This window comes from Roseibium sp. FZY0029, assembly GCF_036350355.1.
Classification (GTDB): domain Bacteria; phylum Pseudomonadota; class Alphaproteobacteria; order Rhizobiales; family Stappiaceae; genus Roseibium.
This window is the reverse complement of sequence record NZ_JAZDVZ010000009.1, coordinates 115,104-230,446: the sequence shown is the minus strand read 5'-3', so window position 1 is coordinate 230,446 and position 115,343 is coordinate 115,104. Positions and strand designations below refer to the sequence as shown.

Below are 115,343 nucleotides of genomic sequence, written 5' to 3'. Positions count from 1 at the left end.
GATGCATGCGGCGCTGTCACGGCTCAGGGGGCTGGAAATCGTCGCCAGGGTTGGTGATGGCACGCTTGCCATCCTGGGCGACCCTGATCAGCTATCCAGTGACGATCTCCAGGCATTTCTGCACCAAAGCTACATGATCGAAGGCATGGAGATCGCTCCCCGTTGCCGGATGCTGTTCCGGAACCTCGAAAAGCACGAAACCCTTCCCCTGGAAATCCTTCGCGAGGCGGTAGCCGCCTTGCTTCATGAACGGGCGGCGGGCGTTGGCAAGGTCACCTATTACGATCAGAAGTTAAGGTCAGACATCGAACGGCAGAACAAACTGAAGAGTGCCTTGAAAAAAGCTGTCGAACAGCATGACGGCATCCTTGTCTACATGCAGCCCAAGATCGACCTTGAAAGCAAGACCTGCATTGGAGCGGAAGCCCTCGTCCGCTGGCAGTACGGCGACGAACTGATCATGCCGGGAGAATTCATCCCCATCTCGGAATCCATCGGCACAACGGCCGCCCTGACCGATATCGTCGTGCAGAAATCAGCTGAATGGTTCAAGGCGACGGTCCGCAAAGAGGGGCTCAAGATATCGATCAATCTGTCCATGTACGACCTCAACCTGCCTGGATTTGCCAGAAAACTTCTGCAAACGATCGAAAAGACAGGCCTGCCTGCTGAAATCTTCGAATTCGAGGTGACCGAGGGAATCGCCATGAAAAACCAGGGCACCGCGATATCGCAGCTTGAGATGTTGCGCCATGCGGGCGGCACCATCGCACTCGATGACTTCGGAACCGGATATTCCTCGCTGTCGCAGTTGCAAGACCTGCCCGTTGACGTTCTGAAAATCGACCGCAGCTTTGTCGGTTATCTGACCATGGACAACGCCCGGCGCAGCATGGCGGCAATCATTTTGTCGACCACAAAGACGCTGGACCTGCAATGCGTTGCCGAAGGCATCGAAACACCCGAACAGGAACAGGCTCTGAAACTTCTCGGTTGCACGATCGGGCAAGGATACCTTTATGGAAAGCCCTGCCCCATCGAGGTCTTTTCCTTCTGAAAATCGGGACAAGGACGGGCGTCGGCCCAGTGCGGGAAACGACTTGGCGAACAGTCGACCGGAGCAACCGCTCCGGCAACTCCTGTTCGGCCAACCGGCAAATTACCTTTCCTGGATTTCCATGCCGGACAACGCGCGGGTGGACGTTTTGTCTGGACAGTCCTGCGCCTGGAGAACCCGTGATTTGAGCCAGCGTGTCGTGGCGATAATGCCCCATGACGCAATTACGCTATTTTGCCTTTCGATCAGTCGCAATACTGCCGCCACAAACGGAGATCCGGTGCAGGTGCACGGACCGGAAGCAGACCGATTGCGTTCCGGTCGATGAAAAAGGAATGAGACATGTCAGCGTTTCCTGACAAGGCACAGATCGTCATCGTCGGCCTCGGCGGTATTGTCGGCGCGTCGATCGCCCATCACCTGATCGAACGCGGCTGGACCGACATTGTCGGCATCGACAAGTCCGGCATTCCGACCGACATCGGCTCGACGGCGCATGCCTCCGACTTCTGTTACACCACCAGCCACGATTATCTGTCCGTCTGGACCACCCAGTATTCCATCGATTTCTTCGACAAGATGGGCCACTACGCCCGCGTCGGCGGTCTGGAAGTCGCACGCACCGGCGACGACACCTGGATGGAGGAAATCAAGCGCAAGGTGACTTCGGGCAAGGCCTTCGGCACCAATGTGCGCCTCGTGACCCCGGCCGAGATCAAGGAAAAATTCCCGCTGATCGAAGAGGACATGGTCCAGGGCGGCATGTGGGATCCGGATGCCGGCCTTGTCATTCCGCGCTCGCAGACAGTTGCCGGCAAGCTCGTCGATGAAGGCGAGAAGACCGGCAAGCTGAAAGCCTTTGCCAACACCCCTGCCCAGTCCCTCATCGTCGAGGACGGCCACATCAAGGGCGTGAAGACCCATCGCGGCACGATCATGGCCGATCATGTCATCGTCTGCGCCGGTCTGTGGGGCCGCCTGATTGCCGAAATGGTCGGCGAAGACCTGCCGGTGATGCCGGTCGATCACCCGCTGACCTTCTTCGGCCCGTACAATGAATTCGCGGGCACCGGCAAGGATATCGGCTATCCGCTGCTGCGCGACCAGGGCAACTCCGCATATATGCGCGACACGGGCGATCCCAAGACCGCCGAAGGCGGCCAGATCGAGTGGGGGTACTACGAGCCGACCCACCCGCGCATGTGCCACCCGCGCGATCTCCTGGAAAAGGATCAGGCCCGCCTGTCCCCCTCCCAGCGCGACCTGGAGATGGAACAGGTCATGGAGCCGCTGGAGCGCGCCATGGAACTGACCCCGATACTGGGCGAGATCGGCTACAACGAAAGCCATTCCTTCAACGGCCTCCTGCAGGTGTCCGCCGCCGGCGGCCCGTCCTGCGGCGAAAGCCAGAAAGTGCGCGGCCTGTGGTATTGCGTTGCCATCTGGGTCAAGGACGGACCGGGCTACGGCAAGCTGCTGGCTGACTGGATCACCGATGGCCGGACCGAAATAGACCACGCGTCCATCGACTATTCGCGCTTCTATTCCCATCAGCTCACCGAGAAATACATCGAGGACCGCTGCTACGAAGCTGCACAGAAGATCTATTTCCCGGCCATCCACCCGCGTGAGCCCTACCTGACCAGCCGCAGCGTCAAGCGGTCTCCGTTCTATGACCGCGAGGTCGAACTCGGCGGCTATTTCATGGAACTGGGCGGCTGGGAGCGCGCGCATGGGTATGCCGCCAACGAGCATCTGCTGGAAAAATACGGCGACCGGGTTCCGGTCCGCGAAAACGAATGGGACAGCCGCCATTTCTGGCGCGTTTCCAACGCCGAGCAGCTCGAACTCAGCGAAAACTGCGGCATCATCAACCTGTCGCACTTCTACATGTTCGACGTTGAAGGCCCGGACCACGTGGACCTTCTGGAATGGCTGTGTGCCGCGAAGATCGGCGGCGATGCCAACATCGGCAAGGGTATCTACACCCACTTCCTCGATGACGAAGGCAACGTGCGTGCCGACCTCACGGTCTTCCGCATGGCCGACCGCTGCCGCATCGTCGACGGCGCCGACGCCGGTCCGCGCGACTATCACTATGTGAAGCGCGTCGCCGAGGACAAAGGCTTCGACGTCACGGTGACCGACGTCAGCGAACAGTACACCACCATCGGCATCTGGGGCCCGAACGCCCGCGAGAACCTGAAGAAAGTGGTTGCCGACCCTGCAGCACTCGATCCGGAAAACTTCCCCTTCGCGGGCATTCGCCAGATCGAAATCGCCGGCAAGTCCGTCATGGCCCTGCGCCTGTCCTATGTCGGTGAACAGGGCTGGGAACTGCACATGAAATACGAAGACGGCCTGGCCGTCTGGGACGCTCTGCGGTCGACAGGTGTCATCGCGGTCGGTGTCGAAACCTACGCCAACTCGCGCCGCATGGAAAAATCCCTGCGCCTGCAGAACGCCGACCTTCTGACCCAGTACAACCTCTATGAGGCTGATCTGGCCCGTCCGAAGGTCAAGGAAGCGGATTTCCGCGGCAAGGCAAAGCACGTCGAATACCGGGAACGCGACAAGCAGCCGGCCATGCTGTGCACCCTGGTGATGCTTGAAAACACCGACGCAAACGGCGTCAAGCGCTACCCGGTCGGTGCCATGCCGGTGCAGGATCCGGACACGGGCAAGACCCTGGTCGATAGCCTGGGCCGTATTTCCTACACGACCTCGGTCGCCTATGGCCCGACCATCGGCAAGAACATCGCTCTTGCCTACCTACCGCAGGAATACTGTCAGGTCGGCCGCAAGTTGAATGTCGAGTATTTCTCGGAGACCTACCCGGTCGAGGTTGCCGGTGTCGGCTATCAGCCGCTCTACGATCCGGAAAACCTGAAGCCGCGGTCCTGATGAACAAGGCCCGTGGCAAGCAACGACTTGCCACGGGCTGACGTCAGATCACAACAACAAGCAAAAGCCCCATCACACGCCCCAAAAAAGCGCCGGCCAGAGCAAATCTCGTTTTATCGGACTCGTTTTTCGCTGCCTGAAATCAGAGATTTCACCGCAAAAAGCGATGCAGGATTTTTCCGGTAAACGCGACATGCTCTGGCCGGCGCTTTTAACCGTTTGAGCCCGATGCGGCGGCCTCACCCGCCCCGGACGATGATCCCCTCATCAACCCATCTGTCGAAGATGCCAAGCGCTGCATCAGCAAAAGCCTGATCGTTGATATGGGCCGACACCTCACTCATCTCGACACGGCCGGGAAAGACTGTCCTGACTTCATCGATGAAGGCCGCTAGGCCCTCCGGATCATGCGCTTCCTCGCCTTCCCTGTCCCAGGCCTCTATACCGCCAAGCGGCAACAGAAAATGGGTCGGCCCCTTGGCCGCCTCCAGCCGGTCGGCAAGTGCGTTTGCCCATTGGCGACGCTCTTGCGGGTTGAAGACGGAACTCTTGATCAGCCGGTTATGTTCGTGGAAGGGCCGGTCGGCATATTGCGCCGGGATATCCTGCCAGCCTGCAAAGTCCACAAGATCAAGCGCGCCCGGCGCCACGATCTGAGGTGTACCCTGCCTGCCCGCATTCTGCAGCCTGTCCGGCCCGCTGCTGACCAGAGACCCGGCCAGCAGGTTGCCGAATTCCTGCAGGCAGAAATCCATGACGCAGCAGAAGGCCCCTTCCCGTGCAAGGCTCTCGAAAGCCATGCCGCCCATGCCGGTGGAATGGAAAACGGCCACCTCATAACCACGCTCTTCCAGTGCCGGTTTCAGCAGTTTCATGTAGGACAGGCAACTGGAGCCGAGTGATGTCATGCCGACGAGTGGCTTTGAGCGATCCGGCATCTGCGCGGCTTTGGCAGCACCCAACACGGCGCCCGCGGCCTGCGCCAGCGACGACTTGCAGATTTCGTTGAGACCGTAAAGACCACCGGCCCACAGGATCATCTGAATATCCGGCGCCAGCCGCTCCGGCGGGATCAGCGGCGAGAAGCTGACCGTGGAGACGATGAATTTCGGCACACCCATCGGCAGCGCCTGCGCACAATCGAGCGCCAGATCCGTTCCCATGGTCCCGCCGAGCGCAATCATGCCGTCAATGCGGCCCTGCGCATAAAGGTCGGCTACCAGTTTTGCCGCCCCCTGCGCCATCACCTGAAATGCCTTGTTTTCATCGCCTTGAGCGATCACGTCCTCGATGGACATGCCGCCTGCATGGGCAACCTCATGCTTGGAAATGCCGGTCGGTCTGGCTGGATCGCCCAGCACGCTGACATCCATCGTCAGCACCTCGCCGCCCTGATCGCGTATGGTCTGCTCTATGAATTCCAGTTCGGCATTCTTGGTGTCGTAGGTCCCGATGGACAGGATCGTCTTGGTCATGTCTATCCTCAGAGCTGGATCCAGGCTGTCTTCAGGTCGACGTACTTGTCGAGTGCGTGCAGCGACTTGTCGTGACCATTGCCGGACTGCTTCATGCCGCCAAGCGGCACGGTCATGTCCGAACCGCCGTAGGTGTTCACATGAATGACGCCGGACCGGACACCGGCAATCATCCGATGCGCCCGGCCGAGATCGGATGTCCAGATGCCGGCGGCGAGACCGTATTCAGTGCCATTGGCGATCCGGATGGCCTCTTCCTCGTTCTTGAAGGCCGTCACAGCCAGAACGGGTCCGAACACTTCCTTTTGCGCAATCGTGTCCTGAGACTTGACCCCGGTCATGACGGTGGGCGCCATGTAATAGCCGCCGGTCTCAGTCAGGATCCGTATTCCCCCGGTACGGCGCTCCGCACCTTCGGTTTCCGCTGTCTCCACGAACCTCAGGTTGGCTTCCAACTGGCCTATCGAATGGACCGCGCCGATCTGGCTGGAAAGATCCAGCGGATCGCCGACCTTGAGCGCTTCCGCTTCCTTGCAGATCGCGGCAACAAAATCGTCGTGAATGTCCTCCTGCACCAGGAGGCGCGACCCGGCGACGCAGACCTGCCCGGAATTGCGGAAGATCCCCGCCGCCGATACCTTGGCTGCTTTCGCCAGATCAGCCGTATCATTGAAGACGATGTTGGGGGACTTGCCACCCAGTTCCAGATAGCAGCGCTTCAGGTTGGATCTGGCGGAATATTCCAGCAGCCGTCGCCCGGTTGCCCCGGACCCGGTAAAGACCAGAATGTCGACGTCCATCGACAGGGCCAAAGCCTCACCGACGACGGCACCCGGTCCGGTCACGACGTTGAAGACACCGTCAGGAACCCCTGCCTCTGACGCCAGCTCGGCAATCCTGAGCAGGCTGAGCGAGGCTGTTTCCGCCGGTTTCAGCACGATGGAATTTCCCATTGCGAGCGCCGGCGCAATCTTCCAGGCACCGATCATCAGCGGGAAGTTCCAGGGAACGATAGCTCCAACCACCCCGACAGGCGCCCGATGGATGAGTCCCAGCACATTATCCGCAGTCGGTGCGATCTCGCCATAGATCTTGTCGAGCGCTTCCGCGTAATACCGGAAGGTCCCGGCAGCTGACAAAGCCTCGGCCTTGAAGGCCATGTTGATCTCGGTGCCGTTGTCGCGCACGCCGAGAACGGCAAGCTCTAGCGCTTTCGCCTCGATCAGATCGGCAAGCTTCAGCAAAACCTTCTTGCGATGCGCAGGAGCGGCTTTCGACCAACGGCCATCCTCGAACGCCTTGCGTGCACTCTCAACTGCAAGCGTCACATCGGCGGCCGATCCGCTTGCGATCTTTGTCAGCGGCTTGCCGTCGATAGGGGAAATCACCTCCAGCGTTGCCCCGTTCCGGGACCCGGCAAAGGCCCCGTTTACAAAATGCCCCTGCTCACCAACGGGCTGGTTGCGCAAGGCATCGATTGCGGCCTGATCAAGCATCTTTGTTGTTACCCTTGCTGGGTTGAAGTTTCGGAACTGTCCTCTTCACGCTCCATCCGCACCTTGTGTTCGCGGATGACCGCACGCACGTGCAGGACGAGAATGAGAATGATGGCAATGAAGAGGATGGCGGCGATCGGCCGGTCGATGAAATCGAGCGGGGAATTCACCCGCGCCATGGCGCTGCGCAGTTTCACCTCCATGATGCCGCCAAGCACCATGCCGAGGATGATCGGCACGATGGGCAGGTTGAGCCGCTTCAGCACCAGGCCGAAGACGCCAAACCCGGCGGCGATCGCGCAGTCGGTCACCGAGTTGCGCAGCGAGAACACGCCGACAAAGGACAGCGTCATGATCATCACGCCCAGGAACCGCGTCGGGATCTGGATGATCTTGAGCAGCAGTCCGGTAGAAGACAGCAGGAAGATCAGCACGATGATGTTCAGGAGGATAAGCGCCAGATAGAGCGCGATGACAAAGTCGAGCTGCCCGTGAAACAGTTGCGGTCCGGGGATGACATTGTGGACATAGAACACCGATAGCATCATTGCCGTCAGTGCCTCACCCGGAATGCCGAGAGCAAGCAGCGGGATCATCGCCGCACCGGGCACTGCGTTGTTGGCAGCTTCCGATGCGATCAGACCTTCCGGCGAGCCCTTTCCGAAAAGGTCCGGGTCCTTCGAAGTTTTCTGCGCATAGGTGTAGGACAGGAACTGGGCCGTGAATTCGCCAACGCCGGGGATCATGCCCATGAGCACGCCGAAGCTGGAAGAAACGGTCGCCACCCGCTTGAAGGCAAACAGTTCCTTGAGCCCGGAAAAGAGATTGCCCTCGACCTTCGCCGATCCCGGATGATGCTCCTTGTCCACCAGCAGCAGCAAAGCCTGCGAGATTGCAAAGAGACCCAGCACCACCACGATGAGATCGACACCGGAGGTGAGCCAGCTCTGGTCGAAGGTGAAGCGCTTGGTGTATTTGGCAGGTTCCAGGCCGATGGTGCTGAGGAAGATGCCGAAACAGGCCAGCATGCCGGCCGCGAAAACCTGCCCGCGATGCGCCACCACCACCAGGATGATGCCCATCAGCGCGGCCAGGAAGATCTCGCGGCTGCCGAAATGCGGCGCGATCATCGCCAGAACCGGCGAGAGAACGATCAGGCACAGGATCGAGAACATGCCACCGAAGAAAGACGCCGAATAGGCAAGCGACAGCGCCCGATGCCCCTGCCCCTTCTTGGTCATGGGGTAGCCATCATAGGTGGTCAGCGCATTGACCGCCGTACCCGGTGTGTTGATTAGCACCGCCGGGATGGCCCCGCCATACATGGACGAGCCATAGACGCCGAGCAGCAGTGTCAGCCCGACAATCGGCTCGAAGGAAAAGGTCGCCGGCAACAGGATTGCGATGGCAACCGCCGCGCCGACACCCGGGATCGCGCCGATGATCACACCACCGACGGAGCCGATCACCAGAGCGGCAAGAACATCCCATTGGGCAAGCATGGACAGGCTGGAGAGGATCAGTTCCATTCTTGCCTCACAGATAGGTCAAGGCGAAAGCGCGGATGCCATCCGGCAGCGCCTCGTAGATGTGACCGGCGGGAACCTTGACCTGCAAAAAGGCACGGAAAATCACCACCACCGAAATACTGAAAACAACCGCCGCACCCAGATTGAGCGGCGTTGCCTCGCCGATCCGCACACACAGGAACAAGGTGAAGGCGAGTGTCGCCGGCAGATAGCCGATTTGAGGCACCAGGAGCACGTAGATCAGGAAATAGGCCACGAACTCGAACGACTGCAGCCAGAAGCCGACTTCGCGCCAGCGGCCCGGAATGCGTTTGGAGCAGAGCGACCCGATGAAATGCAGGCTCGCAAACAGCACCATGCCGCCGATGGCAACGGACGGCCAGAGCCTCGGCTGGGCGAACCACTTGGTGCGTTTGGCCCAGACCGTCTCGCCGGGGATCTGCGTCAGAAGAAACACGGAAAATGCCAGAAACAGGGTCGCAAACACGATGTCGCCGGGCCGGCGATAGCGTTTGAACAGTTCCTGCAGCGTCTTGATGCGGGCCAAGCCGAACCCTCCCTGGAGCCTCAAGGCAACCGGTCGGCACAAGACGCGCCGACCGGAAAGAGCGCTTTACTGTTCGATCAGCTCGGAGATTTTCTGCAGAGCGGCGGCATCTTCCTCGATCTGCTGTTCGGACTGAACCGGGTCCTGCCAGTAGATCAGGACACCCGTCTGGCCGATCAGTTCAAGCGCCTGCGGCGACTTGAGCGCGGCCTGCGCTGCCTCGGAAATCTTGATCCGCGCCTCTTCCGGAACGTCCTTGTGCACGAACAGGCCGTTCCACAAGGCCACCGACAGATCCGGATTGATTTCCTGCATGGTCGGCACATTCGGCGTCAGGGACGTCCGTTCCTTGCCGATGCTGGCCAGGATCTTCACTTCGCCGAGGCATGGCTGGATCTGCTGCAGTGTCGTGTTGATGACATCGACATCGCCGGAGGCCAGCGTGTTGCAGTTCAACTCGTCAAACGCAGCTTCGCTGGCAAAGTCGAACCCTGAGGTCTTGGCAGCCGCAAAGGTAATCTGGGTCGGCGGTAGGAACGAACCGAAATGACCAAGAGCAACCTCATTCCCCTTGGCATAATCCGCCAGTTCGGCCCAGGTGCTGTAAGGCGCATCGGCACCGGCTGCGATCACGAACGGATAGGTCATGAAAATGCCGATCGGCTCGAACGGGTTCGGCGACAGTTCGGGAATACCGATCTGCGGGCCACCAATAGGCACGTCGGTCACGAAGGAGCCGACCGTATAACCGTCAGCCGGAGCCGTTGCGACTTCCACGGCACCAGGGAACGGGCCACCTCCGCCGCCAGGCTTGTTCACCACAGCAGCCGGCACGCCATTCATTTCCTGAAACTTGTCCGCGATCAGGCGGGTCAGCACATCTTCCAGGTCTCCCGGAGGCCAGGGAACAATGAACGATACAGGCTTTTCCGGATATTCAGCCAGAGCGGCCGTTGCCGACATCAGCGTCGCGGCCGTCAGGGCGATCATATGTTTCTTCATTTCAACAGTCCCTCTTCTGGTCAGGTCACAGCCGGACTTTGCGCCGGTCTTGGTCATTTTTTATTTGCTTTGTTAATTATTGTGATCTTAAATAATTTGATGTCAACCTCCAATCGGCGCGCTGAGGCTTTTGTTTACCTTGTCGACTGGTTCAAATAACAAACCGTCGGTTTAAAAATATATTGTTTCAAATGAAACTACATGTCAACATTGTCGTGTCGAATGCCGGAGGTTCAATTCGGCACCTGCGGGAAAGGAAATGCTGAAGCATGGGCACGATCACAAAAGCGCTGAGCCTGCTGAACCACTTTTCGGCAAGCCGCTCGGAAATCGGCCTAACCGAGTTTCGCAACCTGTCGGGCCAGGACAAGGCAACGGTGCACCGGCACCTGAGCGAACTGACGGCGAACGGTTTTCTGGAGCAGAACCCCGGCACCAAGGGTTACCGCCTCGGCCCCGCTATCCTGCGTCTTGCCGCTGTCCGCGAGCGCCTGTTTCCGGCACGCCGCCTGGTCGCGCCGCTGGTGGAAAAGCTGGCAGGAGAGCTCGGAGAGCTCGTGCATGTTTCTTTGCGGGAAGGCGACCACCTGTCGCCGCTCTACCATTTTGACGCCCTCATTCACGGGACGCGGGTCTATTTCGACGAAGCCGAACTGCTCCCGCTGCACGCCACCGCCTCCGGCCTTGCCATGCTCGCCTTTGGTCCGATCGATCTGCTGCCCAAGCTTCTGAAAACGAAGCTCAAGCCCTCCACCGGCTACACGATCACCGACACCGAACTCCTGAAACAGACGGTCGAACAGGTGAGAAATGACGGCATCGCTTTTGTCGACCAGGGTTTTGAAGAACACGTCTCCTCTTTCGCCTCGCCGGTCTTTGGCGACTTGCCCGAAGCCATCGGCACCATTGCGGTTGCCGCCCCCACCGTTCGCATGACCGACGCATTGAAGGCAAAGATCCGCGCAACCCTGCCACTTGCGGCAACGGAAGTGACGGAAAAGCTTGGCGGAATTGTTCCGGTCGATTTGAGAAGGATCTGGCGCGATGCCGCATGAGACGAACGCTCTTGTGCTCGACTTCGGCGGTGTCGTTACCCGCACGATGTTCGAGACCCATGACCTGACCGAACACGCCCTCGGTCTTGCGCCCGGCACCCTGACCTGGCGCGGGCCGTTCGAACCGGAAACGGACAGTCTCTGGCAGGCCATGCAGCGGGACGAGATTTCCGAACGCGACTATTGGCACCGGCGCACGCAGGAAGTTGCCGAGCTGACTGGCAAGAGCTGGACGAAAATGGCCGAGTTCGTGAAGGCTGCGCGCGGCGCTGATCCAGATGCCGTCATGCGGCCAGAAGCGCTCGCCGCTATCCGCATCGCCCGGCAGGCAGGCTGCAAGCTTGCGGTCCTGTCCAACGAGCTTGACCTCTTCTACGGAGCAGACTTCCGAAAAAAGCTCACCTTTCTGGATGATTTCGACGTCATCGTCGACGCCACCTACACCAAAATCCTGAAACCTGACCCGCGCGCCTACCAGTTGTGCCTGGACGAACTCTGCCTGCCTGCGTCGGCCTGCGTCTTCGTCGACGACCAGTTGCGCAACATTCGTGGCGCAGAGGCAGCCGGCCTTCAGACGGTCCACTTCGACGTTCTTTCCCCCCGATCCTCATATGACCAGGCGCTGTCATTGCTTGGCCTGCCCAAATTACCCAAGGAGACATGACATGAAGGATTCCAACTTCCTGAAGGAAAACAACGCCCGCCATGTCTGGCATCCGATGGCGCATCCGGCCGACAGCCAGGCCAACCTGCCGACGATCGTGACCGGTGGCCGTGACGTGTTCATCACCGATGTCGACGGCCACGAAGTGCTCGACGCCGTCGGCGGCCTCTGGAACGTCAACCTGGGCTATTCCTGCGAGCCGGTGAAACAGGCCATTGCCGACCAGTTGAACGCATTGCCCTATTATTCGATCTTTCGTGGCACTTCGAACGACAAGGTGATCGAGCTCTCCTACGAACTGGCCGATTTCTTCGCCCCGGACGGGCTGAAACGTGCCTTCTTCACGTCCGGCGGATCGGATTCGGTCGAAGTCGCCCTCAAGCTCGCCCGCCAGTATCACCGCATTCGCGGCGAAGCCGGCCGCACCAAGTTCCTCAGCCTGAAGAAGGGCTATCACGGCACCCATTTCGGCGGCGCCAGCGTCAACGGCAACGGCAAGTTCCGCAATGCCTATGAGCCGTTGCTGCCGGGCTGCTTCCACATTCCCGCGCCTTACACCTACCGCAATCCGTTCAACGAGAGCGATCCGGCCAAGCTCGCCCAGCTTTGCGCCTCCGCCCTTGAAGACGAGATCGCCTTCCAGGGCGCAGGCACCATTGCCGCCTTCATCATGGAACCCGTGCTCGGCGCTGGTGGCGTCATGCCACCGCACTCCAGCTTCATGCCGATGGTGCGCGAGATCTGCGACCGCCACGGCATCCTGCTGATCTCCGACGAAGTCATCACCGCCTTCGGCCGCACCGGTAGCGAAAGCGGCGCGCGCCACTGGGGGGTGCAGCCGGACTTCATGTGCACGGCAAAAGCCATCACCAACGGATACTTTCCGTTCGGCGCAGTGATGATCGCCGGCCATGTGGCAGAGGTCTTCGAAAAGGACACCAGCGGCATAGCTTCCATCGACACCGGCTACACCTACTCCGGACACCCTGTCGGCGCTGCTGCCGCCCTGGCCGCCCTTGCAGAAATCCGCCGTCTGAAAGTCCATGAAAACGCCGCCGCACGCGGCAAGGAACTGCTTGGCGGCCTGAAGGGCCTGCAGGAACGCTTCGAGGTGATCGGCGATGTCCGCGGCGAAGGCCTGATGTGCGCCATCGAACTCGTCTCCGACCGCGCCAGCAAGAAACCCTGCGCCAAGGACGTGCCGCTGAAACTCCAGCAGGCCGCCTATGAAGACGGCGTCATGATCCGCGTTTCCGGAAACAACGCCATCTTCTCGCCGCCGCTGATCGTATCTGCGGACGACGTCAAGAAGATCCTGTCGAGCGTCGAAACCGGCCTGAAGGCGGTCGCGGGCTAAATCCCCGGATACGTCCCCAACCGCGCTCTCCTGCCGGCTGGTCAACACCAGCCGGCGTCTTTCCCCGGAGCCCTATCCGCACCCGATTGGAGCTCCTGCATCCTCGCAGACTGTAAGCAATATCATACCCACGCGAGGCACTTCCCGGTCTTTGGCTTGAGCGTTTCGAAAGCAAACGTTGTTTGCTGTTCTGAAGCGCACGCTGTCGTTCGCATTGAACAATAGATGCGAAAGGCCAACCGCCCGCTTGCAGCAGCCTGAACCGAAATTATTCAAATGCGCCCATTTATTAGGCAATCGCATTACATAAATCTGCCCAGATGAAAACATGCCTCAGATAGTCTTCGCGGCATATTGCCCGTAGTCCTTTTGGCTAACATCGCCATCAAAAGTATATTTTCAAAAATACATAAAATGCTGCAGCGCAACAATACACACATGCGCACCACCTAGACTTGCAGCGATCAAATTCAGCGAACAAAAACGCCACCCAAAAAACGAGACGATCGCAATGTATCCATAAATCGACTTGAAAAGATACTGGCGAAACTCAACGGATTATCGCAACGTCAAATATTAACCAAAACCAAAACTGTCATAAAATTGGTGCAACAGCACTAGAGCAACTCGAATAATTTTCCGGTATAAAAGTATTAACGTTTTATTAAACGTGAACGAAACTCGTCATATCATTGAATAATATTAAAAACCTCGCAGGCTTCGCAATAATAACTTCGAAAACGAGAAAATATAACTTTCACTTCTAAGCAGGAATTTAAAATGCATTTCGCATCGAGGGACCTCAACGAAAGTGTTTTATATGGCTTGCAGGTAAAAGAACGCCGCAACCGGAGCAATCTTGACTTCCCATATGCACTGGCGAAGCGATTTGAATTTCTTGTCTTCAGTACCTTTGTTCTTGATGAAAAAAATAAGTGCATCGATATTTGCTATACAATTGACGACAACCGCCAAACTTGGAGTGCAGAACATCTAATCGAGAAAGAGATAGATGTATTTGCACAAGTAAAACCGAACTCTTGCACGCCGATAAAACACGACATCGGAACTCTGCACTGCACCGCAACATCAAAAGACAACGTTACGCAGGAGACCCTCACAGAAACCGACCGCGCGGCCGTGCTCATGGTCGGATTGGGAATGGGATTGCGGCTCTATCTCGCAGCTCATATTCCCGTCGGATTTGCAGACAGTCTGTTTCAGGGCATCGTTGCCTACGCAGATGACATTTTCGGCGGCTTCGAAGCCTATGCGGAAGATCTTGTCTACGGGCGGAATAGAGCCGAGCTGACAAGCGCTGAATACTGGATCAAACACATCAAGTCCCCTGCGCTGGTTTTCTTCGGCAAAGGCACCGTGCTTGCCAAAAACCCGGCTATGGAAAAGAGCCTGCGGAAAGGCGGCGAGCTTCGGCTGGTTGACGGCAGGGTCCAGCCACCCAGGAGCCTCGGGCCACTCTTTGCCCGCAGAACCGACAACGCATCCCGCGACGTCTCTGCGCATGCCGGAAAAGTTCAGCCAAACAAGGCGCGGATCATCAACAGCGCGGGCGGCCACCGTTACTTTGTCGAAACCATCCCTTCCCCCACCTCCGAGGACGAAACAGGCGACCCTGTCAGAACCTATTTTCGCAAAAAGGTCCTGATCACCACGGGCACAGCCTCGAACGACGCAAGTGCCGAGGCAATTAAAGCCGCCACCGGCGTCACCCACCAGCAAGCGCGCATCATCCAGAAAATACTCGGCGGAAAGACCGTGAGGCAAGCCGCAGAAGAAATCGGGATTAGCTACAACACCGCAAGAAATCATCTTGCGATGGCACAGCAAAGGACCGGAACAAGCTCGCAATTAGAGCTCGTAAACTCGGTCACAAAAGCAATTCAAATAGCACCAGACCAATAAAGTACGAAGTACAGGAGCTTAAGGCTATGCTGAACTTACTTTTATATGTTTTCGCGACGATAGCGACCATCGCGACATTTTTCATCGTCACGCTGCCTCTTTCGGTTGAAGTTCAACTCTTTCTCGGCTTGTTCGTTCTGGTTGCCATGCAATTCACCAAGATTTTGCCGGGAACACTGGGACGTGTGACCTTTCTGACGCTCGGAGGGCTGCTCGTCGGCCGCTACGTTTACTGGCGCGTGACGCAGACGGTTCCACCGATCGAGAACTTTTACGATTTCGTGCCAGGGGTGCTGCTGCTCGTCGCCGAGCTCTTCTGCATTCTGATGTTCTTCCTGTCGGCACTGATCGTTTCAGACAGGTACGAGCGCCCCCGCAAGGTGCAGAGTTCCGACGCAGATGCGCCGACCGTCGACGTGTTCATTCCCAGCTACAACGAAGATCCGAGCCTCGTCGCCTGCACGATCGCCGCTGCCAAGAACATGGACTATCCGAAGGACAAGTTCCGCGTCTTCCTTCTGGACGACGGCGCAACGCTTCAGAAGCTCAATGCCACCGATCCCAAGGCAGCGCTTGCCGCCTATGAACGCAGCCAGGAATTCAAACAGATCTGCGAGGATTTGGGCGCGACCTATCTCGCCCGCGAGCGGAACGAGCATGCAAAGGCCGGCAACCTCAACTACGGCCTCTCCCGCTCGGAAGGAGACCTCGTGGTCGTCTTCGACGCCGATCACGCACCTGCCAGAGAGTTCCTGCGCGAGACCGTAGCCTATTTCAAGGATCCCGAGCTCTTCCTGGTGCAGACACCGCACTTCTTCCTGAATCCGGACCCCATCGAGCGCAATCTGCGCACCTATAACATCATGCCTTCGGAGAACGACATGTTCTACGGCATGATCCAGAAGGGGCTCGACAAATGGGATGCCACCTTCTTCTGCGGCTCCGGCGCGGTCCTGCGGCGCGCGGCGCTCAATGAAGTCGGCGGGTTCTCCGGCGTCTCTATCACGGAAGATTGCGAGACCGCGCTCGAGCTGCATTCGCGTGGCTGGAAGAGTGCCTATGTCGACCGTCCGATGATCGCCGGTCTGCAGCCGGACACCATTGCGTCCTTCATCGGTCAGCGGTCCCGCTGGTGCCGGGGCATGCTGCAGATCCTCATGCTCAAAAACCCGATGTTCAAGCCGGGCCTCAGCTTCATGCAGCGGGTCGCCTACATGTCCAGCGCCATGTTCTGGCTGTTCCCTTTCCCGCGGCTTGTCTTCCTGCTGGCACCGCTGATGTTCATCCTCTTCAACATGAAGATCTACATCGCCTCGCCTCAGGAGTTCCTGGCCTACACGATGACCTACATCCTGGCTGTCGTGACCATCCAGTCTGGCCTCTATGGCAAGCTCAGGTGGCCGTGGATCTCAGAACTCTACGAGTACATCCAGTCAATCTACCTTTTTCCGGCAATCTTCTCCGTGCTGATGAACCCGCGCGCGCCGAAGTTCAACGTCACGACGAAGGGCGAGACGCTCGAAGAAGAACAGCTCTCGGTTTTGGCATGGCCTTACATCATCGTGTTCGCGGTCATGCTGTTCACCACCGGCGTTCTCGTCTGGCGCCTTCAGAACGACACCGGCCAGACCGCCCTTCTTGGCGTGGTCGGCATCTGGCACGTCTTCAACCTGATCATTGCCGGTGCGGCCCTTGGCGCCATTCTGGAGCGGAAGGAAGTCAGAACCGCACCGCGTATGCGTGTGCACCGCAAGGCAACGCTGCAGCTTCGCGATGAGACCATTCCCGTCAATCTGCTGGAATCCAACACCAACGGTCTGCTTCTGCAGCTTGAAAAGGCGCCTGCCTGGGGGAATGTGCTCGGAGACAAGGGCCATCTCACTTTCCACCCGCGGCAACCTCTCAACCGTCAGGTTGAAGGCACGGGGGAACAGGAAGAGGCGCTCGATGCTCCGGGAATCAACATCCGTGTGGCATCCCAGCGAGCCGGTTCCAAGGGAATTCTGATCGGCGCCGCCTACCTCGACACCGTTGCAGCAAGGGCGACCGTGTCGAGCGACGTGATGTTTGCAGATCTCACGATCCCCAGAGCCCTGCACAACAGAAAGCTGACGGGATCCTCGGTCATCGCCGGCATGTTCCGTCTGACCAGATGGGCGCTTTACTACGGCATTCGCATACCGGTGCTCGCGCTCATGTCAGCACTCAGAGCCGGTCTGAGACGGAAACCCGCACCCGTTGAGCAGGATTTGCCCGAATCCGTCCTCTCGCCTGCAGAATGAGGATCGAAACAATGAAAACTCTGTATCACCTCAAGACCGCAACCTGCCTCAAGGCAGTCCTGGTCGCCTCCACCTTGATCGCATTGCCCGTTTCGGCAGGCGCTCAACAGCTAGACCTCTCGGTGCTCGATAGCCAGACCGAGGAACGAAGCACCATACGGCGGCTAACCGCAACGGCGGATCAGCTCAGGATGGAGGGCGAACAGGCCGAAATCCGGCTGGCAGTCTATGCCCCGCGGGACGAAGTGCTGCTGTATCGCAAGCTACAGGTGGATTACCTCACAGCGGTTTCGACTGCGCCTGAGCATTCCAGCATGAGCATCATGGTCAACGGACAGCCCGTCGGTGACATTGAGCTCAATGCCGGCGCCCAGAGCTCCATGCGTTCCTTTGATCTTCCTCCCGGCCTGATGGTCGAAGGCTTCAATGAGATCCGCTTCATCGCCAAACACAAACACCGCGTCGACTGCACGATCCCTGCGACCTATGAACTCTGGACGGTCCTGAACCCGGCCAACACAGGTATCGTATTCGACCCGGGTCCGGAAAATTCGCCGAAAGTGTCCTCAAGCCTGGAACTTCTGCGCGCGGTGCCGAATGACGAGAGCGGCGCAACCAACATGCGCCTGCTGCAGCTCGGAACGGCCAGCGCCGGAAACCTGGACCGGGCCCTGGCTGTCGCTCAGACCGTCGCAGCTTTCGGCAAGTACCATAATCCGGACGTCGAGATCTCAAACGAGCCGGGCGCCGGCGCGGGCCTCGACATTATCGTCGGAACACGGGCCGAGCTCTCACACGCCGGCTTCGCAATTGGCGAAGCCCAATCTGAAATTCCGGGGCTTGCCATTGTTCACCGGCCCGACACGGGCAGAGTTTCCCTTTTCCTCACCGCTGAGAACCGCCCTGCCCTGGACAAATCGATTGAAGCCCTGAAGCTGGCCCTGCAGAGCAAACCAATGGTTGGCAGCCGCTTGGGAATAGCGGCTTTCGAAAACAAGTTCGGCTACGAGATCGAGCCCGGCGAACCCGTTTCGCTGGCAAAGATCGGGGTCAGCAGCAAACGCTTTGACGGCAGGTTGCTCAGGCAGGATTTCTCGATCCGGCTGCCCGAAGATTATTTTGTCGGCGATTACGGCAAGGCCAAACTCAGCCTCAATATCGATGCCCTGGCGAACCTGTCCAACGCCAACCGGCTGCAGGTCTTCGCCAACGGCGCCGCCCTTGCATCCGCCGAACTGACACGTGACGGGATTTCCTCCCGCAATCCGCTCGACATTCCTCTTGGCGGGTTCTCTCCCGGCTTCAACGACCTGCGCATCGAAGTATCGGCCCTGACCGAAGATGACGCCGCGTGCGACGTTGCGACCGGCCTCAATGGCGACCGATTGTCGCTCGATGCCGAGACATCGACGATCGAATTCGACGCACTTGCCAGAATGCGCGTCACGCCCAGCCTGTCACCTTCCGACCTACTGCCGAAAAACCCTGCCGAAAGCCGCCCGACCACCATACAGGTCCTTTCCGACGACCCGAAAAGCCTGGAAGCTGCCGCGCAACTCGCCGTGGCCACAGCAGCGATTACGCAGCAGGTACGCCCTCTTGCCATCACCACGGCCTCAGCTTCGGTCGGCAACCAGCCGGGGCTGATCGTCGCCCCGGTCAATCGCCTGTCCGGCATGGCAAGGGAAGCCTATCTCGACACGCTCGACCCGGAGAGGACACAGGGGCAGCGCAGTCAGGTCGCACGGTTCCTGGGGTTGAAGTCCGTGGACGAAACAGACACCAGCGTTATGGCAAGCATTCAGCGCTATACCGGCTCCGTCTGGCGCAGCATCGGCTTCAAGCTCAATTCCGAGCTGCCATCGGACCGCAGCTTCGCGCTCCAGGGCAACAGTATCCTGATCGCACAGCGCACGAAGACCCTGTCTTCGAAGGAAAGCTGGGTTGCCTTCATGGGAGCCCCCGTCAAACAGGACACCTGGACCGTCGTAACCGGATTGACCAGCGACGACATCAAGGCCAGCACTGAAACCATGCTGCGGGAAGGCAGACTTGCCTGGCTCACCGGCGACACATCGCTCTACAACGCGACCACCAACCGCTTTGCGTCCGAACGGCTTTCCGATCCGAATTACTTTGCCTCGCTCGCAAATCCGTCGGATTTCAGGAACAGCAGGCTCGTCGTGGCCGGCCTGGTCTCGCACAACATGCTCGACTTCGTGGTGTTCATGCTGGCGTTCTGCCTGGTGCTGGGCTTCAGCTATTATGTCTCCCTCAAACGGTCGGGACGCTGACATGCTGAGGCTTTGCATGACAACCGGCATGGCGCTCTTTCTGTCACTCGCCCCGGCAACCGCCGAACCGGTGTTCGGAGAGAGCGCTCGCGACAAGGAAGCGGTCTCTTTGTGGCTGGGCTCCGCGTGGCGGGACTACACGAGCCGCCACATGACCCCGGAAGGGGCAATCATCGATGATGCCAACGAAGGCATCAGTCACAGCGAAGGTCAGGGCTACGGCATGGTTCTGGCTGTCGCGGTCGATGATCGCGAGACCTTCCGGCGGATCCGCGACTACACCTACGAGAACCTGCAGGTGCGCAAGGACAGGCTGTTTGCCTGGAAGGTTCAGCACACGCCGGACGGCCCAAACGTCGCCGACACCAACAATGCCACGGACGGAGACCTCCTGATCGCCTGGGCACTGCTCGAGGCTTACAAGAGCTGGGGTGACCTGGACGACCTGGCCTCGGCCAGGGCCGTTCTGTCGGATATCGCGGATACCCTGCTTCAACAGACCGCGCTCGGACCCGTTCTCGTACCCGGCAGCGAGGGTTTCGTTTCCGCCGATCATCAGACCGTGACGGTCAACCCGTCCTACTGGGTCTATCCGGCCCTTGAAACCATCGCCCAGTTCGACACATCGGCGAACTGGGGGGAGGTTGCCGTTGTCGGAGAGGACGTTCTCGACCTCTCGCAGCGGGCGCCCTCCTACCTGCCGCCGGACTGGGTGGACATTGGCGGTCTCAAGCTGGAGCCCTCCGAAAAGTTCACCCCGGAATTCGGCTACAATGCCATCCGGGTTCCGCTTTATCTCGCACTTTCCACCAATGCCCTGCGCATGAAGAAGGCGGCAGACTTTTCAACCCTGCGCGGTTTTGACGACCCACGCGGCCCATCTGTCACTCACGTCGTCACCGGTGAGCCGAAAAGCGTCATGGGTGGGATCGGCTTTCGTGCAATCACTGCCCTGACCCGATGCATGGACAAGGCCGAGCCGTTTCCGACCGAGCTGCTGCAGATCGGCACCGGCGACTATTACTCCACAACGCTTCAGATTTTCACAATTCTCGCAATTGCAGAGAGGTATCCGCAATGTCTTTCACCAGAATGGTAATTGCCTCCTTCGCGCTGGCGTTTGCGACCAATGGTTCCCTGGCGCAATCCGCTCCATGGGAAGCCGCACCGCAGCAACAGCTGCCCAGCGGTTCCCCATTTCTGCTGCAGGCACCTGAAACCGGTGCCGCACTCGCGCAGCAGAGCCCTGTTTCCCCATTCGCCCTGTCGATCACCCAGCCGGGTGCCGCACAGGCCACAGCACCCGCTGCACCGGCTGCGAACAAGGTTGATGAAACGGCTCTGCGCTATTACGCGCAAAACGGTGAGATTGGCCGGGTTTCTGCAGAGATCAAGCGGCTGAAGTCCCTTCATCCGGATTGGCAGCCGCCGGAAAACATCTATGACCAGAACCGGGTAGAGGTAAACGAACAACCGCTGTGGGATTTGTTCGCCACTGGCCGGACACAGGAACTCTACGCCAAGATCCGCGATTACATAAAGCTGTATCCGGGCTATGAACCCTCGGACGAATTGCGCCGACAAATCATAAACGCCGAAGCGCGCAAAACCCTGATCCAGGCTTCCGAACTCGGCAATCACCAGGAGGTTATCCAGACCGCAATTAAAAACGCGGACCTCCTGACCTGCCAGGAAATCGACATGATCTGGCGCACTGCCAAGGCCTTGAACGAGACAGGTCAGGACGTTAAGGCGCTGGAAGCCTACAGATACATCCTGACAAACTGCGCCAATGAGGACGAGCGCAAGGCAACCGTGCAGAAGGCGGCCGAAATCCTGCCGCGCAACGCAGTGGAACAACTTGTCTCGCTCGGCAGAACCGGGCTGGATGGGCGCTCGGAGTTCAATGAAATCTACCTCGACCTGTTGCGCGGTGAAGTTGGTGAAGGCGCCACGGACCCCGCAATGATGGTCGAGAAATCGGATTTGGACGCGCTCGCCAATTCCGCAACCAAACTCCAGAATCCGAACGATGCTGAACTTCTTGGCTGGTATTACTATTCCCGAGAGGAGTTCAAGACGGCCACGAAATGGTTTCAGGCAGCCTACAAGTTGCGCCCGACGCCAAAGGCTATCGAAGGCATGGTCGTTTCCATGAAGGAGGAAGGCGACTATGAGGAAGCGGAGGAACTCGCCTACAAGAACCGCCGCAAGGATCCACTCATCCTGAAAGCCTATCTGGAGGTCGTCTCGATCCAGCTTCTGGAAGGCTATGGCGCTGAAATGGATTTCAAACGCCTGTCGCGATTTGCAAACGTCGTGCAGGACGCGCAATCGCCAATCGCAGCCCAGGTGTTCGGTTGGCATTTCTTCAACACGCTCGAACTCGATGAAGCCGAAATCTGGTTTACCAAGTCGATGGAGTTCCAGCCGAACGAAGCCGCCGCGGTTGGCTTGATCGTGGTTGCTCAGAGGAAAAAGCAGAAAACCCGGGAACGGCAACTCATCGCGGAATGGTCGAACAAGTTCCCGGCGATCAAGATGCTCGGCAACACACAGCTTGCGGCCGCGTCCGCCACGCGGAGCAGTTCGTCTGGCGGGTCGCGCTCCTCCGGTTCTTCGTACCTGCGTTCAGCCGAACAGGAGATCAGCACCGGCGATTATGCCGGCGCCCTGCCGTTCCTTGAACGCAACGCGATGAGCGGGCAGGAAAGCCGAAAGGCGAAATTGCTTCGGGCCTGGGCCCTTTATCACACGGGGCGCTCAAAAGAGGCGCACAAGCTCTTTGCGGAAGCCGACAAGTCACGTTCAACGACCGAAACCCGTCAGGGCAAGTGGTTCTCCGAAAAGAAGATGTACCGCTACAACTAAAACCGGCGGGCAAACGCTCTTCCCGCGAGCGCTCCTCCATCCGGGCTCCCCTTCCCTTAACCGGCACAAGGCGAGCCCGGAACTTTTTTTGCCCGGCGTGTTGGAAACAACCGTCTGTGGCCAGCTGCCGGCGTCTTTCCCCGGCGCCCTATACGCCCAGGTACCAGGCAGCGATGCGCCTGGCTTTCAGAGCTTCTGGAAATCCTCCAGGATGTCGAGCAGCTGGGCCAGCTTCTCTTTGCCGATGACTTCTTCGATACGCGCGGCGATCGCCTTGGCATCCTGAAGCTTGTCATCAATGATCGCCTGTCCGGCGGCTGTGATCGCGACCGTCTGCTTGCGCCGGTCCTTATCGTCAGCCTGACGGGTCACCAGCCCCTTTTCCAGAAGCGTCTGAACGATCCTTGTCTGGCTGGGGAGCAACAGACAGGCCCGCTCTGCCAGGGTCGAGGCGTCCTGGGGGCCGTATTCTTCCAGCACCCGCAGGATGCGCCACTGCTGTTCGGTGATACCGCAGTCGGAAAGCATCTCCCGGATCGGCCCCATGACCTTTTCCCGCGCCCGGATCAGCGCAATCGGGATGGAGCGTCTTGTGGACGGCAGCACCGGGCTGCCTGCGGTTTCAGTGTCGTCGGTCATGCAAGGTCCATAGCGAATTGGCAGATTGTTGGACACAAAAAGTTTGACAGTTTCCATCTGATATATTTAACATAACAAATATTGCACTGTTAAGGAAATCCCATGCCGCACATATCGCTGGAATATTCCGCCAACCTGGATCAGCGGGCAGACATCCAGGGCCTGTGTGAGCATCTGCGTGCGCAAGCGGCCACCATCGATGCCTTTCCCATGCCCGGCCTGCGCGTGCGGGCCATCCGGTGCGACCACTATGCGATCGCCGATGGCGACCCGAAACACACCTTCATCGACATTTCCGTACGCCTGCGGGGCGGACGTCCGGACGACGTCAAGCGCGACGCCGCCGAGCGGCTGTTCACCGCGGCGAAGGCTTTTCTGGAACCCGTTCTGACAAGCAGTTCGCTCGCACTATCGCTCGAGATGCGCGACATCGACCCCGACCTTTCGCCCAAGACGGGCACCATACGCGACCATTTGGGAACTGTCTGACCCATGTCTGACCTTCAGAACAACATCGAAAAACTTGAGACCTATCTCGCCCGTTTCCGCGAAACCGGCGTCCTGAACCAGATTGGCGGCAAGGCCTGCCCCGCCGCCTCCGGCGCCACCTTCGAAACCACCTCCCCGGTCGATGACAGCCTCATCTGCCAGGTGGCACGCGGCGATGCCGCCGATGTCGATGCCGCCGCCAGGGCCGCCAAAGAGGCCTTTCCCGCCTGGCGTGACATGGCCGCGACGGACCGCAAGAAGATCCTGCACAAGATTGCCGACGGTATCGTTGCCCGCGCGGAAGAAATCGCCTTCTGCGAATGCTGGGACACGGGCCAGGCTTTGCGCTTCATGTCGAAAGCAGCCTTGCGCGGCGCCGAGAACTTCCGCTTCTTTGCCGACAAGGCTCCCGGTGCCCGCGACGGCCAGGCACTGCCTTCACCGACCCTCATGAACATCACGACACGCGTGCCCATCGGCCCGGTCGGCGTGATCACCCCCTGGAACACGCCCTTCATGCTGTCGACCTGGAAGATCGCCCCGGCGCTCGCAGCAGGCTGCACGGTGGTGCACAAGCCGGCAGAATTCTCTCCCGTCACAGCACGCATCCTGATGGAAATAGCCGAGGAAGCCGGCCTGCCGAAGGGGGTCTGGAACCTGGTCAACGGCCTCGGTGAAGAAGCCGGCAAGGCGTTGACCGAACATCCGGACATCAAGGCCATCGCCTTTGTCGGCGAGAGCCGCACAGGCTCCATGATCATGCGTCAGGGCGCGGAAACCCTGAAGCGGGTCCATTTCGAACTCGGCGGTAAGAACCCGGTGATCGTCTTCGATGATGCCGATCTCGACCGCGCACTGGATGCGGCGATCTTCATGATCTATTCGCTCAACGGCGAACGCTGCACCTCGTCCTCGCGCCTTCTGGTACAGGACACGATTGCCGATGAATTCGAGGCAAAGCTCATCGAGCGTGTCAAAAACATCAAGGTAGGTCATCCACTCGACCCGACGACCGAAATCGGCCCGCTGATCCACAAGACCCATTTCGACAAGGTCACCGGCTATTTCGAAACGGCCCGCAGGGACGGCGCGACGATTGCGGCAGGTGGAACACGCGTCGGGACGGAAGGCTGCTTCGTGCGCCCGACCCTCTTCACCGGGGCAAACAACACCATGAAGATTGCGCAGGAAGAGATCTTCGGCCCGGTTCTGACCTCCATCCGCTTCGGTTCGGAAGAAGAAGCGCTGCAGATCGCCAACGACATTCCCTATGGCCTGACCGGTTATGTCTGGACGAACGACCTGAAGCGGGCGTTGCGGTTCACCAACAGCCTGGAAGCGGGCATGATCTGGGTGAACTCGGAAAATGTCCGCCACCTGCCCACCCCCTTCGGCGGCGTCAAGGCCAGCGGCATCGGCCGCGACGGCGGCGACTGGTCGTTTGAATTCTACATGGAACAGAAACACATCGGCTTTGCGACGGGACAACACCCGATCCCGCGCCTCGGGGCCTGATAAGAATAGACCTTCTGGGAGGACCTCATGCCCATTCCGGCACCCAATCTCTACCCGCCCTTCAACATCGTCCGCCTCAGCCATGTGGAACTCGGCGTTACGGATCTGGCCAGAAGCCGGGCCTTCTATGTCGATACGCTTGGCCTTCAGGTGACGGACGAAACCGGCGGCGCCATCTATCTGCGCGCCATGGAAGAGCGCGGCCACCATTGCCTGGTGTTACGTAAATCGGCGGAAGCCTCCGCACGCGATCTCGGCTTCAAGGTGTTCGACGAGGAAGATCTCGACAAGGCAGCCGCCTATTTCAAGGGCAAGGGGCTTCCCGTCGACTGGGTCGAGCGGCCGTACCAGTCACGCACCTTCCGCACCCGCGACCCGCACGGCATTCCGCTGGAATTCTATGCGAAGATGGACCGCCTTCCGCCGATCCATCAGAAATACGCACTTTACAAGGGCGTGAAGCCGCTCAGGATTGACCACTTCAACTGCTTCTCACCGGACGTCGATGCCTCTGTCGCCTTCTACAACGAGCTCGGCTTCCGGGTGACTGAATATACCGAGGACGAGGAAAGCGGCCGTCTATGGGCCGCCTGGACCCACCGCAAGGGCGGTGTCCACGACATTGCCTTCACCAACGGCAAGGGGCCGCGCCTGCATCACACCGCGTTCTGGGTGCCGACCCCGCTCAACATCATCGATCTTCTGGATTTGATGGCTACCACCGGCTGGGTGTCCAACATCGAACGCGGCCCGGGCCGCCACGGCATTTCCAACGCCTTCTTCCTCTACATCCGTGATCCGGACGGCCACCGGATCGAGATCTACTGCTCGGACTACCAGACGGTCGATCCTGATCTGGAGCCGATCAAATGGGACCTGAAGGATCCGCAGCGCCAGACACTCTGGGGCGCTCCGGCTCCCAGAAGCTGGTTCGAGGAAGGATCTCTGTTCGAGGGAACGGAAGTTCAGCCCCCCAGCCTTGCCGCACAACCGATTGTTGCGCCATAGGTGAGACAGACAACGGTTGGACGACAGCAATGAACTGGACTGATTTTGCCGGCTGGGGCCGGAGGGTGGCCGACTGGGCCGCAGACTATCACCAGACCCTTCGGCAGCGGCCTGTCCGCGCCCAGGTGAAACCTGGCGAGATCCTCAATGCTCTGCCTGAGGCTCCGCCGGAGCTTGCCGAGGAGATGGAGAAAATCTTCGCGGATTTCGAGAAGATCGTGCTGCCGGGCATGACCCACTGGCAGCACCCGCGCTTCTTTGCCTATTTCCCGGCCAATGCCTCTCCGCCGTCAATGCTGGCGGAATATCTCGTCACCGCCATGGCGGCCCAATGCATGCTGTGGCAGACTTCTCCTGCCGCCACCGAGATGGAAACCAGAATGATGGACTGGCTGCGCCTGGCCGTCGGACTGCCCGATACCTTCACAGGGGTGATCCAGGACAGCGCGTCCACCGCAACCCTTGCCGCCGTGCTGACCATGCGCGAGCGCGCCCTTTCGTGGGACGGCAACAAGGCCGGTCTCAGCGGTCAGCCGCGCCTGCGGGTCTATTCCTCCAACGAGGTCCACACCTCCATCGACAGGGCCATCTGGATCTCCGGCATCGGGCAGGACAATCTGGTGCGGATCCCGGTTCAGGGGCAACACCGGGCGATGGATCCGGGCGCCCTGCGCACCGCCATCGAAGCGGATCTTGCTGCCGGATACCGTCCTGCCGGCATCATCGCCTGCACCGGCGGAACCGGCGTCGGCGCGTCCGACGATGTTGCCTCTGTCGTCGCCGTCGCGAAGGACTTCGGCCTTTATGTCCATCTCGACGCCGCCTGGGCGGGTGCAGCCATGATTGTGCCCGAATACCGGGACCTCTGGGCTGGCGTCGAGGGTGTCGATTCCATGGTCTTCAACCCGCACAAATGGCTCGGCGCCCAGTTCGATTGTTCCGCACATTTCGTGCGCGATCCGGAAGACCTCGTGCGCACGCTGGCGATCCGACCGGAATATCTGAAGACCCATGGTCATGACGGCATCGTCAACTATTCCGAATGGTCCATTCCGCTCGGCCGCCGGTTCCGGGCGCTGAAACTCTGGTTCCTGTTGCGCTCCTATGGCCTGGAAGACCTGCGGCAGCGGCTGCGCAACCACGTCGACTGGTCGGTCGCGCTCGCCGAACGCCTGCGCGCCGAACCGGATTTCGAGATCACCTCCGAGCCTGTCCTGTCCCTGTTCAGCTTTCGCTATGCCCCCTCAGGCGCGCAGGACCTCGACACACTCAACCAGAGCCTCATCGATACCATCAATGACGATGGCCGGATCTACCTGACCCAGACACTGCTCGACGGCGCCAAGGTGATCCGCTTCCAGGTCGGGCAGTTCGACTGCACACAGGAAGATGTCGACGTCGCCTTCGACGTCATCCTTGAAATTGCCAGAAACAGGAAGCCCGCATGACCCGGCTCGCGACCTACAGCGTCGACGGCAAACAATACTATGGTGCCGTCACCGATACCGGCATGATCGCCCTGTCGCCGGATTTTCCGCAGTGGCCGACGCTTTACGACGCCATCCACGCCGGTGGCCTGCGGGATCTCGTTGCAGCAGCAATGGACAAGCCGGTCACGCAGTCCGATTTCACCTATGAAATGGTGCTGCCGAATGCACCGCGGATCCTGTGTGTCGGCGTCAACTTTCCCGACCGCAATGCGGAATACAAGGACGGCAGCGCGCAGCCGAAATACATGTCGCTGTTCCCGCGTTTTGCCAGCGGGTTTACCGGCCACGAGCAGCCGCTGATCCGACCACCGGAAAACCACACGCTCGATTACGAGGGTGAAGTCGCCATCGTGATCGGCAAGGCCGGCCGGCGCATCAGGGCAGAAGACGCCTACGACCATATCTGCGCCCTGACGCTGTGCAACGAAGGTACCATTCGCGACTGGGTTCGGCACGCAAAGTTCAACGTAACCCAGGGCAAGAACTGGGACAGGTCTGGGTCCATCGGACCCTGGCTCGTGCCTTTCGAGAAAGCAGAGCAACTGGATGAAGCCCGCATTCAGACGCGTGTCAACGGAGGGCTGCGCCAGGATGACTACCTCAAGCGCATGACCTTCCCGATCCGCGAGGAAATCGCCTACATCTCGACCTTCATGACACTTCAGCCAGGCGACATAATCGTCACCGGAACACCGACAGGCGCTGGCGCCCGGTTCGACCCGCCCCGCTATCTGAAACCCGGCGATGTCGTCGAGATCGAAGTCGAAGGCATCGGCGTCTTGCGCAATGGCGTGGAGGACGAAAAATGAGCCTGAGCGAAGCAGACATCTCAAAAGCCGCAGGCGATCTCCTGAACGCGGAAAAGACGCTTGAGCAGATTGGCCTTCTCACCTTGCGCCATCCGGACCTCGACATGGACGGGGCCTATGCGATCCAGAAGGAATTTGCGAAGGCAAAGCTCGCCGACGGCCGCAAGACCATTGGCTGGAAAATCGGCCTGACGTCAAAAGCCATGCAGGATGCACTCAAGATCGACACGCCGGACAGCGGCGTCCTCTTCGACGACATGCTGTTTCAAACCGGAGCCACTGTGCCCAAGGGCCGGTTCATCCAGCCGCGGATAGAAGCGGAAATCGCCTTCGTGATGAAGGGTTCCATTGGCGGTGCCGGTGTCACGCGGGAAGACGTTCTGGCGGCAACGGATTACGTCTGCCCGAGCCTGGAAATCCTCGACACACGCATCCAGCGCGTCGACCCGGAAACCGGTCAGGCCCGCAAGATCTTCGACACCATCGCCGACAACGCCGCCAATGCCGGTCTTGTGCTGGGCGTGGAGAAACACGACCCCGCCACCACCGACCTGCGCTGGATTGGAGCCATCGTCAGCCGCAACAACGAAGTTGAGGAAACCGGTCTTGGTGCGGGCGTCCTCAACGATCCTGTCGAGGCCGTCGTCTGGCTGGCGCGGCGCATGGCCGATTACGGACAGACAATCGAAGCTGGACAGATTATTCTCTCCGGATCCTTCATTCGGCCCGTGGAATGCCCGCCGGGGTCAAGGGTTCACGCCGACTTCGGCCCGTACGGGTCCGTTTCCTGCTCATTCGCATAATTGGGAATTCCATGCCAGCGCCTCAAAACGCCTTCAAAGCCGCCATGAAGTCCGGTCAGCCGCAGATGGGCTGCTGGGTCGGGCTTGCCGATGCCTACACGGCGGAGATCACCGCAAGTGCCGGCTTTGACTGGCTGCTGATCGATTGCGAACACGCGCCCAACGATCTCAGATCCATGATGGCGCAATTGACCATGGTCGAGGCCTCCGGCAGCAAGCCAGTGGTCCGGGTGCCCATCGGCGAAACCTGGATGATCAAGCAGTTCCTGGATGCCGGTGCGCAAACGCTGCTGGTCCCCATGGTGGAAAGCAAGGCCCAGGCGGAAGATCTCGTCAGCGCCGTACGCTATCCGCCGATTGGCGTGCGCGGCGTCGGAGCTGCCCTCGCCCGCGCGTCTCGCTTTTCCGCCATTCCCGATTACCTGACGACCGCCGACGGCGAGATCTGCCTGCTGGTTCAGGTCGAGAACCGCACCGGCCTTGCTGAACTTGACTCGATTCTGTCGGTCGAGGGCGTCGACGGTGTCTTCATCGGGCCATCGGATCTGGCTGCCGATATGGGCCACCTCGGCGACCCGATGCACCCGGAAGTCGTGGCCGCGATCCTGGACGCCCTGAAGCGCATCAAGGCCGCCGGCAAGGCCCCGGGCATCCTGACCACCAATCTCGATTTCGCCCGCACCTGTCTGGAACTTGGGGCAACCTTTGTTGCCACGTCAATCGACGTCACCCTCTATGCCGCCGCCATCCGTGGGGCTGCCCGGCAGGCAAAGGAGTTACTTGGGTCGGTGGAAGGATAACGTCTGGCGGGCACCGGCGCCGGCTCCCGATCTGGTCCCGTCCATATGTAAGCGAGGCAGGGCCGGAAAACTGTCATCTTCGGAACAAGGTGCCCATCCTTCGAGACGGGCCTGACGGCCCTCCTCAGGGTGAGGCTTTTGGGCTACGGTAGCATGAAATCGTCCTTGACCGTCCGGATCTGAGACGCCTGCCTGCCAGAACCCAGTTCACTACGTGAGGCAGCTCACCATGTCGGACTGGCCAGCCCGAAAGCCCCTTCACCGAAGAGACTCCCAACCACCCTCCTCATCCTGAGGAAGCGCGTAGCGCTGTCTCGAAGGATGGGCCGCTGGAACGCAAAAGAGCTGCCAGTCGATCTGAGCGGACCTGGCGGCTCTTCAAACAAGAGCCCGAAGCGGTTCGTGCCGGAGACTTACCCCAGCACCACCACCTTGGTGCCGACATCGACACGATTATAAAGGTCGATGATGTCCTGATGCCACATGCGGATGCAGCCGCTGGAGGCGTTGGTGCCGATGCTGGACGGCTGGTTGGTGCTGTGAATGCGGTAGAGCGTGTCCTTGTTGCCCTGCCACAGATACAGGCCGCGCGCGCCGATCGGGTTGCGCGGGCCGCCTTCCTGGCCGTCGCGATATTTTTCCAGCTTTGGATCGCGTTCGATCATCTCATCCGGCGGGAACCATTTCGGCCACTCGCGCTTGAAGCGGATTTCCGCCTCGCCGTTCCACGCAAAGCCGGCCCGGCCGACACCGATGCCATACCGGATGGCCCGGCCGCCCGGCTGGATCAGGTAGAGAAATTTGCTCTTCGGATCGACGACGATTGTGCCGGAGGGATATTTGCTCGGATAGAACACCACCTGTCGCAGAAATTTCGGATCGAACTTCTCGTACTGAATGGCAGGGATTGCAAATCCGCCGTCGGTTCTGGCGGCATAGGCCGTCGCATAGTCCGGCGTGCCATCGGCCAACGGGGTCAACCCAGCCTGCACGTTTGAGCTTTTCTGGCTTTGGCAAGCTGCCAACAGCAGGGGTATTGCGGCGACAAATGTGCGTCGGCTCATCTTGGAAGCCATATTCGCGTCCTTTCAGCGGCATTCAAGAACCGTCAGCACTTGCAATAATACGGTTCTGACCGGTTCAGAAAATTTTAAAAACACATCACGCGATCCGACACCGAAAGCAACATAATTATGGTAAACAGTTTATTAAAACTGGGGCTTTTCTGCCGTTAGGTCCCACAAGAGGTCAGGCACTCAGCCTGTTGCGGCAGGCAACGAGATCAAAACCGCTCACCGGCACGAGCGTGCCCCGGCTTCCGATCACGTGAGCAGCAAGGGCACAGCCGGCCCGCACGGCCTCCCGTATTTTTGCCCGCACCATGTATTCGACTAGAAAGGCTGCGTTGAAACTGTCGCCCGCCGCCGTCGTATCGATGACCGCGCCGACCGGTTCCGGCTGATACTGGAAACTGTCGCCATCCGCCCCGCGCACAAGAACAGGTCCGGCTCCGTTTTTCACCACCACCAGCCGGGCGCCGTTGGCGAGATAGCGCGTCGCAGTCGCCTCTTCGGTGGCATCATCGAAATGGCTGGCTTCATCCTCGAAGGACGGCAGAACGATGCCGGCAGCGCTGGCGGCTTTCATCGTCCAGTGGCACATCTCGTCGGTGGATTGCCAAAGGCGCGGCCGTAGGTTCGGGTCGAAGACGATCTCCGCCCCGCGCCCGGCAGCCACCTGCAAGGCAGCCAGCAGCCGGTTACGGGCGTCTTCGGTCAGGATCGCTATGGTTATGCCGGAAAAATAGAGCAGATCCCCTTCCCCGGCCATCTCCAGCGCAGAAAGATCGTCGGCAAGATGCCTGGCAGCGGACTGCGAGCGCCAGTACTGGAAGCTCCGCTCACCCTCGCTCAGAAAGATCATGTACATGCCGGGTGTCACGCCCGGCACACGAGCCATGAGCGGACGGATGCCGGCTGCCTCGATGAAATCCGTCAGTTGCCCGGAGAGCGCATCATCGCCGACAGCGCTCAGATACGAGACCTCAAGCGTCGCGGGCTCCGCCAGTTGCCGGGTGTACCAGGCGGTGTTGAACGTATCGCCGGCAAAGCCGACCGCATAGGTTCCAGACGATGTCGGTGAGAACTCGACCATGCATTCGCCGATGGCGATAAACCGCTTCGGCATGTTCATTCCTCGAAATGATCCTGGTTCTCGGCGCGAATGCGGCCGAGGATGGTGGCTATCCGGCCAAGGTGGTCGGTCAGCACGGATTCAGCCAGTTTGCCGTCCCGCCTGCGAATGGCGGACATGATGCGGTAATGGTCATCAAGCGCTGCCTGCGCCCCGGAGGCCAGGGACAGGAACCGCACCCGGTCCATATGCGCCTTCTGTTCGCGGATCAGCGCCCAGACGTAGTCATGCCCCGAGATTTCGCAGATCCGGCGGTGAAACGTGTCGTCGAGCGAGTGAAACAACTGGCGTTCATTGGCATCCACGGCTGCCTGCTGCTGTGCGAGAAGTTCTTCCAGATCGTCGATCTGTTCGTCTGTGATCACGTCTATGGCCGCCCGCATGCAGGCGACCTCCAGAGCGGTGCGAACGAATTTCGCTTTCAGCACCGCTGCTTCCGAGATCTTGGAAATGACCGTTGCGCGTTGCGGGCGAATGAGCAGAAAGCCGAGCTGAGACAGACGGTAGAACGCATCGCGGACCGGCTGGCGGGACACGCCGAAGGCCTTGGCCACTTCCGCTTCGGACATGCGTGTTCCCGGCGCCAGGTCCAGAGACAGGATCTGCTGGTGCAATTCCTCGAATACCGTGTCTGCGACGGTCGGGATCTTGATCGGCTCGAGCACCTTCAGGGCGCTACTTTCTGACATCAGCGTTTGTCTCCGTTGACTCGACTAATCAACTAGCATATCAGTTTACTAGTCGCAACATCAGCCTGTTCGAAGGCAGCCTTTGGAGAAACGAATGTCATTGGAAAGAGCGGATGCACCGGATATCTCGGGACAGGGCCTGGACCCGCACCGTCTGTTTCCCGCCGATGCAGCCTCGCGCAAGATTGCCGCAGAGCTTTACGCCACCGTCAAGGATCTGCCGATCGTCAGCCCGCACGGCCACACGGACCCGCGCTGGTACGCTGAAAACGAGGCTTTCCCCGACCCGGCACAACTGTTCATCGTTCCCGACCATTACGTCTTCCGCATGCTGTTCTCGCAGGGTATCGACCTGAGCGATCTGGGCGTGCCGCGCATCGACGGCGGCCTGAGCGAGACCGACAGCCGCAAGATCTGGCGTATCTTTGCCGAGAACTTCCACCTCTTCCGCGCGACGCCCTCACGCATGTGGCTGGAACACGCCTTCCAGGAAGTGTTCGGCTGGACCGGACGCATCTCCGCCGACACCGCGGATGAAGCCTATGACCACATTGCCGATTGCCTCACCCGTCCGGAGTTCCGCCCGCGCGCCCTCTTCGAGCGCTTCAACATCGAGGTGATCGCCACCACGGAATCGCCACTGGACGACCTGAAATGGCACCGCCAGATCCGCGACAGCGGCTGGAACGGCCGCGTCGTCACGGCCTACCGCCCCGATCCTGTCGTTGACCCGGAATTCGAAGGCTTTGTCGCCAACATCGAAAAATTCGGTGAACTCGCCGGCGAGAACGCCACCACCTGGCAAGGCTACCTCAATGCCCACCGGGAACGCCGGGCCTACTTCAAGTCCTTCGGCGCCACGTCGTCCGACCATGGCCATGCCACGGCGCGCACCGAGAACCTTTCTGCTTCGGAAGCCGAAGCCCTGTTCCAGAAGGCCCTCAAGGGCGGCTGCTCACCGGAAGAAGCCGACGCCTTCCGGGGTCATATGCTGACGGAAATGGCGCGCATGAGCCTGGAAGACGGGCTGGTACTGCAGATCCATCCGGGCAGCTTCCGCAATCATTCGGCCGGCATCATGGTAGCTCATGGTCGCGACAAGGGTTTCGATATTCCGACCCAGACCAGCTACGTCAAGGCGCTCAAGCCCCTGCTGGATGAGTTCGGCCTGGAAAAGAACCTGTCGATCATTCTCTTCACCCTGGACGAGACAGCCCTTGCACGGGAACTGGCGCCGCTCGCCGGTGTCTACCCGACGCTCAAGCTGGGTCCGGCATGGTGGTTCTACGACAGTCCGGAGGGCATGCGCCGCTTCCGGGAACTGACCACGGAAACCGCGGGTTTTTACAACACAGTCGGCTTCAACGACGACACCCGCGCGTTCTGCTCGATCCCTGCCCGCCACGACGTGGCCCGCCGGGTCGATTGCGCTTACCTCGCTTCACTCGTGACATCCGGGAGGCTGGACGAGGACGAGGCATATGAGGTCGCTCACGACCTCACTTACAGGCTTGCCAAGCAGGCCTACCGGCTCTGACGAGCCAATTTCGGGAGGAGAGTATGAAAGTATTGAAAACACTTGCGGCGTCGCTTCTGGCGACTGCCGCCTTCACGACCGCATCGCTCGCATGCGAAGTGACCCTGAAGTCGTCCGACACCCATCCGGATGGCTATCCGACGGTGGAGGCCGTCAAGCAGATGGGCAAGCTGCTCGAAGAGCGCACGGATGGCCGCATCTGCGTTGAAGTGTTCCACTCCGCCCAGCTGGGCGAGGAAAAGGACACCATCGAGCAGACCAAGTTCGGCGTGATCGACCTGAACCGCGTGTCCATGGGCCCGTTCAACAACCTTGTGGAGGAAACCAAGGTCGTCTCGCTCCCCTACGTCTTCAAAGGTGTCGACCACATGCACACCGTCATGGACGGCCCGATCGGCGAGGAAATCCTGGCGGCGTTCGAGCCGCACGGCTATGTCGGCCTTGCCTTTTACGACGGCGGCTCTCGCAGCTTCTACAACAAGGTCAAACCGATTAAATCGATTGAAGACCTTGAGGGCATGAAGGTGCGCGTGATGCAGTCCGACATCTTCGTCGACATGATGTCGGCACTCGGCGCCAACGCGACGCCGATGCCCTACGGCGAAGTCTATTCGTCCATCCAGACCGGCGTTATCGACGGTGCGGAAAACAACTGGCCGTCCTACGAGTCGTCCGGTCACTTCGAAGTTGCCGGCTACTACACCCTGGACGAACACCTGATCGTGCCGGAAGTGCTGGTCATGTCGAAGAAATCCTGGGACAAGCTGTCTCCGGAAGACCAGGCAGCCGTCCGCCAGGCTGCAAAGGACTCCGTACCCTTCATGCGCGAACAGTGGCAGGCCCGCGAAAAGGCGTCTGAGGAAAAGGTCCGCGCTGCCGGTGTCGAAGTGGTCACCGAAATCGACAAGGAGCCGTTCATGGCAGCCATGGACAGCGTCTACGAAAAGCATGTGACATCCGAAAAGCTGAAGGATCTCGTCGCCCGCATCCGCGCGACCGACTGATCTTCACGAAGCCCGCAGCCGGAGCAGCTGTTTCGCGGTCCATCGACCGCGGAACGGCCCGGCCGGCTGCGGGCTGATTTTCAGGTTTCGCCTTGCCCGGCTCCCTGCTTCAGGATCTCGACGTGCAGCCTCATCTCAAGTTCGCCGCGCAGATATTGCGCCTTGTCTCCACGGCAGCGCTCTGGCTTGCCGGAGCCGGCCTTATTCTCATGACCGTGTTCATCACCGCGCAAGTGTTCATGCGCTACGTGATGAACGACAGCCTCGTGTGGTCGGAACCCGCGTCCGTTATCCTGATGGGCTGGTTCATCTTCCTCGGCGCTGCTGTCGGAATCCGGGAAGGCTACCACCTCAGTTTCGACGTCCTGCTCTACTTCCTGCCGCAGGGGGCCAAACTGGTGCTCTACAGCATCTCCGATGCCGTGGTCGCTGCCTTTGGCGCAGGTATGGCCTGGTACGGCGCGGAACTGGCGCTGTCTACCTGGGATGTGAAACTGCCATCACTCGGGGTTTCAGGCGCGGTCGATTTCCTGCCGCTGGTCGGTGGCGGCTGCCTGGTTTTTCTCTTTTCCATCGAACGCCTGATGCGCCGCGCGGCCGGTCTGCCGACCGCACGCTTCGGCGAAGACCCTATCGAAGAGGCTGCATGACATGGAACCCGTAATCCTCTTCGGCACCTTCACGATCCTTCTGCTGATTGGCACCCCGGTCGCCTTCTGCCTGGGTGCGGCCTCTCTGGCCGCAGTGCTCTATATGGACCTGCCACCCGTTGTCGTTTTCCAGCGTCTCAATTCGGGTGTTTCAGTCTTCGCGCTGATGGCGATCCCCTTCTTCATCTTTGCCGGCGAACTGATGGTCCGCGGCGACATCGCCCGAAGGCTGGTGGCGCTTGCCGGGGCGGTGGTCGGGCACATGCGCGGCGGCCTCGGCCAGGTGAACATCGCTGCTTCCGTCCTCTTCGGCGGCATCTCCGGCTCCGCCGCGGCCGATGCGACCGCCATCGGCGGCCTGATGATCCCGCAGATGAAGGAAAAGGGCTATTCGGTCGAATACGGCGTCAACGTCACCGTCGTCTCATCGATCATCGCGCTGATGCTGCCACCCTCGCACAACATGATCATCTATTCGATCTCCGCCGGTGGGCGTCTTTCCATCGCGGATCTCTTCACCGCCGGCATCCTGCCCGGACTGCTGCTCGCAGTTTCGCTGATGGTCACCGCCTGGTTCGTTGCCCGGCGCGCCGGTTATCCGACCGAACGCTTTCCCGGATGGTCCGCGCTCGGAGCACTGTTCATCAACGCCATTCCCGGCCTGCTGCTGATCGGCATCATCTTCGGCGGCGTGCGCTCCGGCGTTTTCACGGCATCCGAAAGCTCCTGCATCGCGGCTGTCTATGCCCTGCTCGTGACAGCGCTTGCCTACCGTACGATGCATTGGGCGGAATTCGTTGCTGCCACCAAGGCCGCTGTGCGGACCACCGCCATGGTGCTGCTGGTCATCGGCTGTGCCGCCTCCTTCGGCTGGCTGCTGGCTTTCCTGCACATCCCGGCGCAACTGGTGTCATTTCTGAAAGGCATTTCGGAGAACCCGCTGCTCATCCTTTTGATGATCAACATCGTTCTGCTTTTCCTTGGCACCTTCATGGACATGTCACCGCTGATCGTCATCACCACGCCGATCTTCCTGCCGGTTGCCACCGCCTTCGGCGTCGACCCGGTCCATTTCGGCGTCATCCTGGTGCTCAACCTCGGCATCGGCCTGTGCACGCCGCCGGTTGGCACCGTGCTCTTTGTCGGCTGTGCCGTCGGCCGGATATCGGTCTGGGATGCGATCAGGACGATCTGGCCCTTCTACGGCGCCGCCGTCTTCACCTTGCTCCTGGTGACCTACATCCCGTCCCTGTCGCTGTGGCTGCCATCCCTGTTCCATTGAGGCCTATCGAATGTTCGTGAAATCCTTTCCCGAAGTGACCGCCGATCCGGGCGTCCGCAGGCAGGTCCTGTCCGACAGTCCGGACCTGATGGTCGTCGCCTTTCGCTTTCTTGAAGAAGGTACGGAAGGCAAGCTGCACAATCATCCGCACGTACAATCGACCTATGTCGAAAGTGGCCGCTTCCGCTTCACGATAGACGACGACGACTTCGACGTCGGCCCCGGTGACAGTTTCGTCATTCCTTCCAATGCGGTGCACGGCTGTCTGTGTCTGGAACCGGGAACGCTGATCGACACTTTCACGCCCCGCCGCGACGATTTTCTTTAAAGACAGCCTGCTTCCAAGGATTTTACCATGCTGACCATTGAAACCCGCTACGCCATCGATCCGGACACCGCCAAGACCCTCGATACCGCGGGTCTGCGCCAACACTTCCATGCTTCAAGCCTGTTCGAGGACGGCAGGATCAACCTGATCTACACCCATTACGACCGTCTGATCCTGGGTGGAGCCGTACCGGGCTCCGGCGAACTCGTGCTGGACGAAGTCAAGGAAGCCGGCACCTCGTCACTTCTCGACCGGCGCGAGCTCGGCATTCTCAACATTGGCGAGGCCGGCACCGTGAAGGCGGGCGGCGAAACCTATCAGGTTGGCAAGGGCGACGTGCTTTATATCGGCATGGGTTCCGGCCCCGTCACCTTCTCCGGCCCGGGCCGTTTCTACATTCTCTCCGCCCCCGCGCACCGCACCTGCCCGAACCGGCTGATCACCGTCCAGGACGCCCGCCGGGTGGAACTCGGATCGGCGGAAACCTCGAATGAACGCGTCATCCTGCAGTTCCTCCACCCCGAAGTTGCCGAAAGCTGCCAGTTGCTGATGGGCTACACCCAGTTCGCTCCCGGTTCGGTCTGGAACACCATGCCGGCCCATGTGCATGACCGCCGCATGGAAGCCTACCTCTATTTCGAGCTCGGCCCGGACCAGCGCGTGTTCCACTTCATGGGCAAACCGGACGAGACCCGGCACCTGGTGATGGCCAACGAGGACGCTGTGATCTCTCCGCCCTGGTCGATCCACTGCGGTGCCGGTACGGGGGCCTACACCTTCTGCTGGGCCATGGCCGGCGATAATGTCGACTTCACCGACATGGACATGGTGGCAATGGGAGACCTCAGATGAACCCCTTTTCTCTTGAAGGCAACCGCGCTCTGGTGACGGGCGCCAACACCGGCATTGGCCAGGCCATCGCCATTGCCATGAGCAACGCGGGCGCCGAAGTTCTGTGCGCCGCCCGCCGCGACTGCGACGAAACGCTGGCCCACATCGACAAGGGACGCCATGTGCCGCTCGACCTGTCCGATCCGATGGCCGCCGTGCCGCTGTTCGAGGCGGAACAGATCGACATCCTTGTCAACAACGCAGGCATCATTCGCCGCGAGCCGGCGACGAGCTTCAGCGAGACCGACTGGGACGACGTCATGGACGTGAACCTGAAGGCGGTCTTCTTCTCCTGTCAGGCCTTCGGCAAGGCGGCGTTGAACGCCGGCCGCACCGGAGCGATCGTCAACATCGCCTCGCTGCTGTCCTTCCAGGGCGGCATCAACGTGGCGTCCTACTCCGCCGCCAAACATGGTGTTGCCGGCCTCACAAGGCTGCTTGCAAACGAATGGGCTGCAAAAGGCATCAACGTCAATGCCATTGCCCCCGGCTATATCGCCACCAACAACACCGAAGCCCTGCGAGAGGATCCCGAGCGCAGCCGGCAGATCCTGGAACGCATCCCGGCAGGCCGCTGGGGCGAAGCCAGTGACATTGGCGAGGCAGCGGTCTTTCTCGCCTCACCGGCAGCCAAATACATTCACGGTGCCATCCTGAGCGTTGATGGAGGCTGGCTTGCACGCTGACTTGCCGCGCCTTTCCAGAACGAACCCGGCGCCGAAAGCCGGCATCGTTCACCTGGGTCTCGGGGCCTTTTTCCGGGCCTTCGGCGCCATCTATATCGAAGACGCCATAAAGGCCTCCGGCGGTACCCGAGGAGACAACTGGGGCATCATCGGCGTCAGCCTGCAAAGCCCGCGCATGCATGACCGGCTGGCCCCGCAGGACTTTGTCTACTCCGCGCAGGAACTTGGCCCTGAGGGCGAAAGCCTGCGCCAGGTGGAGATCATCCGGGAAGTGCTGGTCGCCCGTGAGAACCCGGAGGCGGTGCTGGCGGCCATGGCTGACCCAGCCATCAGGATCGTCACCCTGACCGTGACGGAAAAAGGCTATTGCCACGACCCGGCAACCGGCAGGCTGAACATCGATCATCCGGACATTGCGCATGACCTCAAGGCCGCGCAGCCCGTCTCCACCCCGGGATATCTGGTGCGGGCGCTGGCACGGCGCAGGGCTGCCGGTCTGCCGCCCTTCACGGTTCTCACCTGCGACAACCTTCCCGACAATGGCCGGCTGGTCCGTCGCATCGTGCTGGATCTAGCCGAAAGGCTCGATCCGGACCTGGCCGCGTGGATTGAAGCCGAGGGCCGTTTTCCGGCAACCATGGTCGACCGGATCGTGCCGGCCACGAAACCGGAAGATGTCGACGCGATCGCCCGGAAGACAGGCCGGTACGACGCATCGCCGGTGCTGCATGAACCGTTCCGGCAATGGGTGGTGGAAGACGACTTCGTCCCGGCCTACGGCGCGGATGCCAGACCGGACCTGGGGGCAGCGGGCGTCGAGCTCGTGAACAGTGTCACCGCCTTTGAACACATGAAGTTGCGCATGCTCAACGGCACGCATTCCGCGCTCGCCTATCTCGGCTATCTCGCGGGGCACGAGACGATTGCCGAAACTGTCGTCGATCCGCTGTTCGCGCGCTTCGTCAAGGACCTGTGGCTTCGGGAAATCATTCCCTCACTCGAAGCGCCCCCGGGAACGGACCTGGAAGACTATGCGGATGCGCTGTTCGCCCGCTACGCCAATCCCGGCATCCGGCATCGCACCTGGCAGATCGCCATGGACGGCAGCCAGAAACTGCCGCAGCGCATTCTGGGAACGGTGCACGACAACCTGACAAACGGGCGAAACTGCCCGGGGTTGTGCCTGGCCATTGCCGCCTGGATGATCTACGTCGGCGGCACCGATCTTGAGGGCAAGCCGATCGATGTGCGCGACCCGCTGAGCGAACGCCTGCAGTCTCTTGTCCGCGAGGCCGATGGCGATGCCGGCGAAGTGGCCGCGCTTCTGGGGGTCACCGAAATATTCGCCCCCAAGCTGGCCGCGGCCTTGCAGCCATCCGTGACCTCCGCCTACGCCGCCTTGAAGGCCGATGGCGTCCGCAACACAATCGGGGCTTTGTCATGATCGAAGGCTGGCGCTGGTATGGCGGCTATGACCGCATCTCGCTTTCCGAAATCGCCCAGACCGGTGCTGTCAGCATCGTCACGGCGCTGCACGAAATTCCCTACGGCCAGATCTGGCCGCGCGAAACCATCGCGAAGACCCGCGCGCAGCTTCAAGGTGCCGGATTTGCCTGGACCGTGGTGGAAAGCCTGCCGGTTCACGAGGCCATCAAGCGCGGCGAAGGCAACCTGACCGAGTTCTTCGCCAATTACCGGCAGTCGATGGCAAACCTGGCCGCCGAAGGCATCAAGGTCATCTGCTACAACTTCATGCCGCTGCTCGACTGGACGCGGACAGACCTGACAGCCCCTGTTGCACGCGGAGGCACCTGCCTGCGGTTTTCCGCCGCCAAGATGGCGGCCTTCGAGCTCTACATGGTCCAGCGACCCAACGCGGAAGAAGACTATTGCGAGCAGGTGCTGGCCGAAGCGAAACGCTGGTTCGAAGCCGCGACCCAGCCGGACCTCGACCGGTTGACGCAGTCCATCATGGCAGGCCTGCCCGGTGCCTATGACCGCTACGACCCCAATGGCCTGCGCGAGGCCCTCCTCCCTTATGAGGGCCTCGACCGCGCCGCGCTCAGACAAAACCACAAGCGCTTTCTTGAGGAAGTCGTTCCAGCTGCGGAAGACCTTGGCCTGAAGCTGGCCGTCCACCCCGACGACCCGCCCCGGGATCTTCTCGGGCTGCCGCGTATCGTCTCGGATGCGGACGATATCAACTGGATCCTGTCAGCGGTCGAAAGCCCTTCCAACGGCCTGACACTCTGCTCCGGCTCCCTTGGCGCCAACCCGAAAAACGATGTGCCTGCAATCGCGGAACGCTTTGCCGGCAAGGTCCATTTCGCCCACTTGCGCAATGTGGCGAAAGACCCGGACGGCTCGTTTGAGGAAGCTGCCCACCTTGGCGGCGACACCGACATGCCTGCGTTGCTCGGCGTGCTTCTTCGCGAAGACGCCAGGCGCCGGCGTGAAGGCCGGGCGGATGACGAAATCGTCTTCCGGCCCGATCATGGCCACGAGCTTCTGACCGACGCCGATCGCGGTGCCCATCCTGGCTATCCCCTTATCGGACGGATGCGCGGACTTGCCGAGCTGCGCGGCGTCATCGCGGGTCTTACTGCGGCAGGGGCCGTCACGGCCTAGCCACCACACAGGACGTGCCCGCGGACCTCGTCTTCGGGCACGCCCAGCGCTTTCAGCAGTGGCGGGTCGATGACACTATCGTCGCGGTTGAGCAGTTGCCTGCTGGCCCGCCCGATGGCCTTGCGCGTATTGGGACCAAGCGACCCGTCCGGTGTGCCGACGTCAATGCCTTTGTCATTCAGAGCTTCCTGCACCAGCCGCACCAGGCCGGCGTCATATTCATCGACCTGGCCGCAGAAATCCTGCGGGACTTTTGCAAAGGCAAGGCTTGCCGGAATGCGTTTGAAGGAGGTCTGGAACGTCGGCATGTTTTCGGCGAACAGCTCGACAAAATAAAGCAGCGCCACCCGGTGATTGTCCTCCTTCAAAGCCAGCCCGATCTCCGTGTTGTCGATGCCGGTGGCTATGTTCATCAAGGTCTCGGCGTCGCGCGCACGAAAGGCTGAAAGCTTGCCCTTGGCTTCCAGTTCGAACAGCGCCACTTGCCCGAATTCACCGAGCAGACATTTCGAACTGCCGTCGCAGACATAAGACCGCCAACTGTTTCCATCCTGGCTCTTGACCCCGAGACAGACAAAATTCTGCCCGGTGACATAGGTCAAAAAGGTGCGTTCGTTCGATTGCAGATTGGCCAGCAGCTCTGGAGACAGAGCGTTAAAACGCCCCTGATAGACGCCGGAGCAATAGGACAGCATCTGGCTGCGGCCAAGATTGGACAGATCCTGCGGACGTCCGACGACAAAAATGCCTTCGCCCGCCATTTCCGCCAGGGACAGGTAATACATCGACCCGGGCTTTGTGCCGTACATGTTGCGCATGAAGCCAATGCCGATACCGGTGCTGAGGAAATAGTCCGTGACCTCGTTGACGCCCTGGTTCATCAACCGGACGACATGCTCGACCTGATCCGCGCTGTAATTGCCTTCAGGAAGCTGGAGGAAGGGCTGGTGGATACCAAGACGGGCCGTTTCATGCGCAAAACGCCGCGGAAAGAAAAAACCCTCGTAGCGCGTGTAGCCTGCCAGAAAGATCAGCGAACAGGCGGATTCGCAGGTGGCGTTTTCCGGAAGCAACGTGATGAAATTCTGCCCGGCGATATATTTGCCGATCTCAAGCGCCTCGCGCAGGTTGCCGCCCGGGCTGTTAAGGGAAATCACGTTGTTGTAGGGGCAGTAACCCGGTTTCAGGCAATCCGAAAACCCGGTGCGTTCAACGAGTTCCTTCAGGCGATCGAGATCTCCTTTCTCGATCTGGCCCTCGATGGAAATGACCTTGCCCGTTTTGAGCCCACCCCAGGCCGGCACGATATGCAGCGTCTCATAGGTATGCGCGCCGTCGCCAGAAATGCCGTTTTCGAAATAGGGCAGAGATCCATCTTTCACCGCGTCCTTCGACGTGAAGCCGTCCTGAAGGCCCCTGACGTGACTGATGGCTTCCTCGCTCACGGTGCCAAGGTCCAGAAGCTGATACCCCGCCGACCTTGCGGGATTGTCATCAAGCAAGCGGATGTCGGCGGCATGAAGGTGGGAAAATGGGGTGGCACAAACCGCCAGAATTGCAAGCGTCCGTATTACGCCCGGACAAAAGCCCTTTGCCGAGACCGCCGCTACAGCGTTTCGCACCATGATCAGCCCCTTGTTTAATCCGTTTGTCAGTAGTTTGAGTTGGTAAGGTCTCAAGTCTGGCAGGGATAGTGGGACAGCGTCAAATACACACCTGACGCAGCGCCCACTTCCATTTTTTGGCAACCCTATGGTAGAACCGGATCAATCCTTGGGTACAGTCCTTGAACGGTACGGTTTATTGCCATGAAGCCTTTTGCTTTTCTTCTGATTTTTATGTCCCTGGTTCTGCCCGCGGCGGCGCAAAGCACGATCACGCTTGAAGATTTCGATCTCAGCGGCGACAGCAAACCGGCAACATCCGCCTCGCGTGGCGCAAGCGCCTCGGCCGAGACCGAAATGGAAAAATGCCTGCTTGATCAGGCTGGCTGCAGCAATTCGGAATTCAAGTCCAACACCACCTTCTCGCTGGACGATGTCGTCAATCTCGGCATCGTCGACCGCGAGGAAGTTGCCGCCACCCCGCCTTCAGGCGACGGCGCGCCGGTCACCGCTGCAACCGACCCTCTGCCGACCATCGATATGGAAATCCTGTTCGATTACAACTCTGCCTCGCTTCGCCACGACCAAGCCGCGAAACTCGCCGAACTTTCACGCATTCTCAGTCAGGAAAAGTTCAAGAACTATCGCTTCCTGCTGCTTGGCCACACGGATGCAAAGGGCAGCGCCCAATATAATCTAACCCTCTCGCAGCAACGCGCTCAGACGATCGCCGGGTATGTGACCGCCTGGGGCGGGCTTTCGGAAGAACGCGTCCTGGCAAGCGGCATGGGTGCCTCCAAGCTCAAGGATCAGCGCGACCCGTACGGCGAACAGAACCGCCGGGTTCAACTGGTCCTGCTGCCGGTCAACTGATCCTCACAAGAGGACCTGCCAACATAGTAACTTCCCCGTCTTCATCCCGGCCAAGCCTGGCGCGGACCGGGATCGAGGCGGCACACGCCTCTCGCATTTTCGAGGACCGCCGCCCTCAGGCTCTCCGTCCGGATCAGTTGATCTTGAATTCCGCGAAGTGAAAGGCAACCAGCTCCGGGTCGGAGCCGATGGTTCCGGACATCTCGTTTTGCGCAAGCTGTCCGTTGATGCGCCTGAGAACTTCCTTCTTCTGCTGATCGGACAAGGCAGCGCCCATGGAGCAGAAGAAGCCGATGCGGTTGGCACCCTTTTCGTCCTGCTCCTGCACGATCAGGCCATAGCGGGAGCCAGGTGAGATTTCGTAGCGGATCTTGCCGCCGCCGAGGTCCACCGTCTTGAAGAACTTGGTGGGGATCGGCGTCACACGGCTGGACGGCGTAATGTTGAAGAAATCCGGCGCGCATTGCTGCGGTACATCCGCCAGAACAGACACTTCTTCACCGACACTGACCGAGCCGGGATAGACCGCCAGCAGGGTCTGCTGATCGTCAGTCTCCGGCGCCGATGCATTTGTGCGCTTGAAATAGAATTCCGTCTGCATCTGCGACAACTGCTGCGGACGCTGCTCGCCGTCCGTCTCGGCCATCACGTCGCGCGTCACCCGCTTCATCAGAACGGAGACTTCCGCATCCGGCGTGTTGACATGGCGGGCCAGCGCCTTGGCGAAAGGCGAATTCTGTCCGGCACCGTCCTTGGCAACCGAATTCGGCAGCGTGGCGAAGGTCACCAGCATGTCACCAACGGTGCGGATCGGTGCAAGCCCGCGGGTAATTCCGGCAGACCGCCCGTCGGAAGAGGACTGCGACAGAAGCTGTTCGGCGAAGGGATTGTTGCGGCAGGCATCAAGGAACAGGAGGCTGATCGGCACTTCTTCCATCACTTCCATGAAAGAACGCAGGCTGACCGTTTCCCGTTCAATCGACGTCGGCGATTTAAGCTGCGCATCCACCGGGATCAGATAGTTCTCGCCATCCTTCTGGATACCGTGTCCGGCGAAATAGAGCACAGCCACATCCAGCTCCGGGGCACGGTCGGCCAGATCGTCCAGAACCTTGCCGAGACCATCCTCATCGAGATCAAAATGAACAGACACCTCGAACCCGACCGCCTCCAGGGATTTGGCAACGAGATCCGCATCCCGTGCCGGGTTCCCGAGCCGCCCGATCTTTTCATAGTCCGAATTTCCGATGACGAGCGCAAACCGGTTTTCCTCAGCCTGCGCCAGGCCGGCTGCCATCAGAAAAAGACAGCAGAAACCCGCCAGAAGCCTGGCAGCATTGGACAATTGACTGCGCAGCAATGCTGCAACCTCTTCCCTTGAAACCATCAATTTGAAATACCCCATGACACCCTGACAATTGACTCAAGCGACCCTGCGTGATGTTGTCTTGAGACCCGATTGAAACGCAATAAGGAACGGAGAAGCAACCGGGATTTTGCTCCGGCAGGACGGTTGCAACGTCAACGAGCCGCGAGACAACCGGCCCTCAACCCTTCGCTGCACTTCCCCGCCAGCCTGGCCAATTTTATTATCTTTCATGCAAGAGTTGGAGAGACTTTCCAGCATGCCGCTTGTCCGAACTGTTTTATCTGCCCGCAAATTGCATCAGGCGGGTCTTGCCGTCACCGCCATCTTGGTCCTGCCCCTTCTGACAACGGACGCTTCCGCACAGCTTGTTTCGTGTGACAGCATTCAGAAAGACTGGCTCGCGATGCCGCTGAGCGCCAGTCACGAAGATCGCGTCAAGATCTACGACAAGGCCTATAATGACAGCGACTGCGACGGCAGGGTGGTGGAAGGCTTCGGCAAGGAAATCATTGATGCCCAGCTCGACATCATCGCTCCCTTTCAGGATCTCGACGGTTATGGCGGCAACCTTGAAACGCTGAAGCAGAATCTCGCCGACCTTCAGGAATTCGGCAGCCACTGGCGCATTTCCTATCTCCTCGGCGAGATCCTGCGCAAGCAGCAACAGACCCTGCCAGCGTTCCGCGCCTATCAGGAGGCCCTTGGCCTGGTGGACGACACCGAGCTGACACCCGCCGAACCGGCTCACGCCATGATCGCCCGGCTGCGCGACCGCCTGGACGAACTGGCGGTGATCGTCGCCCAGATTTCCGAGGAACCGCAAGACATCAAGATCCCGGTCACGCGCAGTGGCCAGTCGATCTCGCAATACAGCTTTTCAACGCGCGGCTACAAACGCAAGAAGACGCTGGTTCCGATCCAGTTCGTCTACGATCAGGACGTCATGACCAAGGCCGGCAAGACGAGCTTCCAGGACGTGCAGGAGGCGCTGGAAAAGCAGGGCTCTCCGGACATCCAGGTCATTGGGCATACCGACCCGGTCGGCTCGGATGCCTATAATCTGCAACTGTCCCTGAAACGTGCCGAAGCCGTTCGCAGCGCCTTGCTGGCGGCCGGTTATTCCGGTTCCATCGAGGTGCTCGGCATGGGTGAGAGCCAGCCTTTCCAGTTCGACGATCCGTCGCTCTACACCGAGGAGGTGCGCAATCAGGCGCACCGGCGTGTCGAATTTGTCCGGAAATAGGCGGCCCGCATGATCAGATCCATTCTGCCGGGTTTTGCCTCTGCTCTTGTGCTTGCAGCAGGTCTCGCAGCCCCGCTCCCCGCGTTTGCCGGAAACCTCTACGGCCTTGTCATCGGTATTGACGACTATCAGCACATCACCGACCTCAAGGGCGCCGTCAATGACGCACGGGATGTGGCCGGCACGCTGGAAAAGCTGGAGGCACGCAAGGTTATCCTGCTGACAGATGCCGACGCCACGCGGGACAAGGTCTTTGCCGCCTGGCGAGAGCTGACGGAGCTTGCCGGGCCGGGCGATACGCTGGTGTTTCACTATGCCGGCCATGGTGCCCGCCAGGAAGCGATCCTTACAGGTCACGAAGAGCTCGACAACATGTTCTTGCTGGCTGGTTTCGATGAGACCGGTCCTGGCGTCAACGAGCGCATCATCGACAATGAGGTCGGCCATCTGCTGGCGGAAGAGAAAGAAGCAACCGTGGTCTTCGTCGCCGACAGCTGCTTTGCCGGCGATATGGCCCGGGCGGCGGACCTGAGCGCCGAGGTGCATGTGCGCGTCGCCGATGTTCAGATCGACACATCTTCGGACCGGATTGCCGAGCGGGTCAGGCAGCTTGGCGAAGTGCAGGAAGACGCCCTGCGCAACGTCATCTGGCTCTATGCGCAGGACCGCAACAAGGTTACCCAGGAAGTGCGCATCGGCGATGGGTTGCGCGGGGCGCTCTCCTATGCCTTTTCCCGCTCCCTTGAGGGCGAGGCGGACGCTGATGATGACGGCGTCCTGAACACGGCCGAGCTGAAACGATACATCAACACCTCGGTGAAACGCCACACCGAGCGTCGGCAACGACCGGAAGTCAATTCCGGATCGCGGGACCTGGAAATCCTGCTGCAGGATGCGGTCGACGCCCCTGCCCCGGAAACCGGATTGCCGGAACTGACGCTCTACACTGAGCCCGGCACAATTCTTCCTTCCCTGTCCGGCATCCGCAAGGTCGACAGCAAGGAAGAGGCCGATCTGATTTATGACGGCGACGGTTCTTCGCTGGTCTACAAGACCGGTGACGTGATCGCCTCCTTTCCGGCACCGCCGTCCGCCGAAACCCTTCAGACAACCGTCGACAAATGGCGCTTCCTCGCCTTCCTGATCGGGTTCGCCGAATCCGAAGGCCCGGACCTGGACCTTTCCGATGGCAGCCGAACCTATTCGGAAGGGGAGCAGGTGACTTTTTCGATCCGCTCGTCCGGCAACGAAAATGTGGTCCTGTTCAACCTTGCTTCCAACGGGGCGGTCCAACTTGTCGGGCCCGTTCGCAGAGGCAAACGCGGTCTGGCAGCCGGCAAGCTCCGCCCCGGCCGGACGGACAGTTTCCGCTCTGCGGTGATCCCGCCTTTCGGCGCCGACCACCTGATTGCCATCACGACACCGTCCCCCCTGCCCGATCTGGTGGACGCGGTCCAGGACGCACAACAGAACAACGATCTTGCCGCCCTTGCGGAAGAACTCAAACACACCCTCAACGGCCAGCCCTTCGGTCTCGACTGGGTCGGGCTTTATACGCGCGCAAAGGGAGACCTTCAGTGAAAACCGGATACCTCAAGGCCTTCGCCGCAACCGTTTGCCTGTGTCTTTCCGCCGGCACGGGTCAGGCCGCGCAAAAGGCAGTTCTGATCGGCGCCGGGGTCTATCCCTATCTCGAACCGGAGGCGCAGCTTTCAGGCCCGGCAAACGACGTGCGCCAGATGGCTTCCTTCCTCGAGGAAGACTGGGGCTTTGCCAGGTCAGACATCCGGATCCTGCTGGAAGAAGGCGCGGCCAAGAACAGTATTCTGGGGTCCATCACCGGTTGGCTCGTCAACGAAACCCGGCCGGGCGACCGCGTCATCATCTATTACTCCGGTCACGGCTCGCAGGTTCCCGACCGCAACGGCGACGAGGAAGATGGCCTCGATGAAACCTTCGTTCCGACCGACTACGGCCGCAGGGGCGCAAGAGCCGAGGATATGCTCACCGATGATGAAATCGCCTCTGCCCTTGCAACCTTGAAGGGCCGCGAAGTGATCCTGATCGCCGATTCCTGCCATTCCGGCACGGTCAACCGCGATGTCGTGCCGGATCTCACCTCCAGGGGTGTCGACGCCAAGGCGCGTTACCTGCCGTTCACGGGTGTTTCCAGGTCCCTGCCGGTGGTTCGCGACGAGGAGCCTCTGGCGCGTGAAACCAATGTTCACCTGACCCTGTCCGCTGCCCTGCCGCATCAGCTCGCGTGGGAAACCAACGGCTCGGGCATCTTCACCCAGAACCTGATCCGGGGCCTGCGCACGCGCGAGGCAGACCTCAACGGCAATGGCCGTGTCACCACCGCCGAACTCTTGAACTATCTCAGGCCACGCACCGAACAATGGTGCCAGCGCGTCGAAGACTGCCGCGATCTGCAGTTCACGCCGAACATGTCACCGCGCAACGAAGCCTTCATCTTGCAGCCGATTTCGACCGAAGAACCTGTCCAGACGGTGACCGGGACGACCGCCGACGATGTTTCCGACGTATTGCCGGAACAATCCTCGCAGGCGATCAAGGTTTCGATCCTGCCCGGTGCAACGCACCAGATCGGTGACGAGGTCCAGTTTCAGCTCACCAGCGCGGTCGATGGCTATCTCACCCTTTTCGACCTGACCGTGGAAGACGATCTGGTGCTGCTGTTCCCAACCGACGAGGACCGCGCTGCCGGCAAGACCGGCCGCATCCGTGCCAACTCCGCTCTCACGGTCCCGGACCCCTCCTATGGTTTCAGCTTCGAGGCCGAAGCCCCGGCCGGCAAGGGCAAGCTGCTGGCGATCGTGACCGAGGATCCGGTCGATCTGGAAAACCTACTTGCCGCCAACGGCGAATTCGAGCCGATCGGTGACAAGATCGATTTCATGAAAGAACTCTCCGGCCGCCTCAACAAGGTCTGGACCTCGGACAATGCAAATCGCAGTGCCCGTTGGGCCGCCGGCTACAAGGACTATGAAATCCGGCCATAACCGGCGGCGCGCAGATCAGGAAGTCGTCCTGAAGCAGAAGACGTTGCCTGAGGAAGTGTTCTTCAGGCAGCTTGTCTCCCAGTCCTCGGCAACGGGTTTCGGCTTGGTTTTCCGCCACAGGGTTTCGGCCAGCGCGCCATTCACCAGCACCTTGCCAGCCTGATGTTCAATCACGGTAATGCTTCCGGACGGCCACTGATAGGACTCGAGCGTGTAACTCTCCAGACCCGCATTCAGCGATGTGAGCGACGTCATTTCGCAAGGTTCGTCGTCGATTTTCGTGTCACCCTTGAACACCAGACAACTGCCTTTCTGCGGGGCCCCCAGCTTTTTGGCAACGATCTGATCCAGACTGACCGTTTCAGCCCCCTCGGCCAGCGACATGATCTCGGAAAATGTCATGTCACCCGGATACATGAAGAAGTTCGGGACAGCGACGTACCAGCCGTTGCTTGCCTCGACCTGTGCGCTCATTTCCATGCGACCGATGTCGAAACGGCCTGAACAGCCGATATCACCCAGTTCCGTGCCGCCATCGGTAACGAATTCGATGATGCCTTCCGTCTCGTTGATCTTGTAGCTCTGGAAACTGTCTGGTGTGACGTCAACGGTCGACCAGCGCGAATGCGGAAGAATGGCGTCCGGGTTGTCTTCGTTTTGTTCGGCCGAATAATTGGCCGGCGTGGCACCGTCTTCGGGCGTATATTGCCGGGACAGCTTCGAACAGGCTTCCGCAATGTTGGAAGAGGTTGGTCTGGCGATTACCGGCAACCCGGCCACCTGGATGTTCCAGTGGGCCGCATCGCCGATCTTCTCCACGAAGTACATGTCGTCCGGCGGCGTCGCCAGCATGGTCTGCAGAAGCGACAACCTCAGGCGCAGGGCCTCCATGCGCGCGGCAACAGCGCCCATGCTTTTCAACGCGAGCCCGAAAGCCTTGCCGACGTCGTCCCGGCTGTAGGTCCCTTCCCGCAAGGTCAGCGAAATGGAATGAAAGCCGAGTTTGCCGTTCACATGCAGAACCCGGTCGGCGATCCGTCCGATATCACTTTCCGTATTCTCGCCCCCCGCCATGAAGAAGACCGCGCAGGCAGACTCGCACCTTGCCCCTGCCGGAACAGCAGTTCCCAGACCGTGCACCCAGTAGCTGCCGCCATATCCCTTGAGCAGATAATCGGCCATACGGATAGCCTCGGACAGGGATCCGCCAGGACTGTCCAGACACAGTCTGCCGTGTGACCTGTTACCCGTGTCGTCTCCCAGCACAACACCGTTGATCGGCGTATCGCGCTTCTCCCAAAGCCCGGCCAGAAAAGTTTTCAACTTTTCGGTGTCGCCAGGCGCAATCTGCCCACTGATGGTGGCAACACATTTCAATTCCGCATCGCCGCCTTCAGCGAAATCAGCTGCATTGGCAGAACAGGTCACGCTGGCAAAACATGCCAGCCAGCAGAACAACAGACGAAAAACCTTCATGAAATCCCCCAGCGTTTTCTCCTGCACAAAAGCGTGACGTTGGGCCATCCGTCAAGAACGTCAACAGGCATATCAGTCCGGAACCAGTCGAAAGCCCGCCCTCACCAGGCACTTTCTGCAACCGCTCCACAACCACTTTTGGCTTGCGAAAGGAACGCAGCTGGATTTGTCTGTCTGACGGCATCCCTACATCAGGATGGCTTTTCAATCAGGACCGATGGCACACATGTTTTTCAGATTAAGTCTTTTCTGCCTTTCACTCGTTTTCACGGCTTTACAGCTTTCTGCCGCAGAGATTACACAACGTCCCGATCTCGCCCCGCGGCTGGCCCAACTGAAGCCGTTGTATCCGGGCAAGCGCACCGCCGGCAGCAGCGTGGTCAATGACCAGCAGGGGAGTGTTTTCCTGATTTCCGGTGTCATCGAAAAAGGTGATCTGGAAAAGCTGAAAACAGCACTCGAAGGCACCTGGGGCAAATACATCGTCTTCGACAGCCCCGGTGGAAGCTTTCTGGAAGGCATCCGCATCGGCCAGTATTTGCAATACAACGTCGGCTCGCAGGACCCGGATCTCTACGGTGTCTTTGTGCTCAACGGCAATCGGTGCCTGTCCGCCTGCGCCCTCGCTTTCACCCTGGCAGCAACCCCGCGCAATGCTGTTTACGGTGACGATATCCGCTTTCTGGAAGCAGGTGCCGCGCTAGGGTTTCACATGGCTTTTCTGCCAGACGACAAGGCCAACCAGCTTGTTGCAGTCAAGGAAGCCATGAACCTGGCCTATGAAGTGACGCAGACCTACGTCAAGCTGATCAAGGGTGGCATCGCCCCTTCCATTTTGCTGCAGGAAGCCTTGTCCCACCGCACTGCCGACAGCTTCTTTTATCTGGCTGGCGGCATCCGGTCCTATGCCATGGGCCTGACGCCTGTCTCTGCTGGCGCCATTGCGGACCCGATCAACAAGAGCGCTCTCTACATGGACACGGTCGGCGCCATGTGCACGCAGCTTTTTCTCGCCGACAACACCATCAAGAAATCGGAAGTTGAATACGAATTCGGCGCAATAGAAGGCTTTGCTCCGGACCCCAAGCAAACCCGGCTGGAAGATCTGACCCAGCAGTTGGGCTCAGGCCGCATTGCCGCCAGCCACAACGGTGCTGCCTATTGCACGGTCGAACTCACCGAGGACGGCACCGTTGGCATGCGGCTGACCGCCGGGGCCTTGCCCTGTTCCGACGGCCGATCCGATGGCCCGACGTGGTGTGCAATACAGGGACCGTTTGAAGACACTCTGCCGAAAGTGACCAACGCGCTTCTGGCCGACGCCGCAAGTTGCAACGGCGGCACCCTGACGAACGAATATGCCTACTGGACGAGCGACGTCATCGATTATGACCTGGGCGAAGAAGCCCCGACAGTTAGCACAGACCCGTATGATTGGATGCGTACCATCGCGCGGGACGTCAACGTTCGCCAGCAACCGTCTCTGGACGCTGAGGCCATTGGCCGGGTGCAGATTGGCGACAAGGTCAGAATCTCCGGCTGCCGCATCGTCTCGGGGCCGCAAGGCGTCTGGTATCAACTGTCGACCGGAGGCTGGATCAGCGCCCGTTTCGTTGCCGAATTCGATCAGTTCACACGCCCGGCAACGGAAGCAACCATGATCGGTCGATAAGGGAAAGTCCAAACAACTGCGGCAGGCAAGCCCGCACCTTATTCGGACTCACGTTGCCACTTTTACCGGTTCCACCGTTGGTGCCACCCCGGCCGACTGGGCGCGGGCGTCATAGCTTGTCAGCAGACGGTCGGCGACACCGGCGGACAGCCAGATCGCGGTCAGGGTGATCCACGCCGTTAGCGCGAAGATGGAGGCACCGGTGATACCCGCCCCGACGGCGCAACCACCGGCCAGCATGCCGCCAAAGCCCATGAGCGTTGCACCGGTGAGATAACGCGCCATCGACCTGCCGCCCTCGAAGCCCTGAAGAGCCAGTTCCCGCGTCAGGAGAGCCGCCAGGAACGAGCCAAGAAAAACGCCCGGCACCAGCCCCACGTCGAAATCGAGCAGGTCGCCCGGCGGTGACAGAACCAGCATCAGGGCGTCGGCGGACGGACCGGTGAAGGTCACACCTTCCACCTGCACGGGATCGAACGCCTGCTGCGCCATGGACGACGTGAACCACCAGGCCAGAGGAATTGCCAGCCCCGCCCCCGCCGCCGCCACAAGCTGCCAGAGCTTGACCCGCGAGCGCCACGCAAACACGAGCCCAGCTGCCAGCCACAGTGCCGTGAACCCGAAGGTCACCGAGGTGCTCAGCCCCAACATCTCGGTCAGGTCGTTGCCGCCGATGTCCCCTGTCGTCCAGAGGCCTGCAAACCATTCGCGCACCGGCTTCAACAGACCGCGCAGGCTGGCCTGGGCGACAACGGCAAAAACGAGGCCGGACAGCAGCGCCCGCAGATTGCCCGTGGCCGAGAGCACCAGCAGACGGCTGGCGCAGCCGCGCGCCAGCACCATGCCGGTGCCGAACATCAAACCACCCAGAAGGGCTCCGGAAAGGCTCTGCGGTGAGGCAAGCTGCCGGGCTTCGTTGGCCTGGATCTCGCCCAGGTGGATCAAAAGCTGGGTGCACAGAACCGCAGCGGAAAAGGTCAACAGCCAGACCGGCAGTCGGTCCTTCGGTGCCCCGCGCGAGAACTCCAGACTGGCAGCGCGCAGGCAGAAGCGGCTTTGCTGGGCAAAGGCGCCGAACAGGATACCGACAACCAGGCCGCCGATTGCCAGCAGCCAGGGCTCGGAAAACTCATCCAGCAGAAATGTCAGATCCATGAGCCTCTCCCAGGCACATTGCGTCCTCACGTTTCGTCAGCTTGGCGCCGTTTCACTGCGACAGGCATTGACCTCTCTCAATGAAACATAGATAAATTCAAAAGTTTGAATGTGTGGAGGATGCCATGTCCGGGCAATTTCGGAAAGATCTGACGAGACGCAACGTTCTTGCCGGAGGCCTCGCGCTTGCGGCCGCAGGACTGGCCGGGCGAATGACGCCCGCCTTCGCCACCGCGAACATGACCCTCGGCCAACTCGACATCACGGTCTTTTCCGACGGCCACCTGACCTTGCCGATGAGCTTCATCCTGCCCGAACAAAGCGAAGAAGAGATCGCGGCGCTGCTGAAACCCCATGGCCTTGCCACGGACGCGCTGACGCCGGACTGCAACATCACATTGCTCCGGACCGGCGACCGCACAGTCCTGTTCGACGTGGGCTCAGGCGCCAACTTCCAGTCGACAGCAGGTGAGTTGCCCGACCATCTGGCCGAAGCCGGCATTGATCCGTCGGACATCACCGACATCATCTTCACCCACGCCCATCCCGATCACCTGTGGGGCATTCTGGACGATTTCGACGACCCGCTTTACCCGGAAGCCCAGATCTGGATGCCACAGGCTGAATGGGACTACTGGCGCGCCGACGACACGCTGGCCAAGACGCCGGAGGAGCGCAAGAGCTTCGTGGTCGGGGCGCAATCTCGTTTCGATGTGATCGAAGATCGGGTGACCATGATCAAACCGGGCCAGGAAGTGCTGCCGGGCGTTGAGGCCGTTGACACGGCAGGACACACCCCCGGCCACATGTCCTACATGCTGCACGGCGGTTCCGAGAGCCTGCTGGTGGTGGGCGACGCGATATCCAATACGGTGATTTCGTTCGAAAAACCCGGCTGGGCCTCCGGCTCCGATCAGGACCGCGACATGGGCATTGCCACCCGCAAGGCGCTGCTCGACCGGCTGGCGCAGGATCGGTCCCGCGTCATCGGCTACCACTTCCCGCACCCCGGCGGCGGGCACGTCGAACGCTCCACAGAGGCCTACAGCTTCGTTGCGGTCTGAGGAACCGGATTACCGGTGGCGGGATTACTCCGCCGCTGAGTGATGCGCGGCACCCTGGTTACGCTGGAAGGCGGCAAAAACGTTGCCTTCCACAAGCCAGGCAAGGCCGACCCGCGCGCCAAGTGCCATGGACACCATGACAACCGGTGCGGAAATCGCCAGCGTGGAAAAGCCGGTGATGCCCTGCCCCACCGTGCAGCCCATGGAAAACACCCCGCCAACGCCCATCAGCGTACCGCCCAGAAGATGCCGGCCGAGTTCGCGGGCATCGTCGCATGCCTCCCAGCGGATATCCCGCTTCCACAGGGCCGCGACCACCGCTCCGAGAAGCGTTCCGACAATCAGACCGACGCCGTAATCCGGCAAGGTTCCCGTGTAGGTGATGAGCTGCATGATGGTATCGCCCACCGGCACGACGAAGGACCCGGCTTCGATCTGGATCGGATCGAAGGAACGCGCGGCTAAGAAGGTCGTCGCCCACCAGCCGAAGGCAATCACGCTGCCGATCACGACACCGGTTCCGATCTTGCTCCATTGACGGCGATAGGTCGCCGATTTGAAGATCCAGACCAGTCCCGCAAGCGCGATCACGATGGCGATTACGCCCTGCAGCTTCATGCCGACCAGGGTCGAGACAATGTCCCCCATGGACTGACTGCCGCTTTCAGAAAAGGAGACGGCAAGATCATCGACAAGCGGCACCCGCAGGATGCCGACAATGCCCCGTTGGGCGGCAAGCGCCGACAGGCCGATCACCGTCAGCACCACCAGGGCCCGAAGGCTTCCGCCTCCCAGACGCAGAACGGCACCGAAGCCGCAGGTGCCGACAAGTGCCATGCCGATGCCAAACATGAAGCCGCCCAGGATGGCACCCGTCCAGGCAAATTCCGGTGACAGATAGAAGGAGGCGGCCGTGTCGGCCAAGCCGAAAGCAACAAGCAACTGCGTGCCGATGAGCGCGGAGACGGACGCAAGCACCCAGGTTCTGAGAGCGCTGCTGTCGCCCGCATACCAATGCCGTTCCAAGGCGGACAGGGTGCAGAAATGGTTCGACCGGGCGACAAAGCCCAGGACACATCCTGCAAGCACACCGAGCAGTGGTGTCAGCATCACCGGATCGAGATTGACCATGCGCGTCCTACCCTCCGCCGGGGTTTCCCGGCCGCGTTTCCCGTCTTCGCTCTTTCGGCGATTTTGATAAACCGTAGCAGGCGGCGAATACCGCAGCAATCGAACTCGTTGCTGCAACGCACGCATGCCGGCACGCTGCCTGCGCCTACTTTTCCGGGGCGCGAACGTCCTTGCAGAACAGATCGTAGAGGCTCGAGATGATCGAGCTCACTTCATCGTTCATCAGGCTGTAGTAAATCATGCGCCCGTCGCGCCGAGACTGCACCAGGCCTTCCAGGCGAAGGCGGGCAAGCTGCTGCGAGACGGCAGCCTGCGGCATGGTCAGGATTTCCTCGAGCTCGGACACTGACTTTTCGCCTTCCGACAGAAGACACAGGATCACGAGGCGCACTTCATGCGAAAGGGCCTTGAGCAGATCGCTCGCCTTCCGCGCCTGCTCCATCAGCAGGTCGAGGTCCTTCGCATCCAGGTTCTTGTCCAAGGCCGGCAGTATCATCCGGAGCCCACACCTTCTTCAAGCAATCGCCATTGCAGCGCACAAAATCAATTTACAGAGTCATGCCTTAACTTCCGCAGCGGATCAACAACCTCACTTGGGGGTGTTCGGAAGCTTTCCCAGCATATCGGTCAACAAGGGCCAGAAAAAGTGCTCTCCCGGGTAGCCGCGCAACCGGTCGATTTCAACGCCGTCGGCCATCAGAATGAAGGTCGGCGTCATGCGTTCCTTGGGAATTCCGGCAAGGTCCTGCGGCCAGGTGTCGGTAATGTCGACACGGCGCAATGGCGCCTGCCGGCCTTCCGCCGTTTTCGGATAGGCAATTCCGATTTCCTCGTTCCAGCGCTTGCACCAGACGCACCCCGGCTGTTCCAGCATGACCAGTTCGGCACTCCACGCCGGCAAGGCCTGTAACAGGTCGGAAAACACCACTCCGGCAAGGATCATCGCTCGAGTCGCGACGGACATTTTGCAATCTCCACATTTCTCCCATTGCAATATATAGGAACTTTTGAATATTTTAAAGCAACCAAAGATCGAGTTTCGCTGGGAGGAAATGAATGCTCGACGTCTCTCTGGGCGCTGCCTTTCTGGCAGGTCTGCTTTCATTCATTTCACCCTGTGTCTTGCCGATTGTGCCGCCGTATCTGTGTTACCTGGCCGGCGTCAGCGTTGATGAGCTGAAGGGCGAAACCGCAACCACTGACACCAGCCGCCGGGTGATTCTGGCCGCCATCGCTTTCGTGCTCGGCTTTTCGCTGGTCTTTGTCGCTCTTGGCGCGACGGCGAGCGTCATCGGCCAGTCGATCGCCCGCTACTACGATATCCTGTCGTATGTCGCAGGGGCGATCATCATCGTCATGGGCCTGCATTTTCTCGGCGTCTTTCGCATCTCGCTTCTGTTTCGCGAAGCCCGCATTCATGTGGAACGCAAGCCCGCGGGCCTGGTCGGAGCCTTTGTCATGGGCCTGGCATTCGCCTTCGGCTGGACACCCTGCGTCGGTCCGGTTCTGGCCGCCATCCTGTTCGTGGCCGGGTCCTCGGACACCACCTGGCACGGCGCAGGCCTGCTCGCGGTCTATGCGCTCGGCATCGGCCTGCCGTTCATCCTGGCGGCGGCATTTGCCAGCCGGTTCCTGAAACTGGCCGGCCGCTTCCGCAAACACATGGGCACGGTGGAAAAGATCATGGGTGGCCTTCTGGTTCTCACCGGCATTTTGTTCATCACCGGGCAAATGTCGGCCATCGCTTTCTGGTTGCTCGAAACATTCCCGATTTTCTCGCAAATCGGCTGACCGGCGGTATCCGGTCGAGGGAGGAAACTGACATGCGTATCTGGAAACACATGATTCTGGCGGTCGAACTCTTGGTCGCCCTGACCACAACCGCGCTCGCCGCAACGCTCGGCGACGACGGCCTGCACAAGCAGCCCTGGTTCACCGTGACATTTCGTGACATCGGCGAAGACATTGAAACCGCTGCCGGTGAAGGCAAGCGCCTGGCGATCATCTTCGAGCAGCGCGGCTGCATCTATTGCCGCCAGATGCACGAGAAGATTCTCTCCGATCCGGAGGTGACCGACTACATCAAAGAGAACTTCATGGTCGTGCAATACAACATGTTCGGCGATGAGGAAGTGATCGATCTGGACGGCGAAGAGCTGACCGAAAAGACCGCGGCCCGCAAATGGGGCTATGTCTTCACACCCACAATCGTGTTCCTGCCGGAGGAGGTTCCGAGCGAGGGAACGGTGTCGGAAGTGGCCGTTGCAACGATGCCCGGTGCCTTCGGCAAGTGGACATTCCTGAACATGTTCCGCTGGGTCCGGGAAAAAGGTTACGAGGGCGACGAGCATTTCCAGAAATATCATGCTCGCATAATCAACGAGTTACGCGAAAAAGGCCGGCTCGACGCGGAATAGGAAGCACGGACAAAACAGGTTTATGCCTCATAGGGCAAAAGGCCTATTGCATAACATATGCAAAAAATCATATCTTTTAATATGAGGAGGACAGGCAGGCTGGGGAATCGGACCTGCCGAAGGAACGCAAGCGGCACCACAGCCGGCCGTTCCGCACTGAGGAGGAAAGCCGACACAATGTTCAAGGGCGCGACACATTTCAGCCTGCCGGCGGCCTTTGCCGGCCTGGCCGTCCTGGCCGCTTCGGCAGCGGCCGCCGGGACGGTTGCTCCGGACAGCGTTCCCATCGAGGATATGGAACTGTCCCAATCCCTGACGGGTGTTCCAGGAGACCCGCTGGCCGGACGCGAAGCCTTCGCCGACCGCAAGAAGGGCAATTGCCTGGCCTGTCATGCCAATGCCGATCTCAGCGACCAGCTGTTCCACGGTGAAGTCGGACCCGTCCTGGACGGCGCCGCCGACCGCTGGAGCGAGGCGCAACTGCGCGCCATCGTGGTCAACAGCAAGGACGTTTTCGGCGACCAGACCATCATGCCCGGTTTCTACACCCTGAAGGTGGGCATCAACGTCGACGAGGAATTCGCCGGCAAAACCATCCTGTCAGCGCAAGAGGTAGAGGACGTCGTCGCCTATCTCCTGACGCTGAAAGAGAATTGATCTCGGGTTTCAAGGAGCAAGAGATGAGCTTTACAAGACGCCAGGTGTTTGGTCTCACGATCGGAGCCGCCGCTTTCGTGGCAGCCGGATCGCGGGTTTCCTTCGCCGCAACCGACCAGACCGAAGAAGCCATCAAGGCTTTCACTGGTGGAGCCGAGCCCAAGGAAGGCACGGTGTCCCTCGACACGCCGGAAATCGCTGAAAACGGCAACACGGTGCCTGTCGGCGTGTCCGTCGAGAGCCCGATGACGGCAGACAGCTTTGTCGAATCCGTCCTGATCCTCGCCGACGGCAACCCCAATCCGGCCGTTGCGACATTCCACTTCACCGCCATGAGCGGGGCCGCCGAAGCCAAGACACGCATCCGGCTGGCCAAGACGCAGAATGTCATTGCTGTCGCCAAGATGAACGACGGGTCCACCTTCATCGACCGCAAGGAAGTGAAAGTCACCATCGGCGGCTGCGGCGGTTAATCCGCACAAGCGCAAGCGGCTTGTCCGCAGGACCGGCCCGGCGTTCAGCCGAACGGCCGCCCGGCAAGCAGATCAGGGATACGAAGGAACGAAATCATGGCAGATCCGAAACCGCGCGTGAAAGTGCCCAAGAAGGCAGCAGCGGGCGAAGTCATCACCATCAAGACGCTTATCAGCCACCCGATGGAATCCGGTCAGCGCAAGGACAAACAGGGCAACCTCATTCCGCGCCAGATCATCAACAAGTTCACCTGCGAGTTCAACGGACAGGTGGTGTTTTCCTGCGACATGGACCCGGCCGTCTCGGCAAACCCCTACGTGGAGTTCAATGCCAAGGTGAACGAAAGCGGCACGTTCAAATTCACCTGGGTTGACGACGACGGCAGCGTCTACGAATCCGAGAACAAGATCACTGTTGAATAGGCAGCGGCCCGGCATCTGCGGCTGTGACATCGCAGCCGATTGAACGGCCGGAAGCAGATGGCATCGAGAGTGTCGGAACATCGTATCTGCAGTCAGTCGAAGGCAGGGTGTTCCAGGGATCGCTCAAATCGGGAGGAGACGATTTGGCCAATAAAACGAAACGCATAGCCACCATGCTCGCAGCATTGATGGTCGGCACAAGCGCTAGCCTGGCCGGGGGGCCGGTTGACGAAAAGCTCGTTATCGACGGTGAACTGGAAATCAAGACCCGCGTGCCGGCACCGGAAGGTCATCCTTTTGATGAACTCATCTCCGGCTGGCATTACCGTACGGATGAGACCCGTGATCTTGAAGCCGACAGCTTCCAGAACCCGGGCATGCTCTATGTCGAACGCGGCGAGGAAATCTGGAACACGGTCGATGGCGCAGCAGGAAAATCCTGCGCATCCTGCCACGAGGACGCCGAAAGCTTCCTCAAGGGCCTCGGTGCAAGCTATCCCAAGTGGAATGAGGAAGCCGGCAAGCCGTTCAACATCGAACTTCAGATCAATCAGTGTCGCGAACAGAACATGCAGGCAGAGCCCTACAAGTTCGATGCGGCCGATCAGAAAGCTCTGACGACCTACATCAAGCATCAGTCACTCGGTATGCCGATGCATGTCGACCTGAGCGAAGGCGAGATGCAGGCCTGGTGGGAAAAAGGCAAGGACCTCTACTACACCCGCACGGGTCAGTTGAACCTGTCCTGCGCCACCTGCCACGAGAACTATAACGGCAGCTATATCCGGGCTGATCACCTCAGCCAGGGCAACGTCAACGGCTTCCCGACTTACCGTCTGAAGCAGAGCGAAATGGTGTCGCTGCACAACCGCTTCCGTGGGTGTATTCGCGATACCCGCGCAGCCTTCCCGCCTGCCTTCTCCGACGAGCTGATGGCTCTGGAGGTCTATGTGACCTGGCGCGGGTCCGGGCTCGACATCGAAACCCCGGCGGTCCGCCAATAGGCTAACCGTTCAACCTCCGGCGCGGTCACAGCCGCCGCGCCGGTTTCTTTCCCGGTCTTGCACCAGGCGGAAAGAGCAGGCTGACAACATCATCGTCCCCCACGTGGGATAACCGGGGTGCACGGCGTTGCCGCGCATCAGCGGGAAAACTATGCAACCGGCCCGGCAACGGCCGTTGGTTTGGAGAAACCGAGAATGTTCTCAAGACGTGAGTTCCTGATGGCGGCAACCGCGACAAGCGCCTTGCTCGGATCGGGCATGGCGGGTTCGTGGTCGCGGCTGATGGCGCAACAGGCCCTGACGGAGGACCAGCTCCTGGGCATGGAGGCCAAGGGCACGCTCACGCTGGTGCATATCACCGACATCCACGCCCAGTTGAAGCCGATCTACTTCCGCGAACCGTCGATCAACCTGGGTATCGGAGACGTCAAGGGCAAACCGCCCCATGTCACCGGGGCGGATTTCCTGAAGCTCTACAACATCGAGGCCGGGTCACCGGATGCCTATGCGCTCACGTCTGAAGACTTTGTCGCCCTGGCCAGAACCTACGGCAAGATGGGCGGCATGGATCGGGTCGCTACCGTCATCAAACGCATTCGCGCCGAACGCGGTGCCGATAACGTTCTTCTCCTGGATGGCGGCGATACCTGGCAGGGCAGCTACACGTCGAATGTGACCGAAGGCGAAGACATGATCACGATCATGAACTCGCTGGAACCGGACGCCATGACCGGCCACTGGGAATTCACCTATGGCACCGACCGGGTGCAGGAAGTCATCGACAGCCTGCCCTTCGCCTTCCTCGGCTCCAACATCTATGACAACGAATGGGACGAACCGGCCTTCGAAGCCTGGAAGATGTTCGAGCGCGGCGGATCCAAGGTCGCCGTCATCGGCCAGGCTTTCCCCTATACGCCGATTGCCAACCCGCGCTGGATGATCCCCGGCTGGTCCTTTGGCATCCGTGAGGAAGATATTGCCAAACATGTCGCCGAGGCCCGCGACGAAGGTGCTGAAATCGTCGTGCTTCTGTCCCACAACGGCTTCGACGTCGACCGCAAGCTGGCGTCCCGTGTCGCCGGCATCGACGTCATCCTGACGGGCCACACGCACGATGCCTTGCCGGAACCGGTCATCGTCAACAACACGCTGGTGATCGCCTCTGGTTCCAACGGCAAATTCGTGTCCCGGGTGGATCTCGATGTTCAGGACGGCAAGCTGTCGGGCTATGCCTATCGCCTGATCCCGATCTTCTCCGACGTCATCACGCCCGATGCGGATATGGCAGCGCTGATCGATGAGGTCCGCGCCCCTTACGAAGCGGATCTCGCCCGTGTTCTCGGCAAGACCGAGAGCCTCCTCTACCGGCGCGGCAACTTCAACGGCACCTTCGACGATCTCATCTGCCAGGCGCTCTTGAGCGAACGTGACGCCGAGATTGCCCTGTCGCCCGGCTTCCGCTGGGGAACATCGCTTCTGCCGGGCCAGGACATCACCTTCGAGGACGTCCACAACGCCTGCGCCATGACCTATCCGGCAGCCTACCGCTCGCCGATGACCGGTCAGATGCTGAAGGACATTCTGGAGGATGTCGGCGACAACCTCTTCAACAAGGACCCTTACTACCAGCAGGGCGGCGACATGGTCCGCGTTGGCGGCATGGGCTACACCATTGACCCCAACAAGGAGATCGGCGAGCGCATTTCGGGCATGACCCTGCTCGCCACCGGCGAAGCCATAGACCCGGCGAGAGAATACATCGTCGCCGGCTGGGCCTCGGTCAACGAGGGCACGGAAGGCCCGCCCATCTCCGAAGTCGTTGAAGCCTATCTCACAAGCAATCCCGTGGTCAGCCTGCCGGACAACCAGTCCGTCAAGCTGGCAGGATGATGCCTTTTCTTCAGAGATCCTGAGGACACGATCATGACTGACAAAACCATTTCAAAGACGCCGGGCCTGTCCAGGCGCTCCCTCCTGAAAGCAGGGTTCGCAGCGGGCGCCGTTGCAGGCACCGCAGGTGCCGCGCGCGCGGCCGGCGATCCGCTGATCACCGAGATACAGGACTGGAACCGTTATCTCGGCGACGGTGTCCAGGCGCGCCCCTATGGCGTGCCGTCGGAATTCGAGGCCCATGTGGTTCGCCGTGACGTGGAGTGGCTGACGGCCTCCACCGAAAGTTCGGTCAACTTCACACCGCTGCATGAGCTGGACGGCATCATCACGCCCAACGGCCTGTGTTTCGAGCGCCACCACGGTGGCATTGCAGAGATCAACCCGGCCGATCACCGGCTGATGATCAACGGCCTTGTCGACACGCCGCTGGTCTTCACCATGGAAGACCTGAAGCGCTTCCCGCGGGAGAACCGGGTCTACTTCCTGGAATGCGCCGCCAACTCCGGCATGGAGTGGCGCGGCTCCCAGCTCAACGGCTGTCAGTACACCCACGGCATGGTCCACTGCGTGATGTATACCGGCGTGCCGCTGAAACTGATCCTGGAAGAGGCCGGTCTGAAGACCAATGCCAAATGGGTGATGCCGGAAGGCGCCGATGCCTCGGCCATGACCCGCTCCATCCCGATGGAAAAGGCCCTCGACGACTGCCTGGTCGCCTTCAAGATGAACGGTGAGGCGCTGCGCCCCGAACAGGGGTATCCGTTGCGTCTGGTCGTGCCCGGCTGGGAAGGCAACATGTGGGTGAAGTGGCTGCGCCGGATCGAAGTCGGGGACGAACCCTGGCACCAGCGCGAGGAGACGTCCAAATACACGGACCTTCTGGAAAACGGCAAGGCCCGCCGCTTTACTTGGGTGATGGATCCGAAATCGGTCATCACCTCGCCGAGCCCGCAGGCGCCGATCAGCCACGGCAAGGGGCCGATGGTCATCTCCGGCGTCGCCTGGTCCGGAAACGGTCGGATCAAACGGGTCGATGTATCGCTTGATGGCGGTCGCAACTGGAAGACGGCCCGTCTGGACGGCCCGAGCCTGTCGAAAGCCATGCACCGGTTTTACCTCGATATCGACTGGGACGGCTCGGACATGCTGCTCCAGTCCCGCGCGATGGACGAGCACGGCTTCTTCCAGCCGACCAAGAACGAGCTGCGTGCCGCCCGCGGTGAAAACTCGATCTACCACAACAACGGCATCCAGACGTGGCATGTCAAAGCAGACGGAATGGTGGAAAATGTCGAAGTTTCTTAAAGCCCTCAGCCTTGGAACCATGATCGCCACCCTGCCCCTGCTTGCCGCGACGGCCCATGCGGGGGATGCTGAGAAGGGCGAAAAGGTTTTCAAGAAATGCGCTGCCTGCCACGCTGTGGGAGAAGGCGCAAAGAACAAGGTCGGACCGGAACTAAACGAGGTTTTCGGCCGCACTGCCGGGTCGCTCGAGGACTACAAGTATTCCAAGGCGATGACCGAAGCCGGTAGCGGCGGGCTCGTCTGGGACGAGACGACGCTGACCACCTATCTGACCAAGCCCAAGGACATGGTCAAAGGCACCAAGATGGCCTTCGCCGGTCTGAAAAAGCAGGAAGACCTGGAAAATGTGATCGCCTATCTGGCCACCTTCTCCAGCACGGCCGCTCCCACCGACCAGCAAGGCGCCACAGAACCGGCTGCCGAAGAAACAGAAACCGCCAGCGCCGAGACAACGGCGGAAGCGCCGGCCATGCCCGTGTCCGAAACCCGTGAGGGTGGTGTTTTCGGTCTCGGACGGGTGGCGACGGCAGACGAGGTCGCAGCCTGGGACATCGACATCCGCCCCGACGGCACCGGCTTGCCGGAAGGCTCCGGCACGGTCGCCGATGGCGAAGTGCTGTTCACCGAGAACTGCGCCGTCTGCCACGGCGACTTCGGCGAAGGCGTCGGCCGCTGGCCGGTTCTGGCGGGCGGCCAGGACACCTTGACCGAGGAACGCCCGGAAAAGACCATCGGCTCCTACTGGCCGTATCTTTCCACGGTTTATGACTACGTCCGCCGCGCCATGCCATATGGCAACGCTCGTTCCCTGTCGGATGACGACGTATATGCGTTGACCGCCTACCTTCTTTACCTGAACGACATTGTCGAGGACGAGGACTTCGAATTGTCGAAAGACAATTTCCGGGAGATCCATCTTCCCAATGAGGCGAACTTCATCGCGGACACACGCGCCGAAGAGCCGCATTATGCAGCCAAGGCCGAACCCTGCATGAGCGACTGCAAGGACAGTGCTGTCGAGATCACCATGCGCGCCCGTATTCTCGACGTGACCCCCGGTTCCGTCGATGACGACGAGGCCTCGGGCGTGGGAGGCGTCGACTGACATCGTTTTGCGGCAACGGCCCGTGAAAGAAAGGCCGCCCGCGCAAGGCCGCCGCAGGATATCCTGCGGCGTTAGGAGGAGGAAACGATGGGAATGTTTTCAAGATTGGCAGTGGCCGGTTCGGCCCTGCTGATGCTTGGCTCTGCCGTATTGGCGGACGACGGCATCCACAAGCTTGCCCTGCAGATCAGCGACAATGATCCTCAGAAGATGAACACCGTTTTGAACGTCGCATCCAATGTGGCCCGCCACTACTCTGAAATCGGCGAGGAAGCCGACATCAAGATCGTGGCCTTCAATGCCGGCCTGCACATGTTCCGCGTCGATACGTCTCCTGTTTCGGACCGCATGAAATCCTTCGTGCAAAGCATGCCCAACGTCGCCTTTGAGGCCTGCGACAACACCCGTCAGGCCATGGCCAAGAAGGAAGGCAAGGACATTCCGCTTCTGGAGGGTGTCGAAATCGTTCCCGCCGGAGCTGTCACGCTGATGGAGCTGGATGAAGACGGCTACACCATTTTGCGTCCCTGAATCCTGAAGATTGCCGCGCGGGCGGGTGAAACGCCCGCGCAGCTTCATCACCTACGTAGAAGGCTGCCGGACTGGCTGGCCCCTCTCGCCTGAACGGCCGATGCCCTCAACCGCATTTCCTGCGGTGCCCGTCGCGCCTCGTCCCGGTATCAGACGGACTTGCTTGTTTTCCCTCGACTTTCCGCCTCGACTGGGAACTTGCTGCTTTTCAAAGCGTTTTGATCAATTGCAATGGAGAAGCCATTTCAATGACCGAAACAGCCGCGTTTCAAACCAATTGCCGAGCATGCCCTCTAAGACAGAAAACTGCGTTCCGATCTCTGGAAGGGAAGGAGCTGGACTTTATTTCGAATTTCAAAAGCGGTGAGCTAACGGTCGAGGCCGGGGCGACGATCGTTCAGGAAGAGAACAAGAGCCCTCATCTCTACACCATTCTGGATGGCTGGGCCTTTCGTCACAAGACGCTAAACGACGGCCGTCGGCAGGTGTTGAACTTCGCCCTGCCGGGCGACCTCGTCGGCATTCAGCTTGCTGTCCTCAAAGACATGCAGCACTCCGTTACCGCCCTGACAGACACCACGTTGTGTGTCTTTCAACGCGACAAGGTCTGGTCGATATTCAAGGATCATCCAAGCCTCGCCTTTTCGATGACGTGGATCGCCGCACGCGAGGAACAGATACTGGACGGGCACATCATCAGCCTCGGCCAACGCACTGCACTGGAGCGGTTGTCCTATCTCATCCTGCACCTTTACGACCGGGCACAGGACGTTGGCTATGCCAGCAATCAGATGCTTGATGCCCCATTTTCCCAGAGCCATCTGTCCGACGCACTCGGCATCACCCCGGTGCATACCAGCCGGACACTTCGAAAGCTGGTTGAAAGAGGGCTGATTAGCTGGGAGAAAGACCGGATCCGCGTGCTGGACAGGGACGCCCTTGTGAAGCTCGCGTCTTACGAAGCCGTGCGGGATGAACCGCGCCCGCTCATCTGAGCAGGCGTCAGGCCCAGTCAAGCGCGCCGACGACACGCGGTAAAGTCATTTAGATGTTCTTCGGAAATGACCGAGGTGGGCGTCCGCTGCGTTGCCAGAGCTTGAAAACGAAATTCGCTTCCTACGCTTTTGTGCCTGCAGGAAGACCGCTCCGCCCCGATGCAATCCATCTTCACATCTGGGGCCGGCCGATTGGCTCAGATCAGCGCACCGATCTGATCCTTGGTATAGGGCTTGCTCAAGATGACATGCCCTTCAAAATCTGTCGGAAGAGGGCCAAGATCACTATACCCGCTGGCAAAGATGAACTTGGTTCCCTTTTCCAGAAGCTGCTTGGCGAAAGCCAGGCTCGTATCGTCGCCGATCTTCACATCCAGAATGACGAAGCTGAACAGGTGAGCCGCCAGTGCCTCCGCCGCTTCCGCAAGGCTTGCGAGCGTTTCGACCGGCGAGAACCCGAGCTCTTCCAGCATCATCTGCGTATCGAGCGCGATGATCGGATTGTCTTCGACAACCAGTGCCGGGCCGCGCGTTTCCGCCACGGCTTGATAAGTTTCCGTTGTCACGAGGGTTCTCATTGTCAGTTTGGTTGACTGTTCGCAAGATGCCACGAAACCAGCCGACCTGCATTAACATAAGTTATAAGACGCTTTTATTTTCTACTTTGATCCCTGTCTATCGGGAAATTAATCGGCAGCGTGAAACCTTTTCTTAACTTGGGCGTTTACGGGGTGGAGGTAGACATTATGTTCACGCTACGCAAACGAATTCCGACTAACGCCCCTGCTGCTATCGCCATCGCTGCGCTTATGGCATCCAGCCTGATTGTTGCAGAGCCGTTCTTTACGAAACAAGCTGACGCGGAAACCGCTCACAAGAGCGACGCGGCCGCAGCAGTTGAAGTTGAGCAGAAGGCCGCTCCCAAGGGTGACCTGCAGGTTGAGCTGGCCGACGTCCACGGTCGCCCGACCCGCTGTGTGTCCGGTGTCGGCGTAACGACATGCACCGGTTGGCCCATCGCGCACGGAATGCTTGCGTACAACGAAGAGTAAGATTTCTTGAAAACAGAAAAATGAAAAGCCGCCTCTTCCAGGCGGCTTTTGTTTTGTCTGCATGCCTTTGACAAGGACCAGCCCGAAGCGACGCGCTGTATCGCGCAAAGCGTCTTCCCATCGAGACACGTATAACGAAGGTAGAAGGCCTGGTTGGGTTGGTCGCCCATGCTGGCAAGCTTGGACCGCGCTCCCGAACTCCTCGCCAGGGCGGCGACAGGTCAAAACCGGCCAATCCTGGGACTCACCGGTTTCAAACATTTCTGGCTGGTTTTGAATAGAACTTTGCTATCAGGACCTAAAACCGGTGACGGGGCGGGAGGACACGGGCAGGGCCGCATCTGTGGGATCGTTCACGATCTCAAGCACCGTTCCCACAACAAGAAGCAAGGGAACGGCGACAAACCCGCCGACCGGGCCCCATAGCCAGATCCAGAAGGCAATCGCAAGAAAAACCAGGAAAGGGTTCAACGTCATTGTTCGCCCAAGCACGGTCGGCGTGACGAATTGTGCTTCGATCAGGTTGAGCGCCAGATAGACCAGCGGCGGCGTCAGAATTGCCAAAGGTGTGTTCCCGGTCGCCAGCCCGACGGCGCACATCATCAGCACCATGAGCGCCGGTCCGATATAGACCACATAATTCAGTACACCGGCCATCATGCCCCACAACAAGGGCGATGGGACACCAAGAAGCCACATGACCAAAGCCACGGCCGCGCCGAGCCCCGCATTGATGAGGCTTATGGAAATGAGATAGGTGGACAGTCGCGACTCGATAGTGCGAAACGCGGTCAGGATGCACCGCCTGCCTTCACCGTCTGACGAAAGCTGGAGAGCGGCCCTGCGAAGATGGGGGCCTGTCAGCAGAAAGAAATAGAGACTGGCCAGGAACAGGATGACCTGAGCCATGAAGGCCGGAGCGAAATAGAACACGCTTTCGACCGCGGAATTGTCTTCGACGCTGACCTGCATGCCGCCGTTCTGACCCACGGCATTGCGCAGATCTTCCTGAAGGCTCGCGACGGAGGAAAAGAAGCCCTGCCAGCTGATCAACTGCGCCTGAAGGCGCGACCAGATCAGCGGCAATCTGTCCAGCCAGTCCGAAAGTGGGACGATGAAAGCCGCCCCGGCTGTCAGAATGAAGACAATGAAAAGCAACACCATACCGCCCGCCGACAACCAGTCGGGGACGCCAAGGCGCGAGAGCCGTTCCACCGGCGGCACGAATATCGTACCGACGACGATGGAAAGGCACACGGGCGCGAAAATCACCTGGCCGATGTCCAGGGCGGCGGTCAGCGCAATGGCGCACAGGATGACGACCGAGATCCGGACAATCGGGTCCGACCTCAGGGTCTCGGTCACTGTCGTTACGGCACCTTCTCCGGCCGTGGCATCTCGGTCTGCCTGCGCTGTCATCACTGTAAGCTCCAAAGGCCGGCGTGACGCGCGGCAGAGTGTTAGTCGCGATCTTCGCCGCCCAATGTCTGAGCCGCCAGCAGGGCCAGGCCACCCAAAGCGGCGGTAACCAACAGACCCTTGGACTTTGTAAGCTGTGGCAGAATGGAAACGGCGGCAGCCAGCGTAAGCCGCTGAGCGACTTGTGAATGCGCCTTGCGTTTGCGGTCCCTGTGCTTCAGGAAGCTGAGCACCGCGACAACAACCAATCCAGTAACCGCCATGATGGCGGCAATCAGCAATGCCGCCATAGCAGGGCCGAAAATCGGCGCAAGATATGCGCCGGCAGCGACCACCCCGGCCACGTAAGCCGTTGCGAAACAGACTGCCGCAATGCCGCTCAACACGGCATTGCGCTTGGCACGGCGAACCATGCCGTTAAAGTCTCGCGAAACGGCTCCGAAAGCCATTGGAATGGCACGCAGAAACATTAGCGACGCACCAGCGCGGCGATCAGGAAGCCGATGCCGGCGGCGATGCCGATGGACTGCAACGGACGTTTGCGAACTTCCGCGACGAAGGCCCGTTCGTATCTCTGCAGCTCTGCGGACAGGTCGTTCAAAGCATCCTGAGACATCTTGGTCAGATCCTCGCCAGCCGCAGCGGCCTTGGACTTGTACTCATCCGTCTTGCCGGAACCGTATTTCTTGAGCGACCCGGCCAGCGAAGCGATGTCGCCGCGAATGCGCTCAATGTTCGCCTCGATTTCACGGGCGCTCACAGTATCATTGGCTGGATCGGAATTCGTTGCCGAGACGGTCTTCGGGGTTGCCATCTTGTCGCTCCTGTTCTCAATCGCGAGCGGCCCTGGTGGCCGACACGCACATTGCATATTCGGGATGGAGCCCGGAACCCGGGCGCATGATTACCGCGCCATTCAAACGCGCGGTCTGGGCTGTAAACGGCCCTGCAGTGATTTGGTTCCAGACAAAACAGAAGGAATTAATGCCTGGCCAGGGCGCGATCTCACCCGCGGACAGAGCACATGACGAAAAAGAACGGCCGGATTAACAAAGGCCTCGTTTTCAGGCACTGACCCTGCCCGCCCCTACCCTCGAAGGGCTTCGATCAGCTCTGATTTGGACATCTTGGAGCGACCATCGATTTCCAGCTCCTGCGCCCGTTCATACAGCTCTTCCTTGGTCCAGGACTCGTAAGGCGAGGCTTTACCGCCCTTGACGGAGGGAGACTGGCTGTCGTTGGCCTGGGCATTCGCAATTCTCGCCGATTTTTCCTTGCTGTAACCCTTGTCGCGCAAGGCGTCGTATGTGTCTTCATTCTTGATACTGGAACTGGATTTCGACGCCATCTCGGTCTCCTTTCAATTGCTTCCGGCACCGTGCTGGTGATCCGTCTCCGCAGAGCGTGACCGGAAAAATTCCTGTTTCACCTGGATGCCTGCAACGGCGGGGCAAACATGTCGGTTAGGTGCAGAGCGTATGAAGGGCCTGCGCCGCCTGTCGTCTCACGATGTCGGCATACACTAGACTTAACGCTGCTGTACGCGAGCAGGTTCCAACAACGCTTTTCGATAGGCCAGACCTTGCAAACCCAGGAAAGGCATAAAGCGCAAGAAATGCAGCTCCGTATCGACGAGACCGCGAAACGAATACAAATGCTTTTCTTGAAAAGATTTCAAAACATTTTTTCCATTCGGGAGAAAAAAGAAATTTTGTCAGAAACATGGAACTGACAGCAGGCTGAAGACTTTTCTTACCGAAGACCATGAGGCGCCCTTGTCAGCTCAGTTTGGCAAAGGACAGCGCCTTCAGACAGCAAGAAAGGAAGAACAATGTCGACGTCCAAGGTTCTGAACATCGAAACTCCCAAGGTTGACCAGATCAAGACAGGCGTTTCCGACGAAGTGCGCGAGCAGCTCGCAAAGCATCTGTCCGTTATCCTGGCTGAAACCTACATGCTGACCATCAAGTCGCACCTTTATCATTGGAACGTCGTCGGCCCGCTCTTCAAATCAATTCATGATCTGACGGAAGAGCATTACGAGAACCTCTTCGCCGCGACCGACGATCTGGCAGAGCGTATCCGTGCGCTTGGCCACCGTGCACCGGTCAATGTCGATGAAGGCAAGCTCAATCTGAGTGTCAGCCTGCCGGCGGGCGGCATGCCGAACGCCTTCGAAATGATCGAAGACCTGGTGCGCAGCCACGAGATGATTGCAGCCGAAATGCGCGACATGGCCGCCTATGCCGGCGAGAACAGCGACCCGGTAACGGAAGATCTGCTGACCCAGCGAATCACCTTCCACGACAAGGCTGCGTGGATGCTGAGAGCTGTCATCACCGAGTAAACGGCCGAGCCCGAAACTTGAGGCAATTAAAAGAAAAAGAAGGGCCGTGTGCCGTTATGCGGCAGGCGGCCCTTTGCGTGATTTGAGCCCCATCATTCCAAATTGTAAGAAGCCATGATCAGCGTACCGAAACGATTTGCAGGGTTCCGAACCGCCGCAAGCGTTCTGGAAGACCCGTCCCTCTCGGATAAACAAAAGCGGACGGCATTGCTGTCCTGGCGGGCAAGCCTTCGGAAGGCGCCACAGGCCAGTTCCGAAAAAGGTCGGACACCGCAAGAGCTGATTTCAGAAATCGATGACGCGCTGAAAACCCTTCGCAGCGACAAAACTCCGCACGAGGACGCCTCCTGAAAGCTGGCGCTAGCGCCACCGCGGATCAGTCTGGCCACGCCGGCATCAGCCCTACCCTCAAGGTTGGCGAGGATCAGCTGTTGGTTTGCCGCTCCGGAAACTCGATGGTGCAACGCAGTCCTTCTGGCGCGAAGTCGATTGCGACATCGCCATCGAGCGCCGGCCCGACCAACCGCTCCAGTAGCATTTTTCCAAAGCCGTTGCGCTTTGGCGGCACAACTTCCGGACCGTCACTTTCTTTCCAGACCAGCTTGACCTTGCCGTCTTCCGTTGTCCACGAGACTGACAATTTCCCCCCGAGCACTGACAGAGCCCCATATTTGGCGGCATTGGTCGTCAGCTCGTGCAGGGCCAGGCCAAGGTTCTGCGCGGCATCAGCCGTGATTGAACACGGGTCACCCTTGATCTCGATCTGAGGGCTGCTCGGATCGATGGATTGCGCCAGATGCGCCAGCACCAGCTCTTTCAGGTCCGCGCCGTACCAGGACTGTGAAACCAGCAGATCATGGCTGGCGGCCATTGCCTGAAGCCTTGCGGCAAAGCTCTCGACGAAATCTTCCGTGTTGTCCGAGCGCGCAGCGGTCTGCCGGGCCATGGCCTGAATAACCGCAAGCAGGTTCTTCGAGCGGTGCGTCAGCTCCCGCATCACGAGATGCATCTGGCGTTCGTTTTCGCGCTTGTGCGTCAGGTCGATCGAAATACCGATCAGGCCGATAATCCGGCCTTCCTTGTCTCTCGATGGTTCGATGCGCATGTTGTAGCTGCGATTGACGCCATTCATGTCCATGTCGAATTCGATGACGGCGCTCTCGCCTGTCTCAAGCACCTTCTTCTTTGCCGGAATGAGCTTGAGTTGGCTTTCTTCCGGAAACAGCTCCGCATCGCTCTTGCCGATGAAGAAATCCGGTTTCAGGCCCGGCGACGGATTGACGACGTGGACATATTTCAGGTCGAGATCCTGCTCGAAAACAGTCGTCAGCGAGCCGTCGAGCGCCTTCTCGAAACGCCGGTTGGCCTCCGCAAGCTGTCTTGCGAGGGAGGAGAGCCGAATTTCATAAAGGCTCTTCTCGGTCATATCGATTGCCGTACACAAGACGCCGTCGATATCGCCGCTTATGTTTCGCGTCGGATGCACGATCAGATCCAGCGAGATCGTCCCCGTTTCTTCGCTGTCCAGAGCAAAATACGTCGAGGCGGTCTCGCCGGTTTCCAGCACCCGGCGCTTCACCTCTTCCAATTCCGAGGCGGTCTCCTCCGGCATGAGGTCGTGGTCCGTGCAGCCAAGGATATCTTCCGGCTTCCTGCCAAACCGCGGATTATGGATCCAGGTGTAGCGCAGATCCTTGTCCTGGGTGAAAACGGAAATGTTGGAGCCGGTCAGGGCGGTTTCGAAGCGCTCGTTGATACGCTTGACCTCCCGCCGCGTTTTGCCGACCTTGTCGGAAAGCTCGACGTTTTCAGCCTTCAGCATATCGTTGACCCGCTCCAGATCCTGCAGCGAAGGAATGGCAAGAAGCATCGGCCGCACCCGCCAGACAACAACCGCGGTTGCCACCGAGACAACGGCAGTGACCAGCTTGATCAGGCCTTGCGCGCCGTAAATCGGCCACCAAAGCGTTGCCAGGGCCGTCAGATGGGTCAGGCCACACGCCAGAATGAAGGCGATGAACAGATACCCGATCCTGCGAGAATTCCCCTGGATGTCCGGACGCCTGCGCAGGAAGTCGAAAATCATGAAGGGAATGGTAAAATAGGCCAGAGCGATCAAACCGTCCGAGATCGCATGCATGGCTACGAGGTCCGGACGCCACAGCAGGCAGTATCCATGCGGCATGAACGACGCCGCTCCAAAAAGATATGTAACAATATCAGACATTTCGGTCTTGCTCCGTTATCCGGGCATATGTCCTTGCGCTGAAGTCCCGCAAAAAGAAAGCCGCTTGCGCACCAGGGCGCCAGTCCATGTTCGGCGCTGTCGCCGACCGCAATTCATTTGGAACCATTACCCTTAGGAACCGTTTGCCATGTGTCATCAAGACAAGGAGAAAACGACCGATGAATTGGGACCGGATTGAAGGAAACTGGAAAGAATTCAAAGGAAAGGCCATCGCCCAGTGGGGCAAACTGACCGACGACGAAGTCGATCGCGTCGACGGCCGCCGAACGGAACTTGCTGGCCTCATCCAACAAAAATATGGCAAGACCCGCGAAGAAGCCGAGAAGGACATTGAGGACTGGCTCTCACGGCACTGAAGGAAAAGGGCGGGCCTTAGTGCCCGCCTCTTCCCTTCCGGACTGAATTTGCAGCGTTCTGACACGGCAGACAAGCGACCCGATCCTTCGTCCTGCTCGCTTTCCAAGGAACGCACGCAAGACAAAGGGAACGTTTCGCTCATCCTGTCACTGCCTGCCTCAGGCAGCGACGACTTCTTCCGTGCCCTTGAAAAACAGGGCCTGGCTGATGCCAGCCTTGACCGTGTTCGGGTTGAACGGCTTGGTGATGAGGAACGTCGGCTCCGGCCGCTCGCCGGTCAGCAGGCGCTCGGGGAAGGACGTGATGAAGATGACCGGAACGGACATTTCCGCAAGGATTTCCTTCACCGCATCGATACCCGATGAGCCATCGGCGAGCTGGATATCGGCAAGAACCAGCCCAGGCTTCTGTGCCTTCGCGGCAGCAATAGCGTCGCTTGCCGTGCGGGCAACGCTGGTGACACCATGACCGAGGGATTCCACGATCTGGATAAGATCCATGGAAATGAGCGGCTCGTCCTCGATGATCAGCACATCGGTCTTGGTCTGCCGGTCGATTTCAGAGATCGCATCCTGAACCAGCCCGGTCACATCCTCTTCACTGCGCTGAATGATGAGCGCGGTTTCGGGAAGCGAGAAACCTTCCAGCGTCGACAGCAACAGGGTCTGCCGGCTTTCCGGCGCCATGGTTGCCAGACGCTGCTGAGCAGTCTGCTCGAAAATGGAAACTGTCCCGTCGTGTGTGGTTGGCGGAACGACACTTGCGTTCCACAGAACATGGAAAAGCCGGTACAGACCGATCTTCACGCCATGAGTCGTGTCGATGATGGTCTGATCTGCCACCAGCGCCTGCAAGCATGCCCTGACATAGGCATCGCCACTTTTCTGACTTCCCGCCAAAGCTCTTGCATATCTGCGCAGATATGGCAGCAGCGGCGCGATTTCTTCCGAAAGGCTCACGGACATAAATAAGTTCCTTAATGTGTTGCCGCTCGATAGCGGCCGAACGGCCCGCTTACAGCGCGCCCGTAAATCGAAAATGCATTCGGCAAAAAAAAGTTCCCTGCCGAAGGAACTTTTTTTTTGCCACTGCGTTTATGTCTCAATTAAGCCTATCTTCGAAGACGCGAAAATCGGAAATCTGCAATGGCAAGCAAGCTCAACCCCGAAATGCCCAACGCTGGGTTCGGTGTCATCACACCCTCGGCGGGATCCAAGTCCAAAGAGGACTGGATCGGCAACCAGCTCAAAAAAGTTTATGACGAGGCCCTGTCGGAAGACATTCCCGACGACATGATGGATCTGTTGTCTGCATTGGATGTTAGAGGCTCTGACGAGGAGGCCGCAGAATGAATGTCGCACAGTTCAAACAGGATCTCGTCGACGCGATTCCCCGATTGCGCGCCTTCGCCAGATCCATCAGCGGCGACCGCGACCGCGCGGATGACCTGGTTCAGGAAACGCTGGCGAAGGCGATTGCCAACAAGGACAAGTTCACCGAAGGCACCAATCTCACCGCCTGGCTGATCACCATTCTCCGCAACCAGTATTATTCCGTCGGCAGAAAGATGCAGCGCGAAGTTGCAGATCCCGATGGAGAACACGCCGCCAGCCTGGAAAGCAAGCCGCAACAGTCAGGTCATCTGGAACTGAAGGATTTTTTGAGCGCCCTTCAGGTTCTCGCCGATGACCAGCGCGAAGCCCTCATTCTGATCGGTGCCAGCGGCTTCTCTTATGAGGAAGCTGCCGAAATCCTCGGTGTGAAGGTTGGCACCGTCAAAAGCCGCGTCTCCCGCGCGCGCCTGCGCCTGGAAGATCTCATGAACGGCAACGAACACTTCGAACGGTCCGAGCTCGCTGCCGCCGCATCCGCATCCCTGATCAGGGACGCCCTGACCGTCTGATCATTCTCGAACAGACCAGATTGTATCCGCTTTTGCGCCTGTAACAGACAACGGGTGCACGGTTTCTGGTGCGGACACGCGAGTTTGATTGGAGCGTCTAATAGCAACAGCGGCTGGCAGGGTTTCATCCCGGATGAAGCCCTGACGGTCTGAGGGGGACTGTGATGCATCTGATCTATCAGGAGAATGCCCGCGAACACGCCCTTGTTCGTCTCACCAAGGGATTCCTGTTCGTCCCCATTTGCATCACCCTCATGGGCGCCTTGCTCGCCTTCGGGGCATTCCTGGTAGACGACCTGGGTCTGCTGAACAGAGCTTTCGACTTTTTCGCCTACAGCTCCATAAGCGTCGATGGCGCCCGCTCGGTCCTGTCGACCATTGCCGGCGCCATGATGTCCGTCATCAGCCTTGTCTATTCGTTGACGCTGGTTGTCTTCACACTCGCCGCAGGCAATATTTCAGCGCGTCTTCTGGAAACCTTTGCCAGCAACCGGACAACGCAGATCACGATCGGCCTTCTGGGCGCGACCTTCGTTTACTCGATGATCGCCTTGTTCGGTGTCGACGAAAACGAGGATCTGCGATTTTCCGTCATCCTCTGCATTCTTCTGGCGTGCGCGAGCTTTTTCTGGCTGGTCTACTTTGTAAACGACGTGGCTGGACGAATTCGGGTCGATGCGGAAATCGGCCGGATCCATTCCTCGCTCCGGTTCTCGATCGACGAGCTTCTGGCCAACGAACCGCGTGAAAAACCCAACGACTTTGACGAGATCCCCGATCTGCCGATCTGGGTCTTCAACTCGACCTACAGTGGCTATATCACCTTCATCGACAGCAACCAGCTCATCGAAATCGCAAAGTCTCTCGACGGTTTCATCGAGGTGACGGTGAGCCCCGGAACCTACGTCATCGAAGGCATGCCGATTGCCAAAGTGCGCACTGCCGAGACTGAGCCGAACCTCAAACAACTCGATAAAACTTTTCAGATCGAAAAGGCAAGGGCCCCCGAGGGGGACATCCAGTTTTCGGTCCACCTGATGGTGGAGATCGCCTTGCGCGCTCTCTCGCCCGGCGTCAACGACAGCTACACCGCCATCAGCGCAATCGATCACCTGTCGGCCTCCGTCGCCCGGATCCTTCAGCGCGGCGCTCCAAGTTCGCTGATCACCGATGACGAAGACACCCCTCGCCTCTGGCTGACCATTCTGGAAATGCACGATCTGCTGGACACGGCCGTCGGCCCGCTGCGTCAGGCCGCGAGAGGCAATGTCCTTGTGCTGGATCACTTCATTTCCGCCCTGGAAAAGGCATCGCTCGTATGCCGCAAGGAGCATTTGCCACTGGTTTCCAAGCAGTTGTACAACATCGCACAGGACGCGGTCTTCTCCATCGAAAGCAGACCGGACCGACAGCAGATCGCTCGCAGGCTCTGGATCGCCCGCAATACCGTGCGCGAGCAGGCGAAGGCCGGCTAGGGCATAGCCCGGAAAGCAGTTTCTGTTTTTCTTGAAAAAACTGTGCACCCGGAAAGTAAAAAAACGTGTCGCCCGTTCAATCGGGCAGGACACGCTTTTGACGAGGCGCTAAGTAGACCATTCAAAGAAGAAGCGATGACAGGTCCCTGATGCGGCCTGATCATCAGGACCACGCGTTCCGTCTTTCTGTCCCAGCCGTGCGCAAGACACAAAAAAGGGCGCCGAAGCGCCCGTTTTTATCTTGTTAGACCCGACGGCCTCTGATCGCATGTGCCACTGCCGAAATCAGGAACAGCGCAATTGCGACGAAGAAGATCAGCTTGGCGATGCCGACCGCAGTGCCGGCGATACCACCAAAACCAAGAACGGCTGCAACGATAGCAACCACCAAGAACAACAGTGCCCAGGAAAGCATATCAACCTCCGATATTTGAGATATGGTAATTGAACGCAGCCACGCGAAATTGGTTCCGAATATTTTTTCAGTTTTATTTTGCCCCTTTAAAAGAAGAGCAGGGAACCTTCTGCACGCCTGACCGTTTCCGAAACAGTTACACAACCCGGAGATCTGTCATGGAATATGGTATTGTTGGCCTCTTGATCCTCATCGTGGATGTCTACGCGATCATCCAGGTTCTCGGGAGTGGATCCTCCACCGGCGCCAAGCTGCTGTGGGTCCTCGGCATCCTGATCTTCCCGGTTGTCGGCTTTATCGTCTGGCTGCTGGCCGGACCGAAAAGTTCCAGCAAACTTGCCTGAATGAACGCGCCACGACACCGCACCTTACGAGCGTCGGATCGTGGCGCCAGTTCAGAACTTCAAGCAAGTTCAGAACCTTACCCAGCACACGTTAAGTTTCCAACATAAACGGGAGTCGCAGAAATGCTTCGCCATCTACTCGCCACCACCGCAATCGTTGCAGCCATTTCGACGGCAGCTGTCGCCGGTGACACCGCAGCGACAAAGAACGGCGGCAAGGCCGGTGCAGAAAACGAAACCGGCGTCTATGAATTTGAACTCCACACGCTTGCTCCGGACATGACCACCGGCATTCTGGCCACCAACATGGTCGGCAAGCCGGTCCTCACCAGCAGAAACGCTGACGGCGAAGAGATCGGCGACATCAATGACGTCGTCTTCGGCCGGGACGGAACCGTGCGCGCGGTGATTGTCGGCGTCGGCGGGTTCCTTGGCATGGGTGAAAAGGAAGTCGCTCTCGATTTCTCGCGCCTAAACTTCGTGTCCGGTCAGGAAAACCAGCTCATCGTCGTCACCGACGTTTCGCGCCAGGAACTGGAAGGCGCGACCCCTTATGAGCGTCCGGACTATATCCCACACTGGATGACGGCCGAAGGTGCTCGCGAGCAGATGGACAAGGTCACTGCAAGCGCCAAGGACACCTATGAAACCGTCCGCAAGGAAGCAATCGATCCGGCCAAACAGCGCCTGGACGAAGCCATGGCCGACCCCTGGACCGCTGAGAAAACAGAGGTCGACACGGCCAGCGTTTCCACTGATGAGCTGATCGATTCCACGGTCTACACCAGTCAGGACACTGACATCGGTGAGGTCGCCGAGGTCCTGATCGGCAAGGATGGCAAGGCGCAGGCGGTTGTCATTGATGTCGGCGGCTTCCTTGGCTTCAACGCAAAGCCAGTGGCCGTCGCATATCCCAGCCTCAAGATGTTCGAGACGGAAAATGGCGACCTCCTGGTGACCGCCCCCTTCACCAAGGAACAGCTTGAAAACGCGCCGACCTATGAGCCGGCCGCTTACAAGTCCAATCCGGACGCGGTTCTGCTGAAAGGCTGAACGGGAAACCCCTGCATCTGACAAGAACGGGTCGCTTCGGCGGCCCGTTTTTGCGTCGATTTCAGGTGATGGGGGGATGGGTCTTCTTCTGCACGCAAGGGATCAAGGGAACCTGCACTTGTTTCAAAGTTATCGGCGGGGTCAAGGGGGCTGAGGTCCGCCCTCTCCCCTCCCCTTAACCGGTCTGGATGGTGGTCCGTCTTTTCGGCCATACGGCCCACAGAACTTTTGAAATGAAAGCGCTTGTCAGTTTAAGGAAACCATGCACAACAGCCGGCACGTCCGCGCTCTACAAAACCTGCGCCCGCGCCTGGCACCAGTTGGACATAATCTCACACAAATACGGATAGTCAGAATCGTTGCGCTGGCATTCGGCGCGCAGAAAATCCTCTACCGCCGTGCCTTTCTCAACCGGCAGCAGGCGCGTGACCTGCACCCGTTCATGAATGGCGTTGGCGCTTTCATGGATCGCGGTGATGTGCACATCCCGGTGGCACTGCTCAAGGAAATATTCCCTGAGAGCCTTAGCCGCCCAACACCTGCTTGCCCGGTTCCATTGCCTGCATTCCAGCTAGGGTACAATAGGTCTTGGTAATCGGGGTCAGGAACTCCACCAGGAGCCGGTTCTTGCCGCCTCGACCGTCGAGGCGCAATGCTTTTTCTCACATCACGGCTTCGCATTGGCCCTGCACACACGACTTGGTGACGATCCGTGACCCGCTGTGATGGATGATTATCGTTTTTCAAGCGTCTCTCTCTTGAACAAATCGAAGGAGACCGACGAATGATTAATCGCAGAGACATGATGGTTGGCACGACTGTCGCAGTTGGCTTGATGGCCGCTGCGATACGTCCCACCCTGGCAACCCAGAACGCCGGGCCGCAAAAAGGCGACTATGTTTTGGTCTGCAATGAGGACAGTCAAACCCTGTCCGTGATCGACCCGGTGGTCAATCGGGTCATCAAGACCATCAATCTCACCAGCTTTGACGAAGACCCCCGCCCGCCCTTCCGATTTGTCACCGGCGGCATTATGCCGACCCATGAGGCAATGATGGAAAAGGCGCTGTTTCACGGTGCGATCCATGTGCATGGCGGAGCACCGTCTCCGGATCAACTGCTGTCAGCCATAAGCGGCCGCGGGTCCAGCAACATCTACCTGATCGATTACCAGGACCTCTCCGTGATCGGCAACAAACCCAACCCGCAGGCCGCCAGCGATACCGTGGCAGAGCGCATTACTAGCGGTGTGCTGGTCGGCCGCGAGCCGCACGAACCAACATTTTCGCGGAACGGCAAGGAGATCTGGGTCGCGCTGAGAGGCGAAGACCGTATTGCCATTGTCGATACCGACCTGGCGCGTGCGGAAAGCGCCGGCGCGCCGGTACGAGCGGTTCGCAGTTATGTCGAAACCATATACGGCCCTGCTCAGATTTGGTTTTCCAAGGACGGCGCTTTGGCTTTTGTGATCTCGCAGAAGGAGTCAAAAATTGATATCTTCCGAACCAATATCGGGGTCGACGGGTTTAGTGCCCCCACCCGCGTGCGGACCATCGACATTTCCGAACAGGATCCTTTCGGCTTCACCCCGTTTCAGAAAATCGCGCCCGATGGCACGGAAATGTGGATGTCGCATAAAATCGCCGATCACCTTTCCGTTCGAAGCGTCAGCGAAAGGTACGATTTGGTGGATTACATCGACCTTGGTGAAAGGGCACGTCCCAACCATGTCGAATTCGCCGAGAACGCCAAAGGTAAAGTCGTATTTGCGAGCCTGGGCCGCATTGATGACAACGGCCCCGGCGGCGTTGCATCAAGTCGCATCGCAATCATCGACCGCGACGCCCAAGCTGGAAGGCGTAAGATCGTTGGGACATTCTTCAGCCATGGGCGGGAATCGCACGGTATCTGGGTCGATCCCGACGCCACAAGGCTCTACGTCGCTCATGAGCAGGACGAGTTGCCCGGAACCCCCAATGAGGGGCAGACCGTCACTTCGGTCTTTGACATCACGAACCCGTTCAAACCGGTTTTTGTCACGCAAATTCCCCTTGGATATCTTGACCTGCCGTCGGGCCGGCTTCGCAACAAGAAAAGCATCAATCTGATCTATGTGCGCCCCGGCGCGCAGATGCATACGGGCTAAAGGAGACTGGCATGAGTTCTAACCAACCAGCACAGGCCACGGCCCTGGGTCACACTCATTCTCCGTCCCGGACCACGACCGCAGGTATGGACCACGGGTCGGCCTCTGCCACCGATGTTTCTGAATTTCAGAATCAGATGGACACGGATATGTTGCGGATGATGCAGGATATGCATGGCCCCGGCTATTCTGGCGACCCCGACATTGACTTTCTAACCATGATGATCCCCCATCATCAGGGCGCAGTCGATATGGCGCGCCTCGCACTTGTTTTCGGAGAGGATCCGCTGACGAGATCAATTGCTGAGGGCATCATCTCCAATCAGCATACGGAAATTCTGGCCATGAGATCACGGCTTGCGCTGCTGAAAGAGCAGCGCGAAAAAGCGAAGCCGGAATATCCCACACTGAACGGAACGCGCGGTGCGGCGCCGTAAATTCTCTTGCACGGCGTACGCGCACCAGGGGTGGGACAACGCCCACCCCGTCCTTTCTCGCACTGCTCAATGGCACCAATTCGCCAATAATCGGTCGACTTCTACTCCGCGCCGATCGTCTGGGAACAAACTGCTCCCAGTTCCGTATCTATTCCAGTTCCGACCAACAGCCGGCGACACCGCTGCGATGAGGGGCGGCGCTAAGACCGATAACGACACTGGCGTCTATGAATTCGAACTTCACACCCTTGCTCCGGATAGGACCACCGGCATCCTCGCCACCAACATGGCCGGCAAACCCGGACACCTGACAAGAACGGGTTGCTTCGGCGGCCCGTTTTACGTCGACTTGAGGTGGTCGGGGGGGATGGGTCTTCTTCTGCAGGCAAGCAAGGCAAAGAAGCGTAGAAAATCTGCGCTCATTTTGGAGCAACTGAAGGTGCGAGGATAGCCGATCGGTCCTCCCCTCCTCCCTTGCCCCTAAGCCGAATCACAAGGAGGTTTTCTCAATCTCCGGCCATTGGTCTCAGGCAAGCCAGTAAGCGACGGTCGCGACCGCTGCCAACGCAACGATCAGACCCACCAGCGTAACCACGCCATCGCGCACCAGAAGTCCGAGGCTCAGCAACAGAATGGCCGAACCCGGCAGGGCGACAGCAAAGGGCAGCAGGGTAGCGGGATAAACAAGAAGCGACAGAAAGATGCAAAACGCCGCGACGATCCGGCTTGCTGTATCGCCGGCCAACAGGGACAGACGCTGTCCGAGGTAGCGGTCGGCCCGCTCCGCATAAGGGGTCAGCTTGTCGATGGTCGACGTCACCTTCTGCTTGGGCAGACCGCGATTGCGCACGAACGACGGCAGCCAGATCGCGGATCTGCCGACAACGAGTTGGCCCGCCACCAGAAGCGTCAACGTGGTGAGAATGATGGGAACGCCTGGAATGGCTCCTATGGGCGAAATCATCACAAGGGCCGGCAGAAACAGCAAAGGGCCCGCCGCACGGCTGCCGGACGCATTCAGCAGCGTGCCGACATCAGCCTTGCCTTCCTCTTCGATTTCGTCTTCCCAGTTGGTGAGAACGCCTTTGATTGTCTTTGCCTGATCGGATGCCATTTCGGAACTCCTTCAGTTGGACCTGACTTTCAGCCTGCAGGCACTTGCCCGGCGGCAACAGGCGCTGAAAACGCAAAAAGGGCCGGCAAAGCCGACCCTTCTTGACGTCATGTCACTTGGTTCACTTGACTGCTTTCAACGAAAGCTGGCTGATACCAAGGGTAATGTTGGTGCCCGTCTGGCTTTCGACGCTCAACGGGTTCAGCGCAATCGATTTGTCGAAGCCGCCGATAAGGGCATTGGCCTTCAGGCCCGCACCAAGGCTTGCACCTGCGGTCACACCGCCGTATTCACCTTCAAGGGCACCGACTTCCAGGTCAGCGGTCGGGGCAACGACACCCCAGATCAGCGTAGCCGAGTCGGTCGTACCGATATCGAGCCCGAATTCGCTCACGGTCGCCGTGTAATAGCTGGCTGCACCGCCACCGGCCCGGTCGAACGTGCAGTTCATGATGGCCTTGGAACCGACGATGAAATTGGTTTCCTGCTCGACAACGCAGGTCAGTTTTCCGACCTCGACGCCAGCAGGCTTGTCCTGAGCCATGACAGGCGACGCAAGAAGCGTGGCACCGGTAAGCATCAGGGCGAGTTTCGTAAACCGTTTCATCAATGTCTCCTTCGTGTAAGAGCCTTCCGGAATGCTCCGGTCCGCCTTCATCACGGTGGAAACGTCTGCCCCGTCAGTCAGTTCCAAAATATTTCTACAGATCGTCCATCAGCGCATCGCCATCGGCAGATAAAGGGCAACCTGCGGCAGGGCGATCAGCGCGGCGACCATGGCCAGCATCGCCAGCACATAGGGAATGGCTCCCAGCATCACCTCGGCAATGGATCCTCCGCGCCGCGCGCTCTGGACAACGAAGAGATTGAGCCCCACCGGCGGTGTGATCAGCGCCATCTCGATCAGCACGATCATGAGGATGCCGAACCAGACCGGATCATAGCCCAGGCTGATGACGATCGGCACCACGATCGGGATGGTGATGACCATCAGCGACAGGGTCTCGATGAAGAAGCCAAGCACGATATACATCGCGACGATCACCAGCAGCGTCTGCAGGGGATCGAAGCCGAGGCCTTCCAGAAATCCGCGCAACTCCTGCGACAGGCCGGCTGCCGAAAGCGTGAAATTGAGGAACGATGCCCCGATGACCACCAGCATGATCATGGCCGTGACCCGCACGGTACCGATCAGCGCTTCACCGATCATGCGCGTGTTCAGCCCGCCAAAGAGCGCGGCAATTGCCAGTGCCCCGGCAACTCCGACAGAGGCGGCTTCGGTCGGCGTCGCCCAACCCTTGTAGATCGAGCCGATGATGGCACTGAACAGAAGAATGATCGGCAGAAGGTCTGCCAGACCGAGCAGCATGTCCCGAAAGGGGAACGTCCGCCGTTCCCCGCCAAGCTTCGGATTGATCAGGCAGACTATCGCAGTGACCGCCAGAAACGCCAGCGCCAGCAGGATACCGGGCAGAAGCCCTGCCAGAAAGAGCTGGGGGATCGAGGTCTGGGTCAGAAAACCGTAGACGATCAGGTTAATCGATGGCGGGATCATGATCCCGAGCGTTCCCCCGGCGGCAATCGCACCGGAAAAGAGCTTCGGATCGTAGCCCAAACGGTCGGCCTGCGGCATGGCCACTGTCGCCACTGTGGCAGCGGTCGCCACCGACGAGCCGGATGTGGCCGAGAACATGGTGGCGGTCGCCACATTGGCATGCACCAGCCCGCCGGGCAGCCAGGAGACCCAGCGGTCGAGCGCCGAATAGGTGCGCGCGGCAATACCTGTGCGCACCAGGATCTCCCCCAGCAGCACGAAGAACGGAATGGCGATCAGCGCCGCATTTTCCGACGTCGACCAGACCATCGACCCGAGCCCGCGCGTTAGCGGAAACGCACTGAAGAACTGGTCGATGCCGAAGCCCAGCAGGAACAGCACGATGCCGACAGGAATGGAAAGGCTCAGGAGGCCGAGAAGGCCGACGGAAACAAAGGAAAGCATCAGGCCGTCTCCCCTTCCGGAAAGGCGCCGATGGCCTGCTCGGATTTTGTGAATTCGCCGCGCAGCACCAGCAGCACACCGGCAACAAAGGTCAGCCAAGCTGTGACCGCGAACCAGACCCACCCGGCGAACCAGGGCAATTGCACCAGCGCAAGCGGGGTTTCGAGAGGCGTATTCGCCGTCGAGGAATTGCGCAGGGTTGTCTCCACCACCGGCCAGCACTTCAGCGCGACGATGGAGACGGTAGAGGACAGGGCGAAGATCGACAGAAGATCCAGCACCGCCCGCCATTTCGGCAGACCGACCGAACGGCGCAGGAAATCGATCCGGATATGCGACAGTTCGCTCAATCCGAATGCCATGCCCCAGGCCGTGCCGATGGCCATCACATAGCCGGAGATTTCGTCGGTGCCGCCGAAGGAGGCACCGACACGGCGGAGACAGATATCAATCAGAACAAGACCTGCACAGGTGAGGAACAGAACACCGACCGCAATCGCAATCGTCCGGTTGATCCTCGACAGGATTGACAGGAGTTTCTCCGCCACCTCGATGTCTCCCGGGCTCTAGTTGGTCTTGATCTGGACACCGACGACGGTGCCGACACTGTCGTTCCAGCGCGCGGCCCAGTCGCCACCGGCCCGCTCTGCCCATTCCGGCAGAACATCCGTTTCCAGGATCTGGCGCGCCCGCTCGATGTCGCCGTCGCTGGCTTCGACCAGAACCATGTCACGCACCTCGCCGGAAGAGCACTCGCCCTTGCCGGTCAGGCAGGCGATGTCATTCGTCAGCGCACCTTCTGCCGACGCCCAGGCGGGGGCTTCGAACTTCTCGGCAATTTCCTTTTGGATCAGGGCCTGGGTCTCCCCGGACAGGGCATTCCACTTGTCGAGATTGATCGCGGTCACCACCGGGTCCCAACCACCCAGCGGGATCGGCAACAGATGTGTGCTCACTTCCCACCACCCGGCGCTGTAGCCCGAGCCTGCCCCGGTCACCGCACAATCGACGACGCCTTTCTGCAGCGCGCCGGGCACTTCGGAAAAGGCAACCGTAATGCCTTCAGCACCCAGCGCTTCCAGGAACTTGGCCGTCATGCGGCCGGACGCGCGGATCTTCTTGCCCTTCAGGTCGTCCAGCGAACCGACTTCAGCGTTGCAGAACACCACCTGCGGCGGATAGGGCGCAATGGCGAGCACTTTGGAATTGAAGCGTTTCTCGAAGATCTCCTCCACCATCGGCCGGGCAGCGTCGACAGCCGCATGGGCCTTGTCGGCGGACATGGCAACCAGCGGCACATCGAGGCCTTCCAGTTCCGGAGCATCAGCAACCGCATAGTCGCCAACCGTCATGCCGACGTCGAACACACCCTGACCAAGCAGGCGGAACACTTCGCCAACGCCGAGATTCATCTGGTTATGGGTGGTGACGGTGGTGTTGATGGTGCCGCCGGATGCTTCGGGCAAGGTGGTCTGCCAGAACGGCGCTTCATAGTCCTGATGCAGTGGCAGGCTGGACCAGCTGCCGACAACAGACAGATCTTCCGCTGCGGCGGCCGAGGCCATGGCGGCACCGGCCATGAGGAAAGTCAGAATCTTTTTCATGTGTCCACTCCGTGAAGGTTCGAGCTTACAGCGTCTTTTTTGTTATGATTGGAATTTCAGCGTCATCCGGGATGTCCGTGATCAGCATGTGTCCCGGTTTATGGGTAATCAGCAGCGGCAGGGCCGCGTTCTGGATGATGGCCTGTGGCGTCACTCCGCAAGCCCAGAAGACGGGCGTGTAACCGGCCTCCACCGGCACCGCATCGCCCCAGTCCGGCTTGCCGAGATCGGAAATCCCGATGGCGGCGGGATCGCCGATATGGACGGGCGATCCGTGGGCCAGCGGAAAGCGGGCCGAAATGGCAACCGCATCCTGGACCCGCTCATCCGGGATCATCCGCATGGAAACAACCATCGCACCCCGGAACGGCCCGGCCGGTATCGTTTCCAGGTTCGAGCGGAACATCGGCACGGTGACATTGCTGGAAATGTGCCAGACATCGATCCCCGCTTCGATCAGGGCATGTTCGAAAGTGAAGGAACAGCCAAGCGCAAAGGCGACGAGATCGTCGGACCACAAGGCGCTTATGTCCGTCACGGAGCCTTCCAGCTGGCCGTCGCGATAGATGTTGTAGGCCGGAACGTCGGTACGGATATCCAGACAATGTCCCAGGGTGAACAGGAGGGGATTTCCCGTGTCCGAAGCACCGATGAGCGGGCAGGGCTTGTGATTGCGCTGGCAGAAACGCATGAAATCCAGCGCATAGGCTTCCGGAATGATCGCCAGATTGGCCTGAAGCAGGTTCTTGCCGAGCCCCGCCGTGTGAGAGCGATAGCTGCCGGACCTTATCTGCGCCCGAAGCGTTTCGATGCTTTCCTGTCGTAGGGCTTCATAAGACTGCAACACCGGGGCTCTCCTTGACTGGAGAAATGCTCCCGCATTGCACATATAAACTCAAATAGAATGAATTTAGCAGATCCTATAAAGGATTTTTATAATCTGAGTAGGCGACTGCCACCTCCAGCGCCTTCTTCGCCGCAGCCGCCACGATGTGGCTGCGCGGGTCACCGAGATAACTTGCGGAGAACCTCAGGGCGTCCGGCACCCATCCCGGATCGAACTCGACGATACTCCCGCCCTCCACATAGGGCCGTGCCAGCGCCTTCGGCAACGCTGCGACCCCCAGCCCTGCTTCCACAAGCCGGAAACAGGCCGAGAGCGACGACGACGGAAACATCTGCACGTCCGGAGCAACCCGTTCGAACAACAGCGTTTTCAGCTCGCGGTAGGGGCGCGTGTGCCGGGCGTAGGTGATCACCGGTTTCTCCCGCAGAAGCGCCACGGCCTGGTCTCCTTCAGCCGGGCTATCCGCCGCCACATACCAGCCGAGATCGAAGCCGGGCAGCTCGATATTGTCGACCGAATATTCAGATATCGGCCCCAGCAACAAGGCCAGATCTATTTCCCGATCGAGCAGCCCGGCCCTCAGGTTCACCGAGATATCGACGTTGATTTCCACGATCAGGTTCGGAAAGTCGGCCCGCAGCGCAGCCACCAGATCCGGCAGCCAGCACTGCGCGATGGTTTCCGAGGCCCCGATGCGCAGATGCCGGTCAATCCCCTCGCGGGAGACCACCGTCTCCTCGACCTTGTCCGACAGACGCTCGAACTGCTCGGCAAAGGTCTGCAACAGCTCACCGCGCTTGGTCAGCTTCAGCCTGCCGGGAGAACGCTCGAACAACTCGGTGCCCAGCGCTTCTTCCAACCGCTTGATCCGCGTCGTCACCGCCGGCTGGGTCAGGTTCAAACTGCCCGCCGCCTTGTTGACGCTGCCATGGCGGACAACGGCCAGAAAGGCCCTCAGTTGATCGAGATTGAGCGGATGCATGAAAGGTCCCGGCGTGATCGGTTTGGGCTACTTTGCGCGAAGCTGCGGAGATTGAAAAGCTTTCGGGAAAAGACCGGGTGCGACAGACCCCAGCAACCTCCCGCCCTGCGCAGTGTCCTTCCGTCTCCCCCGCATGCGGACAGCGGGGGATGCACCTCAGCAAAACATTTTGGTGCGACTGCCGAAACTCTGTCCCTGTGTCTTGAGGAAGATCAGGCGCTCAGAGCCAGTTCGGATCGCCCCAGCACTTTCCCCGCCAGTCGCCGGATCCGATCCGGCTCCGGATGGTGGTCCGCCTTCTCGGCCATCCGCGCCCACAGGACCTTTGAAAGGGCCGCGCTTGTCAGTTTCATGAAGTCATGCGCCAGAGCCGTCGGGTCCTCGCTTTGCAGTACCCTCTCCCGTGTCTGGCACCAGGTCGACACGACCTCGCCCAGCTGCGGATAGGCCGTATCATTGCGCTGGCATTCGGCGCGCAGGAAATCCTCGAAGGCCTTGCCTTCCTTGCCTGGCAGCAGACGCGTGACCAGCGCCCGTTCGTGAATGGCGTTGGCACCTTCATAGATCGCGGTAATCCGCACATCCCGGTAGGACTGTTCCAGAAAATATTCCTTGAGATAGCCGTAGCCACCCAGCACCTGCATGCCGAGTTCCGTCGCCTGCATGCCTGCCTTTGTACAGAAGGTCTTGGCGATCGGGGTCAGGAATTCCGCCAGCGCCCGGTTCTCGCCCGCTTCGACCGTGACCAGCGCCAGATGCGCGATGGCCCGCCCCCCAAGGGCAAGGGCGTCGATCTCGTCCAGCATGCGCCGGACATCCGCATGGCCATCCAGTGTCACGGGCTTGCCCGCTGCATCCCGGCCCTGTTTGCGCTCTGCCGCATAGGTGCTGGCAATGTCCGCGGCGCGGGCAGCATGGGCGACACCCTGCAAGGCCACGTCCACGCGGGCGTGGTTCATCATCGTGAACATCGCCTTCAGGCCCTCGCCTTCCCGGCCGATCAGTTCGGCCGTGGCCCCATCAAAAGCAAGCTGGCAGGTGGGTGAGGCATGAAGGCCCATCTTTTCCTCAATGCGGGTGACAGTCACCGCATTCCGGCTGCCATCCGTACGGGTACACGGGCACAGAAACAGCGACAGCCCCTTCACGCCTTCGTCTGATGTCCGTGCCAGCACCAGATGGTGGATCTTTTCGCTCATGTCCTGATCGCCGCCGGAAATGAAGATCTTCTCACCGCTGATCGACCAGCCGTCGTCCGCCTGCACAGCGCGGCAGCGGATGCGGGAGAGGTCCGACCCGGCTTCCGGTTCGGTCAGGCACATGGTCGCCAGGGCTTCACCGGAGGCAAACTGGGGGATCACCCGTGCCTGCTGATCTTCCGTTCCGAAGGCAAGCAGGGTGCGGGCCGCCCCGGCCGCAAGGCTCGTCACCATCTGCAGACTGTGGTTGGCACCGGTGAAGATTTCAGACGTGATCGCAAGCGCGCCGGCATCGAGCCCCTGCCCGCCAAGCTGTTCCGGAATTGTCAGCCCCGGCCAGCCCTGTTCCGCATAGGCGGCATAGGCCTCGCGGAACCCGTCCGGCATCCGCACCCGCCCCTCCTCCAGCCGGCAGCCCTGGCTGTCGCCCGGCTCATTCAGGGGCGCCAGTTGCCCCTCGGCGAAGGCGGCGAAGTGGCCGCCGATCTCGGCGGCAAGGTACGCATCGAAATGCGGCAGATCCGCCGCCCCTGCAACATGGGTCAGGCAGAACAGGATATCGTCAAGCGGTGCGGCAAAGGGTTTCATGGGCTACAGGCTTTCAGCAGATAATCGATCGGGTGTTCGCTTTGTATTCCCCCTCATCCTGAGGAGGACCGTCAGGATGAGGAAGCAGCCGGTCAAAGGCTTCTGGCAGAGAGCTGTCAAAGGCCACGCAGTTAGCTCCCTCACTCCACCCGAAACAGCGACACCAGCACGGCGGACGCCAGGCGGCGGCCGGTGCCGAGGAAAAGGGTGCGGTTGACCCAGTCGTAACGCGGGTCACCCGTTTCCAGCCGCGCCACCGTGCGGAAATAATAGAGGGCCGGGTCGACATCCTCGCCGCGGGCAAGGGCTTGCAGAACCTCCGGCGGGCCATGGCGCACGCCCTTGTTGATGATCTCGATCACCGCGCCGTCGTCTGTCTCGAAGGCATAGCGAGTGTCGATATCGGCCGAACCGTCATCAAGGATGGTTTGCCAGTCGGCGCCCATGTCGAGCACCCTTCCGGACACTTGACCGCCCACACGGCCACCGATGATCGGGATGATCCGCCGCGTTCCCGCCCTGCCCTGTCCCATTTCCCGGACAGGGCCAAGTTCGACCTCAAGGTCGCAGAAGTGGGTGAGGTCCGGGGCGATCATGCCAGCCCCAGCAGCCTTGCCGCATTGCCCTTGATGATGTCCGGACGCAGCTCGTCCTTGATGGCGATCTTCTCGAAATCCGCCAGCCAGCGTTCCGGGGTAATCATCGGCCAGTCGGAGCCGAACAGCACCTTCTTCTTCAGGATCGAGTTGCAGTATTTCACCAGGATTTCCGGGAAATACTTCGGCGACCAGCCGGAGAGATCGATATAGACATTCGGCTTGTGCTGGGCCACCGCCAGGGCTTCTTCCTGCCAGGGGAAGGAAGGATGCGCGAGGATGATCTTCATGTCGGGAAAGTCGACCGCGACATCGTCCATATACATCGGGTTGGAGTATTTCAGCCGCATGCCGTTGCCACCGCGCATGCCGCTGCCGACACCTGTCTGGCCGGTGTGGAACAGCGCTATCGAGCCTTCTTCCGCAATCGCTTCATAAAGCTCGTAGGCCATGCGGTCGTTGGGGTAAAAGCCCTGCATGGTCGGGTGGAACTTGAAGCCCTTGATGCCAAAGTCCCTCATCAGGCGCCGCGCCTCGCGCGCACCCATCTTGCCCTTGTGCGGGTCGATGGAGGCAAAGGGGATCAGCACATCGTCATTCTCGGCGGCAAGCTCGGCCACTTCCTCGTTCTTGTAGCGGCGGTAGCCGGTCTCGCGTTCCGCATCGACCGGAAAGATCACCGCTGCGATGTTCTGCTCGCGGTAGTGGGCCGCCGTTTCCGGCACGGTCGGCGGATGGCTCCAGGGCGCGCGGAAGTATTTCGCCATCGTCGCCTGCAGGTCATCATAGCCATCATCGGAATGGCAGCCGCAGGGTTCCTCGGCGTGGGTATGGATGTCGATGGCGCGAACCTTGGTGATATCGACCATTTCAAGCGCTCCTCAATCAGAGTGTGACCACAGCCGGGTCATTGTCGTTGTAAAGCCGTTCCAGCAGCCGCTCGCGGCGTGACAGAACCTTGCGGATGTTCAAATTGCCCTTGGCGGTCATTTCGCCTTCCGGCATGGACGCCGGCTCTGACAGAACGATGGCGCGGGACACCAGCGTCGAGCTGCCGCTGATTTCGCGGGCACGGGCACTGAGCCGCCGGTGGAGTTCCCCCTGCAGCAGCTTGCAACGGAACGCGCCGTCATCATCCTGCAGGTCGAACCCTTCCCGTTTCAGTTCCCCGAGGTTGGGGAAGATCATGACGCCGATCTGCTGGCGGTCGGCGCCGGTAATGATCAGATCGGAGGCAAGCGGCGCGAGGCGGGACAGCATGTCGAGCTTCAGTTGCGCCGCCCGTACCCATGTGCCCGACTGCAGCTTGAAGTCTTCCGATATCCGGCCATCAAAGCGCATGCCCTTGTTCGGGTCTGCCGGGTCGAGGAACAGCATCGCATCCCCGGTTATGAAGAACCCTTCTTCATCGAAGGCGGCGGCCGTCTTTTCCGGATCGTTGAAGTAGCCCGGCATGATGTTGGGGCCCTTCACCCGGACTTCGCAGCGCATGTCAGCATCCGGGATCAGCTTGACGGTGACCCCGTTCACCGGAACGCCGACAATGCCTGAGTGCGGTGCCGGTTCCTGCTGCATAAGGGCCGAAGGTGCGGTTTCGGTAAGGCCCCAGGAAGAGGTCATCAACGGCACCTCGCCCTTGACCTCCATCGCCATGCGCTCGAACCCGGACCAGACCTCCTGCGGCAGCGAAGCCCCGGCATAGAAGATCAGGTCCAGATCCTCAAAGAAGCGGTGACGCAGGTCCGCATCCGCCTCCAGCGCCTTCAGCAGCATGCCGAACCCCAGCGGCACGTTGAACACCAGCGTGCCGGTCTTGAGTGTCAGGTTCTCGATCGTGCGCTCGAACAGGCCCTTCACCGGCTTGCCGTCGTCGATATAGAAACTGCCGCCATTGGCCAGCATCATGTTGAAATTGTGCGAACCGCCGAAAACGTGGTTCCAGGGCAGCCAGTCGACGATCACCGGTGGACGCTTGCGCAGGAACGGCAGCGAGTCGGCAAGCTGGACCTGGTTGACGCACATCATCCGGTGTGTGGTCAGCACGCCTTTCGGGCTGGAGGTCGAACCCGAGGTCATCAGGATCTTGCCGACCGTATCCGGCGTGACAGCCGCAAAAGCACTGTCGACATCGACACTGCCGTCGCCCTTCAGAAGATCGGCGAAGGCGGTCACGTTCCGGCTTCCCGTCTTGCTGGCGACGATCTCGACCTGGGCCAGTTCCGCGAGGTTCAGCGCTTCGCCATATTGGTCGGCATCGACCACATAGGCCATTTTCGGCTTGATCAGGTTGATCGCCTCGCGCAGGCGGCCATGGGCACCGTGGATGAGCGAATACTGCTCGGCCACCGGCACCACCGGTACACCGACGTATTGCGCGGCAAGCGCAAGAATGCCGTGATCGACACCGTTGCCGGACATGATCAGGATCGGTGTATCGGCCCCCATGCCCCTTGCCAGAAGCGCGGCGCCAACAGCCCGCACCATTTCCAGAACTCCGGCATAGCGTTCCTCCCGCCAGCCTGCGCCGCTGCGCTCGGCCAGAAACACCCGCTCCGGGGCCTCTTGCGCCCATTGGTGCAGCCAGTCACCCGTCCGGTCAGCCACCGGGCCGAGCGGATAGGTCGACCGCAGCAGGATGGTGCCGTCCGGCCGGTCTTCCCGCTCGACCGAATGGCGCAAAAATTCTTTCGTGCGCTTCATGATCGTCTCCTCCCGAAACGTCTTGTCAGTCTTCCCGTTGGCGGTTGCTTTCGATCATCTGCATCACCTTCGTGGCTCCCTTCAAAGCATCCGGACTGATGCCGCTGAGCAGCCTCTTCTCGTGCGCCGTGACCGCGGCCATCGCCTTTTCGCAAAGCCGCCTTCCGGCGAGCGTCGCCTTCAGCGCATAGGCCCTGCGGTCATTCGGCAACCGGTCGCGGATGATCAGGTCACGCCGCTCCAGTTCATCGACGATCACGACCAGATTGGGCCGTTCGATATCCAGGGCCTCTGCCAGTTGCGACTGGCGCAGACCCGGATTGTCGACGATCAGGACAAGCGCGGTGTAGGTCAGCATGCGCAGGTCGAGCGGCTTCAGCGTGCGGCTCAGGTCCGACTGAATGACGTTGAACGTCCGCTTCATCTGATAGCCGTAGAGCGACCGCAGGCTCCTGTCGCTGACGGTCACATTTCCGGTCTCGCTCTCCGGTTCCATCGCGGTTTTCCTCATGGGGTCACCTGAAGGTCGGGTTGCGCTTTTCAAGGAAGGCGGCAAGGCCTTCCAGCGCGTCCGGGCTGGTCTGGGTGATGGCAGCGCACAGGCTCTCGGTGAACAGACCGTCCGTCTTGGACATGTCCGCGATCCGCGCCAGCGCCTGGATCATGATGTAGTTGGACAGCGGTGCGTTGGAGGCAATCCGGGCGGCCAGGTCCTGTGCCTTTGCCAGCGCCTCGCCCTCCTCCACGGTGTAATGGGCAAGCCCCAGGGCAAGACCTTCACCCGCGCTGTACTTGCGGCCGGTCAGCATCATCTCGGTCATACGGTCTGCCCCCAGAATGCGGCCGACGCGCACGGAGGCGCCACCGCCAACGAAGATGCCCCGGCGGCCTTCCGGCAACTGGAAGAAAGCGGAAGGCTCGGCGACACGCACATGGGTGGCGCTGGCCAGCTCCAGCCCGCCGCCGATGACGGCGCCGAACATGGCGGAGACCACCGGCAAGCCGCCGAACTGGATTCGGTCCATCACCTGATGCCAGCCGCGCGAGTGGCGCATGGTGCCTTCCGCATCGCGGGCAACATGCTCGGACAGATCGAGGCCCGAGCAGAAGTGCCCGGCCGTGCCGGTGATGACCACGGCCTTCACCTCGGCGGGCGGGGCCAGGAAAAATCCGTCGATGGCTGCAAGCAGCTCGTCGCACATGGCGTTGCGCTTGTCTGGACGGTTCATGGTCAGGGTCGCGACGCTGTCGGCAATCTCGATTTTCAGGATCGGTTCTGTCATGGGTCTCTCCTCAGCGCGGCGGCAGCCGCACGGCGCCATCCAGACGGATGGTCGTGCCGTTCAGGAATGGATTGGTCACGATGTGGCCGGCAAGCAGGGCATATTCCTCCGGCTCGCCCAGGCGTGGCGGAAACGGAATGTTGGCGGTGATCTTCGCCGCGACTTCTTCCGGAAGGCCTTCCATCATCGGCGTGCGGAACAGGCCGGGCGCGATGGTCATCACGCGGATGCCGTGCTGCGCGAATTCCCGCGCCGCCGGCAGACACATGGATGCAATGCCGCCCTTGGACGCCGAGTAGGCAGCCTGGCCAAGCTGTCCGTCCTCGAAGGCGACCGATGCGGTGTTGACGATCACGCCGCGTTCGCCGGTTTCCAGCGGCTCCACATCCATCAGGCGCCGGGCGGCGTGGCTCATGACGTTGAACGTGCCGAAGAGATTGACCTTCAGCGTCTTTTCAAAGGTATCGAAGGAGAGTTTGCCTTCCCGGCCGACGATACGGGCGGCGAAACCGACGCCGGCGCAGTTGACAATGATGCGCGGCGTCGCGCCGAGCGCTTCCGCCGCTTCTTCAAGCGCGGCATTGACCGCCGCTTCGCTGCTGACATCGGCCTGGACGGCGACCCCGCCGATTTCTTCCGCGACGGTGCGGGCCCGGTCGATATCGAAATCAAGGATCGCGACCTTCGCGCCCTGGCTTGCGAAATAGCGCGCGGTTGCAGCGCCAAGTCCGCTGCCGCCTCCCGTGATCAGCGCCGCTAGTCCGGATATCAGCATGGCACAGCCCCTGAATTGGTTTTAGTCATCATTGTTATATCTCATACCTATTTTGATACGCCAAATAGGCGCACGCCTTCCGGCTGGGTTTAACCAGCCAGAAGGAACAGGGTGATTGACGGAAACAGGACCAGAAGGATCACGCGGACGATGTCGGACGTCACGAACCAGAGAACTGCCTTGTAGGTCTCCTTCATCGGCGTCGACCGGTCCATCGCGTTGATGATGAACAGATTCATGCCCACGGGTGGCGTTATCAGCCCGACCTCCACAACGATCAGGACCAGAATGCCGAACCAGATCGCGACATGTTCCGGGCTCATGCCGAAATCAAGCACGCTGATCACCGGGAAGAAGATCGGGATGGTCAAGAGGATCATCGACAGGCTGTCCATCAGGCAGCCGAAGACCAGATAGAACAGCAGGATCAGCGTCAGCACCACCAGCGGGCTGAAGCCCTGACCGACGACCCAGCCCGAGAGCTCCTGCGGCAACTGGCTGAGCGCGAGGAAGCTGTTGTAGAACCCGGCGCCAAGCACGATGAAGAAGATCATTGCCGTGCTCATCGCGGTCTGGATCATGCTGTCGACGAAGATCTTCCAGGTCAGATTGCCGGAAATGAGCGCGATGATGCCCGTTCCCGCAGCCCCGACCGCAGCCCCTTCCGTGGGTGTGAACCAGCCCAGATAGATGCCGCCGACCACGAGACCGAACACCAGCAGCACCGGCCAGACGTCCATCAGTGCGCGCATCCGCTCGGCGTAGGGTACCGGCTCACGGGTGCCGGCCGAACCGGGGTGAAGCCGCACGTAGATCGAGATGGTGATCATGTAGCCGATGGCGGCCAGGATGCCCGGAATGAAGGCGGCCAGGAAAAGCTTGGCGATGTTCTGCTCGGTCAGGATGGCATAGATCACCAGGATGACCGACGGCGGAATGAGAATGCCGAGCGTCCCACCGGCCGCCAGCGTGGCCGTTGAGAACCCGCCGGAATAGCCGTAGCGGCGCAGTTCCGGCAGGGCAACGCGGCTCATGGTGGCAGCCGTTGCCAGCGACGATCCACAGATCGCGCCGAAGCCTGCGCAGGCCCCGACAGCGGCCATGGCGACACCGCCCTTGCGGTGGCCCAGCCAGCTTTCGGCGGCCTTGAACAGGGACGACGACATGCCCGAATGGGTCGCAAACTGCCCCATCAGCAGGAACATCGGAATGATCGTCAGCGAATAGCTGGAAAAGGTGGAATAGGTTTCCGACTTCAGCTTGGCGAGGATGATGTTGGGGCTGCCGGTCGCAAGATAGAGACCACCCAGGCCGCAGATCATCATGGCAAGACCAATGGGCGCCCGCAGGAAGATCAGGAAGAGAAGAACGGGAAACGACAGATAGCCGAGTTCAAGCAGGCTCAATGGACCCCTCCCTCGGCGTCGGGCGTGAAACGCCGGCCGGTAAACAGTTCGAGCACCTTGGCAACCGCGCAATAGAGTGCCACGACGGAGGCAACCGCCGCGGCGGCAAAGCTGAGCGCGAAGGCCCACCAGACCGGGAATTGCAGCAGAAAGGTCGTTTCGTTGTAGCGCATCTTGTCTTCCATGCCGACGAACAGCCGCCAGGTGATCAGGAAGACCAGCAGGCTGAGGAGAACCTCCCAGAGCACTTCGAGGCCCCGGTTCATCCAGATTGGAAAGCTGCCGGCGAAAACGTCCACGGTGGCGTGTCCGCGCTTAAGCTGGCAGATGGGCAGGAAGGCGAAAATGGTGAAGCTGATCCCCGCCTCGACCAATTCAAAATCGCCGGAGACCGGACCGACGCCGGTCGCGATCAGCGCGTTGGCCGCGCTTTCGGACAGTGAGGTCAGAAACTCGGAATGACCGAATGTGTTCAGGCCGCGACCGAGCACGCTGACGCATGTCAGCCCGATCAGCGCTGTCAGAACCAGACCGCCGAGTATCGCCATGAAGCGCGCAAGACGCTCCACCAGAGTGAGCAGCATATTTCTTGTATCCTGTCGAAGGACGCCCTCCGGAAACATCGTTTCCGAAGGGCTGCTTCATGACGGTCAGTTGGCCATCAACGCTTCGGCACGGGCCTGCAGCGCCTTGCCGTCGATGCCCTTGGCATCCATTTCGGCGTACCACTCGTCGATGGTGCCCTGAGCGGCGGCTTCCCATTCGGCTGCCTGCTCGTCCGTCAGCGTGATGATGTTGTTGCCCATCTCCACGGCGGCTGCACGCGGGCCGGCATCGTCGGCCTGCATCTGCTTGCCGGCGAAGGCTGAGAATTCCTCACCGGAGTTGGCATCGATGATGGCCTTCAGGTCATCTGGCAGGCTGTCATACTTGTCCTTGTTCATCGCGAAGATGAAGGACGTCGTGTAGAGCGCCTTGCCCGGGAATTCGGTGTGGTTCTTGACCAGCTCGTTCACCTTCAGCGCGCCGACGACTTCCCACGGGATGACCGTGGCATCGACGACACCCTTGCTGAGTGCTTCCGGAATGGCCGGAACCGGCATGCCGATCGGCGTTGCACCGAGATTGGAGAAGAGCTTGTTGGTGACACGGGTGGGAGCACGAAGCTTGACGCCGTTAAGGTCGGACAGGGCCACGATCGGCTTGCTGGAGTGGATGACACCCGGGCCATGAACCCAAAGGGCCAGCGGCTTGAAGCGCGCAAAGTCCTCGTCCATCATGGTTTCTTCGGCAAGCTTCCAGTAGGCGCGGGACATGGTTTCGGCATCCGTCATGGTGAACGGAAGCTCGAACACTTCAGCGCGCGGGAAGCGACCAGGGGTGTAGCCGGCAACGGTCCAGACAATGTCCACGACACCATCGACAACCTGGTCGATCAGCTCCGGCGGCTTGCCGCCAAGCTGCATGGCCGGATAGCGCTCGATCTTGATACGCCCGTCAGATTCGGCCTCGATCTTGTCGGCCCAGGGGTCGAGTACGTTCTTGGGAACATTGGCCTGTGCCGGCAGGAACTGGTGCAGGCGCAGCGTGACTTCCTGCGCCAGCGTGGCTGATGCGGTGCCTGCAAGCGCAAGTGCGGATACAGTCGCAGCCACGGCCAGTTTGGCAAACTGCTTATGCAAGTTGATCATTGGTTTCCTCCCTGTTCGATCAACTTCAAAATCCGATCGGAATCCTCCCTCCGGTCAGATGATGACGTATAATAGTTATAGTTCATAACTTTTTTCAAGCTATATTTCTGACGTCAGTTCACTCCCTCCACGCTCAGCTTTGCATGCACGCGGCCGTTCGGAAAGTTATACATTCTGGTCAGCCGCAAAAGCATCACAACATCCGGTAAAATTTGCCGGAGTTTGTGATGGATCGTCGCCGAAGGCAAGGCTTTCCGTAAGAACAATGGACAGAAAACACGGCTATCCTCAACCCTGCCAAATCCTGCAAAGAAACAGTCAGGCAGGCGGGCTGAGGTTTCGGGTCTTCCCGAGGGGAAAGGCCGAAGGCAGTGAGCGGGTGCCGCGACGGTGAAAGTCCTCAGAATACCTGAAATCCGGAGCTTCACCAGCAGGGAGAATCACCCGCGAAAAAAGTGGGGAAAGCACCGGCGGGCCTTGGCGGTGAGGCCGGGCCCGCCGGTCAGGGACCGGCCTATGCGGACTTGGAGGTAAGGGCCGGAGAAAGGGTCAATTGCTCGAACAGCCGCGCAACGGCCTCCGCGCCCGGATCATTGTGGCCGGAGAGGTTCGCCTCGGAGACATAAGATGCCCTGCCCGCGCGCGCCCGCGTGATCCGCGACGTCGCATCCGCCCCCTGACGGGCCTCGCTCGCCGCAGCCTCGATACCGTTTTCCAGCGCATTCAGCGCCGGCAGTAGCGCGTCGATCATGGTGCGGTCGCCCGGCTGGGCGCCGCCCACCTGCATGATCCGGTCAAGACCGGCCTTGAGCGCGCCGATAGCCCCGCGTCCGCTGGAGGAAGCATCACCGGCAGCGGCAAAGAAGATCGCCAGCAGCACGCCGGAAGACCCGCCCATTGTCTGGCTGAGTTCCAGACCGATGGCCCGGTAGAGCTGGGTGAGATCCGCCAGCGGCAACCGGTCGAGTGCCTTCACCAACGCCCGGGCGGCGGTGGCAAGCGTGCTGCCGGTGTCGCCGTCGCCCGACTTGGCATCAAGCGCATTGAGGTCGTCCTCGGCGGCAATCAGGATGTCGCAGCAGCGTTCGATGAACTTCCGCGTCTCCGGGTTCTTGGACGGCAGCGGCTGGATCGGCGTCAGACCGTCCGGCAGAGGCAGCACGGAGACCGCGCCAAGCGCAAGGCAGCCGGGCCATGCCCAGGGTGCGACCGGGGCCTGCAGCAAGGCTTCTTCGGTCTTGCCGACCGGCAGCAGCGACACGGAGAAGCCGTGCATATCGAGCGAGGTCATCATGGCCGCCGGGCCGATGACCCAGCGGATCTGGCTGCCGATGCGCGAAGCCGTGAGTTCCTCCAGAAGCACCGACATTTCCAACGGCGTCGTGCTGCCCAGATTGTTGAGGATCGCCACATGCGGCCCGGGCGAAAGGTTCGGCGCCAGCCGGTCCACAACCATGGCCATGGCGGCGCGGGCATTCGAATAATCAACCTGCTCGATCCCCGCCTCGCCGTGAATGCCAAGGCCGAGCTCCGCCTTGCCATGGGCTATCCGGTCTTCCTTGGGCGATCCTGGCACCGTGCAGGTGTCCAGCGACATGCCGATGGAAATCGCACCGCCAATGGCTTTCTTCGCCGCCTCCGTGATGGTCTCCAGATCCGCGCCCTGATCGGCAAGCGCTCCGGCGATCTTGTGCACGAACAGCGTGCCGGCGACACCGCGTGCCTGCGGCAGGTCCGGCAAGGCAACGTCGTCGTCGACGATGACCATGTTGACCTTCAGTCCGAAGGAGCGCGCCCGCTCGGCCGCAAGACCGAAATTCAGCCGGTCGCCGGTGTAGTTCTTGACGATCAGCAGGCAGCCTGCCTTGCCGGTGACGGCCAGAATGCCCGCCAGCACCGCATCCACGGAAGGCGAGGCAAACACCTCGCCGCAGACGGCCGCCGTCAGCATGCCCTGGCCGACGAAACCGGCATGGCTCGGCTCGTGGCCGGAACCGCCGCCGGACACCAGCGCCACCTTCGATTTGTCCCAGTCGGTGCGCACGACCACCTTGATATGCGGATAGCCGTCAAGCCGGGCGAGCCGCCCTCCGGCCGTCCGCAACATGCCGTCAATCGCTTCGGTGACGAGCGTTTCCTTGGTATTGATGAATTGCTTCATGTCCCGTCTCCTCAGGAAATGCGAGCGCCGCTGGCGTCGAAGAAAAGCGGATTGCGTGGTTGAATGGCGAGCGTGTCGCCAGGCTCAAGAGCGGTGTGGCTGTCTGACAGCGTTACGACGGAATGTCCTTCGAGCGAAAGATGCAACCGGGTCTGATCGCCCAGATGCTCGACCCGCCGCACTTGCGAAACCTTTCCTTCGCCTTGCGTGATGTGCTCCGGGCGCAGGCCGATGGTCTTGGCGCCGCTCGGCGCCCCGGCAAAGATATCGGCAGGCAGGACGTTGATGCGCGGCTGGCCCAGCCGTCCGGCGACATAAAGATTGACCGGATTCTCATAGATCTCGCGCGGAGACCCGAACTGCACCAGCCCGCCACGATCGAGAACACCCACATGGGTGGCCATGGTCATCGCCTCGATCTGGTCGTGGGTCACGTCAAGCAGCGTGGCCCCGAGACTTTCCTGAATGCGCTTCAGCTCGATGCGCAGATCCGAGCGCAGCTTGGCATCGAGCGAGGACAACGGCTCGTCCATCAGATAGATGGACGGATCGCGTACCAGCGCCCGGCCGATGGACACCCGCTGCATCTCACCGCCGGAAAGGTTGGTCGCCTTGTTGGCCAGCTTGTGCGAGATCCGCAGAACCTCGGCCACTTCGGCAACCTTGCGGTCGATCTCGTCCTCTGGCGTCTTCAGCAAGGGCGAGCGCAGCGGAAAGGCCAGGTTCTCGCGCACGCTCATGTGCGGATAGAGGGAATACTGCTGAAACACCATGGCAACGTTGCGCTGTGCAGGCGTGTCCTTGACCACGGAGCGCCCGGCAATGACGATGTCGCCCTCATCCGGCTGCTCCAGCCCGGCGATCAGACGCAGGATGGTGGTCTTGCCGGCCCCTGTCGGCCCCAGCAGCGTGACGAAAGCGCCGTTGGGAATGTTCATGCTGACCTGATTGACGGCGAGCGTATCGCCGAACCTTTTGGTGAGGCCGGATAGCCTGACTTCAGCCATGAGCAAGCACTCCCTCGTTCAGCTCCGACCGCAGCGCCCGCCCCGACTGATTGTCGAACAGCGTGACCGTGGACCCGTTGAACTCCAGACCGGCGAATTCTCCCGCGCGAACGGGCTGGTCCGATGGAATGCGGGCCTTCAACTCGCCGGAGGGTGTCTTCATGGTCACGATCTGCGTGGTACCGAGATATTCCGCAGCCATGACCTCGCCCCGGAAGGAACCGCTGTCGCTGAGTGTGATGTGCTCCGGACGGATACCGAAGACCATGTCACCCTCGAAGGGTTCCATCAGACGCGGCACCTCCAGTTCCTCGTGATGCATCTTCACCCTCGACGATCCGGCATGGACCTCGCCGTGGAAACGCAGGAAGTTCATCGGCGGCGAGCCGATGAAGTCGGCAACGAACATGGTCGCCGGCTTGTCATAGATGTCCTGCGGCGTTCCGAACTGCTCGATCACCCCGTGGTTCATCACCACGATCTTGTCGCCCATCTGCATGGCTTCCAGCTGGTCATGGGTGACATAGACCGTGGTTGCGCCCATGCGGTCATGCAGCGCCCGCAGTTCTTCGGCCATATGCTCGCGGAACTCCGCATCCAGCGCCCCCAGCGGCTCGTCCATCATGAAGGCCTTGGGATCGCGCACGATGGCCCGGCCAAGGGCGACCCGCTGACGGTCGCCGCCGGAGAGCCCACCCACCGGCCGGTCGAGAATGTCGGTTATGCCGAGAATGCGGGCGACTTCCGCCACCTTCTCGGCCACCTGGCTTTTCGGCATGCCCTGGCTGACAAGGGGATAGGAGATGTTCTTGCGCACATTCATGTGCGGATAGAGCGCGAACATCTGGAAGACGAAGGCAATATCCCGCTGGCTGGCCGGCCGCTGGCCGACCTCCTCGCCGTCGATATAGATCTCGCCCGATGTCGGCAGCTCCAGGCCGGCGATCATGCGCAAGGTGGTGGTCTTGCCGCAGCCGGACGGCCCCAGAAGCATGAAGAACTCACCGTCCTCGATCTTGAAGGAAGACGACTGCACGGCGGTGAAGTCGCCGAAATCCTTCCGAAGATTTCTGATTACGATCTCTGCCAAGACAGTCACTCCGGAAAGTGGCTGACGATGATGAACATGATTGTTCCGGTCAGCGTGACGATGAAGGAATAGGTGTAGGCCCACAGGAAGACCGGCTGCATCAGCATGATCACGCCTATGGCGATCAGAAGGGATGCGAGCATTTCCCAGGACCCGCGGCGCAGGCGGACGAGACCGCTCATGAAATCGCTGATCATTTGCGGACCGCTCCGAAGGTGATGCCGCGCAGGAGATGTTTGCGAAGCAGGATGGTGAACACCATGACCGGCACCAGGAACAGGGTCGCCCCCGCCGCGACCGCCGGCCAGTCCTGGCCGCCGACACCGATGATGGTTGGAATGAAGGGCGGTGCCGTCTGGGCCGTGCCGGAGGTGAGCAGCACCGCGAAGGCATATTCGTTCCACGAGAAGATCAGGCAGAAGATCGCTGTCGACGCGATGCCGGTTGCCGCCTGCGGCAGCACCACCTTATAGAAGGCCTGGAAGCGGGTGTAGCCGTCGATCAGCGCCGCTTCCTCATATTCTCGCGGGATCTCGTCGATGAAGCCTTTCAGCAGCCAGACTGCCAGCGAGATATTGACCGCCGTGTAAAGCAGGATCATGCCCAGGTGCGTGTCCGAAAGCCCGAGCGTGCGGAACATCAGGAAGATCGGGATCGCGACCGCGATCGGCGGCATCATCCTGGTCGACAGGATGAAGAACAGAAGATCGTCCTTCAGCGGCACCTTGAACCTGGAAAAGGCATAGGCGGCGAGTGTTCCAAGGAAGACGGACAGAAAGGTCGATCCGAAGCCGATGATCACCGAATTCAGGAACCTTTCGCCGTAACGGGAGGGACCTGCGATCACCATGTCGCGGTTGCGCACGATCTCCTCGTACCAGGACTCCGGTGGCGGCAGCGCCTGAAGCTGTTCCGGCGACACCCGGGTGCGGGTGGTGAAGAGATTGACATAGCCTTCCAGCGACGGCTCGAAGAGCACCTTCGGCGGATAGGCAATTGCATCGACCGGCGACTTGAAACCTGTTGTCAGGATCCAGACCAGCGGCAAGAGGGTGATGACCGCGTAGGCGATGACCAGCGTTCCGGCCACCCACTTCTGCCGCGAAGACGGTTCTGTGATGGAATAGCTGCTCATCTTTCCTTCACCTTGTTCAGGGCTTTGACGTAGATCGAGGCGAGGCCGAAGACGGTCACGAACAGGATGATCGCATAGGCAGAGGCATAGCCCGTGCGCCATTTCTCGAAGGCTTCACGTTTCAGGTTGATGGAGGTCAGCTCGGTGACCGAGCCAGGCCCGCCCCCGGTGAGCTGCACCACCAGATCGAACATCTTGAAGTTTTCGATGCCGCGGAACAGGACGGCCAGCATGAGGAACGGCAGCACCATGGGCACGGTGATGGTCCAGAACTGGCGCCACTTGCTGGCCCGGTCGATTTCCGCTGCCTCATAGATATAGTCAGGTATCGATCGCAGGCCCGCCAGACAGATCAGCATCACGAAGGGTGTCCACATCCAGGTATCGACGATCACGATCGCCCAGGGTGCGAGTGCCACGTCGCCGATCATCTGGAAGGAGGCCGGATCGATGCCGGTGAAGAACGACACACCGTAATTGAAGAGGCCGATCTGCGGCTGATAGAGGAAGGTCCAGAAGTTGCCGACAACGGCCGGAGACAGCATCATCGGCAGCACGATGAGGGTGGTCCAAAGATCGTTGCCCTTGAATTTCCGGTTGATCAGCCAGGCCAGTGTGAAGCCGATCAGCACCTGCAGCGCGATGGTCCAGAACAGGAAATGCGCCGTTGCCTGCATGGTCAGCCAGATGTCGCCGTCGGTCAGGATACGCTCATAGTTGCGCAAGCCGACATATTCGACATCCCGGGTGGGCCGGTTGGCCCGGAAATTCGTGAAACTGAGATTGATCGTCCAGATCAGCGGAAAGATGTTGACCGCCAGGAGCAGGAAGATTGTCGGAGCGACAAAAAGCCAGGCAATCGTGCGGTCGGAAAGCCCTCGGATTTTGGCGGCAACGGTGGGCGGCGTTGCCTTTGCTACTCGGTCTATCGGGGTGTCGGCCATGAGACGCTCTTTGTGAGAAACGGTTCCTGAAAGCGCCGGCCGGCGCTTTGAGGGGGTGACAGCCCGCGAGACGGCGGGCTGTCCGCTGGAGCCGGGAGCAGGTCAAACCCTGGCAACACTTCGTGCCGGCAGGGTTTGCCTGGAGCCGTCAGAGCTTGCCTTCGTCCTCGAAGGTTTCGGTCCAGTCCTCGATCAGCTTGTCGAGCGCTTCCTGTGCGGTGCCCTGATCGGCGACCACATAGTCATGAAGACGCTTTTGCATCGCCAGCAGCAATTCGGCGTAAGCCGGCTCCTGCCAGAAATCCATGACGTTATCCATGGCCAGAAGGAAGTCGGACGCGAACGGCGCGCTGTCAGGGAAGCTCGGATCGTTGAGCACGCTGACATGGCAGGAATAGCCGCCGAGATCCCACCATTTCTTCTGAACGCTCGGCTGGGCGAACCACTTGATGTAGTCGAGCGCCGCATCCTGCTTGTCGGAATAGGCCACCACGGAGATGCCCTGCCCGCCAAGCGTCGAGGCTTCCCGGTTCTGGCCGGGATTGACGAAGAAGCCGATCTTGTCGCCGCCCACGTCCGGATCGGCATAAAGGCCGGGGAAGAAGGCAAACCAGTTCATGGCCATGGCCACCTGTCCCGACTTGAAGGCATCAAGCGACTGTTCCATGTAGCTGTCGGTGTATCCCGGAGGCGTGCCGGTCTTGTAAAGTTCCTTGTAGAACTCCAGACCTGCGACGGCTTCGGGCGAGTTGACCGCGCCTTCCATGTCGTATTTGCCCGGCGTCATTTCATACTTGAAACCGAACGGATAAAGCGCGCTGGTCGCGCCCATGGTGATGCCTTCCGAGCCGCGCTCGGTGAAGATGGACGCCCCGTAGCGGGTCTGACCGTCAATCTCGCGCCCCTGGAAGAACTGGGCGATCTCCAGCAATTCAGCCTGGGTCTTGGGCGGTGCCAGATCGCGGCCGTGCTTTTCCTTGAAGGCTGCCTGAATTTCCGGCTTCTCGAACCAGTCCTTGCGGTAGAACCAGCCGTTGGCATCGCCCATGGCCGGCAGCGCGTAATAGTTCGGCTCACCCTTGGGCCAGGTGGAATAGGCATAGACGGTCGCCGGGGCGAAATCGTCCATGCTGATGCCTTCCTTTTCGAAGAAGTCGTTCAGCTTGACGTAATGGCCGTTTTCCGCGCCGCCACCGATCCACTGGCTGTCGCCGATCAGGAGATCGCACAGTTTGCCGCCGGAATTGAGCTCGTTCAGCATGCGGTCGGCGAAATTCGGCCAGGGCACGAATTCGAATTTCATGGTGTGGCCGTATTCGGCCTCGAATTCCTTCGACAGCTCGACCAACGCGTTGGCCGGATCCCAGGCCGCCCAGCACAGGGTCAGCTCATCGGCCTGCGCATTGGAAACAGATAGTCCGCTGACCGCAACAAGAGCGGTCGCCGCGAGAAGTTTCGCAGTTTTCATGGGTGAAGTCCTCCCGAATGGTCGCGCGCCGGCGCCTGCCGGACCGCAGCACTCCTCCAAGTGCAGGCTCACGCTATGTGACATACGTATGTCACGTCAATCGAAAAACTGACATACGTCTTTCTTTTTGACGTCACCGAAAGGCGGTTCAAGCGGCAGAACCACCGCACTCCGTTGATTTCTTACGTCTTTCGAAGATTGTCGCTTTTGACGAGGAGCGAGGCCTCAATAGAGGTTTTCGCGCATGATGATCTCGATCCGGATCTTTTCCTGCGCCTCGTAGATGTCCGTGCCGTCGCATTTAGCCCGCAGGACCCGCAGGGCACTGCGCACCAGGTGGCCCACATTCTGGGCTATGACGGCATCGAGCTCGCCGTCGGCAAGCGCCTGCCGTGTCACCGGTGTCAGGTCGTGGGCAATCACCACGAAGCGGCCGGCAACCCCATGTTCGCGCAGCGCGTCCAGCATGGCGGCGTTGCCAGACCCCATGGAATAGATTGCCTTCAGCTCCGGATGGGCCTTGAGCGCATGGTCCAGCGTCTCGTGGATCCGGTCCGGATCGTCATAGAATTCGATCGTCGGCAGTGTTTTCAGCTGCGGATAGTCCCGCGACAGCACTTCATCCAGACCGAAGCGCCGCTCGATACTGTCGCGCGCCACCATGGAATTGGTCACCACCAGTATGCTGCCGGTCTCGTTGCGCAGGAACTTGCCCAGAAGCGCCCCGGCCGTCTTGCCGGCGGAGAAATTGTCGACACCCGCAAAATAGTGGCATCTGGAGTTCGGCAGGTCAGACACCAGCGCAACCACATAGACGCCCGCACTCTTGATATGCGCGATGGCATCGCGCACCTGAGGGGTTTCCGGAACCATGATGGCAACGCCGTCCAGCTGTGACAGGTCCAGGGTCTTCAGTCGGTCGACAACCGCATGTGGATCGGCAGCATTGACCAGCAGCACGCTGACATCGGCCCGATCCGCCACCTGCGCGCCGGATGCCTCCTCGACCGCCGCCACCAGCGTCTCGACAAAATGATTGGGGCCTTCGGGCAGCACGAACACGAATTTGTACTGGCGCTGCCTGGCAAGATTGGCAGCATGGGTATCGCGCACATAACCCAGCTTGCGGACAGCTTCCTTGACCCGTTCCGCATTCTTCGGGCGCACGTCCGCGCGCCCGTTCAGAACCCGGTCGACCGTCGACAGGCTGACCCCGGCCTCACGGGCAATATCGTGTACGGTTGGCTTGACCATCACGTCTCCCGGACCATCTCCCGCGCTCTCATGACCGCAGACAAGAGGACCCAATACCTCTGCACCGATCAGCGTTTGCCTTCAGCCGGAAGCGACAGGACGCCCGCTGACCGACAAGAAGACAATGTCGCGCAGCATTCTGACATACGTCAATCAAAAATCCGCTTTGCGACCAACGATGGAAGAAATTTCCCCAAGGATATCAGGTAATTGGAAATCGGGACGCCGCGTGATCGGCGGCCATTGGCGTTCACGAACACCTTGGCCGGCAGCTAACCCGATTCCGCGCAACCAGGCAAGCAGCCCTGGCTCCGTCAGCCACCGCGAGCTCGCAGCAGCAGCGCCGGAAAGCCGAAATTGCAGAGCCTGACTTCCCCTGCCCCGTGCGAGCACGAATGCGCGCGCCGCTGAGCACGGCCACTTGCCTTGACAAGCAACCAGTGTCATGACGCATCGGCAGGCGCGTCGTAATTGTATTTCCACGAAGACTTGCTAAATAAGAACCACATTACAAAAATTTTATCCGGAAGGGGCACATGGCGGATTTCAGCGCTCAGATTGAAAAATCGAAAAAGGAAGTGGCCGCCGCGAGGCAGAAGATCGACGAGCTGACCTCGAAGATCGAAACTGCAAAGTCCAAACTGGACACCGGCCAGGATATTTCAATCGACATTGAGAACGCGTCCCTGGACGATGTGCACAAGCACACCGAGCTCATGGGCGCCAATATCGCCGAGCTGATCATGGGTCTCGACGATGTCACCGCAACCTTTTCCAAGGACTTCGATGCCATGCGCACGAAGACCGGATGGGAAAGTTTCATCGGCATCTTTTCCAAGCAGCGCTCCGACAGCATCCGTCAGGAACGCATGCGCTCCGCCAGCATCGATGACAAGCTGCAGGACCTGATTTCCAAGTCGAATGTCATTGGCCAGCTGCTGCAGGAACAGCTCAGCACGCTGAACGAACATTCCAAGCGCGTGGAAGCCAACCTCAGCGAGACGCTGGCCCAGCGCGAACAGACCGTCAGCACCCTGGAAAACATCAAGGCCAAGCTGGTCGCGATGGATCCGGACGTGATTGCGCTGGAAAACAAGATTTCCATGGAAACCGACGCGGCCACCCGCACCAAGCTGGAAAGCCAGCTTGCCGAGATGAACGCCGAATACAACCGCCTTGCCCAGGAAGAACAGGTCAAGCTTGCCGAAAGCCAGACGCTGGAACGCTACATCGAAAAGGGCAAGACCTGGGTCGACAGCCTGCAGAACCAGGCGGCCACCCAGATGGTGCTGATCAACAAGCTGCAGACGGACACCAAGCAGCGCGTCGTACTTTACGATGCGCTTGTGAAGTCGCTCAAGACGGCGCAGCAACAGGACATCGCCCACAAGATCAACGAGATCGGCGTGGCCACCGACAAGGAAGCCCAGTCCGCCATGGCTGCCATCGGCTCGGCAACCAACCAGCGCATGGCCGACATGATGGAAGCCCACGAGGATCACATGGTGTTCGCACGCAAGGTGCTGGAAGAAAAGGCCAAGTCGGACGAGCGCTTCGCCCGACGCTTCCAGCAGATCGTCGAGAAGCACGACAAGAACACGTACGGGGCCTGAGGGTCTGAACGGTGGATCTGACCCTGGACCACAGAACCCTGGAAGAAGCGCATGAAACACGGCGCTACTTCGCCAAGTTCGAGCGGATCATCTCGCATTTGCAGGGCGTCGCGGAAAGCGTCATCAACGAGAACACGGCGCTTCCCACGGAAATTCCGGTTCTGAAGGAATACCTGGAAGCGCTGTCGGGCACCTTTACGGCGCTTTCCTACAAGTACCTTCTGGCGGGCCGCGTCTCGGACATGCTGCCCTCGCTCCTGAACATCGACCGACAGGACAGCGGCTTCCCGATTTATCAGGAGCTGCTGCAGATGGCGAATGACGCCATGCAGGCGGACAAGCATTTGCGCTCGCTGCCGACGATGCGCGAGCTGAAGCTGGAAATGGTCAACCATATCCTGCGCGAGCAGTCCTCGCCGACCAACCTGCAATTTGCCGCTTCGCAGCGTCAGTATTACGAAGAACTCGCCAAGGGCGCGCTGTTCTGGGCGCGGAATGACCCGCGCCTGGCCTGGATGGGCAACGTCGCAGACAACCGGCGTCTGTACCGGCTGCACTGGGCGGTTTACGACAGCCAGCAGAACATCCCGCTGATCTATATTCTCGACCTGGAAGACAGCGGCAAGTGGCCCTTGGCCAAGGACGAACGCCGCTGGCCGCGCGTCCAGAGCCACCTGACCGCGCAATCTGCCGCTTCGCTCAAGCTGGTGACGATCGCGCGCGGTTTCGACCGCGACTTCGATGACCTGCATCCAAAACGCCTGCGCCGGTTCTTTCTGGGCCCGATGTACAGCCACACGTTTACGCAGCAGTCCGGACCGCTGCGCGACGTGCTGGCCGAAGTCGCCGGTAGGCCGGGCGAGGACTGGGCCCTTGCCTGGACAACCGAGACACTGCTGGCCTCCGGCTCCGAGTTTGAATCCGCCGGCTTCTTCTCGTCCGTCGAACGGCAGATCTACCAGCTCGATCCGCTGTCGGCCCGAAGCCCCGCGTCACAGGACGTGGCCGGGCATACCCATCAGCAGCGGTCGCTGATCCTGCCCCAGCGGCCCTATCAGGTCCTAGAAGAGCGCAATCCGCCGGGCTTTGCCAATATCCGCAAATATGCCGTCAGCCCTTCGGGCAAGATCCTCAGTTACAAATAGGTTTTCCGCGTGACCCTTTCCAACGATCTCATGGAACTGAAAGAAGACAAGATCCGCGAGAAATACGTCTTTGCGGAAGCAATGCTGCAAGGGTTCGACCACACGCCCCGTATTGCCAGGAAATCCGAAGCGCCTGTCGCCCAGGAACGTTCCCCCGGACTTGGTGCCCGCCGGCGGTTCCGCTCCACGACGCCCGGCCTTGTCACAAGGTCCACCGCCCGTCCAGAGGGGGTGCAGCTTTCGGCCCGTATCCTAGACTGTGACGACGATGCCCTGACCACGCCGATCCAGGCCAGTCTTCTTCAGTCCCTGCGCCGGGCGCTGGCTGTCGCCCAGGTAACCGCCGACCAGTTTGCCGAACAGAGTGGCCTTGCCGAACTGAAACGCGCCAATCTTGCCGGAACGCTGGACGCCTCGCAGAAGGTGCGGTTCCAGGACCTCTTGTCGGCAACGGCCATGATCGCGCTTCATGTCTTCGCCAACATGACGGATTTCCTGTTGTCCGGTCTTTCGGCTGAAGCCGGCGAAACCGACATCCAGTGCGGTGAGGTTGAGGAAATCCTGTTCGACAACGACCAGCTTGCGCTTCATGGCGTCCTTTGGGAGCTGGACCAGGAAATTGCCGCCGCCGCGATTGAAACCGATGCCCAGCTTATTGGCCTGGTCACCTCCTTCTGCGAACAGCTGATGGAAAAGGTAACGCTGCGCGCGGAAGGCGTCAGCGTGTTGCAGCCGTTCTCGCAAAGCCGCTACCGGGTGGAAGCGGACAATTTCGAGATCACCGGCTTTACGCCGTCCGCCCGCGCACAATCGACGACGCTCGCCATGGCGTTCAAGAAGCCGGAAGAAGTCGTCGGCAACCACATCGCCAAATACCAGGCGATGAAACTTGCCAAGATGCTGATGGCCTATGATTTCGACCGCAAGCTCAACCCGTTTGCAGAACTCGGCGGCTTCATCTTCACCTTCATGGGTGACGGCAAGCCGGGCACCGGCAAGACCACCTTGATCCAGATGATGGCCGGCATGGTCAACGACTATTGCCAGATCGCCGGCTATCCGTTCCGCTACCAGAACCTCTCCACCGAGAGCATCGACAGCTATCAGGGCAAATCGGCCCAAAACGCCAAGGCCTTCATCCGCAATGTGACCGACCCGAATGTGATCGGCTTCGGCACCATCGACGACATCGACCAGCTTGCCGGCAAGCGCGGCGATCGCCAGTCCTCCGCCGGGCAGCTGGAAATCACCGCCGTCCTGATGGAGAGCTTTGCAGGAGCCAACACCGTGGTGCGCGGCAACTGCACCTTCGGCATGTTCTCCAACTACCCGGAAAACGTCGACGATGCCCTGCGCCAGCGCGCAGGAGCGCGCTTTCTGGTCGACGGCCCGCAGACCCGCGAGGACTACATCGACATCCTGCATCTTCTGATGGGAAAGAACCACTCGATCCCGGTTGGCGACCATGACCTTTTCGAAGCTCAGGCGCTGAAGAAGGCCGTGGCCGCCTCCTACGACCGCCACTCCCGGCCGCAGGAAGACGCCTTGATCAAGGTGTTTGACGAAGTTCAGTCGGACATCGGCGACCTGGACACCATCGCCAAGCTCGGCACCTACCTGAAAGCCATCCAGCAGGCGGACGAACGCTTCACCGGCCGGGCGATCAAGAACATCACCGACGCGGTGAAGGTGCGCGCGATGGATTTCGAGCTGCCGGACGCGTGGATGGAAGACCCGGAGCTGTTCCTGTTCAAGGACTATGAGACCAAGAAGGCAATGATCGCCGATCTGGCGCAGCCGATCACCGTCGACATGGTCATTCAGGAAATCAACCGCTATGCGGACAGCGAGTTCCGCTACGCGGACAAGTCCGACGAAGTTGCCATCGAGAACGCCGTGCGCGAGATGCAGCGCATGGAAGAAGCCAAACGCCGTTACATGGAAATCACGCGCCGATGATGAGGCTCGTCAAACATGGCTTGATGTTCGGAAACCTCTATGAGGTGTCCTCACCATCCATGGTCGCCCGCTATAACCGCGCGCTGGAACACCTGACCGGCAGGCGGACAGCGCTTGAGGCCTTTCACATCGACATCTCCGGCTATTCGCCCGAGATCGGCGACGAGCTGGACGATATTCATTACCTCAATCCCCATGGCTGCAACCGGCAATTCATTCTGCTGTCGATCGAGCAGAAGACAGGCCCGCTGCTGAACGCCCGGTTCTCCACCTCCCGTTCGATCCTGAGGCGCTTCATCGAGGACAACGAAGAACAGCTCTTTGCCCTGTCGATCCGCGATTGTGTGGTCGGGGAACTGGTCAACTCGATCTATTCCATCTCCTCCCCACAGGATCTGTTCTATATCCGCGCCATCGAGGTGGAGGCCGACACTGTCGGCGGACACTCGGAAGCAGGCGAGGAACTGGCCGACAAGATTGAAGCGTTCATGAGCGAGCCGGATGGCTGGTGGGACGATGTCCTGATTGCGGACATGATCGAACTTTCCAAGCACACCGGCGACATCATCCGCACACCGTTGTCGATCAATTCGAAAAGCTACGAGCAGGGCAATTTCTACACGTCCCACTTCGGCGGGCTCTATATCTTCCGCGATGTCAAGGAAACCGCCTGCATTGCCTCCAAACGCATGGATGGTGCCGTCGACCTGCCGGTGAAGCACGTTTTCAGCCTGGAAGACCGGTATGAGGTCGCCGATTTCCTCAACCGCAACCAGCTTGTGGAACCGATCCTCGACGCAGGTGGCGGCGTTGCCAGGAGCCTTCTGAAACAGAAGCTCGACTTCATCGTCATCGACACCGCTGCCAGCCATGGCGAGGACCTGTCGGATGTCTCGCGGCGCGATCTGCGCGCGCTCAGGCGCAAATATCATCAGCAGCTTCCGGCTGAATATCATGCGCTCAACGACATCGTGCAAAGGCTGGACCTGAAACCCGAAAAACTTTGGGTCGAACCGGAAAACGCGGCTTACTTCTATCTGCTGCGCTCGCGCAATCACCGCGACAAGAACCTGGTCAACATGCTGCTGGCCGAATTGACGCCGCTTGACTTCCGCCAGCTGTTCATTTGTCACAAGGATGTTTTCTACGACCATTACCGCACCTGGAGCGAGGCCAAGAAGGTCTATGCGGCCCAGTTCCTGGCGGAGGAATACATGGTCGACAAGGTCGGCACGCGGCTGGAACTGTTCGGCCCGGAGGCCGGCATGGCGGAGGAAGACCAGGCCGACTACGGCTTTGGCAGGAACATGGGTCCGTGGGGCGCGATCCCCGGGGAACGAGACGGTGAGGACGGTGCGCGATGAAGTGGATCAAATGGATAATCGGCATTCCGCTCCTGCTGATCCTTGTCGCCTTCCTCCACTACACGCTGCCAGGCCGCGACGTGGTGCGGATCGTCGGCACGGACGTCAAACGCATGGACATCGGCGCATCGTCCCTGTTCTGGGCCGCGCCCGACGCGGGCACCAACAAGAACTGGACCCGGGACGTCCGCTTCATCAACACGGTCTGGCCGAACGGCAAGCCGAGGGTCTACCGCAACGAGGACACCGACTGGGGCTGGCCGCCCTATTTCAAGTTCGACAGCAGCAACATCACCGCCCAGGCGCAGGATCTGGCCAAGAAAAGCGACGATGTCTGGATTGCGGTCACTCATTACGGCTGGCGGCTGGAACTGTTCACGATCTTTCCCAACGCCATCAGCATCGAGGTCGTCCCCGGTCCGGATGTCTTCCTGATCCCCTGGTTCAATATCCTGTTCATCGTGGTGCTTGTGGTTCTGGCCTACCTGATCATCAAGACCGTCAATGCCTTCAAGAAAAGCCGGATCGACCCCGTGGTCGACGGCATCGACGACTTCATGGACGATGTCGGCGACAGCGCCGAACAGGCCCGCGCCAGCGCCCATCGCCGCGCAAGCGAAGCCACCAGCGGGTTCCGTCGCTGGCTGAAACGCTGGTTCGGTTGACGCGGCCGCGACGGCGTGCAGGATCAGTGCGCTTTCCAATGACCCTCCTCATCCTGAGGAAGCGCGACTGCGCTGTCTCGAAGGATGGGCCGCTTGCTCCCGAGTGTGCCGCCCATCCTTCGAGACGGACCTGACGGTCCTCCTCAGGATGAGGGTGACTTGCTTCTAGACACCAAAAACAATCGTAAGCCAGGAACCCCGAGCTTGAATCAGCCAATCGACCTTGTCATCTTCGACTGCGACGGCGT

Annotated in this window: 109 protein-coding genes (2 of these 109 cut by a window edge); 59 read left to right on the top strand and 50 right to left on the bottom strand. The window is 60.0% G+C overall.

All coding sequences use genetic code 11. The features are described from left to right. On the top strand, positions 1–1,057 hold the end of the coding sequence (locus tag V1T76_RS23880) for an EAL domain-containing protein (RefSeq protein WP_330563186.1). 1,136 nt of this gene lie to the left of the window's left edge; the window shows 1,057 of its 2,193 coding nt (coding positions 1,137–2,193); its start codon lies off the left edge, out of view; its stop codon occupies positions 1,055–1,057. 342 nt (positions 1,058–1,399) lie between these two features. Continuing rightward, positions 1,400–3,961, top strand: coding sequence for a GcvT family protein (locus tag V1T76_RS23875; protein ID WP_330563185.1), 2,562 nt, complete (start codon positions 1,400–1,402; stop codon positions 3,959–3,961). A gap of 239 nt (positions 3,962–4,200) precedes the next feature. On the opposite strand, the gene V1T76_RS23870 is transcribed toward V1T76_RS23875, so the two are convergent. The 5 genes from V1T76_RS23870 to V1T76_RS23850 all read right to left on the bottom strand — a co-directional run bounded on the left by V1T76_RS23870 (position 4,201) and on the right by V1T76_RS23850 (position 10,010). Then, complete coding sequence (locus V1T76_RS23870; protein WP_330563184.1) at positions 4,201–5,436, bottom strand: Tm-1-like ATP-binding domain-containing protein; 1,236 nt, start codon at positions 5,434–5,436, stop codon at positions 4,201–4,203. Positions 5,437–5,444: 8 nt separating this feature from the next. Beyond that, positions 5,445–6,932, bottom strand: coding sequence for an aldehyde dehydrogenase (locus tag V1T76_RS23865; RefSeq protein ID WP_330563183.1), 1,488 nt, complete (start codon positions 6,930–6,932; stop codon positions 5,445–5,447). A gap of 8 nt (positions 6,933–6,940) precedes the next feature. Next, positions 6,941–8,461, bottom strand: a complete 1,521-nt coding sequence (locus V1T76_RS23860) for a tripartite tricarboxylate transporter permease (protein WP_330563182.1) — start codon at positions 8,459–8,461, stop codon at positions 6,941–6,943. Between the two features lie 7 nt (positions 8,462–8,468). After that, positions 8,469–9,008, bottom strand: a complete 540-nt coding sequence (locus V1T76_RS23855) for a tripartite tricarboxylate transporter TctB family protein (protein WP_330563181.1) — start codon at positions 9,006–9,008, stop codon at positions 8,469–8,471. A gap of 66 nt (positions 9,009–9,074) precedes the next feature. Then, positions 9,075–10,010, bottom strand: coding sequence for a tripartite tricarboxylate transporter substrate binding protein (locus tag V1T76_RS23850; RefSeq protein WP_330563180.1), 936 nt, complete (start codon positions 10,008–10,010; stop codon positions 9,075–9,077). Between the two features lie 269 nt (positions 10,011–10,279). Here V1T76_RS23850 and V1T76_RS23845 point away from each other — a divergent pair, with 269 nt between their 5' ends. The 8 genes from V1T76_RS23845 to V1T76_RS23810 all read left to right on the top strand — a co-directional run bounded on the left by V1T76_RS23845 (position 10,280) and on the right by V1T76_RS23810 (position 22,456). After that, positions 10,280–11,065, top strand: a complete 786-nt coding sequence (locus tag V1T76_RS23845; protein ID WP_330563179.1) for an IclR family transcriptional regulator — start codon at positions 10,280–10,282, stop codon at positions 11,063–11,065. After that, entirely contained in the window at positions 11,055–11,729 is a 675-nt protein-coding gene (locus V1T76_RS23840) for an HAD-IA family hydrolase (protein ID WP_330563178.1), read from the top strand. Before V1T76_RS23845 ends, V1T76_RS23840 begins: the two co-directional genes overlap by 11 nt. 1 nt (position 11,730) lies before the next feature. After that, positions 11,731–13,086, top strand: coding sequence for an aminotransferase class III-fold pyridoxal phosphate-dependent enzyme (locus tag V1T76_RS23835; RefSeq protein WP_330563177.1), 1,356 nt, complete (start codon positions 11,731–11,733; stop codon positions 13,084–13,086). Positions 13,087–13,866: 780 nt separating this feature from the next. Next, positions 13,867–15,009 carry a helix-turn-helix transcriptional regulator gene (locus V1T76_RS23830; protein WP_330563176.1) on the top strand — a complete coding sequence of 381 codons (1,143 nt, stop codon included), beginning with the start codon at positions 13,867–13,869 and terminating at the stop codon, positions 15,007–15,009. 26 nt (positions 15,010–15,035) lie between these two features. Further along, positions 15,036–17,291, top strand: coding sequence for a UDP-forming cellulose synthase catalytic subunit (bcsA, locus tag V1T76_RS23825; protein WP_330563175.1), 2,256 nt, complete (start codon positions 15,036–15,038; stop codon positions 17,289–17,291). A gap of 11 nt (positions 17,292–17,302) precedes the next feature. After that, complete coding sequence (locus V1T76_RS23820; protein ID WP_330563174.1) at positions 17,303–19,585, top strand: cellulose biosynthesis cyclic di-GMP-binding regulatory protein BcsB; 2,283 nt, start codon at positions 17,303–17,305, stop codon at positions 19,583–19,585. A gap of 1 nt (position 19,586) precedes the next feature. Continuing rightward, complete coding sequence (locus tag V1T76_RS23815) at positions 19,587–20,684, top strand: glycosyl hydrolase family 8 (protein WP_330563173.1); 1,098 nt, start codon at positions 19,587–19,589, stop codon at positions 20,682–20,684. After that, positions 20,663–22,456, top strand: coding sequence for a hypothetical protein (locus V1T76_RS23810; protein ID WP_330563172.1), 1,794 nt, complete (start codon positions 20,663–20,665; stop codon positions 22,454–22,456). The genes V1T76_RS23815 and V1T76_RS23810 overlap by 22 nt, the downstream gene beginning before the upstream one ends. 186 nt (positions 22,457–22,642) lie before the next feature. Here the strand turns inward: V1T76_RS23810 and hpaR are convergent, their stop codons facing one another. Further along, entirely contained in the window at positions 22,643–23,095 is a 453-nt protein-coding gene (gene hpaR, locus V1T76_RS23805; protein WP_330563171.1) for a homoprotocatechuate degradation operon regulator HpaR, read from the bottom strand. A 102-nt stretch (positions 23,096–23,197) separates the two neighbouring features. Here hpaR and V1T76_RS23800 point away from each other — a divergent pair, with 102 nt between their 5' ends. From V1T76_RS23800 to hpaI, 7 genes are read left to right on the top strand one after another with little or no spacing between them, the layout of a single operon-like run. Continuing rightward, entirely contained in the window at positions 23,198–23,584 is a 387-nt protein-coding gene (locus tag V1T76_RS23800; protein WP_330563170.1) for a 5-carboxymethyl-2-hydroxymuconate isomerase, read from the top strand. A 3-nt stretch (positions 23,585–23,587) separates the two neighbouring features. Beyond that, complete coding sequence (hpaE, locus tag V1T76_RS23795) at positions 23,588–25,099, top strand: 5-carboxymethyl-2-hydroxymuconate semialdehyde dehydrogenase (RefSeq protein ID WP_330563169.1); 1,512 nt, start codon at positions 23,588–23,590, stop codon at positions 25,097–25,099. 27 nt (positions 25,100–25,126) lie between these two features. Next, positions 25,127–26,107 carry a 3,4-dihydroxyphenylacetate 2,3-dioxygenase gene (hpaD, locus tag V1T76_RS23790; protein WP_330563168.1) on the top strand — a complete coding sequence of 327 codons (981 nt, stop codon included), beginning with the start codon at positions 25,127–25,129 and terminating at the stop codon, positions 26,105–26,107. A 29-nt stretch (positions 26,108–26,136) separates the two neighbouring features. Next, positions 26,137–27,555, top strand: coding sequence for a pyridoxal phosphate-dependent decarboxylase family protein (locus tag V1T76_RS23785; protein WP_330563167.1), 1,419 nt, complete (start codon positions 26,137–26,139; stop codon positions 27,553–27,555). Next, positions 27,552–28,406, top strand: coding sequence for a fumarylacetoacetate hydrolase family protein (locus V1T76_RS23780; protein ID WP_330563166.1), 855 nt, complete (start codon positions 27,552–27,554; stop codon positions 28,404–28,406). The genes V1T76_RS23785 and V1T76_RS23780 overlap by 4 nt, the downstream gene beginning before the upstream one ends. Continuing rightward, positions 28,403–29,209 (top strand): 2-oxo-hept-4-ene-1,7-dioate hydratase, encoded by an 807-nt coding sequence (gene hpaH, locus V1T76_RS23775; protein ID WP_330563165.1) that lies wholly within the window; start codon positions 28,403–28,405, stop codon positions 29,207–29,209. Before V1T76_RS23780 ends, hpaH begins: the two co-directional genes overlap by 4 nt. 11 nt (positions 29,210–29,220) lie before the next feature. Further along, a complete protein-coding gene (gene hpaI, locus V1T76_RS23770; RefSeq protein WP_330563164.1) occupies positions 29,221–30,009 on the top strand; it encodes a 4-hydroxy-2-oxoheptanedioate aldolase in 789 nt (262 codons plus the stop codon). A 413-nt stretch (positions 30,010–30,422) separates the two neighbouring features. Here the strand turns inward: hpaI and V1T76_RS23765 are convergent, their stop codons facing one another. The 3 genes from V1T76_RS23765 to V1T76_RS23755 form a co-directional block, all read right to left on the bottom strand. After that, a complete protein-coding gene (locus V1T76_RS23765; RefSeq protein ID WP_330563163.1) occupies positions 30,423–31,085 on the bottom strand; it encodes a L,D-transpeptidase in 663 nt (220 codons plus the stop codon). Between the two features lie 172 nt (positions 31,086–31,257). Next, positions 31,258–32,196 (bottom strand): sugar kinase, encoded by a 939-nt coding sequence (locus V1T76_RS23760; RefSeq protein ID WP_330563162.1) that lies wholly within the window; start codon positions 32,194–32,196, stop codon positions 31,258–31,260. 2 nt (positions 32,197–32,198) lie between these two features. Next, positions 32,199–32,891, bottom strand: coding sequence for a GntR family transcriptional regulator (locus V1T76_RS23755; RefSeq protein ID WP_330563161.1), 693 nt, complete (start codon positions 32,889–32,891; stop codon positions 32,199–32,201). 94 nt (positions 32,892–32,985) lie between these two features. On the opposite strand from V1T76_RS23755, the gene uxaC reads away from it, so the two are divergent. From uxaC to uxuA, 9 genes are all read left to right on the top strand, one after another. Beyond that, entirely contained in the window at positions 32,986–34,428 is a 1,443-nt protein-coding gene (gene uxaC, locus V1T76_RS23750) for a glucuronate isomerase (protein WP_330563160.1), read from the top strand. 23 nt (positions 34,429–34,451) lie between these two features. After that, a complete protein-coding gene (locus V1T76_RS23745) occupies positions 34,452–35,432 on the top strand; it encodes a TRAP transporter substrate-binding protein (RefSeq protein ID WP_330563159.1) in 981 nt (326 codons plus the stop codon). A gap of 122 nt (positions 35,433–35,554) precedes the next feature. Next, positions 35,555–36,082, top strand: a complete 528-nt coding sequence (locus V1T76_RS23740; protein ID WP_330563235.1) for a TRAP transporter small permease — start codon at positions 35,555–35,557, stop codon at positions 36,080–36,082. A gap of 1 nt (position 36,083) precedes the next feature. After that, a complete protein-coding gene (locus tag V1T76_RS23735) occupies positions 36,084–37,364 on the top strand; it encodes a TRAP transporter large permease (RefSeq protein WP_330563158.1) in 1,281 nt (426 codons plus the stop codon). A gap of 10 nt (positions 37,365–37,374) precedes the next feature. Continuing rightward, complete coding sequence (locus V1T76_RS23730) at positions 37,375–37,692, top strand: cupin domain-containing protein (protein ID WP_330563157.1); 318 nt, start codon at positions 37,375–37,377, stop codon at positions 37,690–37,692. 27 nt (positions 37,693–37,719) lie between these two features. Next, on the top strand, positions 37,720–38,544 hold the full coding sequence (kduI, locus tag V1T76_RS23725) for a 5-dehydro-4-deoxy-D-glucuronate isomerase (protein ID WP_330563156.1): 825 nt from the start codon (positions 37,720–37,722) through the stop codon (positions 38,542–38,544). Beyond that, positions 38,541–39,269, top strand: coding sequence for a 2-dehydro-3-deoxy-D-gluconate 5-dehydrogenase KduD (gene kduD / locus V1T76_RS23720; protein ID WP_330563155.1), 729 nt, complete (start codon positions 38,541–38,543; stop codon positions 39,267–39,269). Before kduI ends, kduD begins: the two co-directional genes overlap by 4 nt. Beyond that, positions 39,259–40,713 (top strand): mannitol dehydrogenase family protein, encoded by a 1,455-nt coding sequence (locus tag V1T76_RS23715; RefSeq protein WP_330563154.1) that lies wholly within the window; start codon positions 39,259–39,261, stop codon positions 40,711–40,713. The genes kduD and V1T76_RS23715 overlap by 11 nt, the downstream gene beginning before the upstream one ends. Then, the gene (uxuA, locus tag V1T76_RS23710; RefSeq protein ID WP_330563153.1) at positions 40,710–41,897 is read left to right on the top strand and encodes a mannonate dehydratase; all 1,188 of its coding nucleotides are present in this window, start codon (positions 40,710–40,712) and stop codon (positions 41,895–41,897) included. Before V1T76_RS23715 ends, uxuA begins: the two co-directional genes overlap by 4 nt. On the opposite strand, the gene V1T76_RS23705 is transcribed toward uxuA, so the two are convergent. After that, on the bottom strand, positions 41,894–43,522 hold the full coding sequence (locus V1T76_RS23705; protein WP_330563152.1) for a hypothetical protein: 1,629 nt from the start codon (positions 43,520–43,522) through the stop codon (positions 41,894–41,896). The genes uxuA and V1T76_RS23705 overlap by 4 nt on opposite strands. A 183-nt stretch (positions 43,523–43,705) precedes the next feature. On the opposite strand from V1T76_RS23705, the gene V1T76_RS23700 reads away from it, so the two are divergent. Then, the gene (locus V1T76_RS23700; protein WP_330563151.1) at positions 43,706–44,374 is read left to right on the top strand and encodes an OmpA family protein; all 669 of its coding nucleotides are present in this window, start codon (positions 43,706–43,708) and stop codon (positions 44,372–44,374) included. Positions 44,375–44,507: 133 nt separating this feature from the next. Here V1T76_RS23700 and V1T76_RS23695 read toward each other — a convergent pair whose 3' ends face one another. Further along, positions 44,508–45,779: a caspase family protein gene (locus tag V1T76_RS23695; protein WP_330563150.1), complete on the bottom strand. Its 1,272-nt coding sequence runs from the start codon at positions 45,777–45,779 to the stop codon at positions 44,508–44,510. Positions 45,780–45,999: 220 nt separating this feature from the next. On the opposite strand from V1T76_RS23695, the gene V1T76_RS23690 reads away from it, so the two are divergent. The 3 genes from V1T76_RS23690 to V1T76_RS23680 are packed head-to-tail and all read left to right on the top strand — an operon-like array spanning position 46,000 to position 50,009. Beyond that, a complete protein-coding gene (locus V1T76_RS23690) occupies positions 46,000–46,986 on the top strand; it encodes an OmpA family protein (protein WP_330563149.1) in 987 nt (328 codons plus the stop codon). A gap of 9 nt (positions 46,987–46,995) precedes the next feature. Continuing rightward, entirely contained in the window at positions 46,996–48,567 is a 1,572-nt protein-coding gene (locus V1T76_RS23685) for a caspase family protein (RefSeq protein ID WP_330563148.1), read from the top strand. Then, positions 48,564–50,009: a caspase family protein gene (locus tag V1T76_RS23680; protein WP_330563147.1), complete on the top strand. Its 1,446-nt coding sequence runs from the start codon at positions 48,564–48,566 to the stop codon at positions 50,007–50,009. Before V1T76_RS23685 ends, V1T76_RS23680 begins: the two co-directional genes overlap by 4 nt. 15 nt (positions 50,010–50,024) lie before the next feature. Here V1T76_RS23680 and V1T76_RS23675 read toward each other — a convergent pair whose 3' ends face one another. Beyond that, positions 50,025–51,485 (bottom strand): hypothetical protein, encoded by a 1,461-nt coding sequence (locus tag V1T76_RS23675; RefSeq protein WP_330563146.1) that lies wholly within the window; start codon positions 51,483–51,485, stop codon positions 50,025–50,027. Positions 51,486–51,711: 226 nt separating this feature from the next. On the opposite strand from V1T76_RS23675, the gene V1T76_RS23670 reads away from it, so the two are divergent. Then, complete coding sequence (locus tag V1T76_RS23670) at positions 51,712–53,157, top strand: SH3 domain-containing protein (protein ID WP_330563145.1); 1,446 nt, start codon at positions 51,712–51,714, stop codon at positions 53,155–53,157. Between the two features lie 48 nt (positions 53,158–53,205). Here V1T76_RS23670 and V1T76_RS23665 read toward each other — a convergent pair whose 3' ends face one another. Continuing rightward, complete coding sequence (locus V1T76_RS23665; protein ID WP_330563144.1) at positions 53,206–54,312, bottom strand: YeeE/YedE family protein; 1,107 nt, start codon at positions 54,310–54,312, stop codon at positions 53,206–53,208. Positions 54,313–54,437: 125 nt separating this feature from the next. On the opposite strand from V1T76_RS23665, the gene V1T76_RS23660 reads away from it, so the two are divergent. Continuing rightward, positions 54,438–55,376, top strand: a complete 939-nt coding sequence (locus V1T76_RS23660; protein ID WP_330563143.1) for an MBL fold metallo-hydrolase — start codon at positions 54,438–54,440, stop codon at positions 55,374–55,376. Between the two features lie 24 nt (positions 55,377–55,400). Here V1T76_RS23660 and V1T76_RS23655 read toward each other — a convergent pair whose 3' ends face one another. The 3 genes from V1T76_RS23655 to V1T76_RS23645 all read right to left on the bottom strand — a co-directional run bounded on the left by V1T76_RS23655 (position 55,401) and on the right by V1T76_RS23645 (position 57,471). Continuing rightward, positions 55,401–56,507, bottom strand: coding sequence for a YeeE/YedE family protein (locus V1T76_RS23655; protein WP_330563142.1), 1,107 nt, complete (start codon positions 56,505–56,507; stop codon positions 55,401–55,403). Between the two features lie 145 nt (positions 56,508–56,652). After that, positions 56,653–57,003, bottom strand: a complete 351-nt coding sequence (locus tag V1T76_RS23650; RefSeq protein WP_006937177.1) for an ArsR/SmtB family transcription factor — start codon at positions 57,001–57,003, stop codon at positions 56,653–56,655. Between the two features lie 93 nt (positions 57,004–57,096). Beyond that, complete coding sequence (locus V1T76_RS23645) at positions 57,097–57,471, bottom strand: transcriptional regulator (protein ID WP_330563141.1); 375 nt, start codon at positions 57,469–57,471, stop codon at positions 57,097–57,099. A gap of 92 nt (positions 57,472–57,563) precedes the next feature. Between V1T76_RS23645 and V1T76_RS23640 the strand changes: the two genes are divergently transcribed. The 11 genes from V1T76_RS23640 (at position 57,564) to V1T76_RS23590 (ending at position 67,310) form a co-directional block, all read left to right on the top strand. Beyond that, positions 57,564–58,298: a cytochrome c biogenesis CcdA family protein gene (locus V1T76_RS23640; RefSeq protein ID WP_330563140.1), complete on the top strand. Its 735-nt coding sequence runs from the start codon at positions 57,564–57,566 to the stop codon at positions 58,296–58,298. 32 nt (positions 58,299–58,330) lie between these two features. Further along, on the top strand, positions 58,331–58,924 hold the full coding sequence (locus tag V1T76_RS23635; RefSeq protein WP_417710003.1) for a SoxW family protein: 594 nt from the start codon (positions 58,331–58,333) through the stop codon (positions 58,922–58,924). A 177-nt stretch (positions 58,925–59,101) separates the two neighbouring features. Next, positions 59,102–59,581, top strand: coding sequence for a sulfur oxidation c-type cytochrome SoxX (soxX, locus tag V1T76_RS23630; protein ID WP_330563139.1), 480 nt, complete (start codon positions 59,102–59,104; stop codon positions 59,579–59,581). A 23-nt stretch (positions 59,582–59,604) separates the two neighbouring features. Beyond that, entirely contained in the window at positions 59,605–60,054 is a 450-nt protein-coding gene (gene soxY / locus V1T76_RS23625) for a thiosulfate oxidation carrier protein SoxY (RefSeq protein ID WP_330563138.1), read from the top strand. 96 nt (positions 60,055–60,150) lie between these two features. Further along, positions 60,151–60,477, top strand: a complete 327-nt coding sequence (gene soxZ / locus V1T76_RS23620; RefSeq protein WP_330563137.1) for a thiosulfate oxidation carrier complex protein SoxZ — start codon at positions 60,151–60,153, stop codon at positions 60,475–60,477. A gap of 173 nt (positions 60,478–60,650) precedes the next feature. Continuing rightward, positions 60,651–61,481: a sulfur oxidation c-type cytochrome SoxA gene (soxA, locus tag V1T76_RS23615; protein ID WP_330563233.1), complete on the top strand. Its 831-nt coding sequence runs from the start codon at positions 60,651–60,653 to the stop codon at positions 61,479–61,481. Between the two features lie 195 nt (positions 61,482–61,676). Beyond that, positions 61,677–63,371, top strand: a complete 1,695-nt coding sequence (gene soxB, locus V1T76_RS23610) for a thiosulfohydrolase SoxB (RefSeq protein ID WP_330563136.1) — start codon at positions 61,677–61,679, stop codon at positions 63,369–63,371. Positions 63,372–63,404: 33 nt separating this feature from the next. Next, on the top strand, positions 63,405–64,679 hold the full coding sequence (soxC, locus tag V1T76_RS23605) for a sulfite dehydrogenase (protein WP_330563135.1): 1,275 nt from the start codon (positions 63,405–63,407) through the stop codon (positions 64,677–64,679). After that, on the top strand, positions 64,663–65,784 hold the full coding sequence (locus V1T76_RS23600) for a c-type cytochrome (RefSeq protein ID WP_330563134.1): 1,122 nt from the start codon (positions 64,663–64,665) through the stop codon (positions 65,782–65,784). Before soxC ends, V1T76_RS23600 begins: the two co-directional genes overlap by 17 nt. Positions 65,785–65,877: 93 nt before the next feature. Beyond that, positions 65,878–66,315 carry a DsrE family protein gene (locus V1T76_RS23595; protein ID WP_330563133.1) on the top strand — a complete coding sequence of 146 codons (438 nt, stop codon included), beginning with the start codon at positions 65,878–65,880 and terminating at the stop codon, positions 66,313–66,315. A 248-nt stretch (positions 66,316–66,563) separates the two neighbouring features. Beyond that, positions 66,564–67,310, top strand: coding sequence for a Crp/Fnr family transcriptional regulator (locus V1T76_RS23590; protein WP_330563132.1), 747 nt, complete (start codon positions 66,564–66,566; stop codon positions 67,308–67,310). A 197-nt stretch (positions 67,311–67,507) separates the two neighbouring features. Here V1T76_RS23590 and V1T76_RS23585 read toward each other — a convergent pair whose 3' ends face one another. Then, positions 67,508–67,876 carry a response regulator gene (locus V1T76_RS23585; RefSeq protein ID WP_330563131.1) on the bottom strand — a complete coding sequence of 123 codons (369 nt, stop codon included), beginning with the start codon at positions 67,874–67,876 and terminating at the stop codon, positions 67,508–67,510. Between the two features lie 180 nt (positions 67,877–68,056). Between V1T76_RS23585 and V1T76_RS23580 the strand changes: the two genes are divergently transcribed. Next, complete coding sequence (locus V1T76_RS23580) at positions 68,057–68,362, top strand: hypothetical protein (protein WP_330563130.1); 306 nt, start codon at positions 68,057–68,059, stop codon at positions 68,360–68,362. A gap of 291 nt (positions 68,363–68,653) precedes the next feature. Here the strand turns inward: V1T76_RS23580 and V1T76_RS23575 are convergent, their stop codons facing one another. The 4 genes from V1T76_RS23575 to V1T76_RS23560 form a co-directional block, all read right to left on the bottom strand. Further along, the gene (locus tag V1T76_RS23575) at positions 68,654–69,781 is read right to left on the bottom strand and encodes an AI-2E family transporter (protein ID WP_330563129.1); all 1,128 of its coding nucleotides are present in this window, start codon (positions 69,779–69,781) and stop codon (positions 68,654–68,656) included. A 41-nt stretch (positions 69,782–69,822) separates the two neighbouring features. Then, positions 69,823–70,251, bottom strand: coding sequence for a hypothetical protein (locus tag V1T76_RS23570; protein ID WP_330563128.1), 429 nt, complete (start codon positions 70,249–70,251; stop codon positions 69,823–69,825). Then, on the bottom strand, positions 70,251–70,595 hold the full coding sequence (locus V1T76_RS23565; RefSeq protein WP_330563127.1) for a DUF883 family protein: 345 nt from the start codon (positions 70,593–70,595) through the stop codon (positions 70,251–70,253). The genes V1T76_RS23570 and V1T76_RS23565 overlap by 1 nt, the downstream gene beginning before the upstream one ends. 273 nt (positions 70,596–70,868) lie before the next feature. After that, entirely contained in the window at positions 70,869–71,129 is a 261-nt protein-coding gene (locus V1T76_RS23560) for a DUF7218 family protein (protein ID WP_330563126.1), read from the bottom strand. Positions 71,130–71,612: 483 nt separating this feature from the next. Here V1T76_RS23560 and V1T76_RS23555 point away from each other — a divergent pair, with 483 nt between their 5' ends. Then, the gene (locus V1T76_RS23555; RefSeq protein WP_330563125.1) at positions 71,613–72,128 is read left to right on the top strand and encodes a Dps family protein; all 516 of its coding nucleotides are present in this window, start codon (positions 71,613–71,615) and stop codon (positions 72,126–72,128) included. Positions 72,129–72,552: 424 nt separating this feature from the next. Here V1T76_RS23555 and V1T76_RS23550 read toward each other — a convergent pair whose 3' ends face one another. After that, the gene (locus V1T76_RS23550; protein WP_330563124.1) at positions 72,553–74,355 is read right to left on the bottom strand and encodes a sensor histidine kinase; all 1,803 of its coding nucleotides are present in this window, start codon (positions 74,353–74,355) and stop codon (positions 72,553–72,555) included. A 179-nt stretch (positions 74,356–74,534) separates the two neighbouring features. On the opposite strand from V1T76_RS23550, the gene V1T76_RS23545 reads away from it, so the two are divergent. Continuing rightward, a complete protein-coding gene (locus V1T76_RS23545) occupies positions 74,535–74,732 on the top strand; it encodes a CsbD family protein (RefSeq protein ID WP_330563232.1) in 198 nt (65 codons plus the stop codon). Between the two features lie 159 nt (positions 74,733–74,891). Here the strand turns inward: V1T76_RS23545 and V1T76_RS23540 are convergent, their stop codons facing one another. Next, positions 74,892–75,692: a response regulator gene (locus V1T76_RS23540; RefSeq protein WP_330563231.1), complete on the bottom strand. Its 801-nt coding sequence runs from the start codon at positions 75,690–75,692 to the stop codon at positions 74,892–74,894. Between the two features lie 186 nt (positions 75,693–75,878). Here V1T76_RS23540 and V1T76_RS23535 point away from each other — a divergent pair, with 186 nt between their 5' ends. From V1T76_RS23535 to V1T76_RS23525, 3 genes are all read left to right on the top strand, one after another. Next, the gene (locus tag V1T76_RS23535; RefSeq protein WP_330563123.1) at positions 75,879–76,085 is read left to right on the top strand and encodes a NepR family anti-sigma factor; all 207 of its coding nucleotides are present in this window, start codon (positions 75,879–75,881) and stop codon (positions 76,083–76,085) included. Further along, positions 76,082–76,636, top strand: coding sequence for a sigma-70 family RNA polymerase sigma factor (locus V1T76_RS23530; RefSeq protein WP_330563122.1), 555 nt, complete (start codon positions 76,082–76,084; stop codon positions 76,634–76,636). Before V1T76_RS23535 ends, V1T76_RS23530 begins: the two co-directional genes overlap by 4 nt. A gap of 164 nt (positions 76,637–76,800) precedes the next feature. Then, positions 76,801–78,111, top strand: a complete 1,311-nt coding sequence (locus tag V1T76_RS23525) for a DUF2254 domain-containing protein (protein WP_330563121.1) — start codon at positions 76,801–76,803, stop codon at positions 78,109–78,111. A 244-nt stretch (positions 78,112–78,355) separates the two neighbouring features. On the opposite strand, the gene V1T76_RS23520 is transcribed toward V1T76_RS23525, so the two are convergent. After that, complete coding sequence (locus V1T76_RS23520) at positions 78,356–78,526, bottom strand: DUF1328 domain-containing protein (protein WP_006937216.1); 171 nt, start codon at positions 78,524–78,526, stop codon at positions 78,356–78,358. 158 nt (positions 78,527–78,684) lie between these two features. Between V1T76_RS23520 and V1T76_RS23515 the strand changes: the two genes are divergently transcribed. Both V1T76_RS23515 and V1T76_RS23510 read left to right on the top strand, forming a co-directional pair. Then, positions 78,685–78,870, top strand: coding sequence for a PLD nuclease N-terminal domain-containing protein (locus tag V1T76_RS23515; RefSeq protein WP_330563120.1), 186 nt, complete (start codon positions 78,685–78,687; stop codon positions 78,868–78,870). A gap of 123 nt (positions 78,871–78,993) precedes the next feature. Then, complete coding sequence (locus V1T76_RS23510) at positions 78,994–79,923, top strand: PRC-barrel domain-containing protein (protein ID WP_330563119.1); 930 nt, start codon at positions 78,994–78,996, stop codon at positions 79,921–79,923. Positions 79,924–80,212: 289 nt separating this feature from the next. On the opposite strand, the gene V1T76_RS23505 is transcribed toward V1T76_RS23510, so the two are convergent. Then, positions 80,213–80,407, bottom strand: coding sequence for a hypothetical protein (locus tag V1T76_RS23505; RefSeq protein ID WP_330563118.1), 195 nt, complete (start codon positions 80,405–80,407; stop codon positions 80,213–80,215). 300 nt (positions 80,408–80,707) lie between these two features. Between V1T76_RS23505 and V1T76_RS23500 the strand changes: the two genes are divergently transcribed. After that, positions 80,708–82,069, top strand: coding sequence for a YncE family protein (locus tag V1T76_RS23500; RefSeq protein WP_330563117.1), 1,362 nt, complete (start codon positions 80,708–80,710; stop codon positions 82,067–82,069). A gap of 86 nt (positions 82,070–82,155) precedes the next feature. Further along, on the top strand, positions 82,156–82,506 hold the full coding sequence (locus V1T76_RS23495; RefSeq protein ID WP_442970166.1) for a DUF305 domain-containing protein: 351 nt from the start codon (positions 82,156–82,158) through the stop codon (positions 82,504–82,506). Positions 82,507–83,032: 526 nt separating this feature from the next. Here the strand turns inward: V1T76_RS23495 and V1T76_RS23490 are convergent. The 25 genes from V1T76_RS23490 to V1T76_RS23370 form a co-directional block, all read right to left on the bottom strand. After that, positions 83,033–83,620 (bottom strand): exopolysaccharide biosynthesis protein, encoded by a 588-nt coding sequence (locus V1T76_RS23490; RefSeq protein WP_330563115.1) that lies wholly within the window; start codon positions 83,618–83,620, stop codon positions 83,033–83,035. A 121-nt stretch (positions 83,621–83,741) separates the two neighbouring features. Further along, on the bottom strand, positions 83,742–84,227 hold the full coding sequence (locus V1T76_RS23485; protein ID WP_330563114.1) for a DUF992 domain-containing protein: 486 nt from the start codon (positions 84,225–84,227) through the stop codon (positions 83,742–83,744). Between the two features lie 108 nt (positions 84,228–84,335). Beyond that, a complete protein-coding gene (locus V1T76_RS23480) occupies positions 84,336–85,619 on the bottom strand; it encodes a TRAP transporter large permease (protein WP_330563113.1) in 1,284 nt (427 codons plus the stop codon). Beyond that, entirely contained in the window at positions 85,619–86,167 is a 549-nt protein-coding gene (locus V1T76_RS23475) for a TRAP transporter small permease subunit (protein WP_330563112.1), read from the bottom strand. The genes V1T76_RS23480 and V1T76_RS23475 overlap by 1 nt, the downstream gene beginning before the upstream one ends. A gap of 18 nt (positions 86,168–86,185) precedes the next feature. Further along, entirely contained in the window at positions 86,186–87,223 is a 1,038-nt protein-coding gene (locus V1T76_RS23470; RefSeq protein ID WP_330563111.1) for a TRAP transporter substrate-binding protein, read from the bottom strand. A 25-nt stretch (positions 87,224–87,248) separates the two neighbouring features. Then, entirely contained in the window at positions 87,249–88,070 is an 822-nt protein-coding gene (locus V1T76_RS23465) for a putative hydro-lyase (protein WP_330563110.1), read from the bottom strand. Positions 88,071–88,143: 73 nt separating this feature from the next. After that, positions 88,144–89,052: a LysR family transcriptional regulator gene (locus V1T76_RS23460; protein WP_330563109.1), complete on the bottom strand. Its 909-nt coding sequence runs from the start codon at positions 89,050–89,052 to the stop codon at positions 88,144–88,146. 212 nt (positions 89,053–89,264) lie between these two features. Continuing rightward, positions 89,265–90,839, bottom strand: coding sequence for an acyl-CoA dehydrogenase family protein (locus V1T76_RS23455; RefSeq protein ID WP_330563108.1), 1,575 nt, complete (start codon positions 90,837–90,839; stop codon positions 89,265–89,267). 140 nt (positions 90,840–90,979) lie between these two features. Beyond that, the gene (locus V1T76_RS23450) at positions 90,980–91,435 is read right to left on the bottom strand and encodes a DUF3237 domain-containing protein (protein ID WP_330563107.1); all 456 of its coding nucleotides are present in this window, start codon (positions 91,433–91,435) and stop codon (positions 90,980–90,982) included. Beyond that, entirely contained in the window at positions 91,432–92,304 is an 873-nt protein-coding gene (locus tag V1T76_RS23445; RefSeq protein ID WP_023003195.1) for an amidohydrolase family protein, read from the bottom strand. The genes V1T76_RS23450 and V1T76_RS23445 overlap by 4 nt, the downstream gene beginning before the upstream one ends. A gap of 16 nt (positions 92,305–92,320) precedes the next feature. Beyond that, positions 92,321–94,135, bottom strand: coding sequence for a feruloyl-CoA synthase (locus tag V1T76_RS23440; protein ID WP_330563106.1), 1,815 nt, complete (start codon positions 94,133–94,135; stop codon positions 92,321–92,323). 25 nt (positions 94,136–94,160) lie between these two features. Next, a complete protein-coding gene (locus V1T76_RS23435; RefSeq protein ID WP_330563105.1) occupies positions 94,161–94,646 on the bottom strand; it encodes a MarR family winged helix-turn-helix transcriptional regulator in 486 nt (161 codons plus the stop codon). A 4-nt stretch (positions 94,647–94,650) separates the two neighbouring features. Then, positions 94,651–95,418, bottom strand: coding sequence for a crotonase/enoyl-CoA hydratase family protein (locus tag V1T76_RS23430; protein WP_330563104.1), 768 nt, complete (start codon positions 95,416–95,418; stop codon positions 94,651–94,653). A 10-nt stretch (positions 95,419–95,428) separates the two neighbouring features. After that, positions 95,429–96,193 carry an SDR family NAD(P)-dependent oxidoreductase gene (locus V1T76_RS23425; protein WP_330563103.1) on the bottom strand — a complete coding sequence of 255 codons (765 nt, stop codon included), beginning with the start codon at positions 96,191–96,193 and terminating at the stop codon, positions 95,429–95,431. Positions 96,194–96,282: 89 nt separating this feature from the next. Then, entirely contained in the window at positions 96,283–97,599 is a 1,317-nt protein-coding gene (locus V1T76_RS23420) for a TRAP transporter large permease (protein ID WP_330563102.1), read from the bottom strand. Beyond that, entirely contained in the window at positions 97,596–98,183 is a 588-nt protein-coding gene (locus V1T76_RS23415) for a TRAP transporter small permease (protein WP_330563101.1), read from the bottom strand. Before V1T76_RS23415 ends, V1T76_RS23420 begins: the two co-directional genes overlap by 4 nt. Before the next feature lie 66 nt (positions 98,184–98,249). Further along, positions 98,250–99,290: a TRAP transporter substrate-binding protein gene (locus tag V1T76_RS23410; protein WP_330563100.1), complete on the bottom strand. Its 1,041-nt coding sequence runs from the start codon at positions 99,288–99,290 to the stop codon at positions 98,250–98,252. A gap of 514 nt (positions 99,291–99,804) precedes the next feature. Further along, a complete protein-coding gene (locus V1T76_RS23405; RefSeq protein ID WP_330563099.1) occupies positions 99,805–101,451 on the bottom strand; it encodes a dihydroxyacetone kinase subunit DhaK in 1,647 nt (548 codons plus the stop codon). 11 nt (positions 101,452–101,462) lie between these two features. Then, on the bottom strand, positions 101,463–102,458 hold the full coding sequence (locus V1T76_RS23400) for an ABC transporter ATP-binding protein (protein ID WP_330563098.1): 996 nt from the start codon (positions 102,456–102,458) through the stop codon (positions 101,463–101,465). Next, positions 102,451–103,548, bottom strand: coding sequence for an ABC transporter ATP-binding protein (locus V1T76_RS23395; protein ID WP_006937259.1), 1,098 nt, complete (start codon positions 103,546–103,548; stop codon positions 102,451–102,453). Before V1T76_RS23395 ends, V1T76_RS23400 begins: the two co-directional genes overlap by 8 nt. Before the next feature lie 5 nt (positions 103,549–103,553). Next, on the bottom strand, positions 103,554–103,745 hold the full coding sequence (locus V1T76_RS23390) for a hypothetical protein (protein WP_442970165.1): 192 nt from the start codon (positions 103,743–103,745) through the stop codon (positions 103,554–103,556). Further along, on the bottom strand, positions 103,742–104,683 hold the full coding sequence (locus V1T76_RS23385; protein ID WP_330563097.1) for a carbohydrate ABC transporter permease: 942 nt from the start codon (positions 104,681–104,683) through the stop codon (positions 103,742–103,744). Before V1T76_RS23385 ends, V1T76_RS23390 begins: the two co-directional genes overlap by 4 nt. Beyond that, positions 104,680–105,627 carry a carbohydrate ABC transporter permease gene (locus V1T76_RS23380; protein WP_006937268.1) on the bottom strand — a complete coding sequence of 316 codons (948 nt, stop codon included), beginning with the start codon at positions 105,625–105,627 and terminating at the stop codon, positions 104,680–104,682. The genes V1T76_RS23385 and V1T76_RS23380 overlap by 4 nt, the downstream gene beginning before the upstream one ends. A 148-nt stretch (positions 105,628–105,775) precedes the next feature. Beyond that, a complete protein-coding gene (locus V1T76_RS23375; protein WP_330563096.1) occupies positions 105,776–107,095 on the bottom strand; it encodes an ABC transporter substrate-binding protein in 1,320 nt (439 codons plus the stop codon). A 225-nt stretch (positions 107,096–107,320) separates the two neighbouring features. Further along, positions 107,321–108,349: a LacI family DNA-binding transcriptional regulator gene (locus V1T76_RS23370; protein WP_330563095.1), complete on the bottom strand. Its 1,029-nt coding sequence runs from the start codon at positions 108,347–108,349 to the stop codon at positions 107,321–107,323. A 536-nt stretch (positions 108,350–108,885) separates the two neighbouring features. Between V1T76_RS23370 and V1T76_RS23365 the strand changes: the two genes are divergently transcribed. From V1T76_RS23365 to V1T76_RS23340, 6 genes are all read left to right on the top strand, one after another. After that, positions 108,886–109,962, top strand: a complete 1,077-nt coding sequence (locus V1T76_RS23365; protein WP_330563094.1) for a hypothetical protein — start codon at positions 108,886–108,888, stop codon at positions 109,960–109,962. 11 nt (positions 109,963–109,973) lie between these two features. Next, a complete protein-coding gene (locus tag V1T76_RS23360) occupies positions 109,974–111,107 on the top strand; it encodes a hypothetical protein (protein WP_330563093.1) in 1,134 nt (377 codons plus the stop codon). Between the two features lie 9 nt (positions 111,108–111,116). After that, on the top strand, positions 111,117–113,066 hold the full coding sequence (locus V1T76_RS23355; RefSeq protein ID WP_330563092.1) for an AAA family ATPase: 1,950 nt from the start codon (positions 111,117–111,119) through the stop codon (positions 113,064–113,066). Next, complete coding sequence (locus tag V1T76_RS23350; RefSeq protein WP_330563091.1) at positions 113,063–114,430, top strand: DUF6638 family protein; 1,368 nt, start codon at positions 113,063–113,065, stop codon at positions 114,428–114,430. The genes V1T76_RS23355 and V1T76_RS23350 overlap by 4 nt, the downstream gene beginning before the upstream one ends. Further along, positions 114,427–115,095, top strand: coding sequence for a DUF1523 family protein (locus V1T76_RS23345; RefSeq protein ID WP_330563090.1), 669 nt, complete (start codon positions 114,427–114,429; stop codon positions 115,093–115,095). Before V1T76_RS23350 ends, V1T76_RS23345 begins: the two co-directional genes overlap by 4 nt. A 204-nt stretch (positions 115,096–115,299) precedes the next feature. Beyond that, positions 115,300–115,343 carry the 5' portion of an HAD family hydrolase gene (locus V1T76_RS23340; protein ID WP_330563089.1) on the top strand. It continues 637 nt past the right edge of the window, so 44 of the gene's 681 nt are visible here — the first part of the coding sequence; the start codon lies at positions 115,300–115,302; its stop codon lies off the right edge, out of view.

Coding starts and splice junctions, on each gene's coding strand:
- V1T76_RS23510 (WP_330563119.1), top strand. CDS start 78,994: ATGCTTCGCCATCTACTCGCCACCACCGCAATCGTTGCAGCCATTTCG.
- V1T76_RS23530 (WP_330563122.1), top strand. CDS start 76,082: ATGAATGTCGCACAGTTCAAACAGGATCTCGTCGACGCGATTCCCCGA.
- V1T76_RS23345 (WP_330563090.1), top strand. CDS start 114,427: ATGAAGTGGATCAAATGGATAATCGGCATTCCGCTCCTGCTGATCCTT.
- kduI (WP_330563156.1), top strand. CDS start 37,720: ATGCTGACCATTGAAACCCGCTACGCCATCGATCCGGACACCGCCAAG.
- V1T76_RS23430 (WP_330563104.1), bottom strand. CDS start 95,418: ATGACAGAACCGATCCTGAAAATCGAGATTGCCGACAGCGTCGCGACC.
- V1T76_RS23640 (WP_330563140.1), top strand. CDS start 57,564: ATGCTCGACGTCTCTCTGGGCGCTGCCTTTCTGGCAGGTCTGCTTTCA.
- V1T76_RS23550 (WP_330563124.1), bottom strand. CDS start 74,355: ATGTCTGATATTGTTACATATCTTTTTGGAGCGGCGTCGTTCATGCCG.
- V1T76_RS23765 (WP_330563163.1), bottom strand. CDS start 31,085: ATGGCTTCCAAGATGAGCCGACGCACATTTGTCGCCGCAATACCCCTG.
- V1T76_RS23815 (WP_330563173.1), top strand. CDS start 19,587: ATGCTGAGGCTTTGCATGACAACCGGCATGGCGCTCTTTCTGTCACTC.
- V1T76_RS23780 (WP_330563166.1), top strand. CDS start 27,552: ATGACCCGGCTCGCGACCTACAGCGTCGACGGCAAACAATACTATGGT.
- V1T76_RS23600 (WP_330563134.1), top strand. CDS start 64,663: ATGTCGAAGTTTCTTAAAGCCCTCAGCCTTGGAACCATGATCGCCACC.
- hpaI (WP_330563164.1), top strand. CDS start 29,221: ATGCCAGCGCCTCAAAACGCCTTCAAAGCCGCCATGAAGTCCGGTCAG.
- V1T76_RS23850 (WP_330563180.1), bottom strand. CDS start 10,010: ATGAAGAAACATATGATCGCCCTGACGGCCGCGACGCTGATGTCGGCA.
- V1T76_RS23875 (WP_330563185.1), top strand. CDS start 1,400: ATGTCAGCGTTTCCTGACAAGGCACAGATCGTCATCGTCGGCCTCGGC.
- V1T76_RS23760 (WP_330563162.1), bottom strand. CDS start 32,196: ATGCCGAAGCGGTTTATCGCCATCGGCGAATGCATGGTCGAGTTCTCA.
- hpaD (WP_330563168.1), top strand. CDS start 25,127: ATGCCCATTCCGGCACCCAATCTCTACCCGCCCTTCAACATCGTCCGC.
- V1T76_RS23440 (WP_330563106.1), bottom strand. CDS start 94,135: ATGAAGCGCACGAAAGAATTTTTGCGCCATTCGGTCGAGCGGGAAGAC.
- V1T76_RS23450 (WP_330563107.1), bottom strand. CDS start 91,435: ATGATCGCCCCGGACCTCACCCACTTCTGCGACCTTGAGGTCGAACTT.
- V1T76_RS23455 (WP_330563108.1), bottom strand. CDS start 90,839: ATGAAACCCTTTGCCGCACCGCTTGACGATATCCTGTTCTGCCTGACC.
- uxuA (WP_330563153.1), top strand. CDS start 40,710: ATGATCGAAGGCTGGCGCTGGTATGGCGGCTATGACCGCATCTCGCTT.
- V1T76_RS23800 (WP_330563170.1), top strand. CDS start 23,198: ATGCCGCACATATCGCTGGAATATTCCGCCAACCTGGATCAGCGGGCA.
- V1T76_RS23415 (WP_330563101.1), bottom strand. CDS start 98,183: ATGCTGCTCACTCTGGTGGAGCGTCTTGCGCGCTTCATGGCGATACTC.
- V1T76_RS23830 (WP_330563176.1), top strand. CDS start 13,867: ATGCATTTCGCATCGAGGGACCTCAACGAAAGTGTTTTATATGGCTTG.
- V1T76_RS23675 (WP_330563146.1), bottom strand. CDS start 51,485: ATGAAGGTTTTTCGTCTGTTGTTCTGCTGGCTGGCATGTTTTGCCAGC.
- V1T76_RS23755 (WP_330563161.1), bottom strand. CDS start 32,891: ATGTCAGAAAGTAGCGCCCTGAAGGTGCTCGAGCCGATCAAGATCCCG.
- V1T76_RS23435 (WP_330563105.1), bottom strand. CDS start 94,646: ATGAGGAAAACCGCGATGGAACCGGAGAGCGAGACCGGAAATGTGACC.
- V1T76_RS23555 (WP_330563125.1), top strand. CDS start 71,613: ATGTCGACGTCCAAGGTTCTGAACATCGAAACTCCCAAGGTTGACCAG.
- V1T76_RS23690 (WP_330563149.1), top strand. CDS start 46,000: ATGCCGCTTGTCCGAACTGTTTTATCTGCCCGCAAATTGCATCAGGCG.
- V1T76_RS23520 (WP_006937216.1), bottom strand. CDS start 78,526: ATGCTTTCCTGGGCACTGTTGTTCTTGGTGGTTGCTATCGTTGCAGCC.
- V1T76_RS23480 (WP_330563113.1), bottom strand. CDS start 85,619: ATGCTTTCCTTTGTTTCCGTCGGCCTTCTCGGCCTCCTGAGCCTTTCC.
- V1T76_RS23705 (WP_330563152.1), bottom strand. CDS start 43,522: ATGGTGCGAAACGCTGTAGCGGCGGTCTCGGCAAAGGGCTTTTGTCCG.
- V1T76_RS23860 (WP_330563182.1), bottom strand. CDS start 8,461: ATGGAACTGATCCTCTCCAGCCTGTCCATGCTTGCCCAATGGGATGTT.
- soxX (WP_330563139.1), top strand. CDS start 59,102: ATGTTCAAGGGCGCGACACATTTCAGCCTGCCGGCGGCCTTTGCCGGC.
- V1T76_RS23545 (WP_330563232.1), top strand. CDS start 74,535: ATGAATTGGGACCGGATTGAAGGAAACTGGAAAGAATTCAAAGGAAAG.
- V1T76_RS23495 (WP_442970166.1), top strand. CDS start 82,156: ATGGACCACGGGTCGGCCTCTGCCACCGATGTTTCTGAATTTCAGAAT.
- V1T76_RS23515 (WP_330563120.1), top strand. CDS start 78,685: ATGGAATATGGTATTGTTGGCCTCTTGATCCTCATCGTGGATGTCTAC.
- V1T76_RS23525 (WP_330563121.1), top strand. CDS start 76,801: ATGCATCTGATCTATCAGGAGAATGCCCGCGAACACGCCCTTGTTCGT.
- V1T76_RS23470 (WP_330563111.1), bottom strand. CDS start 87,223: ATGAAAAAGATTCTGACTTTCCTCATGGCCGGTGCCGCCATGGCCTCG.
- V1T76_RS23575 (WP_330563129.1), bottom strand. CDS start 69,781: ATGACAGCGCAGGCAGACCGAGATGCCACGGCCGGAGAAGGTGCCGTA.
- kduD (WP_330563155.1), top strand. CDS start 38,541: ATGAACCCCTTTTCTCTTGAAGGCAACCGCGCTCTGGTGACGGGCGCC.
- V1T76_RS23375 (WP_330563096.1), bottom strand. CDS start 107,095: ATGAAAACTGCGAAACTTCTCGCGGCGACCGCTCTTGTTGCGGTCAGC.
- V1T76_RS23365 (WP_330563094.1), top strand. CDS start 108,886: ATGGCGGATTTCAGCGCTCAGATTGAAAAATCGAAAAAGGAAGTGGCC.
- V1T76_RS23500 (WP_330563117.1), top strand. CDS start 80,708: ATGATTAATCGCAGAGACATGATGGTTGGCACGACTGTCGCAGTTGGC.
- soxB (WP_330563136.1), top strand. CDS start 61,677: ATGTTCTCAAGACGTGAGTTCCTGATGGCGGCAACCGCGACAAGCGCC.
- V1T76_RS23670 (WP_330563145.1), top strand. CDS start 51,712: ATGTTTTTCAGATTAAGTCTTTTCTGCCTTTCACTCGTTTTCACGGCT.
- V1T76_RS23425 (WP_330563103.1), bottom strand. CDS start 96,193: ATGCTGATATCCGGACTAGCGGCGCTGATCACGGGAGGCGGCAGCGGA.
- soxA (WP_330563233.1), top strand. CDS start 60,651: ATGCTCGCAGCATTGATGGTCGGCACAAGCGCTAGCCTGGCCGGGGGG.
- V1T76_RS23695 (WP_330563150.1), bottom strand. CDS start 45,779: ATGGGGTATTTCAAATTGATGGTTTCAAGGGAAGAGGTTGCAGCATTG.
- hpaE (WP_330563169.1), top strand. CDS start 23,588: ATGTCTGACCTTCAGAACAACATCGAAAAACTTGAGACCTATCTCGCC.
- V1T76_RS23445 (WP_023003195.1), bottom strand. CDS start 92,304: ATGGTCGATATCACCAAGGTTCGCGCCATCGACATCCATACCCACGCC.
- V1T76_RS23405 (WP_330563099.1), bottom strand. CDS start 101,451: ATGAAGCAATTCATCAATACCAAGGAAACGCTCGTCACCGAAGCGATT.
- V1T76_RS23700 (WP_330563151.1), top strand. CDS start 43,706: ATGAAGCCTTTTGCTTTTCTTCTGATTTTTATGTCCCTGGTTCTGCCC.
- V1T76_RS23580 (WP_330563130.1), top strand. CDS start 68,057: ATGTTCACGCTACGCAAACGAATTCCGACTAACGCCCCTGCTGCTATC.
- soxY (WP_330563138.1), top strand. CDS start 59,605: ATGAGCTTTACAAGACGCCAGGTGTTTGGTCTCACGATCGGAGCCGCC.
- V1T76_RS23380 (WP_006937268.1), bottom strand. CDS start 105,627: ATGGCCGACACCCCGATAGACCGAGTAGCAAAGGCAACGCCGCCCACC.
- V1T76_RS23535 (WP_330563123.1), top strand. CDS start 75,879: ATGGCAAGCAAGCTCAACCCCGAAATGCCCAACGCTGGGTTCGGTGTC.
- V1T76_RS23745 (WP_330563159.1), top strand. CDS start 34,452: ATGAAAGTATTGAAAACACTTGCGGCGTCGCTTCTGGCGACTGCCGCC.
- V1T76_RS23370 (WP_330563095.1), bottom strand. CDS start 108,349: ATGGTCAAGCCAACCGTACACGATATTGCCCGTGAGGCCGGGGTCAGC.
- V1T76_RS23650 (WP_006937177.1), bottom strand. CDS start 57,003: ATGATACTGCCGGCCTTGGACAAGAACCTGGATGCGAAGGACCTCGAC.
- V1T76_RS23820 (WP_330563174.1), top strand. CDS start 17,303: ATGAAAACTCTGTATCACCTCAAGACCGCAACCTGCCTCAAGGCAGTC.
- V1T76_RS23485 (WP_330563114.1), bottom strand. CDS start 84,227: ATGAAACGGTTTACGAAACTCGCCCTGATGCTTACCGGTGCCACGCTT.
- V1T76_RS23840 (WP_330563178.1), top strand. CDS start 11,055: ATGCCGCATGAGACGAACGCTCTTGTGCTCGACTTCGGCGGTGTCGTT.
- V1T76_RS23570 (WP_330563128.1), bottom strand. CDS start 70,251: ATGTTTCTGCGTGCCATTCCAATGGCTTTCGGAGCCGTTTCGCGAGAC.
- uxaC (WP_330563160.1), top strand. CDS start 32,986: ATGTCATTGGAAAGAGCGGATGCACCGGATATCTCGGGACAGGGCCTG.
- V1T76_RS23785 (WP_330563167.1), top strand. CDS start 26,137: ATGAACTGGACTGATTTTGCCGGCTGGGGCCGGAGGGTGGCCGACTGG.
- V1T76_RS23685 (WP_330563148.1), top strand. CDS start 46,996: ATGATCAGATCCATTCTGCCGGGTTTTGCCTCTGCTCTTGTGCTTGCA.
- V1T76_RS23635 (WP_417710003.1), top strand. CDS start 58,331: ATGCGTATCTGGAAACACATGATTCTGGCGGTCGAACTCTTGGTCGCC.
- bcsA (WP_330563175.1), top strand. CDS start 15,036: ATGCTGAACTTACTTTTATATGTTTTCGCGACGATAGCGACCATCGCG.
- V1T76_RS23590 (WP_330563132.1), top strand. CDS start 66,564: ATGACCGAAACAGCCGCGTTTCAAACCAATTGCCGAGCATGCCCTCTA.
- V1T76_RS23665 (WP_330563144.1), bottom strand. CDS start 54,312: ATGGATCTGACATTTCTGCTGGATGAGTTTTCCGAGCCCTGGCTGCTG.
- V1T76_RS23645 (WP_330563141.1), bottom strand. CDS start 57,471: ATGTCCGTCGCGACTCGAGCGATGATCCTTGCCGGAGTGGTGTTTTCC.
- V1T76_RS23870 (WP_330563184.1), bottom strand. CDS start 5,436: ATGACCAAGACGATCCTGTCCATCGGGACCTACGACACCAAGAATGCC.
- V1T76_RS23560 (WP_330563126.1), bottom strand. CDS start 71,129: ATGGCGTCGAAATCCAGTTCCAGTATCAAGAATGAAGACACATACGAC.
- V1T76_RS23595 (WP_330563133.1), top strand. CDS start 65,878: ATGTTTTCAAGATTGGCAGTGGCCGGTTCGGCCCTGCTGATGCTTGGC.
- soxZ (WP_330563137.1), top strand. CDS start 60,151: ATGGCAGATCCGAAACCGCGCGTGAAAGTGCCCAAGAAGGCAGCAGCG.
- V1T76_RS23390 (WP_442970165.1), bottom strand. CDS start 103,745: ATGATCAGCGATTTCATGAGCGGTCTCGTCCGCCTGCGCCGCGGGTCC.
- V1T76_RS23845 (WP_330563179.1), top strand. CDS start 10,280: ATGGGCACGATCACAAAAGCGCTGAGCCTGCTGAACCACTTTTCGGCA.
- V1T76_RS23735 (WP_330563158.1), top strand. CDS start 36,084: ATGGAACCCGTAATCCTCTTCGGCACCTTCACGATCCTTCTGCTGATT.
- V1T76_RS23460 (WP_330563109.1), bottom strand. CDS start 89,052: ATGCATCCGCTCAATCTCGATCAACTGAGGGCCTTTCTGGCCGTTGTC.
- V1T76_RS23810 (WP_330563172.1), top strand. CDS start 20,663: ATGTCTTTCACCAGAATGGTAATTGCCTCCTTCGCGCTGGCGTTTGCG.
- V1T76_RS23400 (WP_330563098.1), bottom strand. CDS start 102,458: ATGGCTGAAGTCAGGCTATCCGGCCTCACCAAAAGGTTCGGCGATACG.
- V1T76_RS23660 (WP_330563143.1), top strand. CDS start 54,438: ATGTCCGGGCAATTTCGGAAAGATCTGACGAGACGCAACGTTCTTGCC.
- V1T76_RS23490 (WP_330563115.1), bottom strand. CDS start 83,620: ATGGCATCCGATCAGGCAAAGACAATCAAAGGCGTTCTCACCAACTGG.
- V1T76_RS23655 (WP_330563142.1), bottom strand. CDS start 56,507: ATGGTCAATCTCGATCCGGTGATGCTGACACCACTGCTCGGTGTGCTT.
- V1T76_RS23865 (WP_330563183.1), bottom strand. CDS start 6,932: ATGCTTGATCAGGCCGCAATCGATGCCTTGCGCAACCAGCCCGTTGGT.
- V1T76_RS23350 (WP_330563091.1), top strand. CDS start 113,063: ATGATGAGGCTCGTCAAACATGGCTTGATGTTCGGAAACCTCTATGAG.
- V1T76_RS23410 (WP_330563100.1), bottom strand. CDS start 99,290: ATGATCAACTTGCATAAGCAGTTTGCCAAACTGGCCGTGGCTGCGACT.
- hpaH (WP_330563165.1), top strand. CDS start 28,403: ATGAGCCTGAGCGAAGCAGACATCTCAAAAGCCGCAGGCGATCTCCTG.
- V1T76_RS23385 (WP_330563097.1), bottom strand. CDS start 104,683: ATGAGCAGCTATTCCATCACAGAACCGTCTTCGCGGCAGAAGTGGGTG.
- soxC (WP_330563135.1), top strand. CDS start 63,405: ATGACTGACAAAACCATTTCAAAGACGCCGGGCCTGTCCAGGCGCTCC.
- V1T76_RS23835 (WP_330563177.1), top strand. CDS start 11,731: ATGAAGGATTCCAACTTCCTGAAGGAAAACAACGCCCGCCATGTCTGG.
- V1T76_RS23565 (WP_330563127.1), bottom strand. CDS start 70,595: ATGGCAACCCCGAAGACCGTCTCGGCAACGAATTCCGATCCAGCCAAT.
- V1T76_RS23730 (WP_330563157.1), top strand. CDS start 37,375: ATGTTCGTGAAATCCTTTCCCGAAGTGACCGCCGATCCGGGCGTCCGC.
- hpaR (WP_330563171.1), bottom strand. CDS start 23,095: ATGACCGACGACACTGAAACCGCAGGCAGCCCGGTGCTGCCGTCCACA.